Source organism: Paraburkholderia acidicola, from assembly GCF_002362315.1.
Lineage (GTDB): Bacteria > Pseudomonadota > Gammaproteobacteria > Burkholderiales > Burkholderiaceae > Paraburkholderia > Paraburkholderia acidicola.
Map to the genome: position 1 here is coordinate 2,358,343 of NZ_MTZV01000006.1, position 115,343 is coordinate 2,473,685.

General features: G+C 61.7%; 103 protein-coding genes and 1 pseudogene (2 of these 104 only partly in view). 63 read left to right on the forward strand and 41 right to left on the reverse strand.

Annotation, left to right across the window (positions count from 1 at the left end):
• The 3 genes from BWP39_RS29130 to BWP39_RS29140 all read left to right on the forward strand — a co-directional run.
• Nucleotides 1–7,608, forward strand: partial view of a GH-E family nuclease gene (locus BWP39_RS29130; RefSeq protein ID WP_096725654.1) — the 3' portion only. It extends 6,846 nt beyond the left edge of the window; the window shows 7,608 of its 14,454 coding nt (coding positions 6,847–14,454); its start codon lies beyond the left edge, outside the window; the stop codon is at nt 7,606–7,608.
• Between the two features lie 18 nt (nt 7,609–7,626).
• Nucleotides 7,627–8,211, forward strand: a complete 585-nt coding sequence (locus tag BWP39_RS29135; RefSeq protein ID WP_096725655.1) for a suppressor of fused domain protein — start codon at nt 7,627–7,629, stop codon at nt 8,209–8,211.
• A gap of 297 nt (nt 8,212–8,508) precedes the next feature.
• Nucleotides 8,509–9,432: a hypothetical protein gene (locus tag BWP39_RS29140; RefSeq protein ID WP_096725656.1), complete on the forward strand. Its 924-nt coding sequence runs from the start codon at nt 8,509–8,511 to the stop codon at nt 9,430–9,432.
• Between the two features lie 61 nt (nt 9,433–9,493).
• Here BWP39_RS29140 and BWP39_RS29145 read toward each other — a convergent pair whose 3' ends face one another.
• The 14 genes from BWP39_RS29145 to BWP39_RS29210 all read right to left on the reverse strand — a co-directional run bounded on the left by BWP39_RS29145 (nt 9,494) and on the right by BWP39_RS29210 (nt 20,441).
• Nucleotides 9,494–10,300: a GH12 family glycosyl hydrolase domain-containing protein gene (locus tag BWP39_RS29145; RefSeq protein ID WP_207557170.1), complete on the reverse strand. Its 807-nt coding sequence runs from the start codon at nt 10,298–10,300 to the stop codon at nt 9,494–9,496.
• A gap of 65 nt (nt 10,301–10,365) precedes the next feature.
• Complete coding sequence (locus BWP39_RS29150; RefSeq protein ID WP_096725658.1) at nt 10,366–11,277, reverse strand: hypothetical protein; 912 nt, start codon at nt 11,275–11,277, stop codon at nt 10,366–10,368.
• Between the two features lie 117 nt (nt 11,278–11,394).
• On the reverse strand, nt 11,395–12,627 hold the full coding sequence (locus BWP39_RS29155; protein ID WP_096725659.1) for an NAD(P)/FAD-dependent oxidoreductase: 1,233 nt from the start codon (nt 12,625–12,627) through the stop codon (nt 11,395–11,397).
• Nucleotides 12,628–12,715: 88 nt separating this feature from the next.
• Nucleotides 12,716–12,937: a hypothetical protein gene (locus BWP39_RS29160; RefSeq protein ID WP_096725660.1), complete on the reverse strand. Its 222-nt coding sequence runs from the start codon at nt 12,935–12,937 to the stop codon at nt 12,716–12,718.
• Between the two features lie 82 nt (nt 12,938–13,019).
• Nucleotides 13,020–13,520, reverse strand: a complete 501-nt coding sequence (locus BWP39_RS29165; protein WP_207557171.1) for a periplasmic heavy metal sensor — start codon at nt 13,518–13,520, stop codon at nt 13,020–13,022.
• Nucleotides 13,517–13,942, reverse strand: a complete 426-nt coding sequence (locus BWP39_RS29170; RefSeq protein ID WP_096725661.1) for a hypothetical protein — start codon at nt 13,940–13,942, stop codon at nt 13,517–13,519. Before BWP39_RS29170 ends, BWP39_RS29165 begins: the two co-directional genes overlap by 4 nt.
• A complete protein-coding gene (locus tag BWP39_RS29175) occupies nt 13,939–14,559 on the reverse strand; it encodes an RNA polymerase sigma factor (protein ID WP_268877187.1) in 621 nt (206 codons plus the stop codon). Before BWP39_RS29175 ends, BWP39_RS29170 begins: the two co-directional genes overlap by 4 nt.
• Nucleotides 14,560–14,735: 176 nt before the next feature.
• On the reverse strand, nt 14,736–15,038 hold the full coding sequence (locus tag BWP39_RS29180; protein WP_096725662.1) for a YXWGXW repeat-containing protein: 303 nt from the start codon (nt 15,036–15,038) through the stop codon (nt 14,736–14,738).
• 159 nt (nt 15,039–15,197) lie between these two features.
• Nucleotides 15,198–15,821, reverse strand: a complete 624-nt coding sequence (locus tag BWP39_RS29185) for an adenylyl-sulfate kinase (protein WP_157915196.1) — start codon at nt 15,819–15,821, stop codon at nt 15,198–15,200.
• Nucleotides 15,822–15,909: 88 nt separating this feature from the next.
• Nucleotides 15,910–16,608, reverse strand: a complete 699-nt coding sequence (locus BWP39_RS29190; protein ID WP_096725664.1) for an alpha/beta hydrolase — start codon at nt 16,606–16,608, stop codon at nt 15,910–15,912.
• 123 nt (nt 16,609–16,731) lie between these two features.
• Nucleotides 16,732–17,268 carry a MarR family transcriptional regulator gene (locus BWP39_RS29195; RefSeq protein WP_096725665.1) on the reverse strand — a complete coding sequence of 179 codons (537 nt, stop codon included), beginning with the start codon at nt 17,266–17,268 and terminating at the stop codon, nt 16,732–16,734.
• A 272-nt stretch (nt 17,269–17,540) separates the two neighbouring features.
• The gene (locus BWP39_RS29200) at nt 17,541–17,774 is read right to left on the reverse strand and encodes a hypothetical protein (protein ID WP_096725666.1); all 234 of its coding nucleotides are present in this window, start codon (nt 17,772–17,774) and stop codon (nt 17,541–17,543) included.
• 328 nt (nt 17,775–18,102) lie between these two features.
• Nucleotides 18,103–18,843: an SDR family NAD(P)-dependent oxidoreductase gene (locus BWP39_RS29205; RefSeq protein ID WP_096725667.1), complete on the reverse strand. Its 741-nt coding sequence runs from the start codon at nt 18,841–18,843 to the stop codon at nt 18,103–18,105.
• Nucleotides 18,844–18,998: 155 nt separating this feature from the next.
• Complete coding sequence (locus tag BWP39_RS29210; protein ID WP_096725668.1) at nt 18,999–20,441, reverse strand: NAD-dependent succinate-semialdehyde dehydrogenase; 1,443 nt, start codon at nt 20,439–20,441, stop codon at nt 18,999–19,001.
• 316 nt (nt 20,442–20,757) lie between these two features.
• Between BWP39_RS29210 and BWP39_RS29215 the strand changes: the two genes are divergently transcribed.
• Complete coding sequence (locus tag BWP39_RS29215) at nt 20,758–21,195, forward strand: tautomerase family protein (protein WP_096725669.1); 438 nt, start codon at nt 20,758–20,760, stop codon at nt 21,193–21,195.
• Nucleotides 21,196–21,315: 120 nt separating this feature from the next.
• Here BWP39_RS29215 and BWP39_RS29220 read toward each other — a convergent pair whose 3' ends face one another.
• On the reverse strand, nt 21,316–22,254 hold the full coding sequence (locus tag BWP39_RS29220) for an enoyl-CoA hydratase-related protein (RefSeq protein WP_096725670.1): 939 nt from the start codon (nt 22,252–22,254) through the stop codon (nt 21,316–21,318).
• Between the two features lie 61 nt (nt 22,255–22,315).
• A complete protein-coding gene (locus tag BWP39_RS29225) occupies nt 22,316–22,708 on the reverse strand; it encodes a tautomerase family protein (RefSeq protein WP_096726244.1) in 393 nt (130 codons plus the stop codon).
• 152 nt (nt 22,709–22,860) lie between these two features.
• Here BWP39_RS29225 and BWP39_RS29230 point away from each other — a divergent pair, with 152 nt between their 5' ends.
• From BWP39_RS29230 to mctP, 3 genes are all read left to right on the forward strand, one after another.
• The gene (locus BWP39_RS29230; protein WP_207557172.1) at nt 22,861–23,787 is read left to right on the forward strand and encodes a LysR family transcriptional regulator; all 927 of its coding nucleotides are present in this window, start codon (nt 22,861–22,863) and stop codon (nt 23,785–23,787) included.
• Nucleotides 23,788–23,946: 159 nt separating this feature from the next.
• Nucleotides 23,947–24,144 (forward strand): DUF3311 domain-containing protein, encoded by a 198-nt coding sequence (locus tag BWP39_RS29235; RefSeq protein ID WP_096725672.1) that lies wholly within the window; start codon nt 23,947–23,949, stop codon nt 24,142–24,144.
• Complete coding sequence (mctP, locus tag BWP39_RS29240; protein ID WP_096725673.1) at nt 24,141–25,616, forward strand: monocarboxylate uptake permease MctP; 1,476 nt, start codon at nt 24,141–24,143, stop codon at nt 25,614–25,616. Before BWP39_RS29235 ends, mctP begins: the two co-directional genes overlap by 4 nt.
• A 147-nt stretch (nt 25,617–25,763) precedes the next feature.
• Here mctP and BWP39_RS29245 read toward each other — a convergent pair whose 3' ends face one another.
• Nucleotides 25,764–26,684 carry a LysR family transcriptional regulator gene (locus BWP39_RS29245; protein WP_096725674.1) on the reverse strand — a complete coding sequence of 307 codons (921 nt, stop codon included), beginning with the start codon at nt 26,682–26,684 and terminating at the stop codon, nt 25,764–25,766.
• A gap of 355 nt (nt 26,685–27,039) precedes the next feature.
• Here BWP39_RS29245 and BWP39_RS29250 point away from each other — a divergent pair, with 355 nt between their 5' ends.
• Both BWP39_RS29250 and BWP39_RS29255 read left to right on the forward strand, forming a co-directional pair.
• Nucleotides 27,040–27,498 carry a hypothetical protein gene (locus BWP39_RS29250; RefSeq protein WP_207557173.1) on the forward strand — a complete coding sequence of 153 codons (459 nt, stop codon included), beginning with the start codon at nt 27,040–27,042 and terminating at the stop codon, nt 27,496–27,498.
• Nucleotides 27,499–27,628: 130 nt separating this feature from the next.
• A complete protein-coding gene (locus tag BWP39_RS29255; protein WP_096725675.1) occupies nt 27,629–28,483 on the forward strand; it encodes an SDR family oxidoreductase in 855 nt (284 codons plus the stop codon).
• Between the two features lie 163 nt (nt 28,484–28,646).
• On the opposite strand, the gene BWP39_RS29260 is transcribed toward BWP39_RS29255, so the two are convergent.
• Nucleotides 28,647–29,384 (reverse strand): class I SAM-dependent methyltransferase, encoded by a 738-nt coding sequence (locus BWP39_RS29260; RefSeq protein ID WP_096726246.1) that lies wholly within the window; start codon nt 29,382–29,384, stop codon nt 28,647–28,649.
• Between the two features lie 172 nt (nt 29,385–29,556).
• On the opposite strand from BWP39_RS29260, the gene BWP39_RS29265 reads away from it, so the two are divergent.
• On the forward strand, nt 29,557–30,480 hold the full coding sequence (locus BWP39_RS29265; protein ID WP_096725676.1) for a LysR family transcriptional regulator: 924 nt from the start codon (nt 29,557–29,559) through the stop codon (nt 30,478–30,480).
• A 3-nt stretch (nt 30,481–30,483) separates the two neighbouring features.
• On the opposite strand, the gene BWP39_RS29270 is transcribed toward BWP39_RS29265, so the two are convergent.
• Nucleotides 30,484–32,049 (reverse strand): MFS transporter, encoded by a 1,566-nt coding sequence (locus BWP39_RS29270; protein WP_096725677.1) that lies wholly within the window; start codon nt 32,047–32,049, stop codon nt 30,484–30,486.
• Nucleotides 32,050–32,158: 109 nt separating this feature from the next.
• Between BWP39_RS29270 and BWP39_RS29275 the strand changes: the two genes are divergently transcribed.
• Both BWP39_RS29275 and BWP39_RS32435 read left to right on the forward strand, forming a co-directional pair.
• Nucleotides 32,159–33,055 carry a LysR family transcriptional regulator gene (locus tag BWP39_RS29275; protein ID WP_096725678.1) on the forward strand — a complete coding sequence of 299 codons (897 nt, stop codon included), beginning with the start codon at nt 32,159–32,161 and terminating at the stop codon, nt 33,053–33,055.
• 197 nt (nt 33,056–33,252) lie between these two features.
• Nucleotides 33,253–33,708 carry a hypothetical protein gene (locus tag BWP39_RS32435; RefSeq protein ID WP_170043915.1) on the forward strand — a complete coding sequence of 152 codons (456 nt, stop codon included), beginning with the start codon at nt 33,253–33,255 and terminating at the stop codon, nt 33,706–33,708.
• A gap of 96 nt (nt 33,709–33,804) precedes the next feature.
• On the opposite strand, the gene BWP39_RS32440 is transcribed toward BWP39_RS32435, so the two are convergent.
• The 3 genes from BWP39_RS32440 to BWP39_RS29295 all read right to left on the reverse strand — a co-directional run bounded on the left by BWP39_RS32440 (nt 33,805) and on the right by BWP39_RS29295 (nt 36,412).
• Entirely contained in the window at nt 33,805–33,933 is a 129-nt protein-coding gene (locus BWP39_RS32440) for an MFS transporter small subunit (protein WP_096725679.1), read from the reverse strand.
• Nucleotides 33,934–33,943: 10 nt separating this feature from the next.
• Nucleotides 33,944–35,344: an L-lactate MFS transporter gene (locus BWP39_RS29290; protein WP_096725680.1), complete on the reverse strand. Its 1,401-nt coding sequence runs from the start codon at nt 35,342–35,344 to the stop codon at nt 33,944–33,946.
• Between the two features lie 171 nt (nt 35,345–35,515).
• Complete coding sequence (locus BWP39_RS29295) at nt 35,516–36,412, reverse strand: LysR family transcriptional regulator (RefSeq protein ID WP_096725681.1); 897 nt, start codon at nt 36,410–36,412, stop codon at nt 35,516–35,518.
• Between the two features lie 99 nt (nt 36,413–36,511).
• Between BWP39_RS29295 and BWP39_RS29300 the strand changes: the two genes are divergently transcribed.
• The 5 genes from BWP39_RS29300 (at nt 36,512) to gor (ending at nt 41,435) form a co-directional block, all read left to right on the forward strand.
• On the forward strand, nt 36,512–37,816 hold the full coding sequence (locus BWP39_RS29300) for a CitMHS family transporter (RefSeq protein WP_096725682.1): 1,305 nt from the start codon (nt 36,512–36,514) through the stop codon (nt 37,814–37,816).
• A gap of 22 nt (nt 37,817–37,838) precedes the next feature.
• Nucleotides 37,839–39,197, forward strand: coding sequence for an acyclic terpene utilization AtuA family protein (locus BWP39_RS29305; RefSeq protein ID WP_096725683.1), 1,359 nt, complete (start codon nt 37,839–37,841; stop codon nt 39,195–39,197).
• A gap of 1 nt (nt 39,198) precedes the next feature.
• Entirely contained in the window at nt 39,199–39,519 is a 321-nt protein-coding gene (locus BWP39_RS29310) for an AtuA-related protein (protein WP_096725684.1), read from the forward strand.
• Between the two features lie 202 nt (nt 39,520–39,721).
• The gene (locus BWP39_RS29315; protein ID WP_096725685.1) at nt 39,722–40,024 is read left to right on the forward strand and encodes a HigA family addiction module antitoxin; all 303 of its coding nucleotides are present in this window, start codon (nt 39,722–39,724) and stop codon (nt 40,022–40,024) included.
• 46 nt (nt 40,025–40,070) lie between these two features.
• On the forward strand, nt 40,071–41,435 hold the full coding sequence (gor, locus tag BWP39_RS29320) for a glutathione-disulfide reductase (RefSeq protein ID WP_096725686.1): 1,365 nt from the start codon (nt 40,071–40,073) through the stop codon (nt 41,433–41,435).
• A gap of 14 nt (nt 41,436–41,449) precedes the next feature.
• Here gor and BWP39_RS29325 read toward each other — a convergent pair whose 3' ends face one another.
• The gene (locus BWP39_RS29325) at nt 41,450–42,382 is read right to left on the reverse strand and encodes a LysR substrate-binding domain-containing protein (protein WP_096725687.1); all 933 of its coding nucleotides are present in this window, start codon (nt 42,380–42,382) and stop codon (nt 41,450–41,452) included.
• Nucleotides 42,383–42,508: 126 nt separating this feature from the next.
• Between BWP39_RS29325 and BWP39_RS29330 the strand changes: the two genes are divergently transcribed.
• Nucleotides 42,509–43,546 carry a DUF1338 domain-containing protein gene (locus tag BWP39_RS29330; protein WP_096725688.1) on the forward strand — a complete coding sequence of 346 codons (1,038 nt, stop codon included), beginning with the start codon at nt 42,509–42,511 and terminating at the stop codon, nt 43,544–43,546.
• A gap of 16 nt (nt 43,547–43,562) precedes the next feature.
• Here BWP39_RS29330 and BWP39_RS29335 read toward each other — a convergent pair whose 3' ends face one another.
• A complete protein-coding gene (locus BWP39_RS29335; RefSeq protein ID WP_096725689.1) occupies nt 43,563–44,198 on the reverse strand; it encodes a helix-turn-helix domain-containing protein in 636 nt (211 codons plus the stop codon).
• Nucleotides 44,199–44,418: 220 nt separating this feature from the next.
• On the opposite strand from BWP39_RS29335, the gene amaB reads away from it, so the two are divergent.
• The 13 genes and pseudogenes from amaB to BWP39_RS29395 all read left to right on the forward strand — a co-directional run bounded on the left by amaB (nt 44,419) and on the right by BWP39_RS29395 (nt 63,476).
• A complete protein-coding gene (gene amaB, locus BWP39_RS29340; protein WP_096725690.1) occupies nt 44,419–45,918 on the forward strand; it encodes an L-piperidine-6-carboxylate dehydrogenase in 1,500 nt (499 codons plus the stop codon).
• Nucleotides 45,919–45,989: 71 nt separating this feature from the next.
• Nucleotides 45,990–47,162 carry an NAD(P)/FAD-dependent oxidoreductase gene (locus tag BWP39_RS29345; protein ID WP_096725691.1) on the forward strand — a complete coding sequence of 391 codons (1,173 nt, stop codon included), beginning with the start codon at nt 45,990–45,992 and terminating at the stop codon, nt 47,160–47,162.
• Nucleotides 47,163–47,378: 216 nt separating this feature from the next.
• Nucleotides 47,379–48,584 carry an aminotransferase-like domain-containing protein gene (locus BWP39_RS29350; RefSeq protein ID WP_096725692.1) on the forward strand — a complete coding sequence of 402 codons (1,206 nt, stop codon included), beginning with the start codon at nt 47,379–47,381 and terminating at the stop codon, nt 48,582–48,584.
• 451 nt (nt 48,585–49,035) lie between these two features.
• Complete coding sequence (locus tag BWP39_RS29355; protein WP_096725693.1) at nt 49,036–50,835, forward strand: DUF2138 domain-containing protein; 1,800 nt, start codon at nt 49,036–49,038, stop codon at nt 50,833–50,835.
• Between the two features lies 1 nt (nt 50,836).
• Nucleotides 50,837–51,634, forward strand: coding sequence for a DUF1175 domain-containing protein (locus BWP39_RS29360; protein ID WP_096726248.1), 798 nt, complete (start codon nt 50,837–50,839; stop codon nt 51,632–51,634).
• Nucleotides 51,631–56,460, forward strand: a complete 4,830-nt coding sequence (locus tag BWP39_RS29365; RefSeq protein ID WP_207557175.1) for an alpha-2-macroglobulin family protein — start codon at nt 51,631–51,633, stop codon at nt 56,458–56,460. Before BWP39_RS29360 ends, BWP39_RS29365 begins: the two co-directional genes overlap by 4 nt.
• A gap of 11 nt (nt 56,461–56,471) precedes the next feature.
• Nucleotides 56,472–58,415 (forward strand): DUF2300 domain-containing protein, encoded by a 1,944-nt coding sequence (locus BWP39_RS29370; RefSeq protein ID WP_207557176.1) that lies wholly within the window; start codon nt 56,472–56,474, stop codon nt 58,413–58,415.
• Between the two features lie 20 nt (nt 58,416–58,435).
• On the forward strand, nt 58,436–59,293 hold the full coding sequence (locus tag BWP39_RS29375; protein WP_096726250.1) for a YfaP family protein: 858 nt from the start codon (nt 58,436–58,438) through the stop codon (nt 59,291–59,293).
• An 18-nt stretch (nt 59,294–59,311) separates the two neighbouring features.
• Complete coding sequence (locus tag BWP39_RS29380) at nt 59,312–60,136, forward strand: YfaP family protein (protein ID WP_407944807.1); 825 nt, start codon at nt 59,312–59,314, stop codon at nt 60,134–60,136.
• Nucleotides 60,137–60,170: 34 nt separating this feature from the next.
• Nucleotides 60,171–61,268, forward strand: a complete 1,098-nt coding sequence (locus BWP39_RS29385) for a YjgN family protein (protein WP_096725695.1) — start codon at nt 60,171–60,173, stop codon at nt 61,266–61,268.
• Nucleotides 61,265–61,483: pseudogene (locus BWP39_RS32705) on the forward strand (DUF7092 domain-containing protein); the annotation flags it as partial. The gene BWP39_RS29385 and the pseudogene BWP39_RS32705, both read left to right, overlap by 4 nt.
• A 3-nt stretch (nt 61,484–61,486) precedes the next feature.
• Nucleotides 61,487–62,287 carry a M48 family metallopeptidase gene (locus tag BWP39_RS29390; protein WP_157915197.1) on the forward strand — a complete coding sequence of 267 codons (801 nt, stop codon included), beginning with the start codon at nt 61,487–61,489 and terminating at the stop codon, nt 62,285–62,287.
• Between the two features lie 316 nt (nt 62,288–62,603).
• Entirely contained in the window at nt 62,604–63,476 is an 873-nt protein-coding gene (locus BWP39_RS29395) for a DUF2242 domain-containing protein (protein ID WP_096725697.1), read from the forward strand.
• 121 nt (nt 63,477–63,597) lie between these two features.
• Here BWP39_RS29395 and BWP39_RS29400 read toward each other — a convergent pair whose 3' ends face one another.
• The 3 genes from BWP39_RS29400 to BWP39_RS29410 form a co-directional block, all read right to left on the reverse strand.
• Complete coding sequence (locus BWP39_RS29400; protein ID WP_096725698.1) at nt 63,598–64,116, reverse strand: metal-dependent hydrolase; 519 nt, start codon at nt 64,114–64,116, stop codon at nt 63,598–63,600.
• A gap of 59 nt (nt 64,117–64,175) precedes the next feature.
• Nucleotides 64,176–64,529, reverse strand: coding sequence for a sugar ABC transporter ATPase (locus BWP39_RS29405; protein WP_096725699.1), 354 nt, complete (start codon nt 64,527–64,529; stop codon nt 64,176–64,178).
• A gap of 271 nt (nt 64,530–64,800) precedes the next feature.
• Complete coding sequence (locus tag BWP39_RS29410) at nt 64,801–65,952, reverse strand: porin (RefSeq protein ID WP_096725700.1); 1,152 nt, start codon at nt 65,950–65,952, stop codon at nt 64,801–64,803.
• A gap of 635 nt (nt 65,953–66,587) precedes the next feature.
• Here BWP39_RS29410 and BWP39_RS29415 point away from each other — a divergent pair.
• Together BWP39_RS29415 and BWP39_RS29420 are read left to right on the forward strand one after the other, a co-directional pair.
• On the forward strand, nt 66,588–67,097 hold the full coding sequence (locus tag BWP39_RS29415) for a hypothetical protein (RefSeq protein WP_096725701.1): 510 nt from the start codon (nt 66,588–66,590) through the stop codon (nt 67,095–67,097).
• 193 nt (nt 67,098–67,290) lie between these two features.
• Nucleotides 67,291–69,249: a PhoX family protein gene (locus BWP39_RS29420; protein WP_096725702.1), complete on the forward strand. Its 1,959-nt coding sequence runs from the start codon at nt 67,291–67,293 to the stop codon at nt 69,247–69,249.
• Nucleotides 69,250–69,459: 210 nt separating this feature from the next.
• Here the strand turns inward: BWP39_RS29420 and BWP39_RS29425 are convergent, their stop codons facing one another.
• Nucleotides 69,460–69,891 (reverse strand): hypothetical protein, encoded by a 432-nt coding sequence (locus BWP39_RS29425; RefSeq protein WP_096726252.1) that lies wholly within the window; start codon nt 69,889–69,891, stop codon nt 69,460–69,462.
• A gap of 245 nt (nt 69,892–70,136) precedes the next feature.
• On the opposite strand from BWP39_RS29425, the gene BWP39_RS29430 reads away from it, so the two are divergent.
• From BWP39_RS29430 to BWP39_RS29450, 5 genes are all read left to right on the forward strand, one after another.
• A complete protein-coding gene (locus BWP39_RS29430) occupies nt 70,137–70,820 on the forward strand; it encodes a CDP-alcohol phosphatidyltransferase family protein (RefSeq protein ID WP_096725703.1) in 684 nt (227 codons plus the stop codon).
• Nucleotides 70,821–70,823: 3 nt separating this feature from the next.
• Nucleotides 70,824–71,663, forward strand: coding sequence for a HalD/BesD family halogenase (locus BWP39_RS29435; RefSeq protein WP_096725704.1), 840 nt, complete (start codon nt 70,824–70,826; stop codon nt 71,661–71,663).
• Nucleotides 71,660–72,664 carry a flippase-like domain-containing protein gene (locus BWP39_RS29440; protein ID WP_096725705.1) on the forward strand — a complete coding sequence of 335 codons (1,005 nt, stop codon included), beginning with the start codon at nt 71,660–71,662 and terminating at the stop codon, nt 72,662–72,664. Before BWP39_RS29435 ends, BWP39_RS29440 begins: the two co-directional genes overlap by 4 nt.
• A 21-nt stretch (nt 72,665–72,685) precedes the next feature.
• Nucleotides 72,686–73,450, forward strand: coding sequence for a phosphocholine cytidylyltransferase family protein (locus tag BWP39_RS29445; protein ID WP_096725706.1), 765 nt, complete (start codon nt 72,686–72,688; stop codon nt 73,448–73,450).
• Nucleotides 73,451–73,550: 100 nt separating this feature from the next.
• Nucleotides 73,551–74,966 (forward strand): MFS transporter, encoded by a 1,416-nt coding sequence (locus tag BWP39_RS29450; protein WP_096725707.1) that lies wholly within the window; start codon nt 73,551–73,553, stop codon nt 74,964–74,966.
• Between the two features lie 53 nt (nt 74,967–75,019).
• Here BWP39_RS29450 and BWP39_RS29455 read toward each other — a convergent pair whose 3' ends face one another.
• Entirely contained in the window at nt 75,020–76,540 is a 1,521-nt protein-coding gene (locus BWP39_RS29455) for a GGDEF domain-containing protein (protein ID WP_096725708.1), read from the reverse strand.
• Nucleotides 76,541–76,768: 228 nt separating this feature from the next.
• On the opposite strand from BWP39_RS29455, the gene BWP39_RS29460 reads away from it, so the two are divergent.
• Nucleotides 76,769–78,319, forward strand: coding sequence for an amidase (locus BWP39_RS29460; RefSeq protein WP_096725709.1), 1,551 nt, complete (start codon nt 76,769–76,771; stop codon nt 78,317–78,319).
• A gap of 153 nt (nt 78,320–78,472) precedes the next feature.
• Nucleotides 78,473–80,206 carry a gamma-glutamyltransferase gene (ggt, locus tag BWP39_RS29465; RefSeq protein WP_096725710.1) on the forward strand — a complete coding sequence of 578 codons (1,734 nt, stop codon included), beginning with the start codon at nt 78,473–78,475 and terminating at the stop codon, nt 80,204–80,206.
• A gap of 110 nt (nt 80,207–80,316) precedes the next feature.
• Here ggt and BWP39_RS29470 read toward each other — a convergent pair whose 3' ends face one another.
• Together BWP39_RS29470 and BWP39_RS29475 are read right to left on the reverse strand one after the other, a co-directional pair.
• Nucleotides 80,317–81,354 (reverse strand): S1C family serine protease, encoded by a 1,038-nt coding sequence (locus BWP39_RS29470; RefSeq protein ID WP_096725711.1) that lies wholly within the window; start codon nt 81,352–81,354, stop codon nt 80,317–80,319.
• A gap of 103 nt (nt 81,355–81,457) precedes the next feature.
• Nucleotides 81,458–82,321, reverse strand: a complete 864-nt coding sequence (locus BWP39_RS29475) for a class I SAM-dependent methyltransferase (protein ID WP_096725712.1) — start codon at nt 82,319–82,321, stop codon at nt 81,458–81,460.
• A gap of 268 nt (nt 82,322–82,589) precedes the next feature.
• Here BWP39_RS29475 and BWP39_RS29480 point away from each other — a divergent pair, with 268 nt between their 5' ends.
• The gene (locus BWP39_RS29480; RefSeq protein WP_096725713.1) at nt 82,590–82,844 is read left to right on the forward strand and encodes a hypothetical protein; all 255 of its coding nucleotides are present in this window, start codon (nt 82,590–82,592) and stop codon (nt 82,842–82,844) included.
• 12 nt (nt 82,845–82,856) lie between these two features.
• Here BWP39_RS29480 and BWP39_RS29485 read toward each other — a convergent pair whose 3' ends face one another.
• Nucleotides 82,857–83,750, reverse strand: coding sequence for a LysR family transcriptional regulator (locus BWP39_RS29485; RefSeq protein ID WP_096725714.1), 894 nt, complete (start codon nt 83,748–83,750; stop codon nt 82,857–82,859).
• Nucleotides 83,751–83,835: 85 nt separating this feature from the next.
• Between BWP39_RS29485 and BWP39_RS29490 the strand changes: the two genes are divergently transcribed.
• The 12 genes from BWP39_RS29490 to BWP39_RS29545 all read left to right on the forward strand — a co-directional run bounded on the left by BWP39_RS29490 (nt 83,836) and on the right by BWP39_RS29545 (nt 96,604).
• Nucleotides 83,836–84,612: an NAD(P)H-dependent oxidoreductase gene (locus BWP39_RS29490; protein WP_096725715.1), complete on the forward strand. Its 777-nt coding sequence runs from the start codon at nt 83,836–83,838 to the stop codon at nt 84,610–84,612.
• A 203-nt stretch (nt 84,613–84,815) separates the two neighbouring features.
• Nucleotides 84,816–85,580, forward strand: coding sequence for a hypothetical protein (locus BWP39_RS29495; protein ID WP_133116970.1), 765 nt, complete (start codon nt 84,816–84,818; stop codon nt 85,578–85,580).
• 266 nt (nt 85,581–85,846) lie between these two features.
• Nucleotides 85,847–86,827, forward strand: a complete 981-nt coding sequence (locus BWP39_RS29500) for an AAA family ATPase (protein ID WP_207557177.1) — start codon at nt 85,847–85,849, stop codon at nt 86,825–86,827.
• A 338-nt stretch (nt 86,828–87,165) separates the two neighbouring features.
• The gene (locus BWP39_RS29505) at nt 87,166–87,924 is read left to right on the forward strand and encodes a hypothetical protein (protein ID WP_133116971.1); all 759 of its coding nucleotides are present in this window, start codon (nt 87,166–87,168) and stop codon (nt 87,922–87,924) included.
• Nucleotides 87,925–88,299: 375 nt separating this feature from the next.
• A complete protein-coding gene (locus tag BWP39_RS29510; protein ID WP_207557178.1) occupies nt 88,300–90,402 on the forward strand; it encodes a S46 family peptidase in 2,103 nt (700 codons plus the stop codon).
• Between the two features lie 48 nt (nt 90,403–90,450).
• Nucleotides 90,451–91,335, forward strand: a complete 885-nt coding sequence (locus tag BWP39_RS29515; RefSeq protein WP_096725720.1) for a bifunctional helix-turn-helix transcriptional regulator/GNAT family N-acetyltransferase — start codon at nt 90,451–90,453, stop codon at nt 91,333–91,335.
• A gap of 24 nt (nt 91,336–91,359) precedes the next feature.
• Entirely contained in the window at nt 91,360–91,752 is a 393-nt protein-coding gene (locus BWP39_RS29520) for a VOC family protein (RefSeq protein ID WP_096725721.1), read from the forward strand.
• A 181-nt stretch (nt 91,753–91,933) separates the two neighbouring features.
• Entirely contained in the window at nt 91,934–94,120 is a 2,187-nt protein-coding gene (locus BWP39_RS29525) for a prolyl oligopeptidase family serine peptidase (protein ID WP_170043917.1), read from the forward strand.
• 61 nt (nt 94,121–94,181) lie between these two features.
• Entirely contained in the window at nt 94,182–94,823 is a 642-nt protein-coding gene (locus tag BWP39_RS29530) for a glutathione S-transferase family protein (protein WP_096726253.1), read from the forward strand.
• Nucleotides 94,824–95,001: 178 nt separating this feature from the next.
• On the forward strand, nt 95,002–95,637 hold the full coding sequence (locus BWP39_RS29535; protein WP_096725723.1) for a GNAT family N-acetyltransferase: 636 nt from the start codon (nt 95,002–95,004) through the stop codon (nt 95,635–95,637).
• A gap of 55 nt (nt 95,638–95,692) precedes the next feature.
• Nucleotides 95,693–96,037: a hypothetical protein gene (locus BWP39_RS29540; protein ID WP_096725724.1), complete on the forward strand. Its 345-nt coding sequence runs from the start codon at nt 95,693–95,695 to the stop codon at nt 96,035–96,037.
• A 150-nt stretch (nt 96,038–96,187) separates the two neighbouring features.
• Nucleotides 96,188–96,604 carry a universal stress protein gene (locus tag BWP39_RS29545; protein ID WP_096725725.1) on the forward strand — a complete coding sequence of 139 codons (417 nt, stop codon included), beginning with the start codon at nt 96,188–96,190 and terminating at the stop codon, nt 96,602–96,604.
• Nucleotides 96,605–96,631: 27 nt separating this feature from the next.
• Here the strand turns inward: BWP39_RS29545 and BWP39_RS31660 are convergent, their stop codons facing one another.
• Nucleotides 96,632–96,832, reverse strand: coding sequence for a hypothetical protein (locus tag BWP39_RS31660; RefSeq protein WP_133116972.1), 201 nt, complete (start codon nt 96,830–96,832; stop codon nt 96,632–96,634).
• Nucleotides 96,833–97,082: 250 nt separating this feature from the next.
• Between BWP39_RS31660 and ppk2 the strand changes: the two genes are divergently transcribed.
• Complete coding sequence (ppk2, locus tag BWP39_RS29550) at nt 97,083–98,006, forward strand: polyphosphate kinase 2 (protein ID WP_096725726.1); 924 nt, start codon at nt 97,083–97,085, stop codon at nt 98,004–98,006.
• Between the two features lie 164 nt (nt 98,007–98,170).
• Here ppk2 and BWP39_RS29555 read toward each other — a convergent pair whose 3' ends face one another.
• A complete protein-coding gene (locus BWP39_RS29555; protein ID WP_096725727.1) occupies nt 98,171–99,754 on the reverse strand; it encodes an inorganic phosphate transporter in 1,584 nt (527 codons plus the stop codon).
• A gap of 417 nt (nt 99,755–100,171) precedes the next feature.
• On the opposite strand from BWP39_RS29555, the gene BWP39_RS29560 reads away from it, so the two are divergent.
• The 4 genes from BWP39_RS29560 to BWP39_RS29575 all read left to right on the forward strand — a co-directional run bounded on the left by BWP39_RS29560 (nt 100,172) and on the right by BWP39_RS29575 (nt 104,674).
• The gene (locus tag BWP39_RS29560) at nt 100,172–101,335 is read left to right on the forward strand and encodes an esterase/lipase family protein (RefSeq protein ID WP_157915198.1); all 1,164 of its coding nucleotides are present in this window, start codon (nt 100,172–100,174) and stop codon (nt 101,333–101,335) included.
• Between the two features lies 1 nt (nt 101,336).
• Entirely contained in the window at nt 101,337–102,344 is a 1,008-nt protein-coding gene (locus BWP39_RS29565) for a lipase secretion chaperone (protein ID WP_157915199.1), read from the forward strand.
• A 69-nt stretch (nt 102,345–102,413) separates the two neighbouring features.
• Nucleotides 102,414–103,643: a hypothetical protein gene (locus tag BWP39_RS29570; protein ID WP_133116974.1), complete on the forward strand. Its 1,230-nt coding sequence runs from the start codon at nt 102,414–102,416 to the stop codon at nt 103,641–103,643.
• Between the two features lie 101 nt (nt 103,644–103,744).
• A complete protein-coding gene (locus BWP39_RS29575; RefSeq protein WP_096725731.1) occupies nt 103,745–104,674 on the forward strand; it encodes a LysR substrate-binding domain-containing protein in 930 nt (309 codons plus the stop codon).
• Between the two features lie 53 nt (nt 104,675–104,727).
• On the opposite strand, the gene BWP39_RS29580 is transcribed toward BWP39_RS29575, so the two are convergent.
• Nucleotides 104,728–105,075: a response regulator gene (locus BWP39_RS29580; RefSeq protein ID WP_096725732.1), complete on the reverse strand. Its 348-nt coding sequence runs from the start codon at nt 105,073–105,075 to the stop codon at nt 104,728–104,730.
• A 104-nt stretch (nt 105,076–105,179) separates the two neighbouring features.
• Here BWP39_RS29580 and BWP39_RS29585 point away from each other — a divergent pair, with 104 nt between their 5' ends.
• A complete protein-coding gene (locus tag BWP39_RS29585; protein ID WP_096725733.1) occupies nt 105,180–105,536 on the forward strand; it encodes a lysozyme inhibitor LprI family protein in 357 nt (118 codons plus the stop codon).
• A 56-nt stretch (nt 105,537–105,592) separates the two neighbouring features.
• Here the strand turns inward: BWP39_RS29585 and BWP39_RS29590 are convergent, their stop codons facing one another.
• Nucleotides 105,593–107,176 carry a sensor domain-containing diguanylate cyclase gene (locus BWP39_RS29590; protein ID WP_096725734.1) on the reverse strand — a complete coding sequence of 528 codons (1,584 nt, stop codon included), beginning with the start codon at nt 107,174–107,176 and terminating at the stop codon, nt 105,593–105,595.
• Between the two features lie 132 nt (nt 107,177–107,308).
• On the reverse strand, nt 107,309–108,097 hold the full coding sequence (locus tag BWP39_RS29595) for a YkgJ family cysteine cluster protein (RefSeq protein ID WP_096725735.1): 789 nt from the start codon (nt 108,095–108,097) through the stop codon (nt 107,309–107,311).
• A gap of 217 nt (nt 108,098–108,314) precedes the next feature.
• On the opposite strand from BWP39_RS29595, the gene BWP39_RS29600 reads away from it, so the two are divergent.
• The gene (locus BWP39_RS29600) at nt 108,315–109,094 is read left to right on the forward strand and encodes an ABC transporter substrate-binding protein (RefSeq protein WP_096725736.1); all 780 of its coding nucleotides are present in this window, start codon (nt 108,315–108,317) and stop codon (nt 109,092–109,094) included.
• Here the strand turns inward: BWP39_RS29600 and cynS are convergent, their stop codons facing one another.
• Nucleotides 109,095–109,544 carry a cyanase gene (cynS, locus tag BWP39_RS29605; protein WP_096726254.1) on the reverse strand — a complete coding sequence of 150 codons (450 nt, stop codon included), beginning with the start codon at nt 109,542–109,544 and terminating at the stop codon, nt 109,095–109,097.
• Nucleotides 109,545–110,098: 554 nt separating this feature from the next.
• On the opposite strand from cynS, the gene BWP39_RS29610 reads away from it, so the two are divergent.
• Nucleotides 110,099–110,974 carry a lipid A biosynthesis lauroyl acyltransferase gene (locus BWP39_RS29610; RefSeq protein WP_096725737.1) on the forward strand — a complete coding sequence of 292 codons (876 nt, stop codon included), beginning with the start codon at nt 110,099–110,101 and terminating at the stop codon, nt 110,972–110,974.
• A gap of 8 nt (nt 110,975–110,982) precedes the next feature.
• On the opposite strand, the gene BWP39_RS29615 is transcribed toward BWP39_RS29610, so the two are convergent.
• Nucleotides 110,983–111,684, reverse strand: a complete 702-nt coding sequence (locus BWP39_RS29615) for a DUF2182 domain-containing protein (RefSeq protein ID WP_207557180.1) — start codon at nt 111,682–111,684, stop codon at nt 110,983–110,985.
• 137 nt (nt 111,685–111,821) lie between these two features.
• A complete protein-coding gene (locus BWP39_RS29620; protein ID WP_096725739.1) occupies nt 111,822–112,610 on the reverse strand; it encodes a DUF899 domain-containing protein in 789 nt (262 codons plus the stop codon).
• Between the two features lie 122 nt (nt 112,611–112,732).
• Here BWP39_RS29620 and BWP39_RS29625 point away from each other — a divergent pair, with 122 nt between their 5' ends.
• Nucleotides 112,733–113,959, forward strand: a complete 1,227-nt coding sequence (locus BWP39_RS29625; RefSeq protein ID WP_096725740.1) for a helix-turn-helix domain-containing protein — start codon at nt 112,733–112,735, stop codon at nt 113,957–113,959.
• 9 nt (nt 113,960–113,968) lie between these two features.
• On the forward strand, nt 113,969–114,628 hold the full coding sequence (locus BWP39_RS29630; protein WP_096725741.1) for a Vgb family protein: 660 nt from the start codon (nt 113,969–113,971) through the stop codon (nt 114,626–114,628).
• 120 nt (nt 114,629–114,748) lie between these two features.
• Here the strand turns inward: BWP39_RS29630 and BWP39_RS29635 are convergent, their stop codons facing one another.
• On the reverse strand, nt 114,749–115,343 hold the 3' portion of the coding sequence (locus BWP39_RS29635; RefSeq protein ID WP_096725742.1) for an aldo/keto reductase. 425 nt of this gene lie beyond the right edge of the window; 595 of the gene's 1,020 nt are visible here — the last part of the coding sequence; its start codon lies off the right edge, out of view — the gene reads right to left on this strand; it ends in the stop codon at nt 114,749–114,751.

Below are 115,343 nucleotides of genomic sequence, written 5' to 3' on the forward strand. Positions count from 1 at the left end.
ACGCCGGGCGCGAGCGGCACCGATCGCACGACCCAGTACGCGTACGACCGCCTGAACCGCAAGACCAGCGAGACGCGCGTCAATGTCCAGTACAGCGACACCGCCGATGGCAACAGTGTCACCGGCAACCTGACGACCACGTATGGCTACGACGCACTGGGTAACCAGACGCGCACGACCGATTCCACTGGCGCGTCGACTTACACCTACTACGACGCACTCGGACGGATTCTGGCCGTGGCGTCGCCTTCGCGCAGCAGCACCGCGAATGGCGCCAGCCTGATACCGCTGTCGGTTTTCCGGCGCGATGCCTACGGCAATGTCGTGGCGAAGATCGACTACGCACGCGGTGCGGCCAGCGCATCGGAAGCGTCTTACGCGCCGGCCGGTGGCGACGCCGCCGATCGCATCAGCGTCACTCGCTACGATAGCCACGGCAATGCCATCCAGAGCACCGATGCCTCCGGTGTCACGCACTATGCGTCGTTCGACGTCGCGGGGCGGCTTGTCAAACAGTGGCAGGCGGTAACGGGAAACGACGGGGTAACGCAGACGCTCTTCGAGGCGTTCCAGTATGACCAGGACGGTCGGCGTACCCATGTGCTCGATCCGGCTTCGACCGCGAGTCTGCAGGGCGGAAATATCGCGACCCTGTCGCAGGCCCAGGCGGGGTTGATCGACACGCGCACGGACTACGACGCTTTTGGCGATGCGGTTGCGAAGAGCATCAATGGGAATCAGGTCGAATACACCCGCTACGATGCGGCGGGTCGCGCATGGCTGTCGAATACCGGCGACGGTGTCGACAAGGTTTCGCTGTACGACGTGCAAGGAAATGCGACTGCGACCATCCGGAGTTCGGGCTCCGGACTGAACAATGCGGACTTCCGCACTATCGGGTCCCCCGACCAGGTGGCTGGGCTTGGGGACACCCGCCGTACCGATGTCGTCTATGACGCGCTAGGGCGCGCCATCCAGCAACTGCAGCCACAACGCACCGATTCGCAAGGCGGGGTATCGGTCTTCAGCATGTCGAGCCATGCGTCGATCGTCTCGATCGCAAGCCCCGTATTCAACGAGGGGACTCAGGTAAGCGGATGGACCGGTACGAACCAGCTTGCGCTGTCATGGACCTCGCTGGCCAGTCTCGGCTCAGGCGATATCAAGGTCCACGTCGACTACGTCACGCACGACGTCGTCTTCGACACTAGCGCGTCGGGTGACGAAGCCAGTAACCCCACGGTTCAGCCGGGTGTGCCGGCGTCGCGCGATGTGCTCTATACCGGCGAGTCTGCGGCACAGGCCGCGGCGGGCGCTACGCTCAGCTGGCAAGACCCGGTCGGACCCAATGGCGGCATTGGCAGGGTGACCGGCGTCACGATCTACAAGAAGGATCTGCAAGGCAACTGGCAGGTCGTCCTGAGTCAGGGGGCCGGCGGCCCGAGCGATGCGATCCAGGTGGCGACGCCTAACGACCCGCAGGCGCAGGTTCAGGTCCAGGTCGCGGCAAACGGTACGAACAACTGGTTCTCGCTGTCGACGATCAACTTCGGCGATTCACTCTATGCGACCACTAGCGGGCTCACGGCGGGCGGATACCAGTACCGCGTATTGACGACGTTGCCTCGCTCCGCGACCTATGTCACCGCCACCGGATCGCTGAACGTCGGCGCACCGGCGCTTGCACCGATCAATGTGCCCATCAGCTATGGGCCGGCAGGCGCCGGCTGGCTCGCGTGGCAGTCACCCGGGTCGGCGACCACCGAGGTATTCCGCTACCGCTTGCAGGGGACGTCGAACTGGAACACGTTACCGGTAGTCGCACGCAGCGGCGGCAACGACGGCGTCGACACATCGGTATTGCCGGGTGGCGGATACGACTACGAACTGCTGTGGACGCACAGCGGCGACAGCAGTCCGTACGCGCATGCGACCGGACAGATCGGCGTCAGCAATTCCGTGCCGGCACGCTACGTGCCGCCGGTCAACCTGCCGAACATCGCGGTGACCGAGACACGCGGTCTCGTGGGCGGAACGGTGACGGGTACCGATGCGTTTGGACTTCCGGTCTACAACACGGATGAATCCAGCCAGGTTGTCGGGGCCACGGAATCCGACACCATTCAATGGTCGTTGCCGTCCGTCGGCGTGAATGTGCAGTTCCAGTACCGGGCCGTAGGTACGACGGCATGGACGCCGTTGACCGTCTATACGTACACCAACGGTTCGGACGAGGCTTCGTCTCTGGTTGCCACACAGCGCGTGGATATCGCTCATATCGCACCGGGCAGCTACGAGTTTCAGGTTCTCGCTGTCGGAACGAACGGCGCGGCAACCGCTCAGGCTACCGGCAATCTCACGGTCAATGCGCAGGGGGCTGGACACTACGAGACCCGCAGTGTCCAGGTTCAGGTGCCGGTCACCGTGACGCCGGACAATCCCGCGAACCACATCGTCGGCTGGACGAAGGCTACCTACAATGCGCCCGTGGTCGTCGGTTACGACGAAGGCGGCAATGCGATTCTGGGCGACCATTACCAGTGGCAAGGCAATGTGATCGTCGGTGTTCCGTATACCGTGTCGCAGATTACCGGCTACCGGACCGAAACCTACCAGGTTCAGGTGCCCGTGCAGGGCGACCCCATCATCACGGGACACGACGAAGCCGGTCACCCTATTTACCAGCGGGACGGGGCCGGCAACATCATGTACACGACCAAGTACGTGACGCAGGACCGCACGCGCCAGGTGCCCGTATATGGCAATGTCACGGTGTACCCGCCCGATCCGAACAACTATCTCGCGTCGCCCAGCAAACCGATCTACGGCGCACCCGTTGCCGTCGGTACGGACGAGAGCGGCAACCAGATTCTCGGCGATCACTACCAGTGGCAAGGCAACACGGTAGTTGCCGTGCCCTATACGGTCATGCAGACCCAGACGCAGCAACAGCAGGTCTGGGTCGCCGGCACGACACCGCCACCGACGATCAGCACGACCACGCCGCCCTATACGCCTGGCTATACGATCGCTGAAGTGCCGAAGGGGTACAGCACGACGTCGACTACCGGCGCTAATCCACAGGCGTTGAGTCTCAGCGGTCAGGACTCGATTGCGCAGGGCATCAACGGCTCGCAGGCGTCCAATCGCCCCGCCACCAACCGCACTGTAGACCGCTGGGGCAACGTTCTATCGACGGACGATTCTCGCGCGAACCCGTGGAGCACCGTTACCACCTACCGGTACAACGCCAGCAATCAACTGATCGAACAGGATCTGCCCAATGGCGACGGCGTTCAGGGTGCAGGCCCGGTGCAACGCATCGCCTATGACCGGCTTGGACGGCAGGTGGCCGTGGTCGATGCGAACGGTCACGTCAATGCAAAGATCTACGATGCGGCGGGCAACGTCGCAACCGAACTGCACGCCGACGGCGGTGTGGTGCGCCACGCCTACGACGCGTTCGGCAATCAGGTCCAGCTGACGGACGCCTTGGGCAACGCCACGAGCTATACCTACGACAAGGTCGACCGGCTGTTGTCGACGGCGCAGGGCGTCGTCGGCGTCTACACGGTGGATGGCAACAACAACCTGCAATCGCTGGGAACGAGAAACCTCACCGAAACGACCGGTTACGATCAGGCGGGCCGCAAGCTCTGGAGCACCAACGGCAACGGAGAAACCATCCGCTACGCGTACGACCTGCGCGGCAACATCACGATGACGACGCAGCCGCTCGGGCAGGCGACACGCGATGCATACGACGTCGACGGACACAAGACCGCGGAAGTCGATGCCAACGGCAGCGTGGCGACCTGGCGCTACGATCATTTCGGCCAGTTGCAGGCGCATACGGATATCGGCGGTGCGAACTACAGCTATACGTACGACAACGCACGCCAGCTGATTGCGCAAACGAATACGCGAGGACAGAGCCTCCACTACCAGTACGACGCAGCGGGCCAGTTGATCCGCATCGACGACACTGCGCTAGGCCAGCGCACCGACTATGCGTACAACGCAGCCGGTGCTCGAGTGCGGGAGAAGACGACTCAGGGTGGTGTGGTGTATCAGGACAGCCACCTTGCGTATGACGCACTTGGACGCCTGCGCGATGTAGCCGATACACGCGTCCACCTGACGATCGACTACGACAATGCGGGCAACCGGGTGCATGAGCATACCCATGTCCTCAACATGCAGGATGCCGCGAAGGACAGCGACCTCTGGTATGCGTATGACTCGATGAACCGTCAGACGCTAGTAGATGGTACGAACCCGCAAGGCGGTATTGTCCAGGGGCAGGGCCATCTGATCGGCTACGACCTGAACGGCAACCGCACGAGCGACACGACGATCGGCGCGCGCATCACGTCGAACGGTGGCGACAGCGTGATGGCCGGGTATACGATCAACGGCACCGGGGCACGGTTGCTGGACGAGTCGGGTAACCCGATCATGAACGTGTCCACCGATTCTCAGGGGCGGCCGTACTACGGTCTGGACGAGTCCGGGCAGCCTGTCTACCTCACTGCAGTCAACGTTACGACACCGGTGACGTACAGCGCGAGTACGGGCTCGACCACCGAGCAATATGCGTATGACGCGCTGGGTCGTATCAGACAGATCTATCGGGACGGCACGCTGGTCGACACGCGGTACTACGACGGCGCGGGCCGGATGGTGCAAAGCGGGCCGGCGGGCTTGCTGAATCAGGCCTACGTGAACCTGCTGGGTTCGGGATCGAACACGCCGGGCGTCCAGACGACGATCAACCGTTTCGACGCAGATGGACGTCTGCAGCATCAACGCGTGCTGAAGGCAGACGGTGGCGCGAAGTACGAGACTGACTACAACAGCTACGACGCAGTGGGCAACCTGCTGCAATACAAGCTGATCAACCAGGACGGCTCGTCGTATACGAATACCTACACGACGGCGCTTGCGAAGTTCGAAGGCTACAAGGAAAGCTCGATTCAGGGGACGAGTACGGTCCTGCAGTCGGGCACGACGACCGACGGCTATGACGCCAACGGCAACCTGGTCACGGTAAGCGATTCGACGGAACCGGCGAACAGCCGACGCTTCGTGAACGATGTGTCGGGCCATGTGCTGTATCGCAACCAGGCGGGGAACACGCAGTACTTCATCTTCGCGAACGGACAGCAGATGGGCGCGTCGGGGATGGGCATCGACACGCAGAACCCGACGACGAACGGCAAGCCGAACTTCGCCGACGTGCAGAGCTTCAACATCGGGTATCAGTCGATCGATGCGAGCTATCCAGCTGCGAGCGTGGGCAGCTACCGGGTGCTGACGGGCGACACGCTGCAGTCGATTGCGAAGAGCGCGTATGGCGATAACAAGCTGTGGTACCTGATCGCGGACGCGAATAACCTGCAGGGCGACTCGGATCTGAAGGTGGGGCAGACCATCACGATTCCGACGACGGCGGGGGGTATCCACAACGACGGCGATACGTTCAGGCCGTATGACCCGAGCAAGGCCGTCGGGGATACGACGCCGAATTTGCCGGCGCCGCCGCCGCAGGGGGGCGGAGGGTGTGGTGTGCTGGGGATGGTGATCGCCGCGGTGGTTGCGGTAGTGGCGACGGTGTTTACGGCGGGGGGGATGGCGGCGCCGGCGGGATCGCTGGCTTCGGGGGCGTTCGGCACGATCATGGCGTCGGGGGCGTCTGCGATGGTGGGGGGAGTAGCGGCGGGTGGCTTGTCGGCGACGGCGCTAGCAGAGGCCGCAGTGGGCGCGGCGGTGGGTTCGGCGGTGTCGCAGGGCGCGTCGATCGCGATGGGCATGCAGAAAGGATTCAGCTGGAACCAGGTGGGGATGTCGGCGTTGAGCGCGGGGGTCTCTGCGGGAGTGGGCGGAGAACTGGCGCCGATGCTGGGTATCGCGGGGACCAGCATTCCGGCGCTGGCGGCGCGTGCAGCGCTGGCTAGTGCGCTGACGCAGGGCACGGAGGTCGTCACGGGGCTGCAGCACAGCTTCGACTGGGGCGGGGTTGCGGCGTCAGCGGCAGGCGGGGCGGCTGGAGGATTGGCCGGGGATGGTTTGCAGGCCAGCGGGGTGTTGAACGGCGTAGGCCAGTTTGGCCGTGCGCTGGCGGTGGGGACGGTGTCGGGATTTACCGCCGGGGTGACGACGAGTCTGTTGCAGGGAGGACGGGTGAACACGGTGCAGGTAGCCGCAGACGCGTTTGGCAATGCATTGGGTCAGGGTCTGACGGAGCCGGCGGCGGTGTTGGGGCAACAGGAGGCGCGGCTGGATCAACAGGTGGCGCAGATTGCGGAAACGGGCAGCGCGCAGACCGTCCCTGTCGGGAAAGCCGGTGGCAACGATAGCTACACCGGTGCTGTCTACGGTCAGTTAGTCGATGCATTCAGCAACAACGCGGGTCCGTCAACCGGCTATGCGTCGGGTGGCATGCTGTTCGCTGGGCCGGGAGCGCCGCCACCGATGGTCGACGGTGGGACTTTGTCGGCAATTCATATCACGCCGAACGGCTCGTGGATCGATGATGGGACAGGTTCTGCGGCAACTGGCGCTGCGTACGGCTCAGGGTACGCAGGAGCGTCGTCGGCGTGGTCGCCTGCCAGCCTGGGATATGGCGGCGACATTGACGTGAACACGGCAGCATTCCGTGTCGCGATGAATGACACTGGCACATCATATGGTGGTGCCGCGTTTGACGTTGAGCAGGCGCGTGCAGAACGCATCGGGGCGATGCAGGAGCAGGCCGCCAACCCAGCCAACGTACGTCCATCGCTGGGCGAACTCAACATCCTGGTGACCGGTCCGTACAGTGCACCTGAGTCCACGGCAACCAACATATCGAGCGGATTGAGGCAAGCGGGCCAATGGCTCGATACGCCAATTAGCTGGCTGCAGCACACGGCACAGACCGCGCTGAAGGGCAATGCGATCATGGCTGAGGGGCTGGATGCGGTTGGCCTGCACGGTCTGGCATCGGTGCAGATGGGGCTGGGAGAGGTGGTATCGTCGTCCGTGCCGACGCGGCCTTGGGAAGTGGCATTGTCGGTCGCACCGTTGGCAGGCGAAGTCGGTCCGGCAATGCGCGCCGGAGCGGCGATGTTCGGGCCGAAGTTCGCGGGGATAACGGAAGGTTTTCTGGCGAGACCCCGTATAGTGCCGAATGAGCCACGCATTGTGCCGGAGGCTGCCGCATCCCCTAAGACCATAACCCCATTAAATCCAGGGACTCGTTTCTACGTGAATGGCAACGGTGAAATCCTTGATGCCAAGACATACGCGCGCAACTCAGGGTTCAGAAACGGAGTACGTGACCAGGCGTGGGCTAATGCAGTAGACGAAGATACGGGTCTGGTATCTGACCCATTGACGGGGAGTACCATGAACTCAGGCGAGCGTTGGGACATGGGACACCGACCCGGCATGGAATACTGGAAGGAGCGAGATAACGCCATTAACAACTGGCTCAACAACGGTGAACACATGACGAGAAAAGAATTTCTCGATATTATGAACGACCCGTCGCGTTATCGACCAGAGTTGCCTTCGTCAAATCGGAGCCACCAGGCAGAAGATGCGAGCAATCTGTTTTGGGAATGAAAAGGGAAGGGCGGAAAAATGAATCAGGTATCCAGCGCGGCGAAAGCCGTAGCAAATTATACGGCCGCTGCCTTCGGTGTTGAGAAGCCGCCAATATTCCATTTGTGGGATGATGATCATAAGAGCGATATTTACGTTCTGGAGGCGAGTGATTGCCCGCAAAAAGGTGTGATTTCGTATGCGACGATTGGACTTTCGGGATATCCATTGATTCGTAATGGAGAGGAGTTCAATGCGAGGGTGGAGTTTTTGGGTGCGTGCGGATCCATATTTCCGGGATTCAATAAAATTCTGGCCACGTTAAGTTTTTGCGTGATTAATTCGAAATGGTTTTGTGCGCCAGGTGTCATATTCCCTGGGGTGATGGATATGTACGACGCATCCACGACGATGAGTGACATATATTTCGCTAACCCATTTCTATGGGATGATCGATTTAAATCTGTGGAGATTGGAGAAAAAACTACGGCTTGGCTTTTGGCTGTGCCGATCTCAAAGAAAGAGACTGAATATGCGAAACGATATGGATCGGAAAAACTTGAAGAACTATTTTCCGAGAAGGATATCGATATTTTTAATTTAAATCGAGCATCCGTTGTTTGATCGCAGTAAATTGCGTTGCCAAATAATAGAATTTCAGTTTCCCATGGCTGATGATGGCCAATGGTGATGCACAGTTAACTTCGAATGCTGAGCAACACTGATGCAGTCAGAAGGTAATGACGACCTGCGGGGTACAGGTAGGAGGTCCTGATCAAGCATATTGAGAATTTCTAATACTCCAGGAAGAAGCCAGTCGCTGGATATTGCTGCACAGACCTCATTTAACCTCGTTGACAACAACAAGATCGAGATTGATTCTCATGCCCGACGTCGAGTATCGCGAACACCAGAAACAACATGAACAGACTGCATAAAGTCATTATCACGATCTTCGGATCATGTACGTTGGTTGCTTGCGGAGGCCTCCAGGTTGTCAAACCTGCAGATTTTCCAGCCCAATTGTCGGGCTCAACCTCTGAGCTAAGCATGGAGCGACCATCGAAGGCCGAGGTCGCTCCACGGGCGTACGAAGTATCTGGCCGATCAGTATTCGTTCAGCAGACGGGCGGCAGTAGTCTGGCGGTTGGCTTGCTATTGGGAGCGATCGTCGGAGGTATTGCGAACGCGGTTAATACCGACCGCTTGACTGATCTTATGGGTAAGTCCGGTGCACAGTCGAGCCTGTACACAATCGATGCACTGACGGAAGCCCAAACAGTATGGCCAGCGGCGAAAGCGGCTTCTGGAGACGTATCCCAGATCCCTGGCGCAGTCATCGTCAAACCGTTTGTCTTGCTGTACCAGGCGGATGAGAAGTCAGGAATGAGCATCGTGGTATCGGCTCGCGTTGAGTCAAGCCGACTTTCGTCAGACGAGCATCTGAAGTCATGGGTCGGGATATACAGCTATCTTGTGAATGACACTATTCCCCTCACTGCGCTGCAGGATCATCTGTCAAATGAGCAATTGGACCAGTATCGTGCTTCGATCAGGGCAGGGTACTCAGAGATACGTTCTGAAATGGAGCGAGATCTGAATGGCGGCGTCCCACCAAAAAGACAAATTGCCGCGGTGAAGTCCCCGGCTCTCGGTGCGGGCGTCTCTCCCATCATGGGTATAGGTTTGCCGGGTGATATTGAAAGAAGCCCGTCTGGACGCCTGTCGCTTCGGGTTAGCGGAAAGAACTTTGGCATGTCAAAGCCACTTTTCTCCTACGCTGTATTTATCTTTCCGTCACCTGAGCAGTACACGTTTAGCATTGGTCCGGTCGATCGCGAGTAATCGCATGGCGCTTTGTGCGTCGGAGTGGATAGCGACAGCCGCACACCCCGCATGCTCAATTTCAATGCGCCGACGCAGAGAAGTTCGACACGTTGATCGACCCATTCGCACCGTTGCTTTGAATGATCTCCGCACCGAACTGAATATCCATCTCATACCAGCTAGTGTTCAACCATGAGTTCGTATAGCTCAGGTAGTAAACAAACGGCTGGAGATTCCCACTAAAGCTCGTCACCTGCGTATCGCGCACGAAGGTATAGACAGGCCACCCCACATTCCCCGACCACACATCCCACGTCCCGCTCATTCCACCCAGACTCACCCCGGACGCAACCTTGCTGCCCGCCGGTTGATTGCCCGAGTAGCTGAGCCACACCATCATTTCCGCGGAAGGAGAGGCGGGATTGGTACTGGGACTGAAGAACAGATCGTAAGCCGCATCGTATTGATTGTTGCCGCTCATACTGAACGAGACACTGGTGGGCATCGATCCCTGCGCCGAAATCTGTTGCGGGAAACCGCCGGCGTCGGGCGACCAGCTGCCGCCGTCCTGCCAGCCGCGATAGATACCCGGATACGCCTTGATCGAACCGGTCCCGGTGGACCAGTACCAGGTGGAACTGAAGCTATTCGAGCTCGCGTTACCGCTGCAGATCTGCTGCCATCCGCCTGAATCCCCGTTCAATCCCCATTCGTCGTTTTGCAACGTGTAGGCACCCTGAGACAGGCTGCTGTACTGCCCGTCGACACAGGTTTGAGCATGAGCCGCCGATGTGCAGAAGGCCCCAGCCACGAGAACGAACAACGCCATCAGGGCCGATTGAACTCTGTTCCAGAACGATGTGAAGCGAAGATGCTGTGCGCTCATGCTTCTCTCCTTCATAGCGGCTGAGTGGCTACTGAACGATCGGATTGGCGCGACGACGTCGACGGCTAGCGCACTGCCGCACGCTCGCCGAATACCGCCTGCAGCGCCTGCTGAAACACCGCGGCGATCTTGCCGAATCCATCGTGCGTCGGATGCAGTTCGTTGGCCCAATCGGTATCGGGATTCAGGATGCCCTGCGTTTTCACCACTACGATCTTATTCGTTGGCGTGCTGAATTCATTGAGCATGTTCGCAAATTCGATCAGTATTTCCGATACGACGCCGCGACCGTTCACGAGGAATTGCGCATCGATGGGCGGTGCCCAGCCTCGATCGATAAACGAGGGTTGCAGCCACGGTCCAACGAGCCCGTCGCAAACGGATGCGTTCGTCGGCGTGGCGTAATCGTACTGATGAAAGAACAGGTAGGCGCCGTCGGCATATTCGTCGCGAACGGCGATCAGATCGCGATAGGCGCGCCGCACGATATCGATGATGTCGCTCAGTGCGGCATCGTTCGTGGCGCGCTTGAAGTCTTTGTTGACCGATGCGGCATCGTGCAACCAGAACCTGAATGCATCGCCGACGAGATCGTTGCCGCCGCCCGAGAAAAGAATCGCGTCGAATGGTGCGTGTGCCGGGTCTTTTAGCGTGGCGACCAGCCGCTCGCGTTTTGTGGTGCCGAGCAATGTCGTCGTGGCATCGCTGTAGTGAGCAAGCTTGAGTGGCTTGGGATCGAGATGCAGCAGGTCCGTCAGCGATACGATGACGTCGGTGGGAAGATGCCCTTGCGATGGCAATGGGTAGTCGAACCAGGAATCGCCATCCGCCAGCAGGTTGAGCGGTGGGTTGGGTGCTTTTGTCAGGTTGTTGCGTGCGCTCTGTATCTGACGTTTATGCTCGTTCTTGCAGGCATCGATATCGGCTTGAATCTGCTTTTGCAACTTGCGATAAGCGTCTAGCGTAGTGCCATTCATCTGCGACTCCTGACGACGGGCGTTGGATTCGAATTGAGGCTACCACGCTACCACGTATGGCGAGGCTCGCCATAGCGTCGCGATCGTCAACGAGACGATCGCATCCACCGTGCATATCTAGAAGCGCTCGACCCTGAACGGATGCATATCTACCGTCACGGGTTCGCCGGTCATCATCTCGGCGATCAACCTGCCGGTGATCGGCCCAAGCGTCAACCCATGGTGCGCGTGGCCAAACGCGAACCATAAATTGTCATGCCGTCGGGCGGGTCCGATGATCGGCATCATGTCGATGGTGCAGGGGCGGCGGCCCATCCAGGGTTCATCGTCGAGACGCGCGCCGAGTGGGAATAGCTTGCGTGCGATCGGTTCGACCGCTGTCAATTGCGTCGGGGTTTTCGGCGCATCGACCCGTGCGATTTCTGCACCGGTCGTCAACCGGATGCCGCGCGCCATCGGCGCGAGCAGATAGGCGTTTTCGATGTCCAGCACCGGATGATTCAAACGCGCCTGCGCTTCAGGTGCGTAGTGCATGTGATAGCCGCGTTTGACGGCGAGCGGCAGGCGGTAACCGAGGCGCTCGCTCGCGCGTGCGGACCACGGTCCCAATGCAATCACCGCAGACGAAGCCGCGATCGTTCCTTCGTCGGTATCGACCTGCCAGCCATCGCGAAGCGTATCGGCGTCGCCGATCAGAAAACGTCCGCCTAGGTGCTCGAAATATTTTGCGTACGCGGTGACGAGCGCATTGGGATCGCTGACTGAATCCGATGCGGTGAAACGCAGCCCGCCTATCAACGACGTGTCGAGGTCGGGTTCGACTTGTCGCAGGCGCTCCGGATCCAGCGCGTCGAACGTGACGCCGAATTCCCGATGCCACTTCTCGACAACCTTCGTTTCCGCGTCCTGTTTTGCCGCGGTGCGAAAGACCTTGATCCATCCTGTCGGACGCAGCAACTCGCTGGCACCAGCTTCGGCGGCGAGCGCGCGATGCTCGCTGACGCAATGCTCGATCAAGGTCGCATAGGAGCGGGCAATCGCCGCGTGTTTCACCGGATGCGAATTGCGCCAGTACTGCCACAGGAAAGGCGCGGCCTTGAACATCGCATCGGCGTGGTAGCGAACGTCGAGCGATTCGTTGCGTGCGTATTGCAGCAGCTTGAGAATGCTGCGAGGAAACGCATACGGATAAACGCCTTCGCGCTGGATCAGCCCGGCGTTACCGAACGATGTCTCGTTGCCTGGGAGCTTGCGATCCACGAGCGCAACCGCGCGGCCGCGCTTCTGAAGATGCACGGCGATGGACACGCCTACAATGCCCGCGCCGAGCACGACGGTATCGAATTTCATCGAGTGTCTGGTCCAATTTTCTTGTTGGAAGACACTACTTTACTGCGAAGCCATGCTCCTGCGGCGCTTTGACAGAACCTGGAGCGGCTTAACGCCAACCCCGATACCACCCATGATGCGGATGCCACCACCCCCACCCATACCGCGCGTGATAACGCCACACATACCCCGGTGCGGGCGCCACCTCGACCGGTGCGACGTACACGACACCGGCCGGCGGCGCAGCCGGTTCGACCGGGGCGACCACGCATCCCGAGAGTGCGCCGACGAGCAGCGCAGGACATAGTGCAAGCAGGATTCTTGATTTCATGACGAGTGAGTACCGTTTGACATAGGCGGAAGAGTGCCCGCTTCGTTAAACGGCAGCAGCAGAGAAATCCGTCGCAGGAACGCTATTTTTCTTCTTTGTCGGGCAGTGGCCGCTGTGCCGGCGGCAGGCGCCATGACCCGTATTGCTGCAACCCTTCCGCGAACTTGACGCGTTCCTCAGGTGTCAGCGCCGCCGCATACTCGACGACACGTTGCTCGACATGCGTTCTGACTGCGACATCGGCTTCGCGGGTACTGGCGATTGCCGCATCGAGCGCCGCCTGATCGAGCGGCGATGCAGCCAGCAGACGGATCACATTCTTGCGTCCGCTCAGCGCCGCCTGCCCGGATTGCCGCGCTTCACGACGCGCATCCCGCAAGGTCTCGACGAATTCCTGTTGCTGTGCGGCCGACAATTGCGCCGCGGCGAAACGCGGTGCGCCAGGCTGTTTGGCCGTTTCGTGCCAGTGCGAGTAAACGTATTGCCCGGCCCCGCCCGCGAGTGCGCCGAACATGAAGATATTCAGTCCCAGCGACGCGATGAGCAGCCACTTCGGGTTCCGCGCCGATATGTCGTCGCTCATTCACTGCTCCAGTCGAAATCAGAACCACTAAAAGTCGTGCTCTGAAAAGTCGTTTCCGTTGCGATATGGGACGAACCCGCCAGCACGAAAAGCGATACCGCCAATGCACCGACGAGCCCACCCGTCAGCCCCGCGCCAGCAAGCGCCAGACCTGGCCACCATGTCCGCCGTCCAGGCACCGGACGTGCCTGCGGTGCCAGCGGCGCTCCACTGACGATGCGCCGCCGCAACTCGCGATCAGGCGCGGCGACCACATAGCTTTCCAGCCAGTCGTCGAGTTCGCTGGCGCTTGCGAGCATCGCATCGGCTTCGTCGCGATGCTGTGTCGCCCAGGCCATCGATGCGGCGCGTTCGTCTTCGGGCCAGCGGTGCGGGTCGCTTCCGTAGGCGTCGACAAGTACACGGAATCGTTCGGGTGTCATCGTGTGTCCTTGCTGTGGCTGCTATTCGTCAGTTGTGCGCGCAGGTTCCGGCGTGCGCGCGAGAGCAGGCTTTCGAGCGCGTCGACCGTAATGCCCATCACGCCCGCTGCCTCGATATTGGATAGCTCCTGATAATAATTGAGTACCAGTGCTTCACGTTGGCGTGCGGGCAACGCAGCGAGTGCCGCGCGAATCTGTTCGTCACGCGAGCGGCGTTCGAGTCTTTCGTCGGGCGCGATGGCGGTATCGACGATGTCGGGCAGGCCGTCTTCGTCATCGGTCGGTTTCTCGCGATTGGCGCGCAGGCGGTCGTAACACAGATTCATCGCGACCCGATGCAGCCAGGTATCGAAGCGCGCCTCGCCGGTGCGCCAGTGCGGCGCCTGTTTCCAGATGCGGATAAAAGCTTCCTGCGTGACATCCTCGGCTTCCATGCGATCTCCCAGCATCCGCGTGGCGAGCGCAAGCAGCCGCGGCAGCTTGCGCTCCATCAGCGTGCGGACGGCTGCCGAATCGCGTCGGGCCACCCGTTCAATCAACTCGGCGTCGGGGTCCTGTTCACTCAACGTGCGCAGCCTTCGCGCGCCGAATGCGCAGTTCGCCGGTTTCGCCGACACTTCATCCGGACTTGCTTCACGTGCCGTTCATCCCCGCTCAGATCGATGTTGTCCGCTTGCTGCTAGAGGTGCCCGGCGCGTTTCGCCAGGGTGCACCTGTTCAATATATGACGGTTACAGGGCGATAGCAGGCTGGTCGTGCTGGCACGACGACACGACCGGCCAGAACTCGCGCATCACGCCCAGTGACCTTCGATCCAGCGCCACCGCGGTCCGAACTGCGCCCAGTGACCCGGCACCCAGTGATAACCGACGCGCACGAGTTGCCAGTGTCCGGGCACCCACGCATAGGCGCCGTTGATCCACTGCCAGTGTCCGCGATCCCAGACGTAGCCCGCGCGCGGCGCCGGGACGACTTCCACACGCACTGGCGGGGGCGGCGCCGTGGGCGTCACGATGATCGCCTGAGCGAAGGTGGTGGACGCAGCGAGCGCGGCTAGCGTGGCGACGAGGTATTTTGCGAGGTTGGCTGTTCTCATAGGGGTTCTGTACGGGCCACCAGAAATTGGGGCGTCGAGTCTTAAACGGAGACTTAGCGAGAATCCGTCGCGCGGCTGCAAAAAAGTATGAGTGACAGGTTTTCGTAAGATTTCGCGTTGTGCAGCGGCTTGAAGAGGGCGAGTCCAGGAGCTTTGCGATCAGTTGCTCAAGGGCAACTTGAACACCGGATCGCGCGCGAGATCCAGACCGGCTGCCTTGCCGGTGCTGCCCGCTTCATCGGGTTCGCTGATCCAGAGCACGGGGGGCACCCAGCGCATGATCGTTTCGATTGCGTCGATGGTCGACAGGTCGAACCGGCTGACGACGAGATCTGGACGCGCCGGGCGTTCGTAGCGATCGAAGCGGCTCGGATCGTCCTGCGCGCGCGGACTTCTCGCGCTGTATGCATCGCCCGGCGGCGGCGTGTCGACAAAGATCTCGAAGTACGCATCACCGATAATTTGCCGCGCCAGCATGCGGTGCGACGCAAGCGGCGCGATTGCGACCACGATCGGGATGACCGCCTGCCTGCTCAGCAGATCGGCGCAATGCGCAATACGCCGGATGTTTTCGGTCTGCGCGTCCGGGTCGTATCCGAGGTCCTCGCTCAAGCCGGCGCGTATCGAATCCCCGTCGAGAACCACGGCTTGCGCGCCGAACGCGACGAGCCGGACCTGCACGCCCGATGCAATGCGCGATTTGCCGGCGCCCCGTACGCCTGTGAGCCAGAGTACGGGGGCAATCGCCGAAGGGGTATGACAGTAAGGTGCGCTACGCGACATGTTTTGAGCCCCTGATGATCCGCCGGACACGACGGCGAATTGCATTTAACGCGTGGGGGCGAAAAAACCGTCGCTGATGCTTTCGCGACTACGCATTGGCGGTTGCGCGCGCAGCCTCATCGATCAAGGCGCTGACTTCGACTGGCCGCGACGCCAGCGATGCATGGCTCGCGTCGAGCGTAATCACCTTGCGGGCATGGAGCCGTGCCGACATCATCTCTTCGTTTGCCGGCGAGATCATGCGGTCCTTGCTCGAAATCTGGTACCACGACGGTTTCTTCTTCCATGCCGGGTCAGTGATCGTGTCGCCAAAGGTGCTCGCGAGCGGGGCCTTTTGCGTGACGCCCATGACGAGGCCTTCATCCGGCGTCAGATCCTGACAGAAGCTCTCATGGAATTTGTCTGCTTTAACCCAGAGGTAGCCATCGCTATCCGGTTCGAGATTGGCGGCGGCGACCGGAAGGTTCTGCTGCGTAATGCCACCGGGGCTTTCTCCCGCGTCCGGTGCGAATGCAGCGATATAGACGAGCCCAACGACATTCGGTAGATCGCCGGCTTCGGTGATGACCGCGCCTCCATACGAATGACCGACCAGCAGCACCGGGCCCTGCTGCTGCGCGACCATCTTGCGGGTGCGTTCGGCGTCGTCGGCGAGCGAGGTCAGCGGAAGTTCTACTGCGCGAATCGACGTATACCCCTTGCGTGTCAACTCGACGATGACCTTGCTCCAGTGCGCCGCACCGCCCCAGAAACCGTGAACCAGAACGATGGTGGTTGCGTTACTCATGGCATGCTCCTTTGAGGTTGGGAACTGCCTGTCAGATCATACATAGAACGCGTGTCGGTTCGCTGTATTTGTTAAATGGCGCGGACTGTATGGTCGTATGTATCGGTGGAGCGCTCAAGTTCACTATGCGTGATGTTCTTCGGCTTCGATCAGCGTGTCGTGATCGATAAGGTTATCGGATGCATGCGCTGCATCCGCACGATCGGTTGCATGAACCGTTTTAGCCAGCGACGAAAGGCGATGGAGTTCCGCGCTGCCGAGAAAGTGCGAGGCATCGTCCGAGGCTGCGATCCACAACGGTAGCGCATCGAGCAGCACCGACTGACCGTATGGCGTGAGCGTGAGTCGTCTGCGTCGGCGCTCGCCTTGCCCCGCATGTGCGACCACGAGTGCCCTGCGCATCAGGATGCTCAGTTGTGCGGATACATGCGCAGTTTCCATCTGCATCTCCTGCGCGAGTTCGCTGACGGTGGGCGGTTCGTCGCGATACAGAAGTGCGAGCAGACAGAATTGCGCGGCACTGACGTGCAGCGAGCGCAGCGCGTCGTTCAGCCTGCGCGCGATTTCACGCATGCTGCGTTGGGCGAGCAGATGATCGAGGCTCGACTGGCTGGCATGAGCGAGTAACGCAGCTTTATCTGCCGACAGGGCGCATGTCATACGTGGTATTCCATTTCTTCAGGGTGCGCCATGCCGGATGTGACCGGCGCATGGTCACACGGTAGTCAAGATGGATCGGCGGATAAAGAGGCTGAACGCGAAAAGAGTGCTTCCCGAATGCGAACAATCAACCACGTTGTGTGGCGTCGCGGAGGGTTGTGCTTCGACGTCGTCTGGAGGTGGGTACTACGAGGGGATAGAAAAACTACATGAACGGGCAGCCGTGCCGATTTTTGTCCTGGCGCTGCCCTATATGAACCGCACGGTTCGCATCAATTCGCCCGTCGCGGCGTCCCGGTGCTCACGGACATATCGAACAGCGCCTCGGCTTCGGCCAGCTCATCGAGCGCCTGCTCGAGTTGCAACACAGCGAGCGAATGCTCGATCTCTCTGCTTTCCGGCGCCGGTTCGCCACGAACGATGCGAAACGCCATATCGACTTTTCTCGACGCCCGAACGAATCGCTCCGCAGCGTTGGCTTCAAGTGAGCGTGCAGTGACCGACATAGCTGAACCTCCAATGCTCGAATGCTGAAGAGAGTCGATGACAGCGGCGGGAAATCGGGTCCGCTTGCACGCTCGCTGGGACGCACCCGTATGCCTGCAATACGCGAGCATACATCGGGTTAGACGTCGTATTTCGGTAGCTTGCCAGGAACTCGGCGGAACCGCCAGGAGTATGTTGTGAATTCTCACACGGCACTGTTAACTTTAGTGCCGCTGTGTTAACTTATCGCGCCTGCTTATTGCGCTTGTTTTGCTTTCGCGAAACCGTCACATTAAGCGCGTACAGCGCGATCCACGCAAACGAACTAGCGCACAAACGAATGTCGACCTAGAACGGTTCCTTGAACGGCCGTAAATCGACTTCCTGCGTCCACGCAGAAGGATGCTGCCGATGCAGGGTCCAGTACATATCGGCTATGGCATCGATGTTCAGCAGACCGTTCTCGCCGCGTTCCGCAATCACGCCGGGACGCGCCTGCCGGAGTCGCTCGCCGTCGATGCCACCGTCCACCACGACGTGCGCCACATGCAGCCCTTGTGCGCCGAATTCGCGTGCCATGCTTTGCGCGATCATGCGCACACCCGCTTTCGACGAAGCGAAATGCGCGAAACCAGGTTTGCCGCGCAGACTTGCCGACGCACCGGTGAAGATCAACGTGCCGCTGCCTGACGGCACGATACGCCGCGCCACTTCACGTCCAACCAGAAACGCACCGAGCGGCCCGATGCGCCAGAAGCTTTCGAAATCGGCGGCACTGAGTTCGGTAAACGGGACATACCGGTTGTTGCCGGCGTTGTAGACGACGAGATCGGGCGGCGCGATGTCATCGCGTGGCGTCATCGCCTTGTCGAACAGGGCGAGCACGTCCGCTTCCTGGGTCGTGTCGACGACCATGGCTTCCGCGGTGCCGCCAGCGTCAACAATCGCTTCAACTACCTGAGTCAGTTTTGCGGGCGTGCGGCCCGCAACATACACGTGATACCCCTCGCGGGCGATACGCTTGCACAACGCTGCGCCGAGACCCACTTCCGCGCCGACACCAACGACGATTGCACTCGATCGACTCATGTTCAATGCTCCACGCATGCGTGCAGACTCGCTGCTGGCTTGCGCCGTGAGACGCTAGCGCGAGCATTGCACCGGTGTGTTCAAAAGGAAGCCGGTGCGGCGCCTCACGCAGCGTTCACTGCGCAAACACCCGCACCGGTTATGCCGCAGAAGGCCTAGCGATGCTGGCTCACGAACTTGGTGACCAGATAGGCTTCCATCGCTTCGGTACCGCCTTCCGAGCCGTAGCCCGAATCCTTGACGCCGCCGAACGGCGTTTCGGCCAGGCCGAGACCGTGGTGGTTGACCGAGATCATGCCGCTTTCGATGTCTTCCGAGAGCGCGGCCGCCGTCGACGTCGAACGGGTGTACGCGTAAGCCGCGAGCCCATACGGCAGACGGTTGGCTTCGGCGATCACTTCATCGTAGCGGCTGAAGCGATTCACCGGCGCGACCGGGCCAAACGGCTCTTCGGTCATGATGCGGGCCGAGAGCGGCGTATCGACCAGAACAGTCGGCTGGAAGAAATAGCCTTCGCGTCCGATCCGTTCGCCACCGGCGAGCACCTTCGCACCGTGTTCGCGTGCATCGGCGACGAGCCGTTCCATGGCTTCGACGCGGCGGACGTTCGCGAGCGGCCCCATCTGCACGCCATCCTGCAGCCCGTTGCCGACCTGGATTTTCTTGATGGTGGCGACGAAGTGATCGACGAATTCATCGTAGGCCGCATCTTCGACGAGGAAGCGTGTCGGCGAAATGCACACCTGGCCCGCGTTTCTGATCTTGGCAGTGGCCAGCAGTTTCGCTGCGCGCGGGATGTCGGCATCGGCAAACACGATAGCCGGTGCATGACCGCCCAGTTCCATCGTCGCGCGCTTCATATGCAGGCCGGCCATGGCTGCGAGCTGCTTGCCCACGGCGGTCGAACCGGTGAACGAAATCTTGCGGATCACCGGATGCTCGATGAAGAAACGCGACACATCCGCGGGGATACCGAACACGAGATTCAGTACGCCGGCCGGCAGGCCCGCGTCATGAAACGCTGCGACGAGCGCCGCGCAGCTGGCCGGGGTTTCTTCCGGTCCCTTGAGAACGATCGAGCAGCCCGCGGCCAATGCCGCCGACACCTTGCGCACCGCCTGATTAAGCGGGAAGTTCCACGGCGTGAATGCAGCAACCGGACCGACGGGTTCGCGTGTGACGACTTGCTGCACGGCGCCGCTGCGCGACGGAATGACACGGCCATAGGTGCGGCGTGCTTCTTCCGCAAACCAGTCGATCGTATCCGCAGCGGATAGCGTTTCGACGCGCGCTTCGGCGAGCGGCTTGCCCTGTTCCATCGTCATGATCGCGGCGACTGTTTCGAAGCGCGCGCGCAGATTGTCGGCGGCGCGACGCATCAGCTTGCTGCGCTCGTAAGCGGACACCTTGCGCCATTCGGCGAATCCGCGTTGCGCCGCTTGGGCAGCCCGTTCGAGTTCCGCTTCGCTCGCCAGTGCCAGACGGCCGATCGCGACTTCGCTGGCCGGATTGATGACGTCGGTCTGCCGTGCGCCGGCATGCCAGGCGCCGTCGATATAGAGTTGCGTGTCGGGATAAGAGGGTTGTGAGGTGCTCATCGGTGCTTCACTCCTTGGATAGTTCGCGGCATGTTACCGCTGCTGCGTGAAAACGGCCTGGCTGCGGGTCGGGCGCCCGGTCTTCCGGCGGACAGGGCCGGAAGGGCTGACAAACGCGTATTTTCCTCCAAAAGCGGGAAGGCGGTATGCCGCCGCCGCAAGCGGTTGCAAGGAGCCCCGGTCTGCGAGGTGCGACGGCGCTTTGAGCGGCGTCGGCATTATGCGTATTGCGGGAGGCCGCTATTCCTTCAGATGAAGTCGAAGCGATGTTCGTGTCAGCGTGATTACTCACAGCAACTTCACAGGAGATCAGGTAATGCCGACTTATATCGTGTCTACAGCGGCCGGCCGGTTCGGCTACGAAATACAGCAGCGCATCGCCCAGGAAATCACCCGTGTGCATAGCGAGGCGACCGGTGCGCAGGGTTTTTTCGCCCAGGTCATCTTCAACGACATTCCCGCCGGGAATCACTTTATCGGCGGCGCGCCGCTGCGGGCGGACCAGGTATTCGTGCACGGCCACATTCGCGCGGGACGTACGGCGGCGCAGAAGCAGACGCTGCTCAGCAATCTCGTCACATCGATCGTGGCCGTGACATCGCTCGAACGGCGCTACATCTGGGCGTACCTCGCCGAATTGCCGCCTGAGCAGATGGTCGAGTACGGACATGTGCTGCCTGCACCTGGTACGGAGCAGGACTGGCTCGCATCGCTGCCGCCCGACGATCGCGACTATATGTTGAACCGCGGCTGAAACCGCCTGCGAGCAGCGATACGGCGTCACGGCCAACCGACAATTGCGCAGTGCCCCGACGAGTATCGTCGCTACTCTGACTTTCGCGGCACACTACACGACGTGGCGCGCCGCTTCGCATCATTTGCCCTGATAGACGGGCGCCCGTCCTTCCGCTTCGGCGTTGCGGCCTTCCTGGAAATCCTGCGTGCGATACAGCGCACCGTACTGCGCATCGAGTTGCGCGAGCGACGCCGCTTCGTTCGTATCGATCGCGAGATGAGCTGAGGCGAGCGATGTCCTGATGCCGAGCGGTCCGCATGCGGCGATCTTCGTTGCGATGGCGATGCCGCGTTCGAGCGCCGCCTGCTGCGTCGGCGCGACTTCCTGAATCACGCCCATCCGGTACGCGTCGTCTGCACTCCAGTGATCGCCGGTCAGGATGTAGCGCATCGCATTGCCCCACCCGGCATCGCGCACGAAGCGCACCGTCGAACCACCACCAGGAAACCGCCCATGCGTGTTTTCGTCCTGCCCGAAGCGGGTGTTCGCGGCGGCGATACGGATGTCGGCGACGAGATGAAGTTCGTGGCCCATGTTCCATGTGTCGCCATGCACGACGACGATCAGCGGTTTGGTCAGATGCCGGGTCTTGGCGAGCGGATCGATGACGTTGTTACCGCTGATCAGCGGTTTGCCGGTACCGGCCAGCGCCTTGAATGCATTGACGTCGATGCCGCGCGAGAAGTCGTCGCCGTGTCCGAACAGGATCGCAGCCCGTAGCGACGGATCGTGATCGTAGTCGTAGTAAGCCCGGGCGAGCGCGATGAAGGTTGCGGGGTCGACGCGGTTCTGGATATGCGGCCGGTTAATGCCGAACAGCGCGATGGCGCCGCGCCGTTCGACTGTCAATCCAGCGCCGGTGCTGTAGGGCACCTCGGCGAGCGTCGTCGCATCGGCCGGGGTGCCTGCGTCGTGCGCGTCCGGCGTTGCCGCGAACGCAGGAAGCGCGAGCAGGCTAGTCAGCAGGGCAGCACCTTTCAGCACGGTGCGGCGCTCGATGACGGGTTCTTCGCTCATTCAAACACACTCCTTAAGCATGGATTGGCATCACTGCGACATGACCGCCGTGCGTCTACGTTCACTCTTTCGGCGCGTACTGCATCTCGCCGTTACCAAACGACCAGTCTTCGCGCTTCACATCGACAAGGCTGATCCAGACATCCTCTTTCCTCAGGCCGGTCTTCGCGTGAATGCCGTCGGCGACCGCGCGATAAAACGCTTTCTTCACATCGACGGTTCGTCCGGCGTTCCAGGTGACCTGGATAAAGACAATGCCCGGCGTGTACGAAATGCCGAGATAACCTTCGGCGGGATAGATCAGTTCGTCGTCGGCGTGGCGGGTGACGATCTGGAAACGGTCGTGTTGCGGCACGCTGGCGACCTGGATCATCGCGTCGTAGACCGCGTCGCTGACGCCGCGCACGACTTCCGCCGAGGCGCTGCTGGAAAGATTGATGCGTACGAGAGGCATGTCGAACTCCTGCAAGATGTTGAAGCGGTAACCAGTGGACGCGGCGGTGTGCTGCGTCTGATCTGCACTGGCAACCATCGAGCCGTCAGGTTAGACTTCATTCACGTAGTGCGGCAAGCGCATAATTATCATTAAGATCATGAGAGGTGAGCATGATTGCGGAAGACCTCAGATCGTTCGTGACCGTCATCGACGAAGCGTCGCTTACGCGCGCAGCCAATACGCTGTGCGTTACGCAGTCGGCGGTGTCGCGCCGCATCCAGCGGCTAGAGGAATCGCTGGGGGCGGAGCTGTTCGACAGAAACAGCAAGCCACCCAAGGCGACGGCGCTTGCCCAGCGTATTTACGAATACGCGGTGCCGTTGTTGCGCGACCTCGATCGTTTGCTCGACGTCCCCGCAGAGCATGCCGCGCCCGCAGGAACATTCCGTCTCGGCATGACGCAGGCAGTGGCCGATATCGTGCTGTTCGATGCGGTGATCGCGTTGAAGTCCGCTTTCCCCGCGCTCGACGTCCGGTTGCATACCGACTGGAGCAGCGGCTTGCAGCAGCAACTGGTGCCCGGCAGCCTGGACGCCGCGGTACTGCTGCTGCCGCATGGACGTACGCCCGCTGCCGGAACAGCGGGCCGTCTGATCACGACGCTCGATGTCGTGGTGGCGCAAAGCCGCAAGAAGCCGCTCGTCAAGGGGCGCGCTGCGATCCGCTCGCTGGCGGCGCATACGTGGGTGCTGAATCCGCACGGATGTGGCTATCGCGCGGCGCTCGAACGCGCCATCGACGATGCGGGCCACAGCCTGCGCGTCGGCGTCGATACGCACGGCACCGACATGCAGTTGCGTCTGGTCGCTGCGGGGCTGGGCCTCGGACTCGTGCCACGCAATGTCCTGCAGCGCAGCGGCGCGTATCGGGATCTGGCGGTCGTCAACGTCACCGACTTCGCGTTGCAGCTCGACGTCTGGCTTGTGCATCCGCAGCAACTGGGCAACCTCCGGCGCGCGGTCGACCTGCTCGGCGACGTCGCAACCGAAACCCTCCGCAAGCACGACGCAGTCAAGAGAACGCGCCCGGGCCTCTGATGCGAACCGCGTCCGGCCAGAAGACAAACCGCGGCGATTTCTACGATAATGCGCGCAGCCGTCGCAGAAGCGGCCCGGTTCGAACCGTTAGCACTCTTACCACCACGCTGTTCTGTGCCGGAGAGTCCGCTTTCCGTCGCAGATCTATCAGGAGAATTCATGGAGCCCACCGATCAGACCGGCCGTTCATGGCTATGGCTCATCTTGCTCATTCCGTACATCGCGCTGTTGTGGCTGCCGTTCTATAACGACGCGCGTCCTTCATTTGCGGGCTTTCCGTTCTTCTACTGGTATCAGTTCCTCTGGGTGCCGTTGACGTCGCTGCTGATTTACGTCGTCTACCGGAGGATCAAATGAGCGATCTGAATCCTGTCAATCCGGTGGCGATGAGTGTTTTCATCGCGTTCTTTCTGCTAGTCACCGTGGTCGGCTTCTTCGCCGCACGCTGGAAACGCGGTGACCTGACGCAATTGCACGAATGGGGGCTCGGCGGACGACAGTTCGGCACCGTCATCTCGTGGTTCCTCGTCGGTGGCGACTTCTATACGGCGTACACCGTGATCGCTGTGCCGGCGCTGGTGTATTCGGTCGGCGCGTACGGGTTTTTCGCGCTGCCCTATACGATCATCGTGTACCCGTTCGTGTTTGCCGTGATGCCGAGACTGTGGAAGATCGCGAAGGCGAAGGACCACATCACCGCGGCCGATTACGTGCAGGGCGAATACGGTGGCAAGTGGTTCCCCGCCGCCGTTGCGCTGACTGGCATCATCGCGACGATGCCGTACATCGCGCTGCAGCTGGTAGGCATGCAGGTCGTGATCAAGGGGCTCGGCGTGACGGGCGAACTGCCGTTGATCGTCGCGTTCGTGATCCTCGCGCTCTACACGTACACGAGCGGCCTGCGCGCGCCGGCCATGATCGCGTTCGTCAAGGACATCATGATCTATATCGTCGTGATCGCGGCGATCTGGCTGATTCCGGTGAAGCTCGGTGGCTATGGTCATGTGTTCGATGCCGCCGACCAGTACTTCCAGGCGAAGGGCGGTGCAACCGGCATCCTGCTCAAGCCGACGCAGTTCACCGCGTATGCATCGCTGGCGCTCGGTTCCGCGCTTGCCGCGTTCATGTATCCGCACACGATGACGGCGGTGCTGTCGTCTTCATCCGCGGCGACGGTGCGCAAGAACGCGATTTTCCTGCCTGCCTATACGTTGCTGCTTGGTCTGATCGCGCTGCTCGGTTATATGGCGATCGCAGCCGGTGTGCACGTGAAGTCGGCCTCGGATGTCGTGCCGGCGCTGTTCACCACGCTGTTTCCGTCGTGGTTCGTCGGCTTTGCGGCGGCGGCGATTGCCATCAGCGCGCTGGTGCCCGCGGCGATCATGTCGATTGGTGCGGCCAATCTGTTCACGCGCAACCTGTGGCGCCCGCTCGTGTCGCCGGATATGACGTCGCAGGCGGAAGCGTCGACGGCGAAGATCGTGTCGCTCGCGGTGAAGTTCGGTGCGCTGGTGTTTATCGTCGTGCTGCCGACGCAGTATGCGATCGACCTGCAACTGCTGGGCGGCGTGTGGATCCTGCAGATCTTCCCGGCGATCGTGTTCTCTCTATACACGCGGCGTCTGAATACACCTGGGTTGTTTCTCGGCTGGCTGGTGGGCATTGTGACCGGCACGGGACTCGCGATCGTGCAGGGGCTCAAGCCGGTGTTCGCGCTGCATGTGGGCGGCGCCACGTATCCGCTGTATATCGGGTTGATCGCGCTGGTGCTGAATATCGTCGTGACGTTTGTGGTGTCGATGGTGACGCCGAAGCGGTCTAGCGTATAGCGAGTGGTTGTTGCTGCAGTTACAAAGAAACCTGGAGCGGTTCATCTGGGGCGTTATCCCCTGTAGAGGTGTCCAGAGTCATTGGACCGCTCCAGTAGCCGTACCTTTTCAACCGCCCGCATCCGGACAACGTCTCTTTGAAATGGATTAGCCGCCCGATTTCTTCTGCGACGGATGATTGGCAAACAGCTCGACGACCCAGTCCACGAACACACGCAATTTATTACTCAGGTGCCGGTTCGGTGGATACACGACCGACACAGGCATTGGCGGAAGATGCCATTGTTCGAGGCATGCCTCCAGTTCACCGGATGCGATCAGTGGTGCAGTCATGAATGTGCCGCCACTGATAATTCCGAGTCCCGCTCTGGCGAGATCGGTACAGGTTGACACGTCGTTGCAAAGGACAGTTTTCTTGCCTTGAATATCGACCGTATCGTCGCCGTAACTGGCGACGATTGGAAATGGTCTTGCCGTGCTCGCTGAAATCATGCGAATCACCGTATGGTGAAGATCGATTTCGCGTGGGTGCTTCGGCTTACCGTATTTCTTCCAGTATTCCGGCGCCGCGCATAGCCCGAAATAACTGAAGCCAACTCGTCGGGCTACCAGTGATTGATCGGTCAATTTCCCGATACGGATTGCGCAGTCCACGTTGTCTCCAAACAGGTCGACTGGATTATCGCTGGCACCAATCTCCAGATCGATGTCTGGATATTTTTCGAGAAAATCCGGAAGAGCTGGGACGACAACCGAATGGGCAAGCGGGCGCGGAAGATCGATGCGCAGCCTGCCTTTCGGATTGGACCTGGCGCCGATCATGGCATTCTCCAGCTCCTCCAGTTCAGTGAGCAAGCGTACGGCTCGATCGTAATAGGCCGCACCATCGGGCGTGACAGTGACGCGCCGGGTTGTGCGATTGAGCAGCTTCGTTGCCAGATCGTCTTCCAGCAACTGAACCAGTCGCGTCACAGTCGGCTTTTGGACGTTGAGGGTTTCGGCGGCTTTAGTAAAGTTTCCCGATTCCACCACACGTACAAATGCGCGCATCGCGTCGAACTTATCCATGTATCCCTTTGCTCAATGGTTGAGCGCCGTCGTTCACCGGGATACTGCCATACAAAACCAGAATAAAGACGGGCGAACTGCGCGGGCGGTTAACCGGAGCCTGAGCTGTCCGGCATGATCAACCTGTCTGATGTGAATAACGATCGATTCGGGGGGAATTCGACAACAATCTGTTAATAGATTCCGAGTTTCTCGTGATGACCCAGGTCCCTAGACTGTTTTCAACGACGGAGAAGATGTTCCGACGTCCACAGTTCATCAAGACTACGAGGGTCACACTATGCAAACCACGTTTGAAGTTCCGGGCAACAAGACAACGCGGCCGGCGAGTTCGCGGAGCAGGTTGTCCCGCGCCGTGACCATTGGAACGATCGCCGGCGTCGCGGCCGGTTTCATCGTTCTCGTTCCGGTTTTAATCCTGCAACTGGCGCGTGGCGTCGGCGTCGTTCCTGAGATGCAGCTGGCGGCCAGCAGCGTGATGGGCATGTCCGCCTATGACGGCATGGCGGGTCTGATCATCGGAATCCTGCTGCACTTCTTCGTATCGATCGTTCCGGCGCTCGCATACGGGCTCATTGCGTGGCGTCTGCCAGCGGTGAACCGCTGGGCGTGGATCGGCGGTCCTGTGCTCGGCATTGCCGTGTTCTTCTTCATGGGCCTTGTCGTGTTGCCGCGCAGCGCCTTCACCACCCCCGCGTCGGTAACGCCGATGCCTTATCTGCCTGCCCTCCTGATCCACATGTTCGGCCTCGGCCTGCCGATCGCACTGTTGATTCAGCGCGGATGGGCCAAATCGGATGACATTCGCCGCTGATTGCAACCACGCGGGTAGATCAACACCGCGACGTCCCCCCGATACCGCTAAACACCATTGCACTGGCATCGACTACCGTCCGCGTTGAACGCCGAACGAAAATTTCTTCTACGCAAAAAGGAAACACACCATGATCGTCATTACTGGAGCAAACGGAAACCTTGGTCAACTGGTTGTCAAGAATCTACTGCAGGTGATCCCTGCAAACCAGATCGTTGCAGCAGTTCGCAATCCGGAAAAATCCGACAACTTGCGCGCCCTGGGCGTCGACGTACGCGAGGCTGACTATGATCGACCGGAAACGCTAGTCGAGGCTTTTAAAGGTGCTGAGAAGCTCCTGCTTATCTCGGCGGTCGTACCGGGCGAACGACTCAGGCAACACAAGACCGTGATCGATGCCGCGAAGCAAGCCGGGGTGAAATTGATCGCCTACACGAGCATGTTGCGCGCCGACACCTCCAGCCTGAATCTCGCGGGTGAGCATCAGGCAACTGAGGCGTATCTGAAGAGCACCGGCGTCGACTACGTGCTGCTGCGCAACGGCTGGTACCTGGAAAACTCCACGGCGGTCATCGCTGCGGCGCTTGCCCAGGGCACCATTATCGGCAGTGCGGGACAAGGGCGATTTGCCTCGGCTACGCGTGCCGATTACGCTGGTGCGGCTGTGACGGTGCTTACCCAGCCAGGCCATGCAAACAAGACCTATGAACTTGCAGGAAACCACGCCTTCTCGATGGCTGAATTTGCTGAGGAACTCTCAAAGCAGGCTGGGCGGCCCATCGTCTATAAGGATCTGCCGCCCGCCGAGTATGAGGCTACGTTGCTCGGCTTGGGGTTACCCAGGATGATTGTCGATGTCATCGTCGACGCGGATATCAAGTCTTCGAACGGAGAGCTGGATAGTTCCTCACGAGATCTGTCCCAGCTTCTTGGCAGAAGCACAACGCCTTTTTCCGAAGCAATCAAGGTCGCACTGCAGTCCTGAAGCGCATGACAGCCAGAATATGGGGGCGACGAAAGTCCGCTCCCCTTTTCACGGCCAGCGCTTCCCGTCGGCGGTTGTCACGCTTCTGTCGACCGCCTTTTGCCTCATTGCTCGATAGAGCACGCTATCGGCATCCAGCACATCGAATCGGCCCGGTTGAGCGCTAGCCGTGTTCACGTCGCGCGGAAACGAGCAACATCATCGGACGTTCGCGCTCTTCCGCGAGCGCGGGATGTGCGGCGATCTGCGCTGCAGTCGGCCCCCATTCATCGACACGCACAATCGCGAACCCGCTATCGATCAGCAGATTCAGCAGCGTCCCGATCGTGCGGTGCTGCTTGATCACACCATCAGTCAGCCAGTGCGTGACGCGCCGGCCTTCCATCTGATAACTATCGACCGGCCAGGTCTTATGCCCGTGCGCATCGACAATCCAGCCGGGCCGCTGCGACGCCGTATAAACCGGATGCTCGACCGAGAACACAAGACGACCATCGGGCAATAACGCACGATGAATCGCACGGAACAAGCCCGGCAGATTGTCGACGTAGTGAAACGCAAGCGAGCTGTACGCAAGCGCGAACGTCGCTTCGGGAAGCGCGAGCGTTTCGAGGTCCGCGTGCTCGTAGCGAATCGCGGGATCGGTGGTCATTTCCGCGGCGCGTGCGAGCATCTTTTGCGAAACGTCGAGCCCAAGGGCAGTGCGGGCACCGTGTTCGCGCGCCCAGCGGCAGAACCATCCATAACCGCAACCGAGATCCACCACATCGCGATCGGCCAGATCCGGCAGCATGGCCTGAAGCGCGGGCCATTCCGGAGCCGCGTTCAGCCCGCCGACGGAACGCTCGAGATGGCTATAGCCTTCGAAGAAGGCCGGGTTGTCGTAGATATTCTGGGTCATGTCGATGCGTGTCCGGAGCGCTTGCGCAAGATGTGGCGAAAGCATACCAGCGGCTCAGATTCGATGAAGTCGCTTCTTCGCGCTACTATTCATCACACGACATGTTTTCGTCATTCCATGAACCACACTCATACCTGGCAATCCCTGCCTCGAGGCGGGCGAGGAGCACACCATGCTTGAAATCCGCCATTTGCGTTCGCTGATCGCGATCGCCGATTCGGGCAAGCTCGTGGCAGCCGCCGAACGCGTCCATCTAAGCCAGTCCGCGTTGTCCCATCAGATCAGGGATATGGAAAGCCACTACGACGTGTCGCTGTTCGAGCGCACGAAGCAGGGCCTGCGCTTCACGGCAGCCGGCGAGCGCTTGCTCGTGCTCGCACGCGAGATGCTCGCGGCGGTGAGCGCGGCCGAACGCGATGTCGCGCGGCTCAAGGGCGATGCCCAGGGCGAGCTGCGTATCGTGCTCGAATGCCACACGTGTTTCGACTGGTTGATGCCGGTGATGGACGAATTCCGCCGCCGCTGGCCGGAGGTGGAAGTCGATCTCGTCGCGGGGTTTCATGCGGACCCGCTCAGGCTGCTGAGCGACGGCAAGGCCGATGTCGTGATCGGTTCGAAGCCGGCCGGTAAGCGCAACCTGCATGTGTCGCCGCTGTTCCGCTTCGAGATCCTGGTGGTGATGGCGAACGAGCATCGTCTGAGAAGCAAGCGTCGAGTCGTCGCCGATGACCTGCGTGAAGAAACGCTGATTACCTACCCCGTGCCCGAAGTGCGCATCGATCTGATTCGCGAGGTGCTCGAGCCGGCCGGTATCCGGCTCGAACGACGCACCGCCGAGCTGACCATCGCGATCATGCAACTCGTAGCCAGTCGCCGCGGTATCGCCGCGCTGCCGAACTGGGGTGTCAAGAACTACGTCGATCACGACTACGTGCTGGCGAAGCGGGTCGGTCCGCATGGACTGTGGAGCGAACTCTATGCGGTAGCCGGCAAACCGCAAGCCGCGCGCCCTTACTTCCGGGACTTCGTGACGATCGTGCGCGATACCTGTGCGGCGCAGCTCGACGGTATCGAGCTGCTGGCCAGCGACGCGTGAACGTTACGGGCAGACCGATTCGCTGGCCTTCACGTTCGCTTCGCGCGGCACACGGTTGGCCGCGCCGAAGGTCGTGAAGCTGAGCGCGGCTAGCACCCACACACCGATTCCGCCGTACAGCATCACTGCGCCGAAGCCATGTACGAGTGCGGCATGCACGACGGTACCCGAGGCATCCGCAGTCGCGAGTTCGGGAACCGCTTGCGTAAGCCCCGCGAAATTGCCGGCCGCGATTTTTTCCGCCAGCAGGCGCAGTTGCGATGCATCGGAAACGCCGGGTAGCGCGCGTTGCAGGTACGACAGGATGCCTTCCACCAGGATGAAGCCCATCAGCGCGATGTTGATGGCGAGCGTGATCAGCCGGGCACTCATGTCGATGCCTGATGCCATTCCCGCGCGGGCAGTCGATACCGAGCCGGTGGTGGTGTTGGTTACCGGCGTGTTGGTCAGCCCGAGGCCCGTGCCCGCGATCAGCGCGCCTGGCAGCATCGTCAGCCAGCTTGCGTGCGCGACGCTGCTGCCATAGCGCATCAGGATGAAGCCGAGACCGATCGTGAAGAGCCCCGCAGGAATCACGGCGCCTGGCCGGTAGCGCAACGCGAGCCGTTCGCCGAGTGGCGGAATGACGAGCGTCGGCAGCGTGTAGGCGAGCAGCGACAGCCCCGCGGTGACCGTGTCGTAGCCGAGGCCGCTCTGGAAGTAGATCGGCAGATAGATCATGAATGGCCAGAAGCTGAAATTCATGCCAATCGAACCGAAGATCGCCCCCGAGAAATTGCGGATCCTGAACACCGAGAAATCGAACATCGGATGCGCATTCATGCGTTCGACGACGATGAACGCCACGAAGCTGACCGCTGCCGCCGCCACGATGCTCAGCGCCGTTGCGCTGGCAAAACCGAGGTCCGGGCCTTGCGTGATGAAGTAGGTGAAGCCGAACACGGCCAGCGACAGCGTGACAATACCCGCACTATCAAGGCGCTTCGCGTGCGGATCGCTCGATTCCTCGACGCTGCTCAAGGCGAGCACCAGTGTGAGCAGCCCAAGCGGAACGTGGACGAGGAATACCCAGTGCCAGTTCGACAGCGCGACGATCGCGCCACCGATGATCGGCCCAAAACCGAGTCCGACACCGAACACGATGCCCCAGATCGCGAACGCATTGCTGCGCTCCTTGCCCTCCTGGAACTGATGCGACAGCACGGCGATCAGGCAGATCAGCATCGCACCGCCGCCCATGCCCTGCAGAAACCGGCTGACGATCAGCACCGACGCACTTTGCGCGAGGCCGCAGATCAGCGACGTGACGCTGAAGCCGACCAGGCTGACTAGCAGCACGCGCTTGCGTCCATAGCGATCGGCGAGCGTGCCGACGGCCATCAGCACGGTTGTGCAGGCGATCGTGTAGGCGTTCATGATCCATTGCGCGTCCTTGAAATCGCTGTGCAGCACTTTCTCGAGCGTGGGCAGGATCACAGGGACACTGGAGATTTCCAGGCCGAACATCAGTGCCGCCAGGCAGACGGCGGCGAGCGCAATATGGTTTTTACCGGCGTGAGAGAGCGTCATAAGGCGTCTTTTAAAGGCTTCGATAGAAACCATTCTCGGCGCGCAGGCTTCATGATAGAAATGATTTAATTTTGTAGAATCTATTAACGCTCATCATCTATCGGCCGCCATGGACTTCGATCCCACCCTGTTGCGCGCTTTCGTCGCCGTCAAGGAAACCGGCGGCTTTACCCGTGCGGCCGAGCGGCTGCACCTCACGCAATCGGCGATCAGCCATCAGATCCGGCGCCTCGAAGAGCAGGTGGGCCGGCCGCTTCTGCATCGCACGACACGCAGCATGACCTTGACCGAAGACGGTCAGGACTTTCTGCGCCACGCCCAGCAGATTCTCGATTCGCTCGATGCGCTGGCGCGGCGTTTCCAGTCTTCGCCGGTGTGCGGTGTCGTGCGTTTCGGGGTGCCGGAGAATTTCATGGGCGACCGGTTGCCGTCGCTGCTGTGTCAGTTCGCACGCGTGTATCCCGAGGTCCGGCTCGATGTGAGCGTCAGCATGAACCTCGATCTGCGCGCGATGATCGACGCAGACGAACTCGATCTTGCCGTCGTCATGACGGCGCCCGGCAGCACGGCAGGAACGGTGCTGCGGCCCGCGCAGTTCGCATGGATCGCCGCCGATACCTTCGATGTCCCGCAAGGCGCGTCGCTGCCGCTCGCGTTTTTTCCCACGCCGTGCATCAACCGGCGGGTCGGTGTGGAGGCGCTGGACACGACCCAGGTCAAATGGCATGTCGTCTTTACGTCGCCGAGCCAGCAGGGTTTGCGTGCCGCGGTGTTGTCAGGGCTCGCGATTACCGTGCTGACTACCGACGACCTCGAACCGGGCATGCGAATCGTCGATGGGGAATACGGCTTACCGTCGCTGTCGACTGCCGATTTCGTGCTGCTGTCCAACGGCAGCGACACGCCGGCTGTGCGCGAGTTCGGGCAGATGGTGCTCGATATGCCCGCATCGGCGCCGACGCCAAAGCTTGCAGCCCCGGTCAGGAGCTACCGTCCGTTCGTGTAGCTCGCGTAACGACGCACGAACCGAAGTCGCACGGAAACCCTTCTTTGCGCTTGTCACGACGCGTTTCGGATGAACGCGGCAGAATGACCGCGTGCCGCCGGAAACACTAGCTAAACACGCTACGCAAGCCAGCGCGCTTGTCCGGCCGGCATCGTTGCGACACGGCGCGACGTGTCGATATCTCCCGGAGGCAATCGATGTCGAAATCGCTGATACGCCGCAGTGTCGTATGCGCTGCGCTTGTGGCCGCTGTCGTGGGCAATCCCGTCGTGATTCGCAGTGCTGCTGCGCAAACGCAAACCCCCGCGACCGCAGCATCGCCCCAACCCGGCCTCGTACCCGCTGCCGACGATACCTTCCTGCTCACCATCTTTCTGCGCCACGACGAATCGAAGCCATTACCGAAGATCAACGATGAGTTGCGCGCGCAAGGATATTTCAAATCCTTTCCGCCACCTGGCATCGAGGTTGTGTCGTGGTACGTGATGATGGGCATCGGCCAGGTGGTCACACTGCGCGTGCCGGCGAACCGGCTGCGCGAAGTCAACCGGGCGATTGAGACGACCGCGTGGGGCGGTTATCGCACCGAGTTTTACCCGACCTACGACTACAAGGCCGTTGCCGAGAAAATGCGCGCAACCGACGGTAGGTAGCGCGCCTGGCCAGCGCGCGTCGTCACAAGAAGAAAAAACAGAAAAGCCGGATACGTACCCACGTACCCGGCTTTTCGTACAACGCTGTGTAACAGCTCAGTGAAACAGCTTCATCGCCTGGGTCAGCGTCTTGATGACACCCCACGCAAGCGGAATCAGCACATAGGCCCAGAAGACAATCAGCAAACCGGTGTTGGTCGGATGCACAGCATTCTGATCGTTCATGGTGGTCTCCTCAATTGCCGGACGCGAGTTGCGCGTCGCTCATGTAATGTTTGTTGTCCACGCGTTTGACAAGCAGGTTGCAGACAAAGCCGATCACCAGCAGCACGGCCATGATATGGAGAGTCATGTTGTACGCATCGGCCTTGGCGACGCCGTGCGCGACTTCATATGCGCGGATGTAATTGACCAGCACCGGACCCGCGACGCCTGCCGCTGCCCACGCGGTAAGCAGCCGGCCATGAATGCCGCCGACAAACGCCGTGCCGAACATGTCCGCGAGATACGCGGGTACGGTGGCGAAACCGCCGCCGTACATCGACAGGATCACGCAATAGGAAAGCACGAAGAGCGCGATATTGCCCGATGAAGCAAAGGTCGGCACGAGCAGGTACAGCACCGCGCCTAGCGCGAAGAAGATGAAGTAGGTGTTCTTGCGGCCAACCCAGTCGGATGCCGAGGCCCATACAAAGCGACCGCCCATGTTGAACAGCGACAGCAGGCCGACGAAGCCGGCTGCCGACGCGACCGTCACCGTTTCCTTGAAACTCTCCTGGATCATCACTGAGGCCTGGCCGAGAATCCCGATACCCGCCGTCACGTTCAGGAACAGCACGAGCCAGATCAGATAGAACTGCGGCGTCTTGAGCGCTTCATCGATATGCACATGATTGCGCGAGATCATCTTGTTCGATGTGGTGGTCGGCGTCCAGCCGGCTGGTTTCCAGTCGGCGGGCGGCACGCGGATCGCGAGCGAGCCGATCGACATCGAGATGAAGTACACGATGCCGAGCACGATGAAGGTTTCAGCGACACCGATGCTGGTTGCGCTCTGGAAGTGATTCATCAGCGCGACCGATAGCGGCGAGGCAATCATCGCACCGCCACCGAAGCCCATGATCGCCATCCCGGTGGCCATCCCGCGGCGATCCGGGAACCAGCGGATCAGCGTCGACACCGGCGACACATACCCGAGCCCGAGCCCGATACCGCCAAGCACGCCATAGCCGAGATAGAGCAGCACGATCTGATGCAGCCAGACGCCGAGCGCCGAAACGAGAAAGCCGCCGCCGAAGCAACATGCCGCAGTAAACATCGTGCGACGCGGGCCCACGTGTTCGAGCCATTTACCTGCGAATGCCGCCGACAACCCAAGGCAAACGATTGCCAGCGAGAAGATCCAGCCGAGTGTGGTGAGCGACCAGTCGTCGGGCGCGGATTGCGTGATGCCGATCACTTTCGTGAGCGGGCCGTTGAACACTGAGAACGCGTAAGCCTGGCCGATACACAGATGCACGGCAAGCGCGGCGGGCGGCACCATCCAGCGTGAGAAGCCTGGCCCGGCGACGGTCGCCTGCTTCGAAAAAAACGGCGGCGAACCGCTGGTACGCGGTGGTTGAATCGTGCTGCTCATGTTGGGTCTCCGTTTGGGGTGCTGATGTTTATCGGCTCTTGTACGCTATTCCTGAACGAACTGGTCGGGTTTTAAGCGCGGCCTTAATGTGATGTGGCGTCAAAGATAGGACCGGAAAGAGTGCTTGGCAATATGAGACGTGAATGCATAAACGCCGAGCCCGAGCGGCCGCTAGTCTGGTGTGCCCATTCGCTGTATCAGGGTTTCAACGAAGGCATCGGTGGCAGGCGGCAGGGTCCGGCCGCGTTTCTTGACGAGCGCGACCGGACGCACGAAGCGCGGATCGTCGATGGGACGGGCAATGAGATCGGGCTCCGCGCGAATCTCGCGTGCCGAGCCGGGCAGGATCGTGACGCCGAGACCGCCACGCACCATTGCGACCGCCGTCATCATGTAGGTGGGTTCGCAGGCTAGCGTGGGCGGCGTTGTGGCGTCTGCGAGCGCCGCATCGACAACAGCGCGCACACTGGTGCCGCGCGCAGTCAGGACGAGCGGCGTACGCAACAGGTCGGCCAGACCGATCGAGCGGCGCTTCGCAAGCGGATGGCCTTTCGGACAGACCGCGACCAGGCGGTCTTCGCCCGCATGCAGCACGTCGAGCGATGGATCGGTTGTTTCGCCGCCGGTCAGCCCGATGTCGACGTCCTCGTTGCGCACCAGCGCATTGACGACGTCTGCGACCACGTCGCGAATCTGGAACGACACGCCTGGCAGCCTCTGGCGGAAAGCGCGGATCAGATCGGGCAGCAGGCTCGCGGCAAACGATGGCAGGCAGGCGATGCGCACGGTCCCCGAGGTCCCGTCGCTCAACGAGCGCGCGTCGGCGAGTACATGTTCCATGTCGTACAGCGACTTCTGCAGGGTCGGCAGCAACTCGCGGCCGACTGGCGTCAGTGAGACATTGCGGCTGTTGCGGTCGAAGAGCCTCGTGCCGACGGTTTCTTCGAGCCGCCGGATCTGCACGGTCAGCGCGGGCTGCGACAGATGCAACTGGGTTGCGGCGCGTGTGAAGCTGCCCGTTTGCGCCACGGCGACAAAGGCGCGGATATCGCGAAGACTCAAATCCATTACGAACCTTGATGGCTGCGATCAAATCATTTCAATTGTTCTATTGCTGTCCGGAAATTACGCTTCGTTGATCCAAAAAACAAGACCGGAGACAAGCACGTGCTGCCACTGCTGGGTTTGGCCACGATTGCCGTATTGCTGGCGGCAATCCTCTCGAAGCGGATGTCGCCGCTCGTCGCGTTGATCGTCGTGCCGATCGCGGCATCGCTGATCGGCGGTTTCGGGTTGCAGACGAGCAAGTTCGTGCTCGACGGGTTGCGCAGTCTTGCGCCGGTCGTCGGCATGTTCGTGTTCGCGATTCTCTATTTCGGCACGATCACCGATGCCGGCACGCTCGATCCGATCATCGACCGCATCCTGCGCGCGGTCGGTACGAAGCCGACGCGCATCGTGATGGGAACGACGCTGCTCGCGCTGCTGATCCACCTCGACGGCTCGGGGGCCGTGTGCTTTCTCGTGACGATTCCCGCGATGTTGCCGCTCTACGACCGTTTGAACATGGATCGGCGAGTACTCGCAGCGGCAGCATCGATGGCGGCCGGCATCAACTTCCTGCCGTGGACCGGACCGATGATCCGCGCGTCCGCTTCGCTTGGCTTACCGGTGTCGGCGCTGTTCAATCCGTTGATTCCCGTGCAGATCGTCGGCCTCGTCTTCGTGTTCGGCATGGCGTGGTGGCTCGGCCGCCGCGAAGAAAAACGCCTCGGGCTGATCTCAGCGTTCGGCACGATCGAACTACCGCGGCGCGAACTCACCGACGAGCAACAGGCACTGCGCAGACCACGCAATTTCTGGTTCAACATCGTGCTGACGGTGATCGTGCTTGGCACGATGGTCGTGATGGGCGAGAAGATTCCGCCGGCGGTTATGTTCATGGTCGGCTTTTGCATCGCGTTGCTGGTCAACTACCCGGACGTGAACATGCAGCGGCAGCGCGTCGACGCCCATGCACGCGCCGCACTGATGATGGCCGGCATCCTGCTCGCGGCCGGTGTGTTTACTGGTGTGATGCAGGGCAGCGGCATGCTGAAGGCGATGGCCCAGGCCGCGGTCGGTCTCGTGCCACCAGGGATGGCCGGACATATTCCAGTTGCGCTCGGCATTCTCTCGATGCCGCTCAGCATGCTGTTCGATCCCGATTCGTTCTACTTCGGCGTATTGCCGGTCATCGCTGAAGTGGCGGGCCAGCTCGGTGTGCCGGCTGTGCATGTAGGACAGGCCGCGCTGCTCGGACAGATGACGACCGGTTTCCCCGTCAGCCCGCTCACGCCCGCGACGTTTCTCGTCGTCGGGTTGACGGGAATCGAACTCGCGGACCACCAGAAGTTCACGTTTCCATTGCTGTTCGGCGCATCGATCGTGATGACGATTGCGTGTGTCGTGTTCGGTATTTTTCCTCTGTGAGCGCCGGCCCCGGCGAGACGACATGACATCGACGAGACGTACAGGCCCCGTTCGCCTCGGTACAGGCGCGGGTTACTCGGGCGACCGCATCGAACCAGCCGTCGAGCTGGCCGAACACGGCGCGCTCGATTACCTCGTGTTCGAGTGCCTCGCCGAACGCACGATCGCAATTGCGCAACAGGCGCGCCGCGGCGACCCGTCGCTTGGCTACGATCCGCTGCTTGAGGCGCGGATGCGTGCGGTACTGCCGGTTGCAATGCGCAACCGCGTGCGGATCGTGTCGAACATGGGCGCGGCGAATCCACTGGCGGCTGCGCGCCGGACTGCTGAACTCGCGCATTCGCTCGGACTGTCGGGCCTGAAGATCGCCGCGGTCACGGGTGACGACGTACTCGATGCGGTGCGCCAGGGCGACTACCGCTTCGAAGAATCCGGCGAACGTGTCGCCGATTTCGCTGCGCGCATCGTATCGGCGAACGCCTATCTCGGCGCCGCGCCGATCGTCGATGCGCTCGCGGCCGGGGCCGACGTGGTGCTGACCGGACGTGTCGCCGATCCGTCGTTGTTCACCGCGCCGCTGATTCACGAATACGGCTGGGCGATGGACGACTGGAACACACTGGGACAGGCCACGGTGGTCGGCCATCTGCTCGAATGCGCGGGCCAGGTGACGGGCGGTTATTTCGCGGACCCGGGGTTCAAGGACGTGCCCGATCTCGCGCGTCTTGGCTTTCCGATCGGCGAGGTGGCCGCCGACGGTACGGTTGTCATCACGAAGGTGCCGCATGCGGGTGGCTGCGTAACCGAGGCGACTTGCAAGGAGCAACTGCTGTACGAGGTGCACGATTGCAGCCGTTATCTGCAGCCGGATGTCGTGGCCGATTTCACGGGTGTGCGCGTCGAGCAGCAGGCGAAAGACCGTGTGCGCGTGAGCGGCGGACGCGGCACGCCGCGTACCGCGACGTTGAAGACGTCGGTCGCGTATGTGGATGGGTTTATCGGCGAAGGGCAGATGTCGTACGCAGGGCCGGGCGCCGTCGCGCGTGCGCGCCTTGCGCTTGAGATCGTGCGAGAGCGGCTAGAGATCACCGGCGTAGCGGCGCGCGAACTGCGCTTCGATTTGATTGGGGTCGATGCATTGCACGGCGAGACACTTGGTCGGCACGGCGGCGAACCCTACGAGGTGCGCGCCCGTGTGGCTGGCCGCACGGCTTCACTTGCGCAGGCCGTGCAGATCGGCAATGAAGTCGAGACCTTGTACACGAATGGACCGGCAGGCGGTGGCGGGGCGACGAAGTCGGCTCGCGAAGTGATTGCGGTGCAGTCGGTGCTGCTGCCGCGCGACTGCGTGCACGCATCGTTCGAACTCGTGGAGGTGTGACATGGAACTGCGTGAACTTGCCCACTCCAGAACCGGCGACAAGGGCGATACGCTCAACGTTTCGGTGATCTGCCGCGATGCGCGCGACTACGATCATCTGTGTGCACACGTCACCGCTGCGCGCGTGCAGGCGCATCTGTGCGATACCGTACGTGGTGCGGTGACGCGGTTTGAGATGCCGGCCATCGGTGCGTTGAATTTCGTGCTCGGGCATGCGTTAGGTGGCGGCGTCACGCGTTCGCTCGCACTCGACGCGCATGGCAAATCGCTTAGCTCCGCTTTGTTGAGTCTTGAGGTGCCGGCGCCGGATCGTGGAGGGTGAATCCAGACGCCGGTCTGCACGCGCGGTTTCGGCGCAGTCGAATTGGCGTCGTACGGAGGCTTGTTGTATGCCCGCACGTAGGTTTTGCGCTTCTCGGGATCTTTGTAAAACATCGGTTGTGAACCTGGCGGGCCACCAGTTACACCACCCTGCGACGGTGCGATTTATAGTAACGTTTGTCAAAGCGCAGACAGGAGCAGCAATGGCACGCGATATTCAGTTAGCGACGCCGGGAGAAATCCTTGCGCTCGATTGGCTCGAACCCATGGGCATCTCGCAGTACGCGCTCGCGAAGGCGATCGAAGTGCCTGCGCGGCGTATCAACGAAATCGTAAAGGGCGAACGTTCTATCACCGCAGATACGGCTGTGCGGCTCGGCGCATTCTTTGGCACCGATCCACAAAGCTGGATGAATCTGCAAACGCACTACGACACCGAGATTGCGAAAGAAAAAATCGGTGCCGAGAAGCTCGACGAGATCAAGCGGCACGCTGAGCCCGCGTGACTATTTCGACGCAACGAAAGCACACTTTCAGCAACGGGACGGAGCAATGACCGCCAAGTACGACTTCGATCTATTCACCCTGGGCGCGGGTTCTGGCGGCGTCGCAGGTTCACGCCGCGCGGCGTCCTACGGTGCGCGAGTAGGTATCTGCGAGGACAGCCGTATCGGCGGCACGTGCGTCATTCGCGGCTGTGTGCCGAAGAAGCTGCTGGTGTATGGCTCCCATATCGCCGATGAAATCGACGATGCAAAAGGCTATGGCTGGACTATCCCCGAAGCGCATTTCGACTGGGCTCGTCTGATCGAGGCCAAGAACAAGGAAGTCGACCGGCTCAACGGCATCTACATCAAGATGCTGAACGATGCGGGCGTTGAAATTGTTCACGGGCGCGGCAAACTGATCGACGCCCACACCGTTGAGGTCGGCGAGCGCATCGTCACCGCAGAGCGGATTCTGATTGCCACGGGCAGTCGGCCGCACCTGCCGCCAACGCCTGGTATCGAGCACGCCATCACATCAAACGAGGCGCTGGATCTGCCTGAATTGCCCAAACGGATCGCCGTGGTGGGTAGCGGCTATATTGCCGTCGAGTTCGCTGGCATCTTCAACGCGCTGGGCGTGGAAGTGACGATGATCATCCGCGGCGATCTGCCGTTGAAGGGCTTCGACGAGGATGTCCGCACGCACGTAGTCGAGGAGATGACACGACGCGGCATCCGTTTCGTGTCGCAGACGCGGGTGGAACGGATCGAGAAGATGGCGCATGGTCTCGAAGCGCATCTTCATCAGTCCGATGCCGTGATTCCTTGCGATCAGATTCTCTATGCCATCGGCCGCATTCCCAACACCGGCGATCTCGGTTTGAAAGCACTCGGTATCGAAACCGGGCTACTGGGTGCCGTCATCGTGGATGAATGGTCGCGCAGCAACGTGACGAACATCTACGCCGTGGGCGACGTCACCGATCGTATGAATCTGACGCCGGTCGCGATCGCCGAAGCGCGCGCGCTGGCCGAAACCCTGTTCAACAACAATCCGACGACATTCGATCCCGAAGGCGTACCGACGGCCGTATTCGGTCAGCCTCCCATTGCGACGGTGGGCCTGACGGAGGCTGCTGCTCGCGCGCTGGGTCGTCCCGTCGATATCTACCGCACCCGGTTCCGGCCGATGAAGCACACGCTCAGCGGACGCCAGGAAAAGGTGCTCATGAAGCTGGTAGTCGATCGCGAGAGCGACCGCGTACTCGGCTGTCATATGGTGGGCGCCGATTCGGCGGAGATCATGCAGGGCATCGCTATTGCGCTGAAATGCGGCGCGACCAAGAAGCAGTTCGATCGAACCATCGGTATTCATCCGAGTTCGGCGGAAGAGTTCGTGACCATGCGGGACAAAGTAGCGGACCTGTAGGCGTCGTTACCGGGCTAGTCGCCATCGCCGCTGTCGGCAAGCTGCGGGTTGGCCGCAGCATAGGTACCCGCTTCCTGTAGCAACCATTCGCGAAAGCTCGCCAGCGGCTTGCCGTGGCTCAGCTCGGTTGGATAGACGAGGTAATACGCCGCTTCGGCGATCGCCGGCGCATTGAACGGAATGACGAGCCCGAGTTGCTCGAGCTGCGTATCCACGAAGAAGCGCGGCACCAGCGCAATACCGAGGCCAGCCGCCGCCGCACTGATCAGCATCGTGTGCAATTCGTAGCGCACGCCCTGCATGGTCCGGTTATCGTCGATGTCGAGATTCGCGAACCACGTCGCCCAGCCATCGGGCCGCGTGGTCGAGTGCAGCAGCGGATAGGCGAGCAGATCGGCGGGCGTTTTCACGCGACGCTTCAGCAGGCTGGCCGCGCATATCGGCACAACTTCCTCGCGAAACAAAAAGTCCGACGATGTGCCGGGCCACGTCGGTTTGCCATAGTGAATCGCGGCTTCGAAATGCGTGTCGGCGAACGAGAACGTATCGGTGCGCACGCCCATGTTCACGCGCACGTCCGGATAGCGCGCATTGAAATCGGCGAAGCGTGGGATCAGCCATTGCGAGGCAAACGTAGGCAGTACCGCCAGTTCCAGATACCCGCCGCCGCTACCGTGCGCGATGATCGACAGCGTGTCGCGGTCGAGACTTTCGAGCGCGCGGCGCACCTGCACGCCGTACACTTTGCCCGCCTTCGTCAGCACGACGCGCTGCTTCACCCGCACGAAGAGCCGCACACCGAGATTGCTCTCCAGCGTATTGATCTGCCGCGATACGGCGCTCTCGGTCAGAAACAGCTCGCGTGCCGCCAGCGTGAAGCTCTGATGCCGCGCCGCCGCTTCGAATGCAAGCAACGCGCCCATGTTGGGGATCTTGAATTTGCGCATGTTGATTCCAAAAACGCATCAAGTCTGGATTTTATCTCGCTTTACGGCGCGGCCGCCGCTTTGAATAATCGAGGCCGAACAATGCCGGATGAATTTCTCCATCCTGCGCGGCCACCTGGAACCTCCATGCAATCCCCAAGAAACGCGAATGTCGAGCGGCTGCTGCAGCAGTTGATCGGCGCCCACCGGACCGCAGCGCTTTTTGCAACGCTGAATCATCCCGCGATACTGAACGAATGGGAGGACGGTGTCGTCACGCGCGCGGAACTCGCGCAGGCACTCAATATGGCGCTATTCGAAGACCTGCTGGAACGCTCGCCGAATGGCCGCGTGTATACACAGGAAGCACTCGCCGCGGGCGGCAGCGTGTACTTCGATCACGGCGCGCTGCGCACTGTGCGCTGGCCGCACAGCGGTGCGTTGCCGCCGGGCGAGGCGGCGTTTGCGCGCATCCTTAGGCCGCTCGGTTTTCGCATCAACGGCCGTTATCCGCTCGACCGGCTCGGCATGACCGGTCGGGCATGGGCTCACGACGACGCGCCCGACGAGATCGCCCAGTTCTTCGTCAGCGAGTTGCATCCGGAGCGTTTCTCGGCCGAGTTCCAGCAGGCCGTGACGAACGTGATCGGCGCTTCGCGCGATCCGTTGACGCCCGCAGCGGCGGCGCATCTGTGGGAACTGGAGCGTGACGGCGTGCTGCCGATCGACGCGGCGCACGGCTTGCTGCCGGTGATCGTCGGTGCATTCGCGCGCCAGCACGATGTTCCGCACGAAGCGGATTACACGGTGCTGCTGAATGAATCCGCCGAGATGGCATGGATCGCAACCGAAGGCAACGCGTTCAATCACGCCACCGATCGCGTCGCCGATGTGTTCACATTGTCCGACGACGAGAAGGCGAAGGGTCGCCCGATGAAGCCGGAGGTCGAGCGTTCGCGCTCAGGCCGCGTGTTCCAGACCGCGTATCGCGCCGATATCGTGCGCCGTGAGTTTCGCTTGAAGGACGGTTCGATCGTGACACGCGACGTGCCCGGTTCGTTCTATGAATTCATCACGCGCAAGCGCACGTTCGATCAGGACACGCGTCGTTGGGAAACCGATCTGCGTTTCGACGCGGGTAACGCACAAGGGATCTTCAAGATGACCGCGGGCCAGGCGGCGTGAGCGAAACGCTGTTGCGCTATTTCTTTGCAGGCTCGGCAACCTGAGCCGCAACCTGCGGAATATCCGCACTGGTCGCCATCCACAGCACTTCGGCGTCTTCATCGCTGGTGGACACGGCGGCATGACCGGTGCGGCTGTCGAAATACAGGCTGTCGCCGGCGTTCAGATGGGTCGGCGCGTACAACTCGGAATACAGACACACAGTGCCGCTGATCACATACAGGAATTCCTCGCCTTCGTGACGGCCCCAGTCGTCGAACGCGTCGAGCGTGTGGGCCGAAATGCGGATGCGAAACGGCAGCATCGCCTTGTGCGCGAGATCGGTGGCGAGCAGTTCCATCTGATAGCCGCGGTACGCGTGGCGCTGGCCGGCGTCCTTGCGGGTCAGCGCGCGGCGTCCACCGGCGCTCGCTTTCGGCGGTGATCCGAACAGCTCGCCGATTTCGATCTTCAGGCCGAGCACGATTTTTTGCAGCACGTCGAAGGTCGGCGACATCAGGCCGTTTTCCACCTTCGACAGCGTCGAGCGCGACACGCCACATAACTGGCTCGCGTTCTCGAGCGTCAGGTCGTGGGCGAGCCGCGCAGCGCGGACGCGGCGACCCAGATCGGCGGTGGACGGCTCGTTGGGTTTGATGGTGGGGGTATTCATGGTGTGGCCCTGGGGCCGTGCCCTCCGGGCACGCAATGTGGCCGATCATAGCACTGTTGAGAGCAATGTTTTCCAATGAGAAACAGGGAGATATCAATGTGCCAGAGCGGCTCGTTGAGGTAAAAACCCTGTTTATAACGGCCGCTTGTGGCTGTCCTGCGCCGCGTGTATAGTCTGCGAACTGGCCTTGTTTCGTATCGGAAATTAAAGGAATACTCTCATGAACGCTTCGACCATCCTTGCCGATCTCGGCATTACTCATGCGGCGGAAGCAGGCGATATCGCCGTTCATTCGCCGATCACAGGCGACCTCGTTGGCCGCGTGGCCAGCAATACAGCCGCCGACGTCGACGCGGCACTCGCTGCCTCGCAAGAGGCATTCAAGGTATGGCGCAACGTGCCCGCACCGCGCCGCGGCGAACTGGTGCGACTGCTCGGCGAACGTCTGCGCGAGAAGAAGCAGGCGCTTGGCAGCATCATCACGCTCGAAACCGGCAAGATCCTTCAGGAAGGGCTCGGCGAGGTGCAGGAAATGATCGACATCTGCGATTTCGCGGTCGGTCTGTCGCGCCAGCTGTACGGCCTGACCATCGCTTCGGAACGCCCTGGCCACCGGATGGCCGAATCGTGGCATCCGCTCGGCACCTGCGTCGTCATCTCGGCATTCAATTTCCCCGCAGCCGTGTGGTCGTGGAATGCGGCGCTTGCGCTCGTCTGCGGTAACGCGGTGATCTGGAAGCCGTCCGAAAAGACGCCGCTCACCGCGCTCGCGGTCAACCAGATTCTCAAGGAAGCGCTGCAGGCGTTCGGCGATGCGCCTGCCGGGCTGACTGCGTTGATCAACGGTGGTCGCGACGTGGGCGCAAAGCTGGTTGCCGATCCGCGTGCGTCGATTGTCAGTGCGACGGGCAGTACGGAAATGGGCCGCACGGTCGGCGTCGAAGTGGCGAAGCGCTTTGGCCGCTCGCTGCTCGAACTCGGTGGCAACAATGCCGGTATCGTCGCACCGACCGCCGATCGCGAACTGGCGTTGCGCGGCATTCTGTTCTCGGCGGTGGGCACGGCCGGTCAGCGCTGCACGACGCTGCGCCGCCTGTTCGTACACGACAGCGTGTATGACGCAACCGTCGAACGTCTGAAGCAGCTGTACAGCAAGGTACCGATTGGCAATCCGCTGGAAAAGGGCACGCTGATGGGACCGCTGATCGACAAGCAGTCGTTTGCGCGCATGCAGGAAGCGTTGCAGCAGGCGCAGGCCGAAGGCGGCAAGGTGACCGGCGGCGATCGCATCGAAGTGAAGGGCTATGAAGGCGGTTATTACGTGCGCCCGGCGCTCGTCGAAATGCCGTCGCAAACAGCCGTCGTCCTGAAGGAAACCTTCGCGCCGATCCTCTACGTGCTGCGCTACAGCGATTTCGCCGCAGCGGTCGAAGCGAACAACGCGGCGCATCACGGGTTGTCGTCGTGCGTGTTCACAACCGACCTGCGCGAAGCGGAACGCTTCCTGTCGGCGGCGGGCAGCGATTGCGGCATCGCGAACGTGAACATCGGGCCGAGCGGCGCGGAGATCGGCGGTGCGTTTGGCGGCGAGAAGGAAACCGGCGGCGGTCGCGAATCCGGCTCCGACTCGTGGAAGGCGTATATGCGCCGTGCGACGAATACGGTCAACTATTCGTCGGCGCTGCCGCTCGCGCAGGGCATCGATTTCAATATCGATTGAGCGTAGCGGTGCGCAACATGCGTGCCGTGATGAGTACGCGTGTCCAGCGTGAGTCATTCGTGGAGTGAGGCGTGAGTTCGAGAGTTGTCATCGTCGGCGGCGGGGTGATCGGCAGTTCGATCGCGTATTTCCTGCGCCTGTCGGATCCCACGGTCAGCGTAACCGTGATCGAACGCGATCCGACTTATGCGCGTTCGTCGTCGGCGTTGTCGGCCGCATCGATTCGCCAGCAGTTCTCGACACCGCTATCGGTACAGATGTCGCTGTTCGGCATCGAGTTTTTGCGCTCGATCGGCGAGCGGCTCGCGGTCGACGGCACCTCGCCGTCGATCGATCTGCACGAAGGCGGCTATCTGTTTCTCGCCACCCCCGCCGGTGCCGATACGCTGCGCGAGAACCACGCGTTGCAACAGCGGCTCGGCGCCGACATCAGCCTGCTCGACACCGCGGCGTTGCGGGCGCGCTTCCCCTGGCTCAATACCGATGACCTGGCCGCCGGCGCATTCGGCGAAAGCGGCGAGGGCTGGTTCGACGGCTACGGGCTGGTGCAGGCGCTGCGCAAGAAGGCGCAGGCACTGGGCGCACATTATGTAGCCGAGGACGTCAACGCATTACAGCGCGATGGCCGCCGCGTGACCCAGGTCGTCACGGCAAGCGGCGAACACTACGCCTGCGATATCGTGGTCAATGCAGCAGGCGCGTGGTCGCGCCGCGTTGCGCAGATGCTTGACATCGATTTGCCGGTATACGCGCGTCGCCGCAGCATCTTCAACGTCAGCTCGCCGGCGCAGCTCGAACATTGCCCGCTGCTGATCGATCCGACCGGTGTGTACTTCCGCCCGGAGGGCAAGTCGTTTATCTGCGGTACGTCCCCCGCCGCGGACAACGATCCCGACGATCTGCCGCTAGACGAAGTCGATCACGCGCTGTTCGACGATGTGATCTGGCCGACGCTCGCGAACCGCGTGCCGCAGTTCGAGGCGCTGCGCGTGCAGAATTGCTGGTCCGGCTACTACGAGTACAACGTGTTCGATCAGAACGCGATCATCGGTCAGCATCCTGAGGTCGATAACTGCATTTTCGCGAATGGTTTTAGCGGGCATGGTTTGCAGCAGGGTCCGGCAACCGGACGCGGCGTGAGCGAACTGATCCTGCATGGTCGCTATACGACGCTCGATCTGTCCGCGCTGAACTTTGCGCGTGTGCTGGAGAAGCGGCCGTTTGTCGAGAAGAACGTGGTGTGAGCGCGTGCGCCGCGGTGTGATTGGCTTACCTGAAACCCGGCTGCGTGCCGGGTTTTTTCATCGGCATCCGTGAGCGACTCTGCGCGTCCGTCGGCAGCAGCCCACGTGTGGATGATTCCGAAAACTCAATACATAGTGAGTAGATATCGTTTGCCGCGTGTCTGGCCGCCACCCACAATCGACACTGCCCCTCCTCATACCCGCCCGATCCACATCATGTACGCCTTCACCACTCCCTTCGAAGCGCCGACCGGCTCGCCGATTCGCGAGCTGTTCAAGTACCTCGCGCAGCCTGGCATGATCTCGTTTGCGGGTGGCTATCCGGCGAGCGATCTGTTCGACGTGGCCGGTCTGGAAGCGGCCGCCGCGCGCGCGGCGCAGCAACCGGCACTGTGCCTGCAGTACGGCCCAACAGACGGTCTCGCGACGCTGAAAGAAGAGCTGGCCAAACTGATGACCCGACGCGGCACACCGTGCTCGCCGCAAGATCTACTGGTGACGACCGGTTCGCAGCAGGGCTTCGATCTGCTGTTGCGCGTGCTGGTGGCGCCCGGCGATACCGTGCTGGTCGAACAGCCCGCGTACCCAGCCACGCTGCAGGCGCTCCGCTTGCAGCAGGCGAACATCGTCACCTTGCCGGTCGATCGCGACGGCCTCGACGTCGACGCGCTCGATGCGCTGCTGGCATCGGGCGCATTGCCGCAGCCGCCGAAGCTGCTCTATACGGTGCCCACCTTCGCCAATCCGACCGGCGCGACGCTCACATGCGAACGACGTCTCGCGTTGCTGCGGCTCGCGGTGCGCTACCGGTTCCTGGTGGTCGAGGATGATCCGTACGGGGACCTGCGGTTTGCTGGCGCTGCGCTGCCTTCTTTGCTCGCGCTGACCAGCGAGGTACCCGGCGCACGCGACTGGCTCGTGCATTTCTCCAGCCTGTCGAAGATCGTCGCCCCGGGTCTGCGGGTCGGCTGGACCATCGCGCCGGCAGAGATCGTGCGGCGCTGCGTCGTCGCGAAGCAGACTGTCGACCTCTGCAGCTCGCCGTGGACGCAGGCCATCGCCGCGGCCTACCTTGCCGATGGCGCACTCGAACGGCATCTGCCGCACATCGTCGACGCCTACGCACGTAAATGCGCCGCGCTGTGCGATGCGCTCGCCGCGCAATTGCCCGACGACATCGCGTTTCACCGGCCCGACGGCGGCATGTTCGTCTGGGCGCGGCTCACGCGTGTGCAGGATGCGTCCGTGTATCTGCAGGCTTGTATTGCCCAGAACGTGATGTTCGTGCCGGGTGTCGCTTTCTATCACGATCGTCACGACGCGGCGTCGCTGCGGCTTTCGTTCGCGGCGCCTGGCGTTGCGGATATCGAAACCGGCGTGAGCCGGTTGAGCCTTGCATTGCGCGGACCCGAAAAGCGTTAAACCGGCATCGCAGCGCGCCGCGTACCATTTCATCTTTCGATTAGAAGCTCGCACTCCTGAAGCTGGAGGCGGCGCTGATTTCCTGTTTCAGCCGTTCCAGAAACAGGTGTGAATCGAATGCAGCAATTATTCAATTTATGTGACCGACGCCCGTTTTACGGCTGAACATCGGGGAAAACGTCGTTTGCGCGCTGCACACCGTTAAATACACTGTGATGCTGGTTGACGCAAAACAATATCAAGTATCATCGCTGCGACAGGGAGTGGCTTGCCGGGCCGATATTGACAGGTGCTATGAGCGCCGTGTCACCGGGGTGTAGCAAGGCAAGAACGAGGCAGTAAAAAGAAGACGCAGCAAAAACGCAGCTCACTTAGTGGCCAATAAGTGGACAATAAGTGGCCAATAAGTGAGCAATACGCGCAGCGCAGAAAAATCAACCGCCAAAATCAGATGAAGATGTCGCGAAAGAAAATCGCCTTTCTGGGCGTGGGTCTTCTGGGGCTTCTGATTGTCGCCGGTATCGTCATTCAGGCGGTATGGCGGCCATTCGGCAAGCACGGCAAAGTCAATACCAGCGAGATCGTTCTCGACATTCACCATCCGGATGCGCTGATCGATAGCGAGGCATTATCCCGGCTACCCGCCGATATGCTGCGCGTGCCATTGCTGCACGATGTGCTCACTCAAGACTTTGTCGATTACTACGAATCCACCGACACCCGTCTTTCCGCCGACGGCGCATTACGCCGTCTTGCCTTCGAACATCAGCTCGATTTTGGCGACGAACTGCTGCGGCGTGTTTTCGACGAACCCGCGCATGTGTTGCTGTGGCGTTCGCCGGATGGCCGGCTCGGCTACTGGATCATGTCGATGCGCCGCAACGGGCTCGCGAAAGTGCTGCAGGGCCTCGGCAATGTCGCAGCCAGCGATACGCAACTGAGCCAGGTCGCGAAGCTGTCCGGCGACGTGCCGGTCTACGCCTTGAAGCTCGCGGTCGGGCGCACGCTATTGTTCGCCACCAAGGATGACCGGCTCGTCGTGCTGTCCGCGCCGGGTGTGCTGCTCGGCACCGATGGCGCGCTGTTGAGCGAGCGCGCCGATGTGGTCAACGACCTGCTATCGTCGGGGCGCGACGACGCTGCCCACGCGTTCCGGCTCGACGCGGCATCCGACCAGCCCAAGGGGCACCGGATCGTCGTGTCCGCCAACTATCTGTCGTTCGGTTACCAGACGTTTTTCTCGGGCATCGAGGCGTTGCGCTTCGACTTCGCATCGTCGGGCGGTGCGCCGGCCAGTTGGCAGACCGCGGCGCTGATCGATCCGGACCGCCTGCCGCAACAATGGAACGGCGCGGACCTGTGGCACGCGCTGCCCGCGGGCCCAGCAGCCTGCGCGAGTCTGCCGGCCGACTGGAAGGGCGCCTCGGATCTGCTCGGCAAGGTGGTGTCGGGCGGTGCGGAAGGCGCCACGCAGATCGGCGATGCGCTGGCTGGGCCAGCCGCCGTGTGCTGGTACGCGAAGTCGACGCTCGTCGCGCCGGTATTCGTGGCTCATCTGAAGAGCGCCGATGCGAACGCGAACGCCGCGCTCAAAACCGTACTCGGCAAGTCCTTCGACGAAGTGATCGGCGCGTACGAAGCCCATGCCGCGAAGACCGACGGTGGCGATGCCTATCGCCGGTTGCCGGTTACGACGCGCACCCAGGGCGACGCCGTGACGCTCTGGCAGCGGCCGGTCAGCGCACGCTCCGGTACCGCGCTCGCATCGAAGGCGCCATTTGCCGCGCAGTTGTCCGCGCAACGTTATTTCCCGGTCACGCTCGCGCTGGCGCACGGCTATCTGATCTTCTCGCCGGATGCACGGCTCGTCGACGACACGCTCGCCGTGCTCGACAAGCGCTACCCGGCGCTCGCCGATACGCTCGCGCCGCAGCGTGTGTCGCGGACGGTGGTCACGCTGACACCGGCTGCCGCCGCATCGCTGATCGAGCGGGAAGCCGCTGCCGCGCTGCCTGCTGATCAGGAGTCGATTTTCCGCAATGCTGCTCGCACGCACCTCGTGCCGAAGCTGAAGGCGCTCGCGCACTATCCGCCGGTATCGCTGAGCCTGCCGCAGACGCTGCCGTCGTCGTCGGGCTGGGTGCCGGTCGAGTGGTGGTTCGACCGCAGCGGTGGCGCAGCGGCCGCTGCAGCAGACGGTACCGCTGCTGCGCGCGCGGCATGGGATCAACCCGGCGTCGAGGGCGACTGAGATGCGCGCGCGTTGCGCTTCGCGCAGCCCCCGGGCGCATGACTGCGCGGGCAGGGGCGTTGACGGTTGCCTGACTGTTCATGGAAGCGGCCAGACCGGCAACCACGCGTATCGCCACAACCGGCGTACATGGTTAACGGCCACAGCCGCCGCGCTAATCACCACATGGTTCGCGCCGCACGCCTTCGCGTTGTCCACCACGACGGTCGCACCTGAACCCGACGCACTGTCGGCGGCACAATCGAATGTGTTCCGCGCGTGGTTCGCCCGCATCGTCGATCAGCAGATGCGCCGTGGCCCCACGCCGCGCTGGACCCAGCGCGACTGCGCAGGCCTCGTGCGCTTCGCTGCCGGCGAGGCCCTGAAGCCGCACGACACACGCTGGCTGCGCGCCAACGGCATGAGCGGCACAACCGATGCAAGCAGCCTGCCGCCCGAACTGCAACTGACGCCCACGCAACGCTCGCTTACCAACCGCTGGACGCGCATCGATGGCACCACCGGCGCTTACGCGTCGGCGATCGCACTGATTCAACTGAACAGCCGTTTTGTTTCGAAGGATGTGAACCAGGCGCTGCCCGGCGACCTGCTGTTCTTCGACCAGGGCGACGACCAGCATCTGATGATCTGGCTGGACCGCTACATCGCCTATCACACAGGTACCGTCACGCCGACCGATACCGGTCTGCGCGCGGTCGCCGTTTCCGACCTGATGCAATGGAAAGACTCCCGCTGGCAGCCGCTCGACGGCAATCCAAACTTCGTGGGTGTATTTCGTCTGGCCTTCCTGACACCATGACCTGCAACTACGCTCCCGTCGATTCCGCTTCCCGTCAATCGCGTTCGCGCCTGCGCGCGGCCCGTGCACTTGCGCTTAGCCTTGTACTGGGTCTGACGCTCGCGTTGGGCACCGCAGCACCAGCCCGCGCCGACGACACCGCCGCCTCCGCCGATGACACCAGCGTCGCGCAAAACCCGACGCTGCAGCCGGCGGCGCCGAGCGGCTTCGAAACGCAGAAGATCGACGGCCAGCCGTTCTTCCTGCTTTCCGATGCGAGCTTCGGCAGCGATCAACTCGCGCAGGTTCGCCTCGAAGCACCGGGCCGCGAATTCAAGGATCAGCTCGCGGGGTATGGCGGCGCGGACATCGTGGTCTACCGGGTACCGAAACCGGTCGAATTCCTCAAGGCACAAAAGAACCTGCATCGACTGAACATCGCCCCGAACTACCAGGGCGAGGGCCTCGCGAACACGCTCGCTTACCTGTGGGACCGCTGGTTCACCGAAGCACGGCGTGCGTGGCAGCGTGTGCTGTCGTTTGCGACACGCAGCAAGGCCACTGAATCCGAGCCGCAGTTCAAGCTCGGCGAACAGCCCGCCCAGCCGACCCAGTTCGCGCAGAATCTGCGATTCGCGCCGCTGAAGGACTACGACCTCGTCGCGCGTTTTCGCTATCCGATCTGGGACGCGAAGACGATCCAGCCGCCCAAAGGTGTCGAACTCGCGGGTAGCAGCAGCAACTTCATCGAAGCGAGTTCGGGCAACGTGATGATTCCGGTCGGCAAGCTGCCGCCGGGTCTCTATATCGTCGAAGCGATCATCGGCAACTATCGCGCGCATACGCTGCTCTTCGTGTCCGACACGGTCGCGGTCGTCAAGGCGGCATCGAGCGGCATGCTCGTGTGGACCGCGCGGCGCGACAACGGCAAGCCGGTGCCCAATACGGCGGTGAGCTGGACCGACGGCGTCGGTGTCCTGCAAAGCGGCAGCACCGGCAACGACGGTGCGCTCGCGCTCGACCACGTGAGCCCCGAGCGCAGCTATGTGATCGGTAGCGATCCGGCCGGCGGCGTGTTCGTGTCGGAGAATTTTTACTACGACAGTGAGATCTACAACACCAAGATCTACGCGGTCACCGATCGCCCGATGTATCGCCCGGGCGACCGCGTGTACGTGAAGTTCATCGGCCGTACGTTCCAGAATGCAACGCAGTCGTCCGCTCCCGCCGAGGCCGATATCAAGCTCGACGTGCTCGATCCGAGCGGCTCGCCGATCTCGACATCGACCACGCATTTCGCGTCGGACACCGGCGCACAGGCTACTTTCACGATCCCCGCCGATGCCACTGCAGGCGGCTACACACTGCGCTTCGACTACAACGGCGACCTCTATGGCAGCGCGTTTCGCGTAGCCGAATACGTGAAGCCGCATTTCGACGTCAATCTGTCGATGGACAAACCGGACTATGCAACCGGCGAGGCGTTGCATGGCAAGATCCAGTTGCGCTATCCGGACGGCAAGCCGGTGAAGGACAGCAAGATCTCGGTGACGTTGCGTGCGCAACAGGTGACGATCGTCGATGGCGAGCTGCGTTATGCGGGTCTCTTTCCGGTGAAGCTCGAACAGCAGGAACTGGAAACCGATAGCGACGGCAACGCAAGTCTTACGCTGCCGGCCGCGAAGGAGCCGAGCCGTTACGCGCTGACACTGTTCGCGCGCGACGGTGCGGCATATCGAGTGCGTGTCACGCGTGAGGTGTTGATCGCGCGCGGGGTGACGCCGTACCGCCTGGCCGCGCCGAAATCGTTCTCGCAACCGAAGGAGCGCGTCGACTTCACGCTGCAGGCGCTCGGTGCGGTCGATCCGTCCGCGCATGCGCCGGCGAAATGGGAATGGGTGCGGCTCGAATCGCAGACGCACAGCGAAGGCGCGATCAGCAACGCAAAGGCCGGCGGCACGCTGACCATTCCCGTGCAGTTCGACGAGCCGGGCTCGTACATGCTTTCGGTGAAGGACGATGCAGGCAATCTGCTCGGCGCAACGAGCCACTGGGTCGCTGGCGACGGCGTGAAGGCGATTCCGGGCAGCGTCGAGATCGTGTTCGATCGCGATCGCTACAAGACCGGCGATACGGCCGAAGCGCTGATCACGTTCCCGCAACCGGTCGACGATGCGCTGCTCACACTCGAGCGCGACAAGGTCGAACATCGCGCGTTGCTCACGTCGGGTGCGGACTGGTTGAGCCTGCAACGCGTCGCACCGTCGCAATGGAAGGCGCGCATCAAGGTCGATACGAACTTCGCGCCGAACATGACGTTCTCGGTGCTGTACGTGCATGCAGGCGAGTACGTGTTCCAGAACGCAGGCATCGTCGTCGCACAACCGGCAATCGATCTCGACGTGAAGAGCGACAAGCCAGTGTATGGCCCCGGCGACACCGTGACCCTCGATCTGACCAGCGCGATGAATGGCAAACCGCTGCCCGCCGATCTGACGGTGAGCGTTGTCGATGAAATGGTCTACGTGTTGCAGCCGGAAATCGCACCGAGCATCGTCGACTTCTTCTATCACCCGCGGCGCAACAACGTGCGCACATCGTCGAGCCTGTCGTTTATCACCTACGACCTCGCGTTGTCGTCGCTACGCGGCGCACCGGGTGGACCGCAGCGCGAGCGTTACAACGAGCGTGGGGTGAAGGTGCTCGAGCGTCCGCGGCGCGACGATCAGGACACGGCTGCATGGGAGCCCGATCTGAAGACCGACGCAAACGGTCACGTGAAGATGAGCTTCAAGATGCCCGATGCGCTTGCGCGCTGGCGTATCACGGTGCGCGCGGTCTCCGCAGATGGCATGGTCGGGCAGCGGACTGCCTATGTGCGCTCGGACAAGGCGCTGTACCTGAAGTGGAGCGGCCCCGCGCATTTCCGCGCGAACGATAAACCGTCTATCGCCATGCTCGCGTTCAACCAGGCCAATACCGATGTCCAGGCGGACTGGATCGTCGACGGTGGCGGTCTGTCGTTGAACCAGAAGGTTACGTTGAAGCCCGGCGCGAACTATCTGAAGCTGCCGGTCGCGGCGTTGAAGCCCGGCGTGGTGAATGCCACCTTGCGTCAGGGCGGCAAGGACGTCGACAGCCTGCAGACATCGATTGCACTCGATGCAACCGGCTGGCTCGATCTGCATCAGACACCGGTCGCGCTCGATGCCGCAGGCAAACCGCTGAATCTCGCCGCCGATGCACAGGACGTCAGCGTGCGTCTGATGTCGAGCGGTGCGAGCCAGTTTGCGCGCGTTGCCGACGACCTGATCGCGTATCCATACGGCTGCGCCGAACAGACCTCGAGCCGGCTGATTCCGCTCGCACTCGCGCACGATGCGCTGAGCCGCGGCGGCAGTGCGAGCACGAGTGCTACCCAGGGCGTCGAAGCGCAACTGCGCAACCAACGCCAGCGGCTCGCGTTGCTGGCGGGCGTCGGTGGCACGTTCGGCTGGTGGGGCGATACGACCGGCGGCAACTCGCTGATCACCGCGTATGCGTACTACGCGGACTGGCTCGCCAGTCGCAGCCTCGCGATCTCGCTACCCGCGGACAACTGGCAACACGCGATGGACGTCTATCGCGATGCTGGCGCAAAAGAACCGCTGCTGCATCGCGCGCTCGCGCTGTGGTTCATGCAGCAGATGGGTCTGCCGGTTACGACGCCGCTCTCGGGTGTCGCGCAGCAATTGCTGCAGGCGCAGACATCGAAAGACACGGCAACGAGTGGCGGCCCTGGCTTCGGCCCGGAAGACAGCATCGTGTTTGCCAACCCGGATAGCGCGCGCGGCACCCAGCTCGCGCTCGTGCTGACGGCCTACATGGCGCGCAGCGCGGCTGGCATGCAATTGCCGGACGGCTTCGACGGTGCAGTGTCGGCAGCGCGTGGCGCACTCGCCACCGATCCCGCGCCGCTCGCGCAGAGCCTGCTCGTGATGACGGGTGGCTCAGGCGCCGATGGCGCAGCGCCGGTCGACGCAGTCGCGCTGCTCGCAAAAAGCAGCGCATCGTATCCGACCTTCGATCGTGCGTTGACGTTGTTGTGGCTGCGCAAGGCGCTCGGTGGCGACGCCGACAGCACGCCGCTACCGGAGCTGCAAGGCGCAGGATGGCAGCGCAGCACGACGCCAACCGGTGCGCCGCTGTGGAAGTGGACCGGTGCCGGTTTGCCGCAGTCCGTCGATGTCGGCGCAGTGCGGCCTGACGTGACTGCGCTCGTGTCGTACCGCAGCCGCGCAGCCGATACGAGCCGCCTGCCGGTCACCGTCGAGCGGCATCTGTACAAGCTCGTACCGTCCACACCGGCCGCCACTGACAAGAAGGACGCCAAGAAGAGCGACACGAGCGACGCTGACGCCGCCGCGCGCTTTACCTTCACGGCGGAGGCCGTGAAGCCCGGCGACGCGCTCGACAGCAACGCGCTCTACGTCGATGAAGTGACGCTCACGCCGCCGGCGAACACCGCCTATCAGTACGGCCTGCTCGAAGTGCCGCTGCCGCCTGGTGGCGAAGTCGAAGCGACGAGCTGGGGCATCAGCATCGATGGCTTGCCTGGTCCTGCCAGCCAGGGCGGCAGCGGTCCGCAGCCGTTCCAGCGCGCGGTCACCTATGAGATGGGCGAGCTGAACTACCATCAGCCGGTGCCGCTGCTCGACCGGCGTGTCGCGTTGCGTCAGCTCGTGCGCTTCGGTTTGCCGGGCACGTTCGTCGTGCCGCCCGCGCGCTACTTCCGCATGTATCAGCCGGATGCGAAGGCGTTCGAAGGCGGCAAGAGCGATCGGTTGATCACGATGAAGATCGGTTGAGCGAGACAGCGATGACATCGATCCTGCGCGACACGCGTTCCCTGCTGGCCGGCACGATGCGGCCGGTCGGGGCGTGTGCGCTGGTGTGGGTGTCGATGGTGATGTTTGGCGCTGCAGCGCTGCATGCGGGCGATGCGTTCGCCAGTGCGGCAGCGCACGCTGTGGCGAATGGCATAACGACGCAGACGTCGCGCGTCGTGCCTGCGGATCCGGTCCTGGGCGCGGACCTCGGCGCGGACACGGACACGGGCATGGATGTGAAGCAGGCCAGCGCACCCGCAACGAACCCCACGTCACGCAACGGTTCGAAACAATCCGCCGAGCCGCTGCAGTTCGCCTGGCTGCGCGACGGTCGCGCGCAGTTCTGGCGCATCGACAGCCGCGGTACCGCCGACGACCCACTCACGTCACAGACCGCGCAACCGCTGCCCGCGACCGTGGAAACACCGCTCGGTAGCGTGTGGAAGCTGTTTGTCTATGGCTACCTCGTGGATCGCGGCATCGCGACACCCGACTACAACTGCACCGGCGGCGATCCGCAAGAGGTCTACTGCTGTATGACCGGCGGCCATATCGATCGCGAGCGCGCGCTGGTGCGCTCGTGTGGGCTCTTCTTCGAACCGGCGCGTTTGCATATCGATGCTGCCGACTGGCGCAAATACTGGAGCGCCGCCGGCGCACCGGCATGGGTACGCGATCTGCGCGCGTTGAAGTCCGCGCATCAGGTGGCCGTTGCCGATCTGCTGGCGGCGTTGCAGGCGATGCCCGCACGGCCGCGCGAGGCCGCTTCGAGTACGCTGATTTCGGTGCTGACGAGCGGACGCGGCGAGGGCACCGTCGCGCTGTACGGCAGCCTGCTACGCGCAAAAACCTGGACGATGCCGGACCCGACGAGACCTGGCGCTTCGGTCGGTGGCGCGGCGGGCTGGCTCGCCGATGGCACGCCCGTCTGGTTCGGTGGCCCCGGAGGGAGCGCACGCGTGCTGACCACCGCGGCGCCGCGTATTGCACCGCTGCTCGCGCAGACCATCGTGCCGGATGACGCGGCGTGCGTCGTCGTCGATTTCTTCACGCGCTACCCGGTGCGCGACGTGCTGCCCGCACAAGGCACCGCGACCGTGCCGGACGGTCCGTTGACCGGCACCTATCGGGTTGGTTTCGCGAACGGCAACTGGCTGCGCATCGAGAGTCGCGGCGAACTGTTGCTTCAGCGCGATCCCGGCGTGGCGCCGCGCATCATCGGTCGCTTCGGGATCAACGATTACGTTGCGCGGGTCGTCGAGCGCGAAGGCGATGCGCGCGATGAAGAAGCCGCGAAGGCGCTGGCGGTTGCCGCACGCAGCTATGTCGTGCAGCACGGCACGCGTGAGCGCGGCTGTTTTCGCATCGACGACAGCAGTAGCACGCAGCGCGTGCTGGCTCATCCGGCGAGCGCGGGCGCCCGCCGTGCCGCCGATCTCACCGACGCATTGGTGCTGACGGGGGTGCCGGTCCAGTATCACCACGACAAGGCCGCGGCCGGACAGATGAGCTGGCTCGACGCGAAGGCTGCGGCGCAACGCGGCCTCACGTTCGATGCGATTCTCGCGCGCACCTGGCCGCAGGCCACGCTGACGTCGTTCGAAAGTCCGCTGGCCGGCGATTGCCAGCCGGTGGCCGGCGCGCGCGAATGGCTGCAGCGCAACGCGCCGCTGTGGGCGCAGCGCCTGGACGGCGAACCTGGCTATGAGACGCCCGATCTGCCGGCGGTCTGCGCGGTGACAGAGGGCCGGCCGTATGCGGATGCGCAGCGCAACCGCGTGTACATCCACCGTCTGCGCAGTGAGGACGACCGCATTGCGCTCACTCACGAGTATATTCACCTGGCGTTCCAGCATCATCCGCGTGGGCTCGATGAAGGATTCGTGGAGCGGACTGCGCGTGCGTTGATTCGCTCGGAGGCGATGGTCCAATGACATACGCACTCCGCTCCACGATGCGATCGTCGCGCCGCCGCGCCTGGGCAGGTGCGCTGCTGGCCGCTGTGTTGCTGGCGCCTGCGGCGTTCGCCCAGGATGCACAGAAGGCGCAAGGCGTTGCGACCTCGACTGAAGGTGGCGCGCTCGCCGATCTCACCGATGCATTCAACGGCTGGCGGCACAGCGGACTCACCAACGAAGGCGAGCGCTTCGTCGCCGCGTATCCTAGGCCACCGGTCGATCGCGGCGCGCAGCGCTTTCGCACGCTGATCGAAGGGCGCCTGAAGCACTTCGACAAGAACGCACGCAAGCCGCCGACGCTCGTCGTCAACGGCACAGCGACGCCGCTCTACACCGACGACGAAGGCAATTTCGCGCGCCCGTGGGCATTCGGTGCAGGATCGAACAGCCTCGAGATCATCTCCGCCGACGGCAAAACGCACCAGCGCATGCAGTTCTACGAAGCGGACACCACCCGGCCGCAGGCGAAACTGCGCGCGATCGTCACGTGGGATGACCCGCATGCGCAAGTCGATCTGCACGTCATCACGCCCGACGGTCTGCACGCGTTCTTTGCGAATCCGACCTTGTCTGACGGCAGCGGTTTCGACGTGGATTCGGTAGATGGCGCGGGGCCGGGCATTTTTTCGTCGGCGGCGCCCGAGCACGGCACGTGGCTCTTTTTCCTCAACTACTGGGGCAACTTCGATTCGACCGGCTACAACTTCGATGCTGCCGCGCACGACCGCGACGTCATCACCGCGCGCCTCACACTGGTGTTCAACGAAAATACGCCGAACGAGCGCCGCGAAACGATGGTCGTGCCGCTGCGCAAGATCGGCGACCTGCAGCTCGTCAAGAGCGAACGACTTTAACTGCGACATGGAACAGCAATGATGGATGCCCGCCTCTCGCGATGCACAGGATGGATAGCCGCCGTGCTGCTGCTGGCCGGCGCCTGCGCGGCGCAGGCAGACGACGTGGAGTTCAGTACGCCGGTCAATGGCTGGCGTAACACCGCGGGCGATACCTCGCGCTATACGCAGGACGTTCACTATCCGGCAGTCGCTGTGACGACGCCGGAGGGCCAGTCGAAGTTCGCGATGATCGCCGGGCAGATTCGTGCGACGCCGAAAAGGACCAATGGCGGGGGTTCGGCAGCGAAGAACGGGAAGAAAACGTCGGTGGCGACGATGATCGTCAACGGCACGGTGCTGCCGCAGCGTATCGAAGAAGACGGCAGCTTCTCGCGTCCGTGGGCGTTCGCAGGCGGCAGCAATAGCGTCGAGTTGCGCACCGCGGATGGCACGAGCAAACGCATCCAGTTCTACGACGCGTATTCGAACAAGACACGGCCGCGGTTGCGCATCGTCCTTGCGTGGGACACCGACGGCACCGATCTGGATCTGCATGTCGTATCGCCGGATGGTGTTCATACGTTCTATGGCGACCGCGTCGCACCGAACGGCGGTGCGCTCGACGTCGACGTGACGACCGGCTTCGGTCCGGAGATCTATTCCACCCCCGCGCCGCTGCATGGCACTTACCTCGTGTACGTGAACTACTACGGGCAGGGCGAGAGCGGCGCCGACATGACGGTCGCGCAGATCACGATCATCACCGACGAAAACACCCCGAACGAAAAGAGCGAAACGATCGTTGTACCGATGCGCAAGGCAGGCGAGCTGACGCTCGCCAAGAAGTTCGTCATACCGTGAGTGGAAAAACCAGTCATCAAACAGGGGAAACACGATGGATCAGAACGCCGGGCAACGGCCGTTGCTGACTTACGATGGCAACATCGGTGAGCTGTACGGCATCTTCATCAAGAACCTGCTGCTGACGATCGTGACGGTCGGCATCTATCGCTTCTGGGCGACCACGGCGCTGCGACGCTACGTGTGGTCGCGGATGCGCTTTCAGGACGAGCGCTTCGAATACACCGGCACGGGTGGCGAGCTGTTCAAGGGCTTTTTGCTCGCGATGGGGATACTGATCGGTTCGATGATCGTCGCGTTTGTGCTCAGCGGCATTCTTCGCGGGCTCACCGGGAGCGTCGTGTTAGGCGCGCTGCCAATCATCGCGTTGTACGCGGTGATTGCAATCTTTGCGGCCGGCGCCTACTTCAGCGCGCAGCGCTACCGCCTGAGTCGCACGGTGTGGTGTGGCATTCGCGGTGGCATGACCGGCTCGATGATCCGCTACGGCGTGCAAACGCTGCTCTACGGTCTGCTGTGCATCGTGACGCTGTTTCAGGCGGCGCCGTGGATGACCGTGCGGCTCGCGGAACTTCGCATCAACGCGAGCAGCTTCGGTAGTGAGCCGTTTCGCTTCCAGGGGCAGGCGGGTCCGCTCTATAAGGCGTTTCTGGTGAGTTTCGTCGGTATCGTCGTGTGGGCCGTACTGCTTGGCTTCTTCTTCGCGAGACCTGCGCTAGCGCTCTTTGCCGCTGAGCTTGGCCGGACGCGCCAGGTACCGCCACAGGCGGCGGTAGGGCTCGTTGCGTTCTACCTGCTGTTTATCGTCGGCGCGCTGCTGATGCGCTGCTACTACGTCGCGAAGGTGAGCCAGCATATCGTCGGCAACACCACGCTGGGTACACAGCTGCGCTTCGGGACGAGCATCACCGGTCAGCGCTTGCTGGTCATCGTGATCAGCAATCTGGCGATCGTCGTGTTCACGCTGGGTCTTGGTTTCCCGATTGCGCTGAACCGCGTGATGCACTTCCTTGCCGATACGCTGCTGGTGGAGGGTAGGGTCGATCCGCAGTTGCTTGGTCAGAGTAACCTTGCGGCGCCGCGCACCGGCGAAGGGGCGCTGAATCTTCTCGACCACGGCGGTATCCTCTGAAGACCGATCGCTCGACGCGCTACTACGACGGCCGCAGCGCCGCGGCCCATGCCGCGACGCTTGCGTGGGGCGCGACGCACCTGTCGATTGTCGGCGCGGACGGCGAACTCGCACGCTGGCCGCTGGCGGATGTTGTCGTCGGTGAGGTCGATCCGGACGGCGTCGTCATACTCTCGTGCAAGGACGAAGCGGCGCGGGTCCTGGTCGATGCCGCGGCGTTGCCTTCCTCACTGGAACGGCGTCGCGCGCCTGCGTTCGGCTGGCTCGCGTGGGTCGGCGTGGGCCTTGCGGCACTGGTGGTCGCGTTCCTGCTGATCGTTCGCGTGCCCGCGTTTGCCGCGGCGCTGATTCCGGCCCGGTTCGAAAACCGCCTTGGCGATTCGGTCGAAGCATCGGTTGTGCGTCGACATCGGGTGTGCACGGGCGCGGCCGGCCAGCAGGCACTAGAGCAACTCGAAGCGCGTCTTGCGCATGCTGCGGGCATCTCGCAGCCGGTGCGGCTCGTCGTGGTCGACGATGCGCGCGTGAATGCGCTGACGCTGCCCGGTACGCGGATGATCGTCATGCGTGGGCTGATCGAGCGGGTTGGCGGTGCCGATCAACTGGCCGGTGTGATGGCGCACGAGACCGCGCATATCGCGCATCGCGATCCGATCCGCGCGCTGGTGCGCAGTACGGGTATTCGGCTGGTTAGCGTTGCGGTCGGCGCCAATATTGGCTTTGTGGATATGTCGTCGTTCGGCGGGCAACTGCTGCGGCTGTCGTTCAGCCGCGAGATGGAGAGCGCTGCCGATCATGATGGCGTTGCTTATCTGCAGGCGAGCGGTTTGCGCAGCGACGGGCTTGCTGCGTTTTTTGCCATGCTTGGCAAGGGTGATGGCGACGGGCGCGCAGTCAACTTCCTTTCCGATCATCCACGCACCGCTGAGCGGGAGGCGAAGAATCGTGGGTCGGCGTTGGGGGAGAGTGCGTTGACGGTGCAGCAGTGGGAGGCGGTGCGGGGGATGTGTGCGAAGTAGTGGGAGGCTGTGTGGCGCTGATCGTCGGTAGTTCGATCGTCGTAGCGGTGCGGCACCACGATACTGAAGGACCTGTCGTCTGACGTCGTCGCGATGTGCACTGCTGTTGCTGTGCGACGGGCACGACGATGAATCCTCGCAGGATCAGATACTTGCCGACATCGTGCGCGAGATATCCACAGCCTTACGAACATTTTCTGTTGATAACCCGCCACGATTTCACCCGGGTTTTTGTCCCGTTCCGCGCGCCCCGCGCCAACCGCACTACAATGCACGCACTCCGACGTCACGTATCTGCTATTTGCCTGTCCCGATCATGCCCGTCTCGCTCCCCCGTTCCGCCGCCACGCGCTTCCTGCCGGCGCTCATTGCACTGACTGCGCTAGCCGCCTGCAGCACCACACCGCAACCGAAGTTCCAGCAGGAACTGTTCGATACCGGATCGAGCCCGTACACGCACAATTTCAACGCGAGCAACGCGGATACCTGCGAAGGCGCGCGCCGCGCGCTGCTGAGCCAGGGCTACATGACGACGATGACGCGCACCGATACGGTCGACGGCACGAAGAATTTCCAACCGACCAGCGATTCGCACATCGTCGTGGAATTTCACGTGGTGTGTACGCCGGGTGTGGAAGCGGGCAATACGAGCGTCGTCTATGTGAACGCAGTGCAGAACGGCTACGCGCTGAAGAAGAGCGATACGTCGGCAAGCGTCGGGCTGAGCATACTCGGCTCGGTGTCGCTGCCGATTCGCTCGAATAACGACGCGATGGTCAAGGTGTCGAGCGAGACGATTCCGTCCGGTCCGTTCTATGAGCGCTTTTTCGCGCTGGTCAATCACTATGTCGAGACCGTCGTGCACGCGGCGCCGGTGTCGAGCGAACGTATCGATGCGCGTCCGTTGCCGGGTGGCGATCTGCCGGGTGTGCCGCTCGTGCCGGTGATGCCTGCTGCTCCTGTTGCGCCAGTGCCGCCTGCCGTGCCAACTGCGCCCATGACGCTGCCAGCGCCGGTTACACCGCCGAAGCCCGCGGTGCCTGTTGCTCCCGCAGTGCCTATTGCATCCACGGCACCCGTGAAGCCCGCGGCAGCCACATCACCCGACGCATTCAACGCCTCCGATCCAATCGAACGCGTAATACAAGCCGCGCAACCTGCGAGCGCTGCAGCGAGCACCACACCCTGACGCAAAACCTGCGCACATCACCAATCCGCAGCAACCCCACGATGCGCCATTGCATCAAGGACTTGCCGCGAACCCGTGGAGGATATCCACAGCCTTGCGCACATTTTCTGTTGATAACCCGCTAACCCATCCGCCAGTGCGCGAGCATCGGCAGACCATACGGCCGATGCAACCACACATGCGCGCCGACGAACCACGCAGCACCCCACGACGCACCCACCACCAGCAGATCGCAGCGCCCGCTGTTCCACCAGTTCAACGAATGGCGTCCGGCGATCCACGGAACGCCTAACGGATTAGGCCAGTCCGCGAGCAGGTGCATCAGCCCGCCGCACGCAAAGCCGAATGCGGCCGCCGCGAGCGGATGATGAAAGCCGGTGAGTTTCCACGAGACCAGGAGCAGCGCGACCCAGCCGATGCCCCAGTGCGTGACGGTGCGATGCGTGATCCACAGTCGGCGCGAACGCGACCACCAGGCCACTTCGAGCCAGTCGGGTGCGGTGCCGCCCGCGATGGCGGCCGCGAACGCCAGCAGTGCCCACAGATGCCAGGGGCCGCTTGCGCCGCCTTGCACGATGAGCGCCGAAGCGATGACGCCGGCAGCCCAGCCGGTCGCGTGATGCGCGTGATTCGATGCCACAGGGAGGGATGCGGATTCAGTGCAGGTTTACTGCAGGTTCAACACGGTTCACCGCGCGTTCACGCCACGCAGCGCGCGATCGCGAAACGCACATCGGTTTCAGGCGGATCGTCCGAGTCGCCTTCCGGGTGCATGACCTTGACCGTGGTGCCCTGGGCCGACGGTGTCAGCCAGATGTAGTACGCGCTCTTCGAGTGCGAGCCGATGGAGAGCATCGTGACACCGTCCTCGGTCAATTTCCGCACACGCGGCAGACGGCCATCGAGGCAGCTCGCGATGTCGTCGGGTGCGTGCTGCGACGACACGTAGAGCATCGGCGGTTGCGATGCGAGCATCGGTGGCGGGACGATCGGAGCGGACCCGCACGACGCGAGCAGGACAGCGGCAGGGGCAAGCAGGAGGAGTCGTTTCATGAGCAGGGCGTCGGTGGCGATGCGTGGTCCTGGTGGACCGTCGGCATGCGGTTCGGTTCAGCGGCGCTGGCGCGGCGCATGCGGCGGCGAAAACAGTTGCGAGGCAGTATACCTGCGCGATCTGCCATCCACAGGCACAGAAAACTTTAGCAACAAAAAAAGCGCGCGCATGACACTGAGGTCATGCGCGCGCTTTGTCGACGTAACGTAACGCAACGCAACGCTACATCGATACAACAGACCTGACGTGGCCAGGTCTGAAGGCTTCTCCTTAGAAGCGGTGACGCAGGCCGACAGCAACAGCCGTCTGGTTAGCAGTCGACGACGGCGACAGCGTGTTGATTGCTGCGATGTTCGAGCCGAAGTTGCCGAGTTCACCCGAAGCGTGCTGGTACACGCCTTCGACGTACACGTCGGTCCGCTTGCTGAGCGAGTAATCGCCCGTCAGCGAAACCGTATGCCACTTCGGATCGCCCGAACCGTCGCCGGAGAACTTGCCGTTCGTGAACGTATACGCCGCCGCGAGGCTCAAGGCAGGCGTCAAAGCATACTTGCCGTTGATTTCGTAGTTGTCCATATGCAGGTTCGCACCCGACAGGCCACCGAGGAACGTCGTGCCACCCGAGCTGATGCCTTGCATGCCGTCCAGCTGCGTGTGCGTGTACACGAGGCCGACCGTTGCCGGGCCGTATACATAGTTCGCACCGATGCCGTACGTACGTTGCAGGGTCGCTGCGATGTTCGCACTGCCGCTACCGGTATTCACTGCACCGTTGGTGTTGGTGCTGCCCGAGTTGTTCAGCTGCAGGTAGCCTGCGGCAACGCTCAACGGGCCGTTGTCATACGACGCACCGGCGCTCCACGCGCGGTTGTTCGAGAACTGGCCGGCATCGTTGCTGAAGCCGTACAAGCCGCCGAAACGCAGACCCGAGTAGTTCGCGCTCGTGTACTTGACCGAGTTGCTGATCGAGAACGAGTTGTCGAGGTTATCGTTGTCGAACGGGTGGCCAGCGAGGTTGTTGCCGTAGCCCGCGCCCGCAGCCGACAGCGGCGCCAGATAGTCGACGACGGAGTCATATTGACGGCCAAGCGTCACCGTGCCGTACTGGTCGCTCTGCAGGCCGACGAATGCCTGACGGTTGAACGTCGTGCCGTTCTGCGAGTAACGGCCGTTGTTCAGGTTAAAGCCGCTTTCCAACGTGAAGATCGCGTGCAGACCGCCACCGAGATCTTCGCTGCCGCGCAGCCCGAAGTACGTATCGGACAACGCGCCGCTGCCTTGTTGCCAGTTGCTATGGCCTTGCGAGTTGTTCGAGTAGACGAGGCCGGCGTCGAGCGTGCCGTACAGCGTGACGCTGCTCTGTGCATGCGCGGCGACCGTGAGTGAGCTCAGGATGCCCGCGACGATAAGGGTTTTTTTCATATTTCAACTCCGAGAACAGTGCATTGGGAATCGCACTTCAGCGCACACCGCTGATGGCGCCGGTTGCCTGACGATTCGCAGCGAAGTGTATTCTCAACAGGAGGTTCTTTAATCGCGAGTTAAGCAACAATGCATTCCAGTATCAGGAATAGCGGATTTAATCCGCGTAAGTACATGGGAATAAAGAATTTTTCTGAATTGCAGTGGATTACACCACGGCATGTCAATCGATTAGTTGTTGCGCGAGTGCTACGAAAGGGTCGGAGCCCTTGTCCAGTAAGGCTGAAAACTTACATACCATTACTGCGATTAACGTGAATTTAAGAAATGAACTGTTCCAGTTTATGCGCTCGCCGATAGCGATTTAAGAGCCTAGAATTCGTCTTGCCCCTTGACCAAGGGTAGTCTTTTTCATCTTTATTGCGCGGCTTCCAGCCGCGCTTTTTTTCGCCTGCGATAATTAAATCATGAATAGGTTCCGGAAAAAAGTGAAATAGATTTTTTCACAAAATGAATAGAATGCCGGGTCTTATCCAGTGGGCATAGGGTGCGGCTGGCGGCCGCGGGGCGGGTAGAATTGCGCGTTCGCGCTGAGCCCAGCGCGGCGACCGAGTTACGCCCGAATGTGAGCCCGAATGACCGACGCACCTGACACGACTGACGCCTCCGATACCCCCGATACCCCTGATACGCAGTTCGACGCCCGCCTGTGGCGCAACAGCGGCTGGACCGCCCGCGTGGTGAAGAACGAAGACGACGACGGCTGGGCTGTCGAAATGATCAAGGACGGCGAAGCGGAACCGGCACTCGTCGGACCGTGGACGATGGGCCGCGACAAGAAGAACCCGAAACCGCTCGATACCTCGGCGTTCAACACGCTCGTGAAGACCGCTTCCGAGGTCCTGCGCCGTCACGAGCAGCAACGGCACGCGCAGCTGCACAAGCGTGTCACGGTGGAATCGGCGGAAGGCGAGATCGTGGTCACGCTCGACATCGTGCCCGACGAGGACGACCCCTACGCGCTGCTGACGGCGTTCGACCCGTTCGGCGAACGGCTCGCGCAGGCGCGTGTCGCGCCCGGTTTCAAGCTCGCTAAAGAGAATGCGGCGGCGTGGGTCGAAGGCGGCTTCGGGCGTCCGCGCTGACCGCTAGCCGCGCCGGCCATGCTGGCTACGTGACTGGAAGCTTTCTAAAACATTAATAAATACTGTCAATATACTTTCATATTCATTTCGTACAGTCCTCGCACCATAGCGGCGCGAGCGACAGCCAGGCTGTTCCAGGCCCGGGCCGACTATGCATCGACCCACGCTACCTACAATCCTGGACCAACACGCCATGGCAGAGCAGCTCGACCTTTCCCGCCGCAAGGCCCTGAAACTTCTCGTGGGCGCGCCGATGCTGCCGCTCGGCGGCGGCATCGCGTCGTCGGCGCTGCTGGTGGGCTGCGGTGGCAACGATCTCGCCTCGACACCGCCACCCAAACCGGTTGCGAACTTCACCTCGGCATCGTTTAGCGCCATGGCTGCGCCGACGCTCGCGGACCCGGCTGCTATGGCGAAGACCTCGGTGGGCTCGACGCTGACCGCGCAGTTCAGCGACGGTAGCCGCCGCGCCTATACGCTCGCCTATCAGCCGTTCTTCACGACGGGCGATACGGTCGCGGACACGAAGGGCGGCACGATCCTCGCCGGCGGTTACTTCGATATTGGCGGCCAGCCGATCATCGACCGTTCGGTGGCGGGCAAGGAGCGCCAGTTCTTCTCCGATTGCCCGGACGGCAGCTCGCTGGTCCGTCTCGACAAGCCGGCCGTGAAGGGCGTCAAGGGCAATGCGGTGTTCGCCGTCGTGCAGTTCGAATATGCGACGCGCGATCAGAGCCTCGCGTCGATGTACGGTCAGTTGCCTTCGCCGATCGCCGTGCTCACGCTCGATCAGGACCCGGCCACCGGCAAGCTGACGCTGGTCAGCTATTCGAATGTCGATACATCGAATGCACACGGGCTGTGGATTACCTGCGGCGCGAGTCTGTCGCCGTGGAATACGCATCTGTCGAGCGAAGAGTACGAGCCGGACGCAGCGACGATTTCGACCAATAGCCAGTTCAAGAGCTTCAGCCGCAATCTGTACGGCGACGAAACGAAAGCGAATCCGTACCACTACGGCCATCTGCCGGAAATAACCGTGAATCCGGACGGCACGGGCACGGCCCGCAAGCACTATTGCCTCGGGCGCATTTCGCACGAACTGGTGCAGGTCATGCCCGATCGACGCACCGTGTTGATGGGCGACGACGCGACCAACGGCGGTCTCTTCATGTTCATCGCCGACAAGGCCGCCGATCTGTCGGCGGGGACGTTGTACGTGGCGAAGTGGGCGCAGACGTCGTCGGCGGGTGCGGGTTCGGCGACGCTGTCGTGGATCAACCTCGGCCACGCGACCAGCGCCGAAATCGAAGCGCTCGCGAACCAGCTCACCGCGGCCGACATCATGGACGTCAAGACCAAAGACCCCGTGGACACGAGCTTCACGAAGATCAACTTCAACGGCACCTTCAACTGGATTCGCATCAAGCCGGGCATGTCGAAGGCCGCTGCGTTCCTCGAGACGCACCGCTATGCGGCGCTCGCGGGCGCCAGCATGGGCTTCACGAAGCTCGAAGGCACGACGGTCAATGCGAAGGACAAGGTGCTGTATTCGGCGATGTCGCGGATCGAGAAATCGATGGTGCGCGGCAACGCCGCATCGACCGATGTGGCGGTCGACCGGACCATCAGCGCCGGTGCCGTGTATGCGCTGAACCTGACGGGCGGCCAGCGCGACCGGATGGGCGTGACGATCGATAGCGACTGGGTGCCGGTCGACATGAGCGCGCCGGCGGCGCTAGTCGGCGAGGATCTCGCTACCGCCGATGCGCTCGGCAATACGGCGAACGCGGACAAGATCGCGAACCCCGACAACCTGAAGTATTCGGAGAAGCTGCGCACGCTTTTCATCGGCGAAGACAGCGGCATGCACGTGAACAACTTCCTGTGGGCCTACCACGTCGACACGAAGACGCTCGCGCGTGTGCTGTCGTGCCCGGCTGGCGCGGAATCGACCGGCTTGCACGCGGTCGATGAGATCAATGGCTGGACCTACGTGATGAGCAATTTCCAGCACGTCGGCGATTGGGAAAGCCCGCTGCACGACAAGGTCAAGCCGACGCTCGATCCGTTGGTGCGGGCCAACTACAAGGACCGGTTCGGCGCCTCGGTCGGTTATCTGACCGCCACAGCGGCGGCCATCAAGCTGTGATGCGGCATGCGCCGCGCGTCATGCGCGGCGCATGGTTTCGACCAGCGCATCGGATTGCATCCATCGCGTGAAGTTTTGACGGCACTTCGCCTGTGTTGCGCCGGCCTGCAATGCGAAGCGGGCAGGCCCGCGAAGTGTGGCCGTCGACCCCTCCCACGGAGGGGTATTTTTTTGCCCGTGCCGTCCCGCGCCGGACTTCCTCGGCTCGGCTCAACTCAGCTTGCAGAAAATCGCTGTAACGAACGGCGCGACGTGATGAACGATGGCGCTGCTGCCGGCCTGTGTGACGGCGGCCTTGACCTTGTCCGTGCCGCCGAATACCACCGCGCCATACGCCGACTTCGCGACCGGCTCGCCGTCGCCGTTACGGAACATCGGATCGTCCTTCTCGAATCCGACGATCGCAATGACGCGAAAACCATACGCGGTCAGATCGGCCCCGTGCGCGGGGCTGAATGCGTTAATCGAATTGCTTTCGACGCGGTTCGGTTTCGGGTCGATCAGTTGCTGATCGGCGAGATCCGCGATAAAGCGATGGGCGGACTCGTTGCACGCGAGCGGCGCATCGAGTGCGGCGGCGTGGGTGAGCAGCGGAGCGGCGCTGAGCAGGGCCGCGGAAAGCGTTAAAAAGGCGCGTTTCATGACGATAGGATGACACGTTCGCCATGCGCCGGCATGCGCCAGCGCGGCGGTTGCACCGCGCACGGACGGCATAAGGCCGCGCAACGGGCTAGGGAACGGGCCGCAGAACGGGATGCGGCACTTTAACCAGATTCGGCAATTTACGCTTTCTTCCGGTATTGGGCGTGGTTATGGAACGCAGTTTTCACAAAAAAACACGCGCGTAAAAGAGCAAGTTTTTGCGATCCCGTATATATTTCCGGGTTATGAAATCGCGACCACAAACTCCAAATAACGTTCCCGCGCCCAGGACATGGGACGCGCGCCTCGCCCGCAGGCTCGTTACACCGCTGATCGACACCCCGGTCACGCCGAACCACCTCACCACCCTGCGCCTGCTGATCGGCCTCGCAGGCGCGCTGTGCCTTGCCCGTGGCGGCTTTGCCTGGACCAATGCGGGCGCGCTGCTGATCGTCCTGTCGAACTTCGTCGACCATACGGATGGCGAACTGGCACGGATCAGTGGGAAAACGAGCCGGATCGGTCATTTTTACGATCTCGCAGCCGACGCGTTGGTTACTGTGCTGCTGTTTCTCGGTTTCGGCTTTGCGGCCGCCGCGGCCCGTGGCGCGGGTGCAACTCCCTTCGTCGTTTCGCCGGTGCTGATGGGCGCCGCAGCGGGCATCGCCGTCGCGCTGATTTTCTTCCTGCGCATGCGTATCGAGGAAAAAGAAGGCAAGGCGGGAACGAAGCAGGCGTCTATGGGCGGATTCGAGACCGAAGACGTGCTGTATCTGCTGCCGATCGTGACGCTGACCGGCTCGATTACGCCGTTCCTCGTTGCTGCTGCGATCGGTGCGCCGCTGTTCGCCGTGTGGGTCGTGATCGACTACCGCAGGGTCATGCGCCGTCCGCAAGGAGCCGCGCATACCCGTCTGAACGTGGGTTGACCGATGAGTACGCCGATTCAGGACGACGTGATCGTCGAGGCCACTTCCGCGCTGCCGATACCGGCCAGTGCCAGCCAGCCGCTGCATCCCGCTTCCCCCGCACCCGATCCGGACCGCGCGGTCGCTGCGCGCACCCGCCAGTTCGATAACGCCAGACTGCGCCAGGATTTCACCGATCAGGGCGCGTTCCTGTATCTGGACGATTTTCTCGCCCCCGAGGTCACCGCGCAGCTCGCACAGAGCGCGCGTGATCTGCTCGTCGAGGTGAACCGCAATTACCTGCCGGGCCACAAGCAGGGCGGCAGCGTGAGCCGTCATACGATCGACCGGCTCGCGCCGTTTATCGCGCAGCTGTATCGCTCGAAAGAACTGATCGGCTGGCTCGAACAGATGAGCGGTGATCGTCTGCAGGTGTCGCCGGCCGACGATCCGCATGCCTACGCGCTCTACTACTACACGCGACCGGGCGACCACATTGGCTGGCATTACGACACGTCGTACTACGACGGCCGTCGCTATACGGTGCTGCTCGGTGTGATCGACGAATCATCGTGCCGTCTCGATTACGAGCTGCATACGCGCAACCCCGACATCGCTGATCAGCCCGGTTCGGTGCAGATTCCGCCGGGCGGTCTGGTGTTCTTCGATGGCGACAAGCTGCGTCATCGCATCTCGCCGGCCGGCGAGAACGAAATGCGCGTGTCGCTGACGTTCGAATATGTGACCGATCCGAATATGCGTCCGTGGCGGCGTTTCATCTCGAACATGAAGGACGCGATTGCGTATTTCGGTTTCCGTCAGGTCTTCCGTCAATTGATGAAGCGCAGCGGGGACACCGCGTGACCCGCGCCGCCATGATCCTGCTGTCGATCGGGGCAGCGCTGTTCGTTGCGTTGCTCGCGTGGCAGGGCCTCGGTTCGGTCACGTCGACGCTGCTCACCGCCGGCTGGGGGCTCGCGCTCGTCGCGGCGTTTCACGTCGTGCCGCTGGTGCTCGACGCGGCCGCGATTTCCGTGCTGGTCGATCGGCGCCGCGATGGTGTGACGGAGCGCGACACGTTGTACGCGCGCTGGATCGGCGAATCCGTGAACAGTTTGTTGCCCGCGGGGCAGATCGGCGGTCCGGTGGTGATGGTGCGCATGCTCGCGCAGCGCGGCATGCGGATGCGCGATGCGGCTGCGGCGATCACCGTCAGCACGACGCTGCAGGCGCTCGCGCAGATCGTCTTTGCGTTGCTCGGCCTCGGCCTGTTCGGCATCTATGCCGCGCACGGCGCGCTGCAGGACCTGCGCACCGCGACGATCGTCGCGACCGGTGTACTCGGCGGGATGATCGTGATGTTTTATATCGCACAGCGCCGCGGTCTGTTCGGTCGCATGCTGCGCGTGGTGTCGAAGGTGTTCGGCAAGCGCGACTGGTCGTCGCTGATGACCCGCGCCGATGCCGTCGATGCCGCCGTACACGAGCTCTATCGCAACCGCAAACGTGTCGCCGCGAGCTTCGCGTTGAGTCTCGTCGGCTGGATCGTCGGTACCGCGGAAGTGTGGCTCGCGTTGCATTTTCTCGGCCATCCGGTCGACTGGATCGATGCGCTGCTGCTCGAAAGCGTGGGGCAGGCTATCCGCGGCGCCGGGTTCGCTATTCCGGGCTCGCTCGGCGTGCAGGAGGGCGGTTACCTGCTGCTCGCGCCGCTCGTCGGTCTGCCGCCCGATGCCGCGCTCGCACTGTCGCTTGCGAAGCGCGCGCGCGAATTACTGCTCGGTTTGCCGGGCCTGCTGTTTCTGCATTTCAGCGAACGAAGCTGGCAGCGGCGCCGCTCGACGAGCGTGCCGGCTGTCGACTAACTCTTTTTCAAAGGACCGCCCATGCGCGCCATCATTCTTGCAGCGGGTCTCGGCCTGCGTCTCCAGCAGCCGGCGGGCGAACAGTTTCCGAAGTGTCTGCTGCAGTTCGACGGCATGACGCTGCTCGAACGCCACCTACAGATGCTCGAAGCCGCTGGCGTCGAAGACGTCGTGCTCGCGCTCGGCTTCCAGCCCGAAACCGTCAGAACGGAATTGAAGCGCATGGGCTGGCCGCGCGATGTCGAAATCGTGCTGAATCCGCGTTACGACCTGGGCAGCGTGCTGACCGTGCATACGGTCGCCGATGCGCTGACGCGCGGCGGCGACGTACTGCTGATGGACGCCGACGTGCTGTACGACGAACGCATCCTGAGCGCGCTGGTGGCGGGCGAAACGGTTAATCGTCTGCTGATCGACCGCGATTTCGAAACCGGCGACGAGCCGGTCAAGCTGTGCCTGAAAGACAGCGTGCCGGTCGAACTGCGCAAGCAGCTCGCGGTGAATCTCGAGTACGACACGATCGGTGAATCGGTGGGCTTTTTCCGCTTCCGCGAAGAAACCGCGCGGCGTTTTGCGGAGATCGTCGCGGGTTATGTCGACAGCGGCCGTGCGAACATGCCGCACGAAGAAGCCGTGCGCGATCTGCTGCTCGAACGCAGCCAGGTGTTCGATACCGCCGATGTCACCGGCGCACCGTGGATCGAGATCGACTTCCCGAACGACGTCGAACGCGCCACGCGCGAAATCCTGCCGCAGCTTCAACCGCTCGTCAGCGCACCGCGCTGAGGCGTTGTCAGTCCATACGTAACTGCTCCTTCGCGTCGCCCGGCTCGGTCCGGGTGACATCTGTGTTTCCCGTTTCGCCCGCTGCTGTTCCTCTCTTTCGATGCCGCTTGCCTTAGGCGCCTTCATTGTCCCGCTGATCGTCGCGTGTGCGATGTTCATGGAGAGTGTCGACTCCACGGTGCTGGTCACATCGCTGCCGGCGCTTGCACGCGATCTCGGCCACGATCCGATCACGATGAAGCTCGCGATCACGGCCTACGTGATCGGACTCGGTGTGTTCATTCCGGTGTGCGGCTGGGTCGCCGACCGCTTCGGTTCGCGTACGGTGTTTCGTACCGCGATCGGCATCTTCATCGCCGGTTCGCTGCTGTGCGCGGCGTCGACCTCGCTCGGCATGTTCATCTTTGCGCGCTTTGTGCAGGGCATCGGCGGCGCGATGATGGTGCCAGTTGGGCGCATCATCATCTTCCGCTCGGTGCCGAAATCGGATTTCATTCGCGCGGTCAACTATCTGACGGTGCCTGCACTGCTAGGTCCGGTGATCGGGCCGCCGCTCGGTGGCTTCATCACCACCTATCTGCACTGGCGGCTGATTTTCTTCATCAACATTCCGATCGGCGTGCTCGGCATCTGGCTTGCGAACCGGCATATTGCGAACGTGCGCGAAGCGCATCCTGGGCGGCTCGACTGGTTTGGTTTTGTGCTGTCGGCGGGAGGGGCGTCGCTGTTCATGCTGGGGCTGTCGCTGGTCGGCGGCGAACTGGTGTCGAATACGCGGTCGATTGCCATGTGCGTGGCCGGCGGTGTATTGCTCGCCGCGTACTGGCGGTATGCGCAGCACGCCGTGCGACCGGTGCTCGATCTGAGCCTGTTGCGCATTCCGAGTTTCAACGCAAGTGTGCTGGGCGGTTCGCTGTTTCGTATCGGCCTCGGCGCGGTGCCGTTTCTGCTACCGCTCGCGTTGCAGGAAGGGCTCGGGATGAGCGCATTCAAGTCGGGTTCGATTACCTGTGCGTCGGCGTTCGGCTCGATGTTCATGAAGACGGTCGCATCGCGCGTATTGCGCCGCTATGGCTTTCGAACCGTGCTGATGTACAACGCGGTGTTCGCAGGCGCTGCGATTGCCGTGTACGGGCTGTTCTTTCCCGGCACGCCGCACTGGGTGATCTGGATTGTGGTGCTGCTGGGCGGCTTCTTTCCGTCGCTGCAGTTCACGAGCCTCAACACGCTCGCTTACGCGGATATTCCGGGCGCCGACGTTGGACGCGCGACCAGTGTGGCGAGTGTCGTTCAACAGATTTCGCTTGGGCTCGGCGTGACGATTGCCGGGCTCGTGCTGCAACTGTCGCGCGATCTGCAGGGGCATACGACGGTTGCATGGTCTGACTTCTGGCCGGCGTTTCTCGTTGTCAGTCTATTTTCGCTCGCATCGATCCCAGTCACCGCGAAGCTGCCGCTCGGCGCCGGCGACGAGATTGCGCGTGGCAACCGTGGCAGCAGCAGTACTGCACATTGAAGGTTGCGTGAGCGTTGGGTCCGGCGACGGTCCTGGAACAGACGCAAACTGCGCTACGCCGATCCCATTCCGAGAAAATCATTTTGCGTAATCGATTCGATCCGGTTGCGCCCGCGTTCTTTTGCGCGGTAGAGCGCCTGGTCCGCTGCATCGACGATCTGCTGCGCAGCCCCGGTGCCCGTTGAGCGGAACACCGCGATACCCACGCTGATCGTCACGAAAGCGCCGGGCGACGTTTCGTTCGGAATACGGATCGCCCGGACGTCGGCCAGCATGTGCTCGGCGACGATGCGTGCGCCGTTCTCGTCGGTGGCGGGCAGGATCGCGGCGAACTCCTCACCGCCATAACGCGCGAGCAGATCGCCGCTGCGCGGCAGCGCCGCTTGCAATGCGTTTGCCACCGCAACGAGGCAGCGATCGCCCGCCGGATGACCATAGCGATCATTGAGCTTCTTGAAGTGATCGATATCGATGAGGAGCAAACCGAGTGGCAGTTGCGTGCGCGCGGCACGGCTCCATTCGAGCGTCAGCGTTTGATCGAAACATCGACGGTTCGCTGCCTGCGTCAGCGCGTCGGTGAGCACCATCTCTTCGAGGCGGTTCGTGGCGTCCCGCAACTCCTGCTGCGTTCGGATGAGCCGGCTTTGCAGGGACGTCGTGCGTATCGTGTAGACGATCAGCGCGGTGAGAATGCCGACCGCGCCGACCAGGTAATGATCGCGTATCAGCAGAATGCTTAGCGCAAGCAGCGCAAGCGTATAGAAAATCGGGCTGCCGTTTTCGATGACGACGGCAAGCGGCCGTTTCGCCGCTGCCACGTCGGATTCGTTGCGTGGCCCAGGGTCTATCACGCACGCGATCCCGAGCAGAAGAAACGGCACATCGACGATAACGTCGAGCACGACGTGGATGCTGGAAATGGCTGCCCAATAGTTGTACACGCCCGCGACGAGCGCATAGACCCAGAGATAGCCGCACAGGATCCCGTAGAACCTGCGTTCGTGGCCGCGCGGCTGGGCCAGCAGACGCAAGGTCGCCGCCGCAGCGAGAATGACATTCTCGATGTTGTAGGTGAGGACGAGGGTCGGCACGGAGATCGGGTCGAGCGCATGGCCCGAAAACGGTGCAACGGAAAAGATCGCGATATAGGCCAGATAACCGGTCAAAACCGCCTGGATGGCATCCATCCACACAAACAATGCGATCTGCTGTTCGTTCGAAACGAATGAAATGGCGAGAAGGACCGGCACGCCATAGATGAAGAAACTGAAATCGGAGAACCACGCAACGGTCTGCGGCGTCTGCTGGACCAGATCTTCCCATGCGTTGAGCGCCACGCCGCACGTCCACAGCAACATACCTACACTAAGCAACACCCACGGTGCCCGCGACTTTCGCTGCTCGACGCGGGCGCGCCAGCCGCAACCGGCCAGCGCCAGTGCCGGCGCAAGAATGAGAAAAGGATAGCTGACCAGCATCGCCGACGATTGAAACACGACGACGCATAGCGCATGCGCGCCGAGAAACGACGCAGCGAACAACGCAAGATGGAGCGGCTTTGGCGAACGACGCAAGGTTTCACCCCAGGACTCAAGCAAGGCAGGTGAAAGCCATCATGAAGCCGGATGGCGCTTCGGTTTCTCTGCTTCGGTTTTTCTTGTAGATGCCGGCAATCTCGTCATATCTTAGCTTACGGCATACGAAGCACAGCCTGAGGGCGATCGAGCGTGTCTTTGCATCCTCGATCACCGGATGGATTTTGACAGCCGATAATTGCGTCCCATCTGAAACCAGGAGCCTTCATGCAACGACGCCGTTTCTCCGCTTCGCTGGGTCTTCTCGCTGCGGCTGTATCGACAGGAAACCTGCCGGCCGGCGGTGCGCCGCGTGCGCAGGGTTCGAGCGCGACAGCGGCCGTTGCACTGCGGCATTACCTCGCGCGAATCGCCGAACTCGATCGCGGCGGCCCGCAATTGCGCAGCATCATCGAACTCAATCCCGATGCAGCGTCGATTGCCCGTGCGCTCGATGCGCAACGCCGCGCGGGAAAGGTACGTGGGCCGCTGCACGGCAGCATCGTCGTCGTGAAGGACAACATCGCTACCGGCGACCGCATGTCGACGAGCGCGGGCTCGCTCGCGCTCGACGGCGTACACGCCACCCGCGATGCGTCTGTGATCGGCCGTCTGCGCGAAGCGGGCGTCGTGATTGCGGGCAAGACGAATCTGAGCGAATGGGCGAATCTCCGCTCGACACGTTCGACGAGCGGATGGAGCGCACGCGGTGGCCTCACGCGTAATCCGTATGCGCTCGATCGCAATACGAGCGGCTCGAGTTCGGGTTCGGCGGTTGCTGTTGCTGCCGGTCTTGCCGACATGGCGGTCGGCACTGAGACCGATGGCTCGATCGTGTCGCCTTCGTCGATCAATGGTGTGGTCGGACTTAAGCCGACTGTCGGCCGTGTGAGTCGCGACGGCATCATACCGATCTCGCACACGCAGGACACAGCAGGACCGATTGCGCGCACCGTCACCGATGTTGCGCGACTGCTGGCCGCGATGGCCGGCACGGATGCGCTCGACCCCGCCACGCTGCACGCACCGGCTCCCGATAACTATCTGGCTGCGCTCGATCCGCACGCACTACGCGGCGCGCGGATCGGCGTCGCCCGCAAGTTCTTCACGGGCCATGACGAAATCGACCAGCAGATCGAACGTGCGCTCGCGAAACTCGTGGCGCTCGGTGCCGTTCTTGTCGATCCGGTCGATCTGCCCAAGGTCAGCTACAGCGATGCCGAGCAGGCGGTTCTGCTGCATGAGTTCAAGCACGATCTGCCGTTATGGCTCAAGACATTTGCGCCACATGCGCCGATACATAACCTCGCTGACCTGATCGCATTCAACGACGCGCATCGCAAGCAGGAAATGCCGTACTTCGGCCAGGAGCAACTGACGCAGGCGCAGGCGCTCGGTGGTCTCGACAGCGATGTTTACCTGAAAGCGCTCGCTACATGCCGCAAGGCCGCGCGCGATGACGGGATGGATCGTGTGTTACGCGAACATAAGCTCGATGCGATCGTTGCGCCGACGGGCGGGACAGCGTGGCTGACTGATTTTATTAACGGCGATAGCGGCAGCGATGGATTTTCGACGCCGGCCGCCGTTGCCGGCTATCCGCATCTGACTGTGCCTGCAGGCATGGTGCGCGGTCTGCCGATTGGTCTGTCGTTTGTCGGTCCCGCGTGGAGCGAAGCACGACTACTCGCGCTCGGCTACGCATTCGAGCAGGCGACACAGTGGCGTCGCGAGCCGAGCTTCCAGACGCGCACGGCGATACCGCCTTTGACGAGCTGATGCATCTGCGGGTGGCAAGATCACAACACGCAACGTGCGGAATTACCGCACGCACTCAGGGCTTCCAGCGGCTTCGCAAACAGGCAATTGGCATGTTATAAGCCCAAGACAGACTTTTCATGCCAACAGAGGAACTGTCATGGGGGACACCCAATGAAATTATTCGCAAGAGCCAAACTGTCTGCAGCCGCGCTCGCCGCTGTCACACTCGTCACCGTTTCCGCTGGTTTCGTCGAAACCGCGCCGGCTTATGCCAGGGCGCCTTCGAAGCCGCAACCCGCCATTCTCAATGCGTCGGCCGTCGCGGTCTCGGACAAGTACGCTGCCGATGCGGCCGAACAGATTTTCAACGAAGGCGGTAACGCCGTCGATGCCGCCGTAGCAATCGCATTCTCGCTCGCTGTGACATACCCCGAAGCGGGCAACATCGGCGGTGGCGGTTTTATGACGCTGTATGTCGACGGCAAACCGTACTTCATGGACTATCGCGAACGTGCGCCGCTCGCCGCGACGAAGAACATGTACCTCGACGATCAGGGCAACGTCATCAAGGGCAAGAGTCTGTTCGGCTATTACGCGGTCGGCGTACCGGGCACTGTGGCCGGCATGTCGGAAGTACAGCACCGCTTCGGCAAGCTGACCTGGAAGCAGGTCCTCGCGCCCGCAATCAAGTACGCGCGCGATGGCTTCATAGTCGACGAAGCGCTGGCAAGTCGCCGCGAGGAAGCGGCGAAGGACTTCGCTGGCAAGACGAACTTCGACACGTACTTCGGCGCGATGAAGGCGGGCACGACGTTCAAGCAGCCCGATCTCGCCGCCGTGCTGACACGTATCGCGAATCAGGGCGCGAAAGATTTCTACCAGGGCAAGACGGCTGACCTGATCGCCGCATCGATGCGTGGTCATGGCCTCATCACGAAGCAGGACTTGCAGCAGTACAAGGCCGTGTGGCGCGAGCCGGTGCAAGGGAAGTGGAACGGCTATGACGTGATCACCGCGCCGCCTCCGAGCTCCGGCGGCATCGGTCTGCTGCAACTGCTGCAGATGAAGGCCGACCTCGCGCCGGACTTCAAGGACGTCGCACTGAATTCGCCGCAGTACGTGCACCTGATCGCGGAAATCGAGAAGCGCGTATTTGCCGATCGCGCGCAGTATCTCGGCGATCCGGACTTCTACAAGGTGCCGGTCGCGCAACTGACGGACCCGGCGTACATCGCCAGGCGTGCGGCCGAAGTGAATCCGAATCAGCCGTCCGATACGAAGAGCGTCCAGCCGGGCCTCGGCACGTCGATGCCGGAGAAGGCGGAAACCACGCACTTCTCGGTGGTCGACAAGTGGGGCAATGCAGTGTCGAACACGTACACGCTCAACGGCTGGTTCGGCTCGGGCGTTGTCGCTGAAGGCACGGGTATCGTGCTGAACGACGAGATGGACGACTTCTCCGCGAAGCCGGGTGTCGCGAACATGTTCGGCGTGGTGGGCAGCGATGCGAACTCGATCGAACCGAAGAAGCGTCCGCTGTCGTCGATGACCCCGACCATCATGACGAAGGACGGCAAGGTGTCGCTCGTGATCGGTACGCCGGGTGGCTCGCGCATCTTCACATCGATCTTCCAGGTGATCAACAACGTGTACGACTTCAACATGCCGTTGAAGGAAGCTGTGGCTGCGATGCGCTTCCACCACCAGTTGTTGCCGCCGAATACGATTTTCTGGGAGCCGTATAGGCCTATCGATGGCGAACTCGCGCAGCAGATCGAAGCGAAGGGCTACAACCTGAAGGGGCAGGATTTCAGCGGCGATATTCAGGCGATCAAGATCAATGGCGATACGCCGGATGCGGCGGCCGATCCGCGTGGCCGTGGTGTGACGCGGTTGATTCCTTAACGTCTGTCACGCGCGTCTGAGCGTTCAATAGACAACGGCGTTCCGCAGTGATGCGGGACGCCGTTTTTGTTTGGTGCGGTGTTGTCGCTGTCGTTGTTGCAGTTGTCGTATCAGCCGGCCTGTTCGCTCGGTGTCACCGTGAGGTCGAGCCGTTGCGCGCCGCGCAGGATCGTGACGTTCACCGGCCGATCGATCCGCGATGCGTCGAGCGTGCGCTGCAGACTGTCGACGTCGCTAACTGGCTGCTCATCGACCGCGACGATGCGGTCTCCGGTATGCAATCCGCCCAGCTCAGCAGGACTGCCTTTGACCACTTCCATCACATGCACACCGCTCACCGACGTGAGGCCGAAGTAGCGCTGCACGCGACGCGAGATCGGCGTCGTCGTGCCGGCCACGCCGATGTACGCGCGCCGCACGCGGCCGTGCGTGAAGATCTGCATGATCACCCACTTCGCGGTGTCGATGGCGGTGGCGAAACAGATGGCCTGCGCGCCGGGGATGATCGCCGTATTCACACCGATTACCTGCCCGGCCGAGTTGATCAGCGGGCCGCCGGAGTTGCCGGGGTTTAACGCGGCATCGGTCTGGATCACGTCGTAGATCATGCGGCCGGAATTCGAGCGCAGCGAGCGGCCGAGTGCGGAGATGACACCGGTCGTCACCGTTTGCGCAAGGCCGAGCGGATTGCCGACCGCGATCGCGATCTGGCCGACCTGCAGTTTGCTTGATTCGCCGAGATCGACGTGCGGCAATGGTTCGGCGGAACCGATGCGCAACACCGCGAGATCGCTGCCGGGATCGTCACCGACGAGATCTGCGTCGTAAGTCGCGCCTTCGGCGAGCGTTACGCGGATGTGCGTGGCGCCATGCACGACATGGCTATTGGTGAGCAGATAACCGTCCGGCGTGAACAGAAAACCCGAACCGGTGCCGCCGCGCGTGCCGCGGCCGTGCGAATCGCCGGGGGTGTGCCGCTCGACGGAGATATAGACGACGGCCTGGCGCACGCGCTCGAGCGCACCGATGACCGTGCGGGAATAGTGATCGAGCAGGGCGGTGTCATCGAGCAGATGCGGCGTCGCGGCATCCGGCGCGGCGCCTGCGGCACCCGACAGATCGTCGATAAAACGGGGACGGTTTCCCATGGCGAAGCTCCGGATAAACGGGATCGCAGATGCGGGGTGGTTGGTGGGTTTTCAAGGGTGTGAGCCTGCGGCGATCACGGTCAATTCGTTCATCGCTGGTACATCAGGTCGTCGCAATCAGAAACGCTTCTCCATTCGCAGGCGGCCTGAATCCATCGGTTCTGCCAGCGAAGTAACGCTCGGTGAGATCGGTTGCCAATACGCAGCGCACTTCGCGAAAACCCGCTTCGCGCGCGAGTGCCTGCATCTCGGGCGGACTGAAATAGCTGAGGAACGGTGTCCCGGAGGCGCGCGCGGATTTCTCGACTGCTTTAGACGCCGTGCGCTCATCAGGGGTGGCGAGTTCGGGAGGCAGCAGGAACGTCATCGCAAGCGTGGAGCCGGGTGCCAGCATCGCGACCTGGCGCAGGGTGGCTGCGATGGCCTCCTTCGTGAGGTACATGGTGACGCCGGTCGAAGCCACCAGCGAAGGCCGGCTTGCATCGAAACCTTCGGCGGCCAGCCGTTCCCACCAGGACGCGCCTGCTTCGAAATCGACCGGTACGAGATGCAGCCACTCGGGGATGCCGAAACCGAGTTCGATCAGGCGCTCACGTTTCCACGCCTCTGCGCTGGGCTTATCGACCTCGAATATCCGCAGACGCGATGCGATCTCCGGCCGGCGCTGCGCGAAGGTGTCGAGGCCGGCGCCGAGTATCACGTACTGAGGGATGCCTCGATCGACCTGTTCGGCGACCAGGTCTTCGACGAAGCGTGCGCGCGCCACGATTCCCGCACGGAAGCCGCGTGTGCCGTCTGGATTCATGTCGGGACGATCGCGCCAGTCATCGCCGGGGGCCGCCAGTTGCAGGCCGAATTCGTCTTCGATCACGTGCGGTAGCGCGTCGGCCTGGACGTGCAAGGCGCGCCATAGCGCAACGCGTACTGCGGTGGTGTCGGCGGTTGCTGTCGGCCTGTCGTCTTGCATGATGTGCGATTTCCTTTCGAATGGATCTGGGTGAGCTCATGTCTGCAAGTGAGGCGAAGCCTGCAGTCGTCTTCATCACCCATGGAAGCTAGTATGCTAGCTAGCAATCTAGTGAATAATCAACCGTCCGTTTCGTAGGGCAGCAGGGTGCCTCGACGCGCTCTTCGCTCCGTGCCGCGCAGGCAAATGCCCCTCATTCGCGCGGACGACTGACCGGGTGCGCCGGACGGAATCCAATATCGGCTGATCTCCACCACGACGGACTGCCATGAAACACGCGGGTATCGATGCATTCAATCGTCTCGAGAAGCTACTTCGCGATCTGCGCGCATTGCCGGATTTGCGTGAACGATCGACGGGTGTGTTCTACAGAAAATCGAAACCGTTTCTGCATTTCCACGAAGATTCAACAGAGCTCTACGCGGATTTGCGTATCGCGGATGAGTTCAAGCGCTTCCCCGTGAATTCGGCGGATGACAAAGCGGTTCTGCTGAACGCAGTCCGTGCCGTGTTGACTTCATAGTCTGCAAGGCCATCACACCGAACCAGCAATGTGTTCCCGCAACCATTGGTGCGCCGGGTCGCGATGAACGCGCTCATCCCACAGCATGGTCATGTCGTAGCCGGTCACTTCGACGGACGATTCGACAACCTGCAGTGCGCGCGTGTCGCGAACGAGTCGCGCGGGCACCATCGCCACCAGATCGGTGTTGGCCACCACGGACAACACGAACAGAAAATGCGGAACCGACAGCACCACCCGGCGTTCCAGACCTGACTCCGCTAGCGCTTCATCGGTGACACCGCTAAACCCGCCGCCATCCGGCGATACGATGACATGCTCGAGTGCGCAAAATTGCGAGCGCGTCGGCTTTCTCTTCAACCGTGGATGCCCCGCGCGACCTGCCAGCACATAGCGCTCCGCAAAGAGCATACGCTGCCGCATACCCGGCGGTGCGTCTTCGCTGATGTGAAAGGCGAGATCGATTTCTCCCTGTTCTGCCTGCTTCGCGATGCGCAGCGGGGCCAGTTCAACAATCGCCAGCCGGGTATGCGGCGCCGTCGAACGCAATCCGCTCAACGCGGGCAGCACGATGGTCGATTCGCCGTAGTCGGTTGCGGCGACGCGCCATGTCTGTGTGGCCTCGGCGGGATCGAAGGGAGCGGCGGGCGCCACGGTGCGTTCGAGTGCATCGAGCGCTTGCCGCAAGGGTTCGCGTAACGCCTCGGCGCGCGCGGTCGGTCGCATGCCGCGCGGTCCCGGCAGTAGCAGCGGATCATCGAAGATGTCTCTGAGCTTCGCAAGATGAACGCTGACTGATGGTTGGGAGAAGTTCAGACGCTCCGCTGCGCGTGTCACGTTGTGTTCTGAGAGCAGGACATCGAGCGTGACCAACAGGTTGAGATCCAGACGCCGGAGATTATTCATCGCTATACCTGTAACATTGGATATTCATTTCCAATATACCTGACGAGACCCTATTCTGCGTTCTTCTCATCAAGGAGGTCCTATCGTGAATGTTCTGCTCGTCTATGCCCACCCCGAACCCCGGTCGTTGAACGGCGCGCTCAGGCGCTTTTCAGTCAAGCGTCTCGAAGATGCGGGTCACGTCGTTCAGGTGTCGGATCTGTACGCAATGAAATGGAAGGCAGCGCTCGATGCGAATGACAGCATCGACAGGCAACCCGATGCGCGTTTCGATCCCGCGCTCGACTCGAAGCATGCGTTCGAAAATGGTCTGCAGAGTGAAGACATCGCGCTCGAACAGCAGAAACTGAAGTGGGCGGATGCGGTCATCCTGCAGTTTCCGTTGTGGTGGTTTTCGATGCCGGCAATCCTGAAGGGCTGGGTCGAACGTGTCTATGCGTATGGTTTTGCGTACGGTGTCGGGGAGCACTCCGATACGCACTGGGGCGATCGCTACGGGGAGGGGGCGATGGCAGGCAAGCGCGCGATGCTGATTGTCTCCACGGGCGGATGGGAGTCGCACTACAGCGCGAGAGGGATCAATGGTCCGATTGACGATGTGCTGTTTCCGATCCAGCACGGGGTGTTGTATTACCCGGGCTTTGACGTGCTGCCGCCGTTCGTGATGCATCGGACTAGCCGGATCGACGAGGCGAGATTCTCAACGATCTGCGACACGCTTGGGCAGCGACTCGATGATCTCTGGACAACGCCACCGATAGCATTCCGGCAGCAGAATGCCGGTGCGTATGATATTCCGCAGCTCACGCTGAAGTCGGATATTGCGCCGGGGCAGGTTGGGTTTGCGGCGCATGTCGCATAGGTAGTGCCCCGTCGTATATACGACGGGTGTTTCCGTTACTGCGAAATACGCTTGAACGATTCAAGTTTGCTTTCCCATATGTAAGGTTCTTCCACTGGCATTCCCTATACATCGCGTTCAGGATATCCTCTGCTCAACTCGTAAAAAGACCTGAAGCGAAGGTACTGCATTCGTATAGAAGAAGATCCCAGGGGATGCTTCCAATGAGCTTGGAACCACAAAACTTACAACCTGCTTCACAGACTGACGGGCATTACAAAAATCTTTCTATTTTGGCAAAGACTGCGCTTGCAGCGGTGGTCGTTGCTGGTGTCATTGCGTCGGGAGTTTTCTACACATCGGGAACCCCAATGTTCGCTGGAGATTCAGGCGACGACGTTAGCGAGTCGAATCAAAAATTACGCATTGAGGCTTTCGAGGCAATCAAATATCTCCCAGTATCGAAGGTTACTGCCGCGGAATTCTCGACTGCTGTCGATTCCATGCATTTAACGCTAGACGAACAATCAAAGTTGCGTCAGCAATTTGCACTGAGTTCGACGACTTCCCCTACCCGTGCGGCCCCTGCTGATTTGCCGTCGACAAAGAGCCCCGGCGACAACGCAACTACGGCTGCCGCGCATACCGATGTCGCACCAACTCCAGTTTCAGCTGCGCAGCCTCTGGCGGCTCCAGCCACACCGGCTGTGCAGCCGGCCCTCGTGTGGGTGCGCCTCTGGGACAGCGACGTCGAAGACGGTGACGTCGTTCGAATCGATAGTGCGGGCTATTCGCGAACGGTCACGCTGACCAAACACGGCATCACGTTCGCAGTTCCTGTGTCTGCGAGTGGACAGATTCGCATCGTCGGTATAAGGGATGGCGACGGCGGCGGCATTACCGTCGGCCTTGGCTCTGGATCTGCGCAAGCGATCCTGCCGATCATGAGCGTCGGGCAGGTACTTACCTTGAATGTCAGGACAAACTGATGCGTTGGCTCAACTCCTTTGCAACGCGTTACGCGCCCCTCGCTTTTCTTGTGATGGCGTGCGTTGCGTTGGGACAGTTCTTGTCTCAGCACGCGCCCGCGCGATCGGACCTCGAACAGCATGCGCACGATGTCGCCGCATTTTTGCGCGGACACGCGTGGATCGACTTTGCAGTTGCAGTAGTGTTCTGGTTAATCGTTTTTGCAGGCTATTTTCACGATCGGCATCGAACTGAATACGGCGATGTCAAACAAGGCGGGTGGTTAATGGACGCATTGGACAGGCTTACGAATCGACGCATTCTGGAGCAGAAAATTGCCCAGGAACCCGAGCCGCAGATTCTCGATGCGGAGAAACTCGCGAGTGGGCTAAAGAGCAAGGTGATCGGTCAGGACGCTGTCTGCGACGATATCGCGGCGCAAATTCGTCGCCGTCTCGCACTCCGGCAGCGCAACAAGCCGATCGGTGTGTTCATGCTGGCAGGGCCACCAGGGACCGGGAAAACCTATCTGGCAAAGAGTCTGGCGGCGGAACTCGGTCGTGCGCTGTTGCACTTCGATATGACGCAGTTCTCGAGCGGCGCACATGGAGCTACTCAATTGTTCGGCGCATCGAAGGGATACATTGGTTCGAATTCCTATGGCAAGCTTACCGCTGCTTTGCGCGACACTCCCGATGCGGTCGTATTACTCGATGAAATCGAAAAAGCTCACCCCGAGGTTCACAAGAATTTCCTGACGGCGTGGAACGATGGTTTTGTAACCGAGGCATCGGACGGGAAGCAGATTTCGACGACCCGCGCGATCTTCATGCTAACCACGAATGCCGCAACCGACGCGCTTCATGCGTTGAGCGAGCGATTCGCAGACGATGCGGATGAACTGAGGCGTGCCTCTACGAATGCGCTCGGTGAGGCGGGCTTTGCCCCCGAGGTGCTCAATCGTATTGATCGCATTTTCGTTTTTAAATCGCTCACAGGTCTGGACATCGCCCGCGTTGCAGCGCTTGAAATCGAAGCGATGATCAAGAGCTACGGCCTCGATGTGGCCGATGAAGGCATCGATCCAGATATTCTCATCAACATGATGCGACGTCAGAGCCGGCTAGGTACGGGTGCGTCGTCGCGCGATCTCGTCCGTGCGGTCGAAGAATCGCTGGCGGACACACTCATCGATGCAAAGGAGCACGGCCATACCAAGGTCGCGCTCGTGTCAGCGGAGGGAGGCGTGATCGCCAAGCCGCAATGACGAGTCCAAACGTATCCAACCTGTCGAACACTCAAGGCAAATCGTTGTGGGCACGCGCGCCCGTGTGGCGCTTATGCGTTTCGGCAGCGGCGTTGTCGACAGTCGTTGTGGTGTGCTTTCCTCCTAAGTGGCGCGAGGCCGATGTCATCCCTGCGCCTCCACTGCCCGAGGCGGTGACCTACCATTCGCCGCCGCCGGTCGTTGCGGAGGCCAGGCCCGCGGTCACCACGCCAGCAACGATTGCAAGTGCTACGACGAGGGCGAAGCCTGTAGCTCCTCAAAATGCGGCTGCAGCAACCAATCTCACCACGAGAGCGCCAGCAACGGCCGCGATTTCAATGGCAGTCCCAGGCGCAGCGGCCAGGCTGGATATCTCCGGTCTCGATGGCGCACTGCTGGGCCGGACCTACCGGCAGTTGATCCCGGTCGTGGGGTTCAATGTTCCGCTACCTCCAGGACAATGGGCGGTGCTTGCGAACAGCACGGTTCACTCGCACCGTGCATCTGGAATGGCCTATTTTCTCGGGCGAATCGAGCATAAACGGCTTGTCGGTGCGATCAGACTGTTCGCATTGCGCAGCGACGATCAACCGGGCGCGGGTTTCCCTGCGGCGGGCGGTTGTACGACTGGCAATCCGGATTTGAACTATCTGTATCTGGATTCGGTGACGGCGTTTGATCATCAGGGATGCTGGCTAATCAATAACTATTTCACGCCTCCTCTACAGCAGTGGGCGGATCGCGCGGTCAAGATCGCCGGGCTCGACCGCGCCGCAGCGGGTGATCTCGCAGCGAAGGGCGTGACCTATCCGCAGGACATGGTCGATGTCCGATTCACGCGCGCAGAAACATGGGGTGTTCTCGAGGTTTCTTACCTGTTCAATCCCGAAGTCGAAGGGATCAGTTCCAACACGGCGCTTTCCGCCCGCGAATCGGACTGGCATGCACCGAACGCTCCGAGATTTCCTGCGAAAGCTGCCTATCTCGCGAAGATGCAAGTCTGGGGCGAGGAATTCTGGCCGAAGTTTCAGCAGGCATTTGGATCGGGGCAACCGGTTGCTGTGGTCGTCAAGCCGGATGCAGCGTCTCAACCTTGATCGGCATGGTCCACTCGGTTTGACCAAGCTCGGCATGGTCCACTCGGTTTGACCAAGCCGCGTTGACCTTGTCGTTTCGCGAAACAATTCCGATCGCTGTAGCTTTCTTTTCGCATTCACCCCCTCAAACAACGATTGCGGCAAGGAATCGCCTGCGTTAGCCTTTGCGCCTACAGCGACCGCGCAGATTCTTTGCTGTGCCAAACAGGGCATTCGTGGTCGCTTCGTACGTTGCGATTCCCCGACCGGGGTGACGAACGACGTCACGACAAAACACTTGAGGACACAATGCTCATAAGGACTTGGCTGGCAACAGGTGCGACGCTTATTACTTCTGCACTGGTTATCCATCAAAACGCATACGCCGACGAAGGGATGTGGCAGCCGTCGCAACTTCCCACCCTCGCAGGTCAGTTACAACAACGCGGTCTCGCGCTCGATCCTAAACAACTCTCAACACTGACATCATGGCCGCTAGACGCTGTTGTCGGCCTGGGTTTTTGCACCGCATCGTTCGTCTCGCCCGACGGCTTGCTCGTCACCAATCATCACTGCGGATATGGCGCGTTGCAGGTTAACTCCACGCCGCAGAAGAACCTGATCAACGACGGTTTTCTCGCGCATACGAAGCAGGAGGAACTGCCTGCCGATCCGACCCAACGCGTCTATGTGACCGAGCAGATCAGCGACGTCACGAGTCAGGTGAATGCCGCACTGAAGCCGGACATGGACGGCTATGCGCGTTTCGTTGCCATTGACGAGGCGAAGAAGCGCATCGTCAACGGCTGCGAACAACCGGGCTATCGATGCGACGTCTACACCTTCAGCAACGGTTACGACTATCAGCTGATTCGCCAGAAAGAGCTGCGCGACATCCGGCTCGTCTATGCGCCGCCGTTGTCGATCGGCAAGTTCGGCGGCGACATCGACAACTGGATGTGGCCGCGCCATACGGGCGACTTCAGTTATTTACGCGCCTATGTCGCTAAGGACGGTAGCTCGGCTTCGTATTCGAAGGACAACGTTCCCTATCGTCCGACGCATTGGCTGACGCTCAATCCGAAGGGCGTCAAGGCTGGCGATTTCGTCATGGTGGCCGGCTATCCCTACAACACGGATCGCTATCGGCTAGCCGACGAACTGCAAAGCGCGATCGACTGGGAATATCCGACAACAATCGGCATGGCTACGGATATGCTCGCTCTCGTCGATGCGGCCAGCAAAAAAAACCCGGAGGTCGGCGTCAAGTACGCGAGCCTTGTCGCTGGGCTCAACAACGCAATGAAGCTTTATCAGGGTAATCTCGAGGGTCTCGCGCGTAGCAATGCGCTGGCCACCAAACGCGCGCAGGAAGCCGCGCTCGATCAATGGCTCACCCAGCAAAAGCCTGGCGGTGCGCTTGACGGCGCCGCGCTGCAGGCTGATGTCGTCAATCTGCGTAAGCTTATCGATGCACACCTGAAACTGCGCGAACGTAATTTCGTGCTGGGGATGATTCAGCGCGGCGGGCTGTTCCACGCGTCGTATCAGATCGTGCGCCTTGCCCAGGAAAAGCAGAAACCCGATCTCGAACGGGAAGACGGCTTCCAGAAGCGTGACGAAATTCGCCTGCTCGGTGCGCAGCAAGGGCTGGACCAGCAATTCGATCCGGCTATGGATCAGCAACTGTTTGTCTACCAGTTGCAGCGCTATGTGAAGCTCCCGGCCGCGGAGCGTCTGCCTGCGCTGGATCGGTGGCTTGGCGGTGTGACCGACCAGACCGGCATCACGCAAAAGGTTGCGGCGCTTTATGCCGGTACTTCGCTGACCGATACCAAAACACGCGTCGCGTTGCTTTCCGCAACGCCTGCGCAGATCGATGCCAGCAACGATACCTGGATCAAGCTGATGCGTGATCTGATACCCGATCTGCTTGTCGTGGAGCATCAGAACAAGACGTTTGCTGGCGACGAAACGACGGCTCGCCCGGGCTACATGGCAGCGCTGATTGCTTTTAACGCGTCGCGTGGACTGCCGGTCTATCACGATGCGAATAATTCGCTGCGTGTCACGTTTGGCACCGTGCAAGGTTACAAACCACGCGACGCAGTCGAATACACACCGTTCACGACTGTCGACGGCATCGTGCAGAAAACCACGGGCGTAGAGCCGTTCAATGCACCACCTGCAGAACTGGCAGCGATTCGCGCGAAGGCGTTCGACGGTCTGGCACCGGCGGGAAATTCGCTGCCCGTCAATTTTCTCGCCGACCTCGATATTACTGGCGGCAATTCCGGTTCGCCGGCGATAGACCGCAATGGTCAACTGGTAGGCCTCGCGTTCGACGGTGTGTGGGAAGGCACGAGTTCCGACTGGCTCTTCAATCCCGCTGAAACCCGTTCGATTCAGGTCGATGTGCGCTACATGCTGTGGGTAATGCACCACCTCGACCATGCGGACAACCTGCTCGACGAGATGAAGGTGAAAGTGCCGCAATAAGGGACTCGTGGTTGACGGCATCATGATATCTGACTAGAGTCAGATATCATGAAAACGCTCGACATCCAGCAGGTTCGCAGCTTCAACCGCATCGTGGCCGAGGGCATCGGCGCGATCGACGACAGCTTCCTCGGTCGCGGCCGTCCAATGGGCGAGTCGCGTCTGCTCTGGGAAATCGGTCCCGACGGCGCCGATCTGCGGGCACTGCGCGAACGCCTTGATCTCGACTCGGGTTATCTGAGCCGCATCCTTGCATCGCTTGAACGCCAGGGGCTCGTGGCGATCGAGGCGCGCCCCGATGACCGCCGGGTACGTCGCGCTGTCCTTACGCGGTTGGGGCTCAAGGAACGAGCCGAACTCGACCGGTTGTCGGACACCGTAGCCGTTCGCGTGCTCGATCCGCTAAGCGAAAGCCATCGTATGGCGCTGCTCGCCGCAATGGCTGAAGTAGAGCGCCTGCTGCAACCGTCGTTGATACGCTTCGAGATCGAAGATCCGGCTAGCGACGATGCGCGCTGGTGCTTCGAGCAATATTTCACCGAACTCAACGAGCGCTTCGAAGCAGGATTCGATCCGTCGTCGAGCCTGCCTGCCGACACGCATGAACTGACGGCGCCGAACGGCGCACTGATCGTTGCGCGGCTACGCGGCAATCCCGTGGGTTGCGTCGCGCTCAAGTTTCACAAGAAGTCGCCGGCCGAACTCAAGCGGATGTGGGTCAGTTTATCGGTGCGTGGACTCGGTGTGGGACGGCGTTTGCTCGATGAAGCCGAGAAACATGCACGAAAGAGCGGCGCACGCGCTATCCGTCTGGAGACAAACCGGACGCTGTCCGAAGCGATCAATCTCTATCGACGCTGCGGGTACATAGAGGTCGATGCGTTTAGTGCGGAGCCTTACGCACACCACTGGTTCGAAAAGAAACTAACCTGAACAAACCACTTGAGGGAGCAGGGTATGGTCGCGGACGGCGAGGTGATGGGCTTCATTCCGACAGTCGATGCAGCCAAAGCGCGTCGATTCTATGAGGATGTGCTGGGGCTACGCTTTGTAAGCGACGATCCGTTTGCGCTGGTCGTGGCATCGCAGGGGACCCAGATACGGATCGCCAAGCTGCATGAATTTACGCCGGCTCCGTACACGATACTTGGCTGGCGTGTGAGAGACATCGAGCACGAAGCACGCACACTAAGCGCTAAAGGTGTCGTCTTCAAGCGCTATCCGCCATTGGAGCAGAGCGATGCTGGCATCTGGACTTCGCCATCGGGCGCCCGGATTGCGTGGTTTGCCGACCCGGATGGCAACGTACTCTCGATCTCCGAGCATCCGGATGCCGTAGCGTCGGCGTAGTTGCAAAGCGTCGGTGTCAGCGACCGACGCAACCATGCTTCGCGCATGGTGTGCGGGCAACCTTCATCGCTTCCGACCCCTACGTTTTGGCAACCATCCGAACCAGATCAGGCTGCACTCTATTGTGGCGAACACGTTAGTCGCGCTAATCTTGCGGCGCCTCGTCACTCAAAGAGTCCAAATGAAGCCAACAAAAAGTTTACTCGCCGCGACGCTCGCGCTGACGTTCGTCGCCACGCCAGGCCTGTCCTGGTCGGCGGAGGGTCAACCGGTGGCGCCCGTGCGTCCGGTGACCAACACGTACTTTGGCACACCGGTCGTCGACCCTTATCGCTACATGGAGAACCTCAGCGATCCGGAAGTGCAGAGCTGGATGAAGGCGCAGGCCGCCTACACCCGTAAGGTGATCGACAGTATTCCCGATCGTGCCTCGCTGGCGACGCACATTCAGGCGTTGATGGCCGGCGACCTGAAACGATATGCCTTTACCCGTCGCGGCGACCGGCTGTTCTACCACGTGCTGGAGCCGGGTACCAATCTGCCCAAGCTCGCGTATCGCGATGGTGTGAAGGGCGAAGAACATATCCTCGTCGACCCGGCGAAGCTCTCTACCGACAGCGCACATCACTTTGCGCTCGACTGGTACTCGCCGTCGTGGGATGGGCGCTATGTGGCCTATGGCGTCTCCGAGGGCGGTTCGGAAAAGAGTGTGCTGCACATCGTCGACCTGCAGACCGGTAGCCAGCTCCAGGAAAGCATCGACCGCACGAGCGACTGCGTTGTCTCCTGGCGCAACGACAACAAGTCGTTCTTCTACCTGCGCTATCCGAAAACCGGACCGGATACGCCGCCTGCGCTGAGCGAGTACAACGCAGTGACCTTCCTGCACGTGCTGGGTCAGCATACCGACGGCGAAGGCGACGAAGCGGTGTTCGGACGCGGTGTGTCCGCCTCAGTCGATGTACCCGAAGGACAGGCCACCTATGTCCTGCTGGCACCCGATTCGCCCTATGCGGTGGCCGTGTCGAATCACAACGTAGACAACAACCCGAACACCTTCTACGTCGCGCGACTCGATCAGATTCACGGTGCGCAGACGCCGTGGAAGAAGATCGCCACACCTGAGGACGGCGTAACCGACGTACGTCTTCGCGGCGATCGTCTGTATGTCCTGTCGGAGAAGGGTGCACCGCGCTTCCAGATTCTCTCGACATCGCTCGCTCATCCCGACATCGCCCATGCGAACGTGGTCGTGCCTGAAAGCGAGAACGTGCTCGATGCGTTCGACGTCGCGAGCGACGGCATGTATCTCGGCGAGCGTTCGGGCGCCACCTTCCAGCTGCGGCACGTCTCGTTCGACGGCAAGGACAGCCAGCCCATCGGCCTGCCGTTCTCCGGCTCGGTGAGCGATCTCACCACCGATCCGCGTTCGCCCGGTCTGCTGTTCAGCCTGCAGGGCTGGGTCAAGGCGCCCCGCGAACTGAGCTACACCCCGGGTGCGAGCGCTGCGACCGATACCGGACTGGTGCCGCCTTCGAAGACGGAATCCGACGATATCGAGGCGCACGACGAGTTCGCCACCAGCTACGACGGTACCCGCATCCCCGTATCGATCATCGCGAAGAAAGGTGTGACGCGGGACGGCACGAATCCGACCATCGTCTATGGCTACGGCAGTTATGGCGTATCGATGGATCCGTCCTATCGTCCGGCGTGGCAGGGCTGGATCGATCGCGGCGGCATCATCGCCGTGGCGCACATGCGCGGCGGCGGCGAATACGGTGACGCCTGGCATCGCGCGGGGCAGAAGCTCACGAAGATCAACACGATGCTGGACTTCATCGCGGCCGCGCAACACATGATCGACCAGCGCTATACGCAGTCGAAGTACCTGGCGGCGAACAGCGCAAGCGCGGGCGGTATCGTCATGGGCGGCGCGATGGAAATCAACCCGGGCCTGTTCCGCGTCATTCTCGATGACGTTGGTCTGTCCGATGCATTGCGCTTCGAGACCGAACCGAACGGGCCGCCCAATGTGCCCGAGATGGGTTCGACTTCGAACGAAGCGGGTTTTCACGGGCTCTATGCGATGAGCGCCTACGCCCATGTGCATGACGGCACACCTTACCCCGCTGTCATGTTCACGACCGGCGCGAACGATCCGCGCGTCTCGCCGTGGCACATGCTGAAGATGGCTGCGCGGGTTCAGGCTGCGACGAGCAGCGGTCGGCCCGTGCTGTTGCGCATCGACTACGATGCGGGTCACGGTATTGGCTCGAGCGTGTCACAACGTGCCAACCAGCTCGCCGACGAATGGTCGTTCGCGCTGTGGCAGATGGGTGAAGCAGGGTTTCAGCCGAAGCAATAACGCAGTGATGGACGGGCCGCGCAACGCGGTTCGTCCACTTATCAACTATCGAGAAACCAGCATGCTGACCGTCCACCACCTGGGTAAATCGCAGTCCGAGCGCATCGTATGGCTTTGCGAAGAACTCGCGATTCCCTACGAATTGAAGATCTATAACCGCGACCCGGTCACCCGGCTTGGGCCGCCTGAGTACAAGGCGTTGCATCCGCTGGGTACGGCGCCGATCATTTCGGACGGCGACATCGTGCTGGCCGAATCGACTGCGATCATGGAGTACATCATCGCGAAGCACGGTAGCGGCGGCCTCGTACCGGCTGCTACTGATCCCACGTTCCCCGACTATCTGTTCTGGTTTCACTTCGCAAACGGTTCGCTTCAACCTAATCTCGGGCGCAGCATGATACTGAGCCGTGTCGATCTGCCCGTCGACAATCCGACCTTGAAATGGTCGAGCGCGCGGCTCGACCTCGTATTGAATCTGGTCGAAAGCCGCCTGGGCGAGACCGCGTATCTGGCAGGAAACGCATTCACCGCAGCGGATATCGTGACGGTGTTCTCATTCACGACGATGCGGATTTTTCTGCCCTTCGATCTTTCGCCTTACCCGAATATCCTCGCGTATCTTCAGCGCATCGGTGCCCGCGATGCGTATCGTCGGGCGATGAAAAAGGGCGACCCCGACATGACACCGATGCTGACGTGAGCATTGCGTATCTACATGGCGTCAAGTTCGCGCGATAAACCATAAAAAACGCGTAAACCCCCATCACAGCAGGGCGACTGGCGCAGTCGCCCGCTCAATTCTTTACGGGATTTTTTCTTGCGCGCTGCAACAGGCCAAACCTAAACTTCGTGCAACGTGATGCGAAAACGAGGTTGTCATGTTGCAGCAACGTGTAGCGATGAAGCGACCTGTACCGATCACCTATGTCCATCGCGGCATGGGCAATATCACGTTACGTCGCTTCGACCCGACGCGCGATTCATTCGATGAACTGACCGCGATGCTGCACCGTGCGTTCGCGCGACTCGGTGAGATGGGACTGAACTGCACGTGTGTCGATCAACCGGTTTCCATCACGCAGGCGCGCGCGCTGAGTGGCGATTGCCATGTCGCCGTATGCGATGGGCGGATCGTCGGCACCATGACGCTCTACGCGCCCGATCGCGATTCGCCTTGCGAGTTATATCGTCAGAACGATGTCGCCAGCGTGCGGCAGATCGGCGTCGAGCCCGAGTGGCAGTCGCGTGGTATCGGCGCGTTCATGCTGGCGTTTGCCGAACATTGGGCCGCTACGCGCGGCTATGCGGAACTGGCGCTCGATACGCCGCAGCCCGCCGCACATCTGATCGCGTTCTATCGCCGGCAAGGTTTCCGGATTGGCGACTTCATGCGGTTCGACGGCAAGCGCTACGACAGCGCGATCCTGCACAAACCGCCGGTGGCCGCTCGCACGCTCGCCACGTGGTCGCATCGGCTTGAGCTCCCGCATCATGCGCTGGCTCGTGTCGCGTGATCGGGCACATCACTAAAAAATCATTTCCCACGCTTCAGAAGGACCCGTTACACCGATGGCCCACTCCCGAACCGCCTCGATCTTTAGAGGATTTGCCAAGGTCATGGTGGTCGCCTTCGTGGCCAACCAGATTCTGACCACTGCGTTTACGTACGTTGCGCAACAGGTGGACGCCAACCTCACGCATCAGACGATCATGGTGTTTAGCTGCGTCACATGCGGCCTCGTGACGATGTGGCTGCAGGCCGATGCGCGTCGCGCGTTTGCTTTCGCGCGTGAGAAGGGCTTTATCAAAACCCCGGGTGACACCGGCAATACGCTGGAAATTGCCGTGGATTGTCCCAAGCGCTGGCTCGTCATCCTGCATATCGAACTGAATCCTGCGGCGGTTGGCGCTTGACAGCGTTCCAACAGCGTTCCTGACGCAGCGCTCGAACGCGCCGTTGACGAGATCTTTATACGTTTCCCCCAGCGTTTTTCGGTACCTTGATGCGGCGCGTGCTGCAATGAGAAGGTCATCATCGCTTCTTCAAGCGAATCGGAGCACTCGATGTTAAAGATGCTGATCCCGGTGGTGGATCACGGCGGTGCGGTACAGGCCGCGCGCTATGCAGCGTTCATGTTTCTCGAGCACTGCGTGTCCGAAGTCGAGTTGCTCGAGGTGCTAGAGCCGGTCGATCAGGGACGCGCCGCAGCGTTTCACTCGCGCAGCGCACTGCTTCGAAAAGAGAAACACGCGATGCTCGCGCCGCTGATCGAGGCACGTTCGATTCTCGAAGATGCCGGCGTTCCGTACAAATGGAAGCGCGTGTTCGGGCACGGCACGAAAGCGATTGCCGCCTACGCGGCCACGACTCAATCGGATGTCGTGGTGATCGATGCCAGCCATTTCGGTTTTTTCCGCAGACTGATCGTGCTCGCCAACCTGTGGAGACACACGACTACTCCGGTGACGATGCTTCACTAGCCACTACCTGCCGGCCACTCAAGACGCTCAGGAAAAAAACACAAACGACAGCGTAAGCACCACATAGATCGCGATTCCAGCCGTCGGTTGTCCGGCTGCGATCGCCATCACTGCCGCAACCGTTGCGGCTCCGGTAAGCACAAACCGGTAACGCCGGCGGGTCTGCCGGCCGGTCATTCCGGCAACGCGTGGTGCCGCCGTACCGCGGCGAATATTCAGGCTGGACATGGTGAAGCCTCGCTGATCGATCCGGCGATTCTGTCAGTACGCGTATATCCGGCGTGTAAAGAAGGCCCCGGAAAGCGCAAAATAGCGGTATTCGCCGCGTCACGAGCCGTTCCGCTTCTCAACGGCCACCCAACCCTCCATCCGGCAAAGTAATACGGCTGACATCGCTTAAGCCGATAATCGCCGGTTGACGCCGCGCTGCACGGGCGTACTGCTTACCCTCTTATTTCCGCCGCCAAGGAGAATCGCGATGAACGAGCAGGATCAGAGACCGGAAGCACTGCTGGCGGAGCGGCAACGTCGCTTCGAGGAAGACCTGGTCGACGCGTACGACGAGGAACTCGAAATGGAAGTGGACGACCGCCTGCTCGACGGCGCAGCGGGCATGACGCCCGAAGCCCGCGATGCGCGCAAGACCTACTTTCGCGAACTGTTTCGCCTGCAGGGCGAACTCGTGAAGCTGCAGGACTGGATCGTCAAGACCGGTCACCGGATGGTCGTGATCTTCGAAGGTCGCGATGCGGCAGGTAAGGGTGGTGCGATCAAGCGCATCACGCAACGGCTCAATCCGCGCGTGTGCCGCGTTGTGGCACTGCCGGCGCCGAGCAATCGCGAGCGCACGCAATGGTATTTCCAGCGCTATGCGACGCATCTGCCGGCAGGCGGCGAAATGGTGCTGTTCGATCGTAGCTGGTACAACCGCGCAGGCGTTGAACGCGTGATGGGTTTTTGTACCGACGATGAATACGAAGAGTTTTTCCGCTCGGTTCCCGAGTTCGAAAAGATGCTGGTACGCAGCGGTGTGCAGATCCTGAAGTACTGGTTTTCGATCACCGACGAAGAGCAGGAAATCCGCTTCCAGGCGCGTATTCAGGACCCGTTGAAGCAATGGAAGCTGAGCCCGATGGATCTGGAAAGCCGGCGCCGCTGGGAAGCGTACACGCATGCAAAGGAAGTGATGCTGCAGCGTTCGCACATTCCCGAAGCGCCGTGGTGGGTCGTGCAGGCCGTCGACAAGAAGCGCGCGCGGCTCAACTGCATTCATCACTTGCTGAGCCAGGTGCCGTATCACGAGATCGATCATCCGGGCGTCTCGCTGCCCGAGCGTGTGCACCACGCCGAATACATCCGCCAGCCGGTGCCGACCGAACTCATCGTGCCCGAGATCTACTGAGTACGCGGCACGCGTATGCGTCCACTGATGTTCGCCGGTGGACAGGTGGACAGCAAAAAAAAGCAGCGCGGCGAACCGCGCTGCTCAATCGCTGATGCACCTTTAATCTTTCGTCCTTCATTTGCGGTAGCCGGCGCATGTGCACCGGCTACCGCGTCATGCGTTCAGAACACCTGGCGAAACAACCAGTAGAGCATCGCCGACAACGCGATCGACACTGGCAACGTCAGCACCCACGCGAGCACGAGGCTACGCACGGTGTTCCATTGCAGCCCCGAGCCGTTTGCCGCCATCGTGCCCGCTACGCCGGACGACAGCACGTGCGTCGTCGATACCGGCAGGCCGTACATATCCGCGGCACCGATGGTCACCATCGCAACGAGTTCGGCCGATGCACCCTGGCCGTAGGTCAGATGCTGCTTGCCGATCTTCTCGCCGACTGTCACCACGATGCGTTTCCAGCCGACCATCGTGCCGAGCCCTAGCGCGATCGCTACCGCGACCTTGACCCACGTCGGAATGAACTTCGTCGCGTGATCGGTCTGCTTCTTGAAGTTGTCGATGGCCTTTGCATCGTTGGGCGCGAATGCCGGCTGTTTTGCCTTGTCGATCAGACGGATCGCTTCGGACGCGACATACATGTTGTTGCGCACGTTATCGACGATGTCTTGCGGAACGTTCGCCATCGAACCCGAGTCGCCAACCTGCTTGCCGATCTGGGTCGTCAACTGCTGCAGCGCGGGCACGGTGGCTGGCGTCAGTTGGCGCGTGCGCACATAGTCTTCGACATCGCGACGCGGATTGGTCGAAGGCGGTGCGCCGTTCGTATATTTCGCCAGCGATGTCGACGCCTGTTCTGCGACAGCGACGAAGGTCTGCGATTCGGCGGGTGTGACGGCCTTGTTCAGTGCGTAGGCGGTCGGCACGGTGCCGATCAGGATCAGCATGATGAGGCCCATGCCCTTCTGGCCGTCATTCGAACCATGCGCGAACGACACGCCGGTGCAGGTGAGAATCAGCAGCGCGCGAATCCAGAACGGCGGCGGTTCGTTGCCCTTCGGCTCGGCATACAGCGCGGGCACGCGTACGAGTGCCTTGAGCACGAGCAGCAGCAGTGCGGCGAGCAGGAAACCGATGATCGGCGAGAACACCAGCGACTTGCCGACGCCGAGCGCCTGGTTCCAGTCGACGCCACTCGTACCCGATGCGCCATGCAGCATCGAGTTCATCAGCCCGACGCCGATGATCGAGCCGATCAGCGTATGCGAGCTCGATGAAGGCAGACCGAAGTACCAGGTGCCGAGATTCCAGATGATCGCGGCGATCAGCAGCGCGAACACCATCGAGAAGCCGGCGCCGTTGCCGACTTGCAGGATCAGTTCGACGGGCAACAACTGCAGGATGCCGAACGCGACCGCACCGGTCGAGGTCAGCACGCCGAGAAAATTCCACGTACCGGACCAGATGACCGCGAGGTTCGGCGTCAACGAATGCGTATAGATGACCGTGGCGACAGCGTTCGCCGTGTCATGAAAACCGTTGACGAACTCGAAACCGAGCGCGATGACCAGCGCGAAGCCGAGCAGCAGATAGGGCAGCAGCGACGACTGCCGCACCGGCGCGAGGTCGTCGAGCAGATGCGTCGCGCAGTAAGCGGCGCCGCCGGCGATGACGAGCAGGAAGATAAAAAGGCCGATGTTGCGACGGCCGGCAGGGGCGTTCGACTGCGGATACGAAAGTTCCGGCATGGCCTGTGTCTCATGTGGGGTCGCGGGGACTTCGATCGTGGTGGGGGCGTGTGTCGTGAAGATGACAAATCGGTGTCGGGTATGCCCCTTATATGGGCGTAAGGTTGCTGACGCTTATGCGGCATGGTTGTCCGGACACCTCCGGATTTGCCCCAGGGCGAGAGATTCAGGGGGGTTCGCGGGAAAGGCAGATTTGCGCGGCGATGGATCGGAACTGGAGGCGGTGCCACACCACGAAAAACAAAAAAGCACGTTGATACTTTTTTGAGTTGTGGTCCATGGGGGGGGCCGTGATAATCGGGCCGACGCGTTCCGATTATCTAGCTGTCCGAATTTGCGCTGCCACTTCCATGCGTGCCACAGGCTTTGGCGCAAACGCTTGCACGCTCTGACGAAACCGAAGGGGAGACGATGAAAATGACAACGCAATTCAGAAGTAGAGATCGGGCCGATGCAGCGAAACCGGTTCTCGCACGCAGGCAGATAAAACTCGCACTCGTTGCTGCGAGCGTGCTGTTTTCGAACGGCGTGTTCGCCGACAACGTCAACAGTGACGACGCGACTTCGGCGGCAACACGCTATCCGATCATTCTCGTCCACGGCGTTGCAGGAACCGACAAGATTGGCTTTGGCGAAGTGGGCGCGGATACGCTCAATCCGCTCGACATCCTGTCGAACCTGGACAAGGCGATTGGCATCTACTGGTACGGCATGGTCCAGCCGCTGCGCGATCATGGCGCCACGGTCTATACGGCCACGCTGTCTTCATGGGAGAGCGATGCCGTACGCGGCGACGAGCTGTACAAGGCCGTGCAACAGGTCGAGATGATCACCGGCGCAAAGAAGGTCAATCTGATTGCGCATAGCCAGGGCGGCCAGGCTTCGCGGATCGTCGCGGCACTGCACCCGGACGAAGTGGCATCCATCACGACGATCGCCGCTCCGTTGCGCGGCGCTCCGCTTTCGGACGATGTCGGCACGCTATTGAGTGCCGTTCAGAAACTGCCCGGTGGTTCGCTGCTGGTCGACGCGGTTTTATTTGCGCTGAATGCGTCGGGCTTCATCACCAATCTCGTTTCCGGATTCGCGTTGCCACAAGACGCACTGGGCGCGCAAAAGAGTCTTTCGTCGGCGGGCTCGGCCGAACTCAACCAGCAGCTGGATGCGTCGCTCGCGCCCGGCTCGGCATCCGGCCTCGGGGCAGACTGCAAGACGAGCGGCGCCGCCTATGAGGACCGACAGGTCACCGTGTCGGGCCAATCGACACCTGCTACCTACCGGACGCTTCTTTACTCATGGACCGGCAAGGGCGGCCCGGTCGGCAGCTACACGAACCTGTCGTTTCCGCTTGGCTTCGTCGTGGGCAACTTGCTGGGGATTGCGTCGCAGCTCAACACCGGTGAGAGCGATGGACTCGTTCCCGTGTGCAGTGCGCGCTTCGGCAGCATCATCTCGACCGACTATCTGTGGAACCATGCCACCGAAGTCAACCAGCCGCTCGGACTGAAGAACTACAACACCGCCGATCCCGTGACGGTCTTGCTGAATCAGGCACGTCGCCTGAAAGCGGATGGTGTTTGAGATGCGGCTGCCGCTTCCCGCGATCGCAGCGTGTGGCGTAGCAGGCGCGATTGCGTTGATCTCCCTGTACGCCGTCCATCCATTCAGGGAAGGAAACAGGGCACCGGAGATCGCGCTGGCGCAGGCCGGTGGCGACAGCCGTCCTGCTACGGCGCAGCCTGTCTATGCGGCGCATCCAGCGATCCGACCAGCGTCACTGGCCGGTGTGCCGGTGCCTGATGGCCTGCGGGCTGATTCGCACGGCGATCTGATCCGCGACAAGGCGTTGCGCGACTACTTCGACTATTTCCTCGCCGCGCAGGACGAGTTGAAATCGGACGAGCGACTCCGGCAGTTCGTCAGGGGTGACATGGAGACGCGCATACAGGGTGCCGCGTTGTCGCAGGCGGAAGATCTCTGGGACCGCTATCGGCGGTATCTGGCGGAGGCGAGCACGCCGGCTCAGGGTGCGGTTGGCGATGCGACGCAGCTCGATGGTGTCGAACGCGCGCTGGCTGCGCGGGAGTCTTTGCAGAGCCGCGATCTGCCTGACGTCGCAAGCGCATGGTTCGGTGACGAGAACCGGCATGCCGAATTTTCGCTGGCGCAAATGCGCATCGCGTCGGACACGTCACTCAGTGCCGACGAGCGGAAACGGCAACTGGAAGCACTGAACGCCGGTCTGCCGAAGAACGAGCAGACGCAACTCGCGGCAGCCGGCAAACCCGCGGCATTGGGCAAGCTCATTGCAGGCATGAACGCACAGGGCGCAACGGATGATGCGATTGCCAGCAGGATCGCAACCGATTTCGGCGCCGACGTCGCCCAGCGTTATCTGCAAAGCCGGCAACAGGACACGCAGTGGAAAAATCGCTACGACGGGTACGCCGTGCAGCGAGACGCGATTCGCCAGCAACCGGGTTTATCCGATGCCGAGAGAACCCAGCAGATCGATGCATTGAGACAGCAATACTTCGGTGATCGTACCGAGGTGTTGCATGCCTACCTCTCGGATGCCGGAAACCGCTGACGCTTGCCGAAGGCCATTCCGCTATCTGGACCGTAGTGAACAACGCTTGCTTCTTCCGAGGGACATGTCATGGGCTTACGTACTTCCAGACCGTTTGTTGCTGCTCTGCTTGCGATGATCTGCGCTACCGGCGCAGCACCTGCCATTGCAGGCCCATCGACGAGAGTCGGATTCTGGGCCGGCGAAAATCCCACGCTCTGCGTGATTCCCGGCAGCGACCCGTTGTCGTGCCCGTCGCAAAAGCAGAACTTCACGCCGGATCTCTGGAAGCTCCTGAAGAAAGAGAATGGCTTCCTGAACCTCGCGGTCGTGTACGGAGCGGATTTCGGCACCGTGGATGGAGTCACGCATCGGGATGACGGTTTGAACCTGATCAAGGAAGCTAACGCACAGGGCGTACCGATCAATGCGTGGATCCTGCTGCCGCTCTCCGAAAATACGTTTGCGAACAAGCAGAATGCCCAGTATGAGAAAGCCGCTGTTGCGGCGTTGATCAAATGGGAGACTGACAATAACCTGCAGATCAACGAGATTGCGCTGGATCTCGAGTTCCCGATTGGATGGAAGATCTTCACGGATGCATTGCACGGAAAGTATCCGGACATCAATGATCTGAAGACCCTGAACTTCAATCCGAAAGAGCAATGCGCGGCGGTCAAGACGTACGCAGAGGCGATTTCCTATGCGCATGACAATGGGGTGAAGATCGTCGGCTCTCCGTTGCCGTTCGTCCCGGCGGATCTGGACGCGGGCAACATGGCGCTGCAGGACATGTTGAATCTCGGCCCCGTGTTCCAGGGCGGCTACGACCAGTTGTTCATTCAGGCGTATCGCGCTCAGGGTCCTATCGACCTCGGGTCAGGCTTCGTTGCGGCGCAATACAAGAGCATGCAGAAATACTTCGGCGCGGCGGGGCAGGTGACGCTTGGCAACGCCGGCAAGCTGCAAGGCGGGTATTCCGACGTCAACAACATGGTTGCCGACGTGCGGATGCTGGCCGGACTCGGCGCGACCGATATTCCGATCTTCGATCTCGACGGATCGGTTGATGCGTACGGTCTCGACGGGATTCAGAAGATCTTCGATGCGGCGAAAAATCCGATGAGCGATGCAGAGCTTGCAAAAGCCACCCAGCCTTCGGTCCTCGGCAGCGCGGCGCTCGTCGCGTTCAAGGGGCTGCAGGGTGTCGCCTATAACCTGACACCTTATGCAACCGCGCTTGGCGGACAGGTGCAGGTTCCGAATCCGTATCCGGACGGCTGTGACGCCGGCAAGATCGATCCGTTGAAGACGCAATAGCGCGCGGCACACTGGGGCGTCAGGGGCGCGCGTAAAATAGGGCCGGCTGGTGAGCCCACTACGCCGAGAGTCTGCACGCAGAGACGCCCTTGAAACGAAAGATGCCCGCGCTGAACGCGCTCAAAGCCTTCGAGGTTGCCGGACACACCGGCAGCTTCACGCGCGCCGCCGAACAGCTGAACGTTACGCAGAGCGCGGTCAGCCGGCAGGTGAGGCAGCTGGAGGAGCAGCTCGGCGAAGCGTTGCTGCAGCGGCACCATCACCGGCTCGAACTGACGGCGGCGGGCCGCGTGTTGTTGCAGGCGCTGCAGCAATCGTTCGACAAGATCGAGCTGACGGTGCGCAGCATTCAGGAGAAAACCCACCTCAACCGCCTGCGCATCAATGCACCGCCTACCTTCGCGAGCCGCTGGCTGATGCCGCGGCTCGGCCGTCTGCGCGACGAGCACCCCGAACTGGAACTGAGCCTGTCGACGCGCGTCGAGGACAATCTCGCTGAATCGGCCGTGCTCGATTGCGCGATCCGTTTCGGTAACGGCGAATGGGAAGGGCTGGACCAGCAGTTGCTGATGAACGAGCGGCATATCGCGGTGTGCGCGCCCGCGCTGCTGGCGCGGCAGCCTGCGCAACAGCCGATCGATCTGAACCAGTTCACGCTGCTACACGTCCTTGCCAGCGACGACCAGCGCTATCAGACCTGGCAGCACTGGCTGAACGCAGCCGGAATTGCGGGCGTCGATACGACGGGCGGTTATGAGTTCGATCTGCTCGATCTGGCGATTCGCGCGGCGATCGACGGGTTGGGTATTACGATTGCCGACCGTCACATGATCGCGCGCGAACTGGCGAGCGGCCAGCTGGTGCCGGTGTTGAACGTGCATGTGGACGGTCATCAGTCGTACTGGTTCGTCACGCGCCCCGAGCAGGGCGATCTGCCGCAACTCACGCTGTTTCGCGACTGGCTGCGGCAGGAGGTATGGCTGGCGGCGCGTGTGCTGGATAGTTCGTCGGGGGTGCCGCTGGTGCTGTGAGAGGGCGCCAGACGGGTGCGGCGCAGGTATGAAGTCCCGCCGTGCGGTGGTGCTTACGGCTTGGCAATCCGCCTTAGCAGATCAAGCAGCGTCGCCGCAGGAAACGGCTTCCGCAGAAACCCGCTGATCGCGACCGTCGGCGGCGATCCTACCGCCGATGTCAACACAACCGGCACATCGGCAAGTTGCGGCACGGCTTTCAGTGCGTCGATGAGCGCAATGCCGTCCATGCCCGGCATCATCCAGTCCGAGACGACAATATCGGGGCGTTCCGCGCACGCCGAGCGGATGGCCAGCATGCCGTCTGCCGCCGTCCGCACACGATAGCCATGCCCTTTCAGCAGTGTTTCCAGTGCACGCAGCAGGTTGAGGTCGTCTTCGACCAGCAGTATCGTTGTCATGACTATCCTAGAGCTTGCTTGCCCGGTAGCAATGCATGTTCCAGAGGCGCCGCGCGGGTTCGATTCATGTGGCGATTCCCCTGTTTTCTCACTAGCGAGGTCTCATGCGTTCATTCCGTCGTACCGTCTATATGGCGTGCGCCGCCTGCTTCGCGATGTCAGCCGGCATGGCGCAGGCCGCGAGTTTCGATTGCGCGCAGGCACAGCAGCCCGATGAGCGCGCGATATGCGCGTCCCGTCAGTTAAGCGAAATGGATGTAGAAATGGCGGTGCGCTATGAGATGCTTACCGGGCTCGTCGCGATGGGCACCCGTGGCGACATGCAGGAAGCGCAGCATGACTGGTTGCAGAACCGGGCCCACTGCGGGGCGTCGCGCTCGTGTCTGACGTCGATGTACCGTGCGCGTATCAATGTGCTGAAGGCGCAGTACCAGCAGCTAAAAAGCCGCGGACCGTTCTGACAAGGTACGCGGTATGCGGGGAGTGGAAGACGGATAAAGCGGCCGTCGAGCCGCATTCAGGACGACGCGCCGTGCGTGGTTTCGTTTTCCGGACGAACGAACGACATCACCTGGTTGCGTCCCGCGGCTTTCGCCGCATAGAGCTGCTCGTCGGCGGCGGCCAGCAGTTCGAGCGCCGTGCCGCCGTTCGACGGCACGCAACTCGCGCTGCCGATGCTGACCGTCACCGCTTCCTGTGTGCCCGGTGCATGCGTGAAACGCAGCGACTCGACTGTCCGGCGGATTTTCTCGGCTAGTCTGGCCGCGCCCGCCGCCGGCGTGCCGGGCAGTATCACCGCGAATTCCTCGCCGCCGTAGCGCGCGACGACATCAATTGAACGGCGTACGGTGGACGCGACGCAATCCGCAACGGCTGCGATGACTTCGTCGCCGGCCGCGTGACCGTGTGTATCGTTGAACCGCTTGAAGTAATCGATATCGATGAAGAGCGCCGACAGCGGCTCGCCGTTGCGGCGCGAATGCAGCCATGCTTCGTCGAGCCGCTGGTCGAGTGTGCGGCGATTCGCGAGACCGGTGAGCGGATCGGTGGCCGCGAGCCGCAGCAGTTCGCCCTCGGCGAGTATCTTGTCGCGCACCGCGAACGCCAGCAGCCACGATACCCCGATGACGACCATGGCCAGCGCGAACGTCAGCACCGCGGCGATTGCACTGCGCTTGCGCCAGCTGGCGAGTATGTCGTCGATGGCGGGTGCGACCACGGCCAGCAGCGGGGTGCCGGGTACGCGTGCATAGGTGTACATGCGCGTCACGCCGTCGATGGCGGAGACCGTCACAAACGACCCCGCCGAGGAGTGCCCGGCGATATACGCGAAGACCGGCGAACGCACGATGCTGGTCCCGATCTCGTTCGACGTGAGTGGCTTGCGGGCAAGCAGTGTGCCGTCGTCGAGTGAAATGAACACCGAACCCGACGGGCCTGTGTTGATCTTGTCGAGCAGGTGCTGGAAGTACTCGATGCGGATGGCAAGCAGCGCGACGCCGGCGAACTGACCGGCGGGCGCATCGATGCGTCGTGTCAGGCCGATCGACAGCTTGTGATCGCGCAGCCGCGAGCGAAACGGATGCGAGATGAATAAGCCGACCGACGCACCGCGTTGATGAACGAGGAAGTAATCGCGATCGCCGAGTCCGATCAACGGGTTGATCTCGCCGCTTTGTTCGGCCTTGACCTTGCCGTCGGTGCCGAGAATGTAGGCGCCGCCGAGGTAGCCGGCATCGGTCGCGCGATCGAACAGAACGGCTTGCCGAAGGCCAGGCGAGAGCTGCCAGGTCAACGGCCGTTGCGCGCCGTCGACCATCGCACGCAGCGAGAGATTGTAGATTTCGATGTTTCTTTCGAGGTCGCTGCCGATAATCGCGACGAGGCTTTGCGACGTTTCGTGCGCATGGGTCAACGCATCGGCACGCCCCGCGTACAGCGAGACGAAGGTCAGGCCGGCCATCGCCACGGCGACGGCTGTACCGGCGATTCCCGCGACAAACGGGTGATTGCCGACCGCCCGCGCAAGCGCAGCCTCCCACGCGAGCGTTCTCTTGCGCAGACGCTGGTGCAATGGGAAAACCGGTTTGAGTACGGACATGTCCCCTCTATCGTCTCGTCTGGACCGTTGTTATTTATGCGGTGCTGCCCCTGTTACCCCTGCTGCTCCCGATTGTGATCCTAGCCGAAGGGCGCGGGTAGGCGCAATGCGTGGGCGAGCCGATGGGCGGGACTAGCTCGCGGGCGTTGCGGCGAAGAAACCGAGGTATCCGTAGGCGCGTGTGGTGGCCGGCGGCGCCGCCAGCGCACCGACCGATGTCAGCGTTTCGACAGTTTCGTGGCGGTTGGAGATGAGGTTCCACGGCGTGGCGTGTGTATGGCGGTGGTCGTGCGCTTTGTCGTGCATGCCGTCGGGAATGGCATCGAGTGCGGCAAGCAGCACGTCAGATTCGGGTGCATATGTGACGAAGCCTTCGTTCGCCAGCGCGGCATGCTCCACGCCGAGTGCCGCGCACAGCTGCGCCTTGATCGACACATCGCGCGCACTGGCGGCGCGGGCCTGATCGATCGATGCCTGGACCTCGCTATCGATGAGCTGTCCGTGCCGGATCATCGGCGTGCCTTGCCATGCGTCGGGAGGGCATCCCTTGTTTGCTGGTGCGAGCACGACGAACGGATTGATTTCGGCGGGATAGATGCGGCACACGAGCGGTCGCTCGTGATAGATGCCGCAGCGCATGTCGGCGCCAAGATTCGGGCAGGCGCCGTCGAACGTAGCGACCAGCAGCACGGCGATCCGCACTGGCAGCGTGCCGCTCGCAGCGGGAAACGAACGGGCTCGCCGGTACTGCGCCTCGCGATTCTCCGCAGCGGGTTCGACGGGCCACGGTATTGCTTCGCACATCAACTCGACGCGGCCGCCGCGTTGCAGCCAGGCGCGGGCTTCGTCGACGGTTAGCGCAAGCCGCAGCCCGTGACAGCATTTGCCGCACATCGTGCAGTCGAAATCGAGGTCGTTCATTGGGGGTTGTTTCCGTTCTTATGGCGCCTGGCGCTCGCCATCAGACCACTCGGGTAGAAAATGGTCAACTGCGGCTTACCTGTGGATTGCAGCGCAGATCTTATACGGAGGATTTATTGGCTTCGCACGCCGATCGCCGATAATGCAGCGGCATCGTCGTGCGCGGGGTCGCACGTGGTGTTTCAACTGTCTGTCACTGAACATTTGCGAGCATTGGATGAAAAGAATAGGGAAGGTATTGCTGGGTGTGCTGCTGGTCGTTTCGAGCGGCGCGTATGCGAAAGACTGGTCGACGATCCGTTTCGGTGTCGACGCCAGTTATCCGCCGTTCGAATCGAAGGCCGCCGACGGCAAACTGGTCGGTTTCGACATCGATGTTGGCAATGAACTGTGCCGGCGTCTGAACGCGAAATGCGTGTGGGTCGAGAATGCCTTTGACGGCATGATTCCCGGCCTCAAGGCGCGCAAATTCGACGGCGTGCTGTCGACCCTGTCGATGACACCCGCACGCGTCAAACAGATCGCGTTCTCATCGAAGATCTTCCATGTGCCGACGCGTCTTGTTGCAAAGAAAGGCTCGAACATCGAGCCGACTGCCGCGTCGCTCGCGGGTAAATCAGTCGGTGTCGAGCAGGGCTCGATGCAGGAGACTTACGCGAAGACACACTGGGGCGCGCATGGTGTCAACGTCGTGTCGTATGCGGACCAGGACCAGGTGTACGTGGACCTGCTGGCGGGGCGACTCGATGCGTCGTTGCAGAATGCCGTGCAGGCCGAGCGCGGTTTTCTCAATACGTCGCGCGGCGCGCCTTATGCGTTTGCCGGACCGGTACTCGATGACAGCGCGATTTTCGGTCCGGGCACAGGGATCGGTCTGCGCAAGGAAGATACCGACCTGAAGGAGAAACTCGATGCAGCGATTGCCGCGATGATCAAGGACGGAACGTACAAGCGCATCGCGGACAGGTATTTCGACTTCGACGTGTACGGCGGCTGATCAGTAGGTCTTGTACGGCAGGAACTTGCCGGACAGCACCACCTTGACACGATCGCCTTTGGGATCGGCTTCGCGTTGAATGTCCATCGAGAAATCGATGGCGCTCATGATGCCGTCGCCGAATTCCTCGTGAATCAGTTCCTTGATGGTCGTGCCGTAAACATTGACGATCTCGTACCAGCGATAGATCAGCGGATCGGTCGGCACGGCGTTCGGCAACGAACCCTTGTACGGCACGATCTGCAACCACGCGACCGCTTCGTCCGACAGGCCGAATATTTCGCCGGCGGTTTCGGCCTGACTGCGGGTGAAGGTCATCTGGCCGAGACACGCGGCGGTCGTCCACTCCTTGCTCTGGCCGATCCGCTCTGCGACGTCGCCCCACTTCAACCCCCTGGCGACCTTGGCGGAAACGATCATCCGGGTGACTTCGTCGCGGCTCGATATCATGTTGTGCTCCATAGAAAGAAGTGAAAAAGCGGCGATGCGGACCGTTCAAAGCTTCGCATTGACGCGTTTTCGAGGCAAGGTCGGAAAAAATTCAGGATTTCTGCTCAATATGTAACTGACAGCACTGGGGCGCTCCCGGGCTTCGAGGGTTTGCATCGAAGGCCGCCATACAAGGGTTTGCGCCCAGTGTGAGGGGAAATGCGGCGAACCGAAAGCATCCCCCTGACGCCTTTCCGGGTATGTCCCGGCCCGACCGTTTTGGTTTATTCGGGTCCATCAGGAGTATCCTTCGCGGACATCTTACTGATGCGTTACACCGACTGACCGCAGATCGCACGCGCGACGCCCTGTCACGAAGATTCTTACCGTGGGTTACACCCGGCAGGATTCCGTAACGTCAACGACACATTCGTAACCCGACGCGTAGTCCGATGCGATAGTCTTCACACCTGATTTTTCGAGCGGCGATGTTCCTGCAGGAGTATCGGCCGATCGGGCAACGCGTAGCCTGCTTCGCCCTGGTGTTTTTCGGCCCTTTACAAGCAGGATGCCCTTTGGACAAATTAGGTCTGTTCCCCATCATTGCGCTGTTGCGCGTGCTCTCCGTATTGCCGTATTCGTTTGTCGCGCGCTTTGGTAGCGCACTCGGCACGACGCTATACAGGCTTCCGAGCCGCCGCAAACACATCGTGCTGGTGAACCTGCGCCTGTGTTTCCCGACGAAGAGCGCGCTCGAACACGAACAACTGGGCCGGGCGCATTTCCAGCATGTGGTGCGCAGCTATCTCGAACGCGGCATACAGTGGTTTGGAAGCGCGAAGTCGATCGACAGGATTGTGCAGATCGAAAGCGAAATCGATCTCGACGACAAGAACGCACCGCCCACCATCTTCATGGGTTTTCACTTCGTCGGTATCGAAGTGGGATGCATGCGTTATTCGACACACCTGCCGGTCGCATCGCTTTACACGCGCATGTCGAATGCGCCGATGTGCGATCTGGCCAGGCGACAACGCGGCAGGTTTGGCGCGGAGATGATCGAGCGCGCGACGAGCGCGCGCAAGATCGTTGGTTTGCTGCGTTCGGGCAAGCCCGTCATGCTTGCCGCGGATATGGACCAGGGTGTCGACAACTCGGTCTTCGTGCCGTTCTTCGGCGTAGAGGCCTGTACGCTCACGTCGATTTCGCGCCTCGCGAAACTCGGACGTGCGCGAGTCGTGCCGTTCGTGACTGAAGTGCTGCCGGATTTTCGCGGCTACAAGCTAACCATTTTCAAACCGCTCAGCGACTACCCCTCCAGCAGCGAAACCGTCGATGCACGTCGCATGAACGAGTTTCTGGAAACGCAGATTCTCAGGTTTCCCGAGCAGTATTACTGGGTGCATCGGCGGTTCAAGCATCGGCCGGTGGGGATGGCTGGGGTGTATTGAGTGGAGAATCACTGGGTCTGCACGGGAACGGCACGCGCGAGTAGAAACAACCCCGACGCAATGATCACGACTCCGATAGCACGCGCGACGCGTTCGCCATCGGGTGCCAGACGTTCGGCGGTGATGGCCGTTGTCACTGCAACCATCGCGCGCAGGTCCATGACGCCTGCGACCAGAAGGATCGCCGTCAGACCGGCACAGCTATAGCTGCAGTGAATGCCAAGGCGCAGGCCCTGTCGCCAGGCCGTATCGGCATCGAGCGGCAACGCGCGTTCACATGCTGGTGCTCGCCGGCAGCAGGCAAGGTGCCGCGCCTTCCATGCGGTGAACTGGAGCGCGCCGGCGCTCAACACAACCACAGCGGACACGAGCGGAACGGCGCGCGCCAGCGTCGGCACTTGCATCTCGAGTGCGGCCAGCGCGATGCCTGCTGGCAAGACGGCCATGCCGCATACCATCCATACGAAGAAGTACCCCATGCCCACCAGTACGGTCAGCGTGTCGGGGCGCATGACGCCTGTCCTGACGACAGCATGGCGGTATCGCCATAGCGTCGGCGTGACGGACGGCAGCATCATCGCGACGGTCATCACCATCCACATGCCAGCGAACGATGCTGCGACATCTCCCCATGTCTGACCGCACATCCGTATCCACATCATCGACAGTGTCCAGCCGCCTGGCATCGGCATACCGCTGAGTGCCGGCATTGACACACAACGGATGATCGTTAGTGCTGTGCTGACAGCGAAAATGAGCGTCGAGACTCCGAAGAAAGCGGCACCGGATGCGTTGCATCGGAAGATCTTCCGCGCCCCGACTGCGTCAACGCGACTCACGGGCCACCTCAGCGCCGATCGTATTCGTCGTGTCGATGCCACCAGACACCTGTCTCGTTGCGCCCTCGCGGAGCGCGGTCGAGCCATTGAAACATGCCCCACAGGCCGTCCAGTCCGCGCGAATAGGTGGAGTACGTGTGGTAGACGACACCATCTTCGAGCACGAATGCGCTCAGGCCAGGGCGGTCACGGATGTATGTCGGCACATCGGTGCCGCACATGGTCGCGAACGTAGCTACCGCCCCCGAGCTGTCATCGCCCTGACCCGTGCGCCGCGTTAAGGGTGCCTCGCGCCGATAGTTGTAGTCGACGGTGCCACTGCGTTGTTGCTCGTCGGTGAACCAGACGTTGAAGTCGGCGTTGAAGTCGGGATCGGAACCGCCCGCCGGTGCGGATGCCCAGGGAAACGTCCACCCCATCCGCCGTTGGTACGCCTGCAGTTTGGCGAGCGGTGCGCGCGATACCGCCGCAAGCGTGACATCGTGATGCGCGAGGTGGACAGCGAAGCCGTCGAACCCGTCTGCAATCGCAGAGCATGATGGGCAACCGGCCTTGTAGTCGGACCCAAACATGAAGTGGTAGACGAGCAGTTGCGACCGACCGTTGAAGAGATCCGCCAGCGAGGCACTTCCTTCGTCGGTGTCGAATCGGTACGCCTTGTCGACGCGGACCCACGGCAGCGCCTGGCGTTGCTGCGCCAGCTCGTCGCTGCGCCGCGTCAGCGCTTTCTCTGCGGCGAGCAAGTCGAGTCGTGCGGCCAGCCACGCTTCACGCGTTCCGGTGTGATGTGTCGTCATCGTTTTCTCCTTCGATGTTCTGCGCCGTTCGTCTCGTGTCCGATACGACTTGCGGGTTGGGGGTCGTGATAGATTAAGTCTCGCTATCGAACGGTGGGAGTGACAAGTGTGGCGGGATTGACATGAGCACTGACGCGCCCGTTGCAGCCGCTGCCCGCGCACTTGCGGTGGGTGACCCGCTCGGCGCCCTGAACTGGATCGCCTTGCGCGACGACGCGCCGGCGCTCGCGCTGCGCGGCATCGCGATGGCGCAGCTCGGCGATCTGGTTCGGGCGAAGGCGCTGATGCGACGGGCGACGCGTGCCTTCGGTCCTAAAGAGGCCGTCGCCCGTGCGCGATGTGTGGTCGCCGAAGCCGAGATCGCGCTAGCCTCACGCGATCTGAACTGGCCAGCGAAGGCGCTCGATGCCGCGCGAGCGACGCTCGAAGCGCACGGCGACCGCGTGAACGCTGCACATGCGCGGTATCTCGAAGTGAGGCGACTGCTTCTGATCGGTCGTCTCGACGACGCCGAACATGCACTTGGCGCGCTCGATCCCGCGTGGTTGCCGTCCGCGCTACGGGTGGCGCACGAACTGGTCGTTGCGGGCATCGCGCTGCGGCGTCTTCAGCCGAAGACAGCGCGCGCTGCGCTAGTGCGTGCCGGGCGAGCCGCGCATCACGCCGGTATCCCTGCGCTGATCGCGGAAGTTGAAAGCGCATCGCAGGTTCTGAACACACCGGCTGCTCGCCTGATCGCTCTGGGTGACGAGCGACTCCTGTCGCTGGACGAGGTTGAAGCGCTACTGGCATCGAAGACGTTTGTCGTGGACGCGTGCCGTCACGTCGTGCGTGACGCGCATACGGTCGTCTCGCTGGCAAAGCGGCCGATATTGTTCGAGCTTGCGCGTGCGCTCGCTGAGGCGTGGCCGACAGATGTATCGAGAGAGGTGCTGGTGACGCGGGTATTCCGCGCGAAGCGTGCCGACGAATCGTATCGGGCGCGTCTGCGCGTTGAAATCGGCCGGTTGCGTACATTGCTGCGGACACTGGCCGATGTGACGGCAACCAGGCACGGGTTTGCGCTGACACCGTACCGCGCACATGAGGTTGCCGTGCTGGCACGGCCCGACGACGAGCGGCACGCGGCGCTGCTCGCCTTGCTTGCCGACGGCGAGTCATGGTCGAGCTCGGCACTCGCGCTTGCGCTGGGAGCCAGCCAGCGCACGTTGCAGCGGGCACTCGACTCGCTTGCGCAAGACGGTAAGGTGCAACCGGTGGGGCGCGGTCGATCGCGTCGGTGGATGATGCCGCCTGTGCCCGGATTCACGACGTTGTTGTTACTCCCCGCGTCACTATCGAACGATTAGGATGGCAGCATGAACCGATCAACAGCCGAAATCCTTCGCGAATATGGCCCCTTCGAGGGTGTCGATAGCGTGCATGGCGTCACGTATGACGGCCAGCATGTCTGGTTCGCATCCGGAGACAAACTGAACGCGCTCGATCCAGCAAGCGGAACCATGCTGCGTTCGATCGAAGTCGCTGCGCACGCGGGATCTGCGTTCGATGGCCAGCACCTGTTTCAGATTGCCGGCGACACTATCCAGAAGCTCGATGCGCAGACCGGCGATGTGCTCACCACGATTCCCGCACCTGCCGGCGGTAACAACTCGGGGCTCGCGTGGGCCGAGGGGACGCTGTGGGTCGGGCAGTATCGCGACCGGAAGATTCATCAGATCGATCCTCAAACAGGTACGATTCTTCGTACTATCGAGTCCAACCGTTTTGTCACCGGTGTGACCTGGGTCGATGGACAGTTGTGGCATGCCACCTGGGAAGACGACGCGAGCGAACTAAGGCACGTCGATCCTCACACGGGCGAGATCATCGAAAGTCTCGAGATGCCGTCGGGAGTCCATGTGTCGGGACTCGAGTCGGACGGTGGAGAGCAGTTCTTCTGCGGTGGCGGAAACAGCGGGAAGTTGCGCGCGGTCCGGCGACCGAGGCGAGCACCTGTCGATGCGTCGAGCGAATAAACGAAGTCGCCCTTCACGGGCCTTGATCGAATACGTTAGCGTGACGCCGTTTCGTCTGGGCGATTCGCGGAATTTCCGCGGTTGTGTCTAATCCGTACGCTGACACAACCGCGGAGCCATTCAGCCCGATATCTTCGAATCCACCGGCTTTGGCGTCGGCGCCTGTGCCGCGATCAACCGCTCTGATTTCAACGTATCCCACAGCGCATCCGGAATCGGCATTGTCATCAGCGCACGATTCTCTTCGATCCGCGACGGCTGGCTGGCACCGGGGATGACACCTGCAACCGCCGGATGCGCGAGAGAAAATTGCAACGCCACCGCGCGGATATCGACGCCGAATTGCGCACAAACCTGCTTGATCTGCGTGACGCGATCGATCATCGCTTGGGGCGCCAGCTGATATTCGAAGTGCGTGCCTCCCGCGAGCAACCCCGAGTTGTACGGACCACCGACGACGATGCCAAGCCCTCTCGCTTCGCACGCCGGCATCAACTTGTTCAGTGCAGCTTCGTGATCGAGCAACGTATAGCGACCGGCAATCAGAAAGCCGTCCGGATCAGCTTGCTCAAGCGCTAGCTCACACGGCTCGACGCGATTCACGCCAAGCCCCCAGCCTTTGATAACACCTTCGTCACGCAGACGGGATAGCGCTTTCGCCGCACCCGACATCGCCACGTCGAAGACAGCGCGCCAGTTCTCGCCATGAAAATCG

What these genes read in the sequence shown, in the direction of transcription:
- BWP39_RS29470 (WP_096725711.1), bottom strand. Translation starts at nt 81,354, where the DNA reads ATGGGAAACCGTCCCCGTTTTATCGACGATCTGTCGGGTGCCGCAGGC.
- BWP39_RS29325 (WP_096725687.1), bottom strand. Translation starts at nt 42,382, where the DNA reads ATGCGCAAATTCAAGATCCCCAACATGGGCGCGTTGCTTGCATTCGAA.
- BWP39_RS29500 (WP_207557177.1), top strand. Translation starts at nt 85,847, where the DNA reads ATGGACGCATTGGACAGGCTTACGAATCGACGCATTCTGGAGCAGAAA.
- BWP39_RS29350 (WP_096725692.1), top strand. Translation starts at nt 47,379, where the DNA reads ATGTACGCCTTCACCACTCCCTTCGAAGCGCCGACCGGCTCGCCGATT.
- BWP39_RS29595 (WP_096725735.1), bottom strand. Translation starts at nt 108,097, where the DNA reads ATGAACGACCTCGATTTCGACTGCACGATGTGCGGCAAATGCTGTCAC.
- BWP39_RS29395 (WP_096725697.1), top strand. Translation starts at nt 62,604, where the DNA reads ATGCCCGTCTCGCTCCCCCGTTCCGCCGCCACGCGCTTCCTGCCGGCG.
- BWP39_RS29135 (WP_096725655.1), top strand. Translation starts at nt 7,627, where the DNA reads ATGAATCAGGTATCCAGCGCGGCGAAAGCCGTAGCAAATTATACGGCC.
- BWP39_RS31660 (WP_133116972.1), bottom strand. Translation starts at nt 96,832, where the DNA reads ATGTCCAGCCTGAATATTCGCCGCGGTACGGCGGCACCACGCGTTGCC.
- BWP39_RS29505 (WP_133116971.1), top strand. Translation starts at nt 87,166, where the DNA reads ATGGCAGTCCCAGGCGCAGCGGCCAGGCTGGATATCTCCGGTCTCGAT.
- BWP39_RS29575 (WP_096725731.1), top strand. Translation starts at nt 103,745, where the DNA reads ATGCCCGCGCTGAACGCGCTCAAAGCCTTCGAGGTTGCCGGACACACC.
- BWP39_RS29180 (WP_096725662.1), bottom strand. Translation starts at nt 15,038, where the DNA reads ATGAGAACAGCCAACCTCGCAAAATACCTCGTCGCCACGCTAGCCGCG.
- BWP39_RS29385 (WP_096725695.1), top strand. Translation starts at nt 60,171, where the DNA reads ATGGATCAGAACGCCGGGCAACGGCCGTTGCTGACTTACGATGGCAAC.
- BWP39_RS29405 (WP_096725699.1), bottom strand. Translation starts at nt 64,529, where the DNA reads ATGAAACGACTCCTCCTGCTTGCCCCTGCCGCTGTCCTGCTCGCGTCG.
- BWP39_RS32440 (WP_096725679.1), bottom strand. Translation starts at nt 33,933, where the DNA reads ATGAACGATCAGAATGCTGTGCATCCGACCAACACCGGTTTGCTGATT.
- BWP39_RS29520 (WP_096725721.1), top strand. Translation starts at nt 91,360, where the DNA reads ATGGTCGCGGACGGCGAGGTGATGGGCTTCATTCCGACAGTCGATGCA.
- BWP39_RS29375 (WP_096726250.1), top strand. Translation starts at nt 58,436, where the DNA reads ATGCGATCGTCGCGCCGCCGCGCCTGGGCAGGTGCGCTGCTGGCCGCT.
- BWP39_RS29170 (WP_096725661.1), bottom strand. Translation starts at nt 13,942, where the DNA reads ATGACACCCGAACGATTCCGTGTACTTGTCGACGCCTACGGAAGCGAC.
- BWP39_RS29145 (WP_207557170.1), bottom strand. Translation starts at nt 10,300, where the DNA reads ATGAGCGCACAGCATCTTCGCTTCACATCGTTCTGGAACAGAGTTCAA.
- BWP39_RS29615 (WP_207557180.1), bottom strand. Translation starts at nt 111,684, where the DNA reads ATGCCGGCACTCAGCGGTATGCCGATGCCAGGCGGCTGGACACTGTCG.
- BWP39_RS29165 (WP_207557171.1), bottom strand. Translation starts at nt 13,520, where the DNA reads ATGAGCGACGACATATCGGCGCGGAACCCGAAGTGGCTGCTCATCGCG.
- BWP39_RS29495 (WP_133116970.1), top strand. Translation starts at nt 84,816, where the DNA reads ATGAGCTTGGAACCACAAAACTTACAACCTGCTTCACAGACTGACGGG.
- BWP39_RS29480 (WP_096725713.1), top strand. Translation starts at nt 82,590, where the DNA reads ATGAAACACGCGGGTATCGATGCATTCAATCGTCTCGAGAAGCTACTT.
- mctP (WP_096725673.1), top strand. Translation starts at nt 24,141, where the DNA reads ATGAGCGATCTGAATCCTGTCAATCCGGTGGCGATGAGTGTTTTCATC.
- BWP39_RS29460 (WP_096725709.1), top strand. Translation starts at nt 76,769, where the DNA reads ATGCAACGACGCCGTTTCTCCGCTTCGCTGGGTCTTCTCGCTGCGGCT.
- BWP39_RS29265 (WP_096725676.1), top strand. Translation starts at nt 29,557, where the DNA reads ATGCTTGAAATCCGCCATTTGCGTTCGCTGATCGCGATCGCCGATTCG.
- BWP39_RS29515 (WP_096725720.1), top strand. Translation starts at nt 90,451, where the DNA reads ATGAAAACGCTCGACATCCAGCAGGTTCGCAGCTTCAACCGCATCGTG.
- BWP39_RS29260 (WP_096726246.1), bottom strand. Translation starts at nt 29,384, where the DNA reads ATGACCCAGAATATCTACGACAACCCGGCCTTCTTCGAAGGCTATAGC.
- BWP39_RS29255 (WP_096725675.1), top strand. Translation starts at nt 27,629, where the DNA reads ATGATCGTCATTACTGGAGCAAACGGAAACCTTGGTCAACTGGTTGTC.
- BWP39_RS29190 (WP_096725664.1), bottom strand. Translation starts at nt 16,608, where the DNA reads ATGAGTAACGCAACCACCATCGTTCTGGTTCACGGTTTCTGGGGCGGT.
- BWP39_RS29410 (WP_096725700.1), bottom strand. Translation starts at nt 65,952, where the DNA reads ATGAAAAAAACCCTTATCGTCGCGGGCATCCTGAGCTCACTCACGGTC.
- BWP39_RS29200 (WP_096725666.1), bottom strand. Translation starts at nt 17,774, where the DNA reads ATGTCGGTCACTGCACGCTCACTTGAAGCCAACGCTGCGGAGCGATTC.
- BWP39_RS29315 (WP_096725685.1), top strand. Translation starts at nt 39,722, where the DNA reads ATGGCACGCGATATTCAGTTAGCGACGCCGGGAGAAATCCTTGCGCTC.
- BWP39_RS29450 (WP_096725707.1), top strand. Translation starts at nt 73,551, where the DNA reads ATGCCGCTTGCCTTAGGCGCCTTCATTGTCCCGCTGATCGTCGCGTGT.
- BWP39_RS29155 (WP_096725659.1), bottom strand. Translation starts at nt 12,627, where the DNA reads ATGAAATTCGATACCGTCGTGCTCGGCGCGGGCATTGTAGGCGTGTCC.
- BWP39_RS29510 (WP_207557178.1), top strand. Translation starts at nt 88,300, where the DNA reads ATGTGGCAGCCGTCGCAACTTCCCACCCTCGCAGGTCAGTTACAACAA.
- BWP39_RS29310 (WP_096725684.1), top strand. Translation starts at nt 39,199, where the DNA reads ATGGAACTGCGTGAACTTGCCCACTCCAGAACCGGCGACAAGGGCGAT.
- BWP39_RS29270 (WP_096725677.1), bottom strand. Translation starts at nt 32,049, where the DNA reads ATGACGCTCTCTCACGCCGGTAAAAACCATATTGCGCTCGCCGCCGTC.
- BWP39_RS29485 (WP_096725714.1), bottom strand. Translation starts at nt 83,750, where the DNA reads ATGAATAATCTCCGGCGTCTGGATCTCAACCTGTTGGTCACGCTCGAT.
- BWP39_RS29295 (WP_096725681.1), bottom strand. Translation starts at nt 36,412, where the DNA reads ATGGATTTGAGTCTTCGCGATATCCGCGCCTTTGTCGCCGTGGCGCAA.
- BWP39_RS29530 (WP_096726253.1), top strand. Translation starts at nt 94,182, where the DNA reads ATGCTGACCGTCCACCACCTGGGTAAATCGCAGTCCGAGCGCATCGTA.
- BWP39_RS29205 (WP_096725667.1), bottom strand. Translation starts at nt 18,843, where the DNA reads ATGAGTCGATCGAGTGCAATCGTCGTTGGTGTCGGCGCGGAAGTGGGT.
- BWP39_RS29430 (WP_096725703.1), top strand. Translation starts at nt 70,137, where the DNA reads ATGAAATCGCGACCACAAACTCCAAATAACGTTCCCGCGCCCAGGACA.
- BWP39_RS29245 (WP_096725674.1), bottom strand. Translation starts at nt 26,684, where the DNA reads ATGGATAAGTTCGACGCGATGCGCGCATTTGTACGTGTGGTGGAATCG.
- BWP39_RS29555 (WP_096725727.1), bottom strand. Translation starts at nt 99,754, where the DNA reads ATGCCGGAACTTTCGTATCCGCAGTCGAACGCCCCTGCCGGCCGTCGC.
- BWP39_RS29150 (WP_096725658.1), bottom strand. Translation starts at nt 11,277, where the DNA reads ATGAATGGCACTACGCTAGACGCTTATCGCAAGTTGCAAAAGCAGATT.
- cynS (WP_096726254.1), bottom strand. Translation starts at nt 109,544, where the DNA reads ATGATATCGAGCCGCGACGAAGTCACCCGGATGATCGTTTCCGCCAAG.
- BWP39_RS29580 (WP_096725732.1), bottom strand. Translation starts at nt 105,075, where the DNA reads ATGACAACGATACTGCTGGTCGAAGACGACCTCAACCTGCTGCGTGCA.
- ppk2 (WP_096725726.1), top strand. Translation starts at nt 97,083, where the DNA reads ATGAACGAGCAGGATCAGAGACCGGAAGCACTGCTGGCGGAGCGGCAA.
- BWP39_RS29335 (WP_096725689.1), bottom strand. Translation starts at nt 44,198, where the DNA reads ATGAATACCCCCACCATCAAACCCAACGAGCCGTCCACCGCCGATCTG.
- BWP39_RS29630 (WP_096725741.1), top strand. Translation starts at nt 113,969, where the DNA reads ATGAACCGATCAACAGCCGAAATCCTTCGCGAATATGGCCCCTTCGAG.
- BWP39_RS29365 (WP_207557175.1), top strand. Translation starts at nt 51,631, where the DNA reads ATGACCTGCAACTACGCTCCCGTCGATTCCGCTTCCCGTCAATCGCGT.
- BWP39_RS29590 (WP_096725734.1), bottom strand. Translation starts at nt 107,176, where the DNA reads ATGTCCGTACTCAAACCGGTTTTCCCATTGCACCAGCGTCTGCGCAAG.
- BWP39_RS29370 (WP_207557176.1), top strand. Translation starts at nt 56,472, where the DNA reads ATGACATCGATCCTGCGCGACACGCGTTCCCTGCTGGCCGGCACGATG.
- BWP39_RS29525 (WP_170043917.1), top strand. Translation starts at nt 91,934, where the DNA reads ATGAAGCCAACAAAAAGTTTACTCGCCGCGACGCTCGCGCTGACGTTC.
- BWP39_RS29565 (WP_157915199.1), top strand. Translation starts at nt 101,337, where the DNA reads ATGCGGCTGCCGCTTCCCGCGATCGCAGCGTGTGGCGTAGCAGGCGCG.
- BWP39_RS29235 (WP_096725672.1), top strand. Translation starts at nt 23,947, where the DNA reads ATGGAGCCCACCGATCAGACCGGCCGTTCATGGCTATGGCTCATCTTG.
- BWP39_RS29185 (WP_157915196.1), bottom strand. Translation starts at nt 15,821, where the DNA reads ATGTCGCGTAGCGCACCTTACTGTCATACCCCTTCGGCGATTGCCCCC.
- BWP39_RS29355 (WP_096725693.1), top strand. Translation starts at nt 49,036, where the DNA reads ATGAAGATGTCGCGAAAGAAAATCGCCTTTCTGGGCGTGGGTCTTCTG.
- BWP39_RS29435 (WP_096725704.1), top strand. Translation starts at nt 70,824, where the DNA reads ATGAGTACGCCGATTCAGGACGACGTGATCGTCGAGGCCACTTCCGCG.
- BWP39_RS29570 (WP_133116974.1), top strand. Translation starts at nt 102,414, where the DNA reads ATGGGCTTACGTACTTCCAGACCGTTTGTTGCTGCTCTGCTTGCGATG.
- BWP39_RS29360 (WP_096726248.1), top strand. Translation starts at nt 50,837, where the DNA reads ATGCGCGCGCGTTGCGCTTCGCGCAGCCCCCGGGCGCATGACTGCGCG.
- BWP39_RS29330 (WP_096725688.1), top strand. Translation starts at nt 42,509, where the DNA reads ATGCAATCCCCAAGAAACGCGAATGTCGAGCGGCTGCTGCAGCAGTTG.
- BWP39_RS29305 (WP_096725683.1), top strand. Translation starts at nt 37,839, where the DNA reads ATGACATCGACGAGACGTACAGGCCCCGTTCGCCTCGGTACAGGCGCG.
- BWP39_RS29290 (WP_096725680.1), bottom strand. Translation starts at nt 35,344, where the DNA reads ATGAGCAGCACGATTCAACCACCGCGTACCAGCGGTTCGCCGCCGTTT.
- amaB (WP_096725690.1), top strand. Translation starts at nt 44,419, where the DNA reads ATGAACGCTTCGACCATCCTTGCCGATCTCGGCATTACTCATGCGGCG.
- BWP39_RS29225 (WP_096726244.1), bottom strand. Translation starts at nt 22,708, where the DNA reads ATGCCTCTCGTACGCATCAATCTTTCCAGCAGCGCCTCGGCGGAAGTC.
- BWP39_RS29585 (WP_096725733.1), top strand. Translation starts at nt 105,180, where the DNA reads ATGCGTTCATTCCGTCGTACCGTCTATATGGCGTGCGCCGCCTGCTTC.
- BWP39_RS29380 (WP_407944807.1), top strand. Translation starts at nt 59,312, where the DNA reads ATGATGGATGCCCGCCTCTCGCGATGCACAGGATGGATAGCCGCCGTG.
- ggt (WP_096725710.1), top strand. Translation starts at nt 78,473, where the DNA reads ATGAAATTATTCGCAAGAGCCAAACTGTCTGCAGCCGCGCTCGCCGCT.
- BWP39_RS29620 (WP_096725739.1), bottom strand. Translation starts at nt 112,610, where the DNA reads ATGACGACACATCACACCGGAACGCGTGAAGCGTGGCTGGCCGCACGA.
- BWP39_RS29445 (WP_096725706.1), top strand. Translation starts at nt 72,686, where the DNA reads ATGCGCGCCATCATTCTTGCAGCGGGTCTCGGCCTGCGTCTCCAGCAG.
- BWP39_RS29600 (WP_096725736.1), top strand. Translation starts at nt 108,315, where the DNA reads ATGAAAAGAATAGGGAAGGTATTGCTGGGTGTGCTGCTGGTCGTTTCG.
- BWP39_RS29420 (WP_096725702.1), top strand. Translation starts at nt 67,291, where the DNA reads ATGGCAGAGCAGCTCGACCTTTCCCGCCGCAAGGCCCTGAAACTTCTC.
- BWP39_RS29140 (WP_096725656.1), top strand. Translation starts at nt 8,509, where the DNA reads ATGAACAGACTGCATAAAGTCATTATCACGATCTTCGGATCATGTACG.
- BWP39_RS29560 (WP_157915198.1), top strand. Translation starts at nt 100,172, where the DNA reads ATGACAACGCAATTCAGAAGTAGAGATCGGGCCGATGCAGCGAAACCG.
- BWP39_RS29160 (WP_096725660.1), bottom strand. Translation starts at nt 12,937, where the DNA reads ATGAAATCAAGAATCCTGCTTGCACTATGTCCTGCGCTGCTCGTCGGC.
- BWP39_RS32435 (WP_170043915.1), top strand. Translation starts at nt 33,253, where the DNA reads ATGTCGAAATCGCTGATACGCCGCAGTGTCGTATGCGCTGCGCTTGTG.
- BWP39_RS29195 (WP_096725665.1), bottom strand. Translation starts at nt 17,268, where the DNA reads ATGACATGCGCCCTGTCGGCAGATAAAGCTGCGTTACTCGCTCATGCC.
- BWP39_RS29540 (WP_096725724.1), top strand. Translation starts at nt 95,693, where the DNA reads ATGGCCCACTCCCGAACCGCCTCGATCTTTAGAGGATTTGCCAAGGTC.
- BWP39_RS29210 (WP_096725668.1), bottom strand. Translation starts at nt 20,441, where the DNA reads ATGAGCACCTCACAACCCTCTTATCCCGACACGCAACTCTATATCGAC.
- BWP39_RS29625 (WP_096725740.1), top strand. Translation starts at nt 112,733, where the DNA reads ATGAGCACTGACGCGCCCGTTGCAGCCGCTGCCCGCGCACTTGCGGTG.
- BWP39_RS29230 (WP_207557172.1), top strand. Translation starts at nt 22,861, where the DNA reads ATGATTGCGGAAGACCTCAGATCGTTCGTGACCGTCATCGACGAAGCG.
- gor (WP_096725686.1), top strand. Translation starts at nt 40,071, where the DNA reads ATGACCGCCAAGTACGACTTCGATCTATTCACCCTGGGCGCGGGTTCT.
- BWP39_RS29415 (WP_096725701.1), top strand. Translation starts at nt 66,588, where the DNA reads ATGACCGACGCACCTGACACGACTGACGCCTCCGATACCCCCGATACC.
- BWP39_RS29215 (WP_096725669.1), top strand. Translation starts at nt 20,758, where the DNA reads ATGCCGACTTATATCGTGTCTACAGCGGCCGGCCGGTTCGGCTACGAA.
- BWP39_RS29220 (WP_096725670.1), bottom strand. Translation starts at nt 22,254, where the DNA reads ATGAGCGAAGAACCCGTCATCGAGCGCCGCACCGTGCTGAAAGGTGCT.
- BWP39_RS29535 (WP_096725723.1), top strand. Translation starts at nt 95,002, where the DNA reads ATGTTGCAGCAACGTGTAGCGATGAAGCGACCTGTACCGATCACCTAT.
- BWP39_RS29545 (WP_096725725.1), top strand. Translation starts at nt 96,188, where the DNA reads ATGTTAAAGATGCTGATCCCGGTGGTGGATCACGGCGGTGCGGTACAG.
- BWP39_RS29425 (WP_096726252.1), bottom strand. Translation starts at nt 69,891, where the DNA reads ATGAAACGCGCCTTTTTAACGCTTTCCGCGGCCCTGCTCAGCGCCGCT.
- BWP39_RS29275 (WP_096725678.1), top strand. Translation starts at nt 32,159, where the DNA reads ATGGACTTCGATCCCACCCTGTTGCGCGCTTTCGTCGCCGTCAAGGAA.
- BWP39_RS29475 (WP_096725712.1), bottom strand. Translation starts at nt 82,321, where the DNA reads ATGCAAGACGACAGGCCGACAGCAACCGCCGACACCACCGCAGTACGC.